Below are 115,343 nucleotides of genomic sequence, written 5' to 3' on the forward strand. Positions count from 1 at the left end.
GAACCGAATGAGGTTTAAAAACTGGCTGCATAATCGCTGATTTTGGTACTTAAAAATACGAAGAATCAAAGTAATAAACAAAAAAAACTGCCCGAAAATTACTTTTCGGACAGCCTCTTGTATTTAAATAATTTTAGTCTAATCAATCATCATTTCAGGAACATCCCCTTCAATGATCAAATCGGCTTCTGTGGAAGCGATAATGTGTTCTACAGTTACACCAGGTGCACGTTCCAATAGTTTGAAACCTTGCGGTGTTATTTCTAAAACGGCTAACTCGGTTACTACTTTTTTAACACAGCCCACGCCGGTTAGCGGCAACGTACATCTTTTAAGAATTTTTGATTCTCCCGCTTTGTTAACGTGCATCATGGCTACAATAATATTTTCGGCTGAGGCTACTAAATCCATTGCGCCTCCCATTCCTTTAACCATTTTTCCTGGAATTTTCCAGTTGGCAATATCGCCGTTTTCTGCAACTTCCATAGCGCCAAGAATAGTTAAGTCAACATGTTGGCCACGTATCATTCCAAAACTGAATGCTGAGTCAAAGAAACTGGCTCCGGGCAAAGTAGTTATGGTTTGTTTTCCTGCGTTGATTAAATCAGCATCTTCATCGCCTTCAAAAGGGAAGGGACCCATGCCGAGAATTCCGTTTTCGCTTTGAAATTCGACGTCAATTCCTTCGGGGATATAATTAGCTACTAGTGTTGGAATTCCGATTCCGAGATTCACGTAATAGTTGTGTTTTAATTCTTTGGCAATACGTTTTGCAATTTGATTTTTATCTAAAGCCATAATTAAAAAATTTTTCTCACGGTTCTTTGTTCAATTCTTTTTTCATAATTCACACCTTGAAAAATTCTATTTACAAGTATTCCTGGAATATGAATTTCATTTGGATCTAAACTTCCTGCAGGTAGCAATTCTTCTACTTCGGCAATGGTGATTTTTGCAGCTCCAGCCATACAAGGATTGAAGTTTCTTGCAGTTCCTTTGAAGATTAAGTTTCCGGCAGTATCGCCTTTCCATGCTTTTACAATGGCAAAATCAGCTTTGAAAGCATGTTCCATAACGTGCATTTTTCCATTGAATTCACGTGTTTCTTTACCTTCGGCTACTTCAGTTCCAAAACCGGCAGGTGTGAAAAAAGCGGGGATTCCTGCTTGTGCAGCACGACAACGTTCTGCTAAAGTTCCTTGAGGAATAAGATCCACTTCAAGTTCTCCAGAAAGCATTTGACGTTCAAATTCGGCATTTTCTCCTACATAGGAAGAAATCATTTTTTTGATTTGGCGTTTTTGTAAAAGCAATCCAAGACCAAAATCATCTACACCCGCATTATTGGAAATACAGGTTAAGTCCTTGTTTTCTTTTTTTACTAATTCGGCTATGGAGTTTTCTGGGATTCCACATAGTCCAAAACCGCCTAACATTATTGTCATTCCGTTTTCAATGCCTTGAAGTGCATCTTGAACGGTATTTACTTTTTTGTTGATCATAGTGTGTTTTTTAGCCCAGATGGGAACGGCATCCTTTCTAGTCCTGAATTTGTTTCAGTATTCTGAAATAAATTCAGGACTAGAAAGATACAGTGTACAGCTGGAAATAGCTCCTAATAAAAAATTTACAATTCGAATTCTTCGGTATCTTGTTGGATATTTGTAGTGTCTTTTACTACAGCTCGGGGTGTGTAACAATCTACTTTTATAGAAAGATTTGCGGGTCTGTCAAAATCACTTTTAGATACATGAAGACCGGGGTCATCATAGCAAAGTTTCATAAAATAACCCCAAACCGGTAATGCCGCAGTTGCTCCTTGACCGTAAGTTATGGTTTTGAATCTGGCCGAACGGTCTTCACATCCTACCCAAACTCCAGTTACAAGATTAGGAACCATTCCCATGAACCAACCATCAGATTGATTTTGAGTCGTACCTGTTTTTCCTGCTATTGGGTTTCTGAATGAGTATGGATAACCTGTCCAACGATTGTCTCCGTTACCTCCGCCAGTTGTTCGTAAACGCTCTCCAGAACCACCTTCGGTTACTCCTTCCAGTAATTTAATTACTGCAAAAGCAATATCTTTATTCAAGACATCATGTGATTCAGGTATTGGTTCATAGATTACTACGCCACTTTTGTCTTCAATTCTAGTTATAAATTGCGGTTTCATATAAACACCTTGATTTGCAAAGGTACTATAAGCAGCAACCATATCTTGAACGGTAATCTCTACAGCTCCAAGAGCAATTGAAGGTTGTACCGGAATTTCGGATTTTATACCTAATTTATGGGCTAAATCAACAACAGCTTCAGGACCTACTTTGTCCATTAGTTTTGCTGATACTGTATTTATAGAGTTTGCTAAACCTTGTTTTAAAGTTACCATTCCGCGGTATCTGTTGTCAGAGTTTTTTGGTTCCCAGTCTTCGGTAACGTGATGGCGTCCTTTGTGAATCATAAACGGACCATCAATAATTGAGTCACAAGGAGACATATTCAATTGTTCTATGGCAGTGGCGTACACAAATGGTTTGAAGGTAGAACCTACTTGTCTCGCCCCTTGTCCTACGTGATCGTATTGAAAATATTTATAGTTGATACCACCAACCCAAGCTTTTATATTACCCGTTTGTGGCTCCATGGCCATTAATCCAGATTGTAAAAAATGTTTGTAATAACGAATGGAATCCAATGGTGTCATGATAGTATCTCTTTCTCCTTTCCAGGTAAAGACTTTCATTTTTGTTTTTTCCTTAAAGGAAGCCAGAATTTCTTCTTCACTTTTATCCATTGATTTCAGAACTTCCCAACGGTGGGAGGATTTCATCGCCTGATTTAAAATTCGTTGTGTTTCTACTTCAGAAATATTAACAAAAGGAGCGTTTTTATTGCCTTTAGATTGAATAAAAAACTCTTCTTGTAGGTTTGCCATGTGAGCTGAAACGGCTTCTTCAGCATGCAACTGCATTCTTGAGTCTATGGTGGTGTAGATTTTTAATCCATCTTTGTAGATGTCATAATCAGAACCGTCCGGTTTTTTATTTTCTTCAACCCATTTTTTCATGTAATCACGTAGATATTCTCTAAAATAAGTCGCGGTACCATCTTTATGTGTTTCTAATTTGAAATGTAAAGTGATGGGTAAACTTTGTAAATTTAATTTTTGTGGGTCAGTGATAATGCCTGCTTTTTCCATTTGCAAAAGCACTACATTTCTACGATTTTTGACCCCTTGCGGATTTCTTACCGGATTGTATAATCCAGAATTTTTGAACATACCGACTAATATTGCGGACTCATCAATGGTCAAATCTTTAGGCTCTTTTGAAAAATAGGTTTTTGCCGCGGAACTTACCCCAACAGAATTATTACCAAAATCATATACATTACAATACATGGCAATAATTTCATTTTTAGTGTATTGTCTTTCTAGTCGAATGGCAATGATCCATTCTTTGACTTTTTGAACAATTCTAAAAGGTAAAAATTTAGAACCTTCCCCGTGAAATAATTGTTTGGCTAATTGTTGTGTCAATGTGCTCGCTCCACCACTTGTTCCTAAACTTGCAATGGCTCTCAATGTTCCTCTGCCGTCAATTCCGGAATGCTCATAAAAACGGGCATCTTCAGTTGCCACTAATGCTTGAACAAGATTTTTTGGTAAGTCGGAATACTTTAATTGAGACCTATTTTTTTCAAAATATTTACCCAAAACGACTCCATCAGCTGAGATAATTTCTGTAGCTAAATTGGAATCTGGATTTTCCAAATCTTCAAAAGAAGGCATAGAACCAAAAAGCCCCCATGACGCAAATAAGAAAAACAGAGCGATAATCCCCATTCCATAAAAGAAAATTTTCCAAAATTTCTTTTTGTAGTAGGTGATATCTTTATCAATGTTTTTTGTCTGATTGTTATTTTTTTTGATAGCCATAATACTTTCTTAATCTTTTTTTTCTATTCTAAAACCTACGTCTGTAATTCCATCTAAAAGCTTCACGCCAGGAACTTTACCATTTTCTCTTACGGCTTGTTTTATATAAATTTTGTATTTTCCATTGAAGTTTACATTTTCCTTATAAAATAATTTACTTTCTTTAATATCAGAAAACCCATCACCAAGCAATGTTCCGTCCGAATTTGCCATTTGGTACTCTAATGTATCTACTTTCGTAAAGCCATTTGGTTTTTCCATGGCTACGATTAAAAATATATTGTTGTATTGATAGTTATTATTGTCTCTCAGGTTTATATACAAATTATAATGCTTTGTGGAGTCCAATTTCGGTAAATTGAAAGTTACAATGCTATCTTTATTCCAGCCGTTGCCAACTGATTTGTATTCATCAAACACTCTTTTTTTATCACAAGAGAAAAAAAGGATTGCCACCAAAAGAAGTAAAGCGCTATTTTTTAGCCTCATTTTTAGTAATAATTATAGGTTTTCTAGGTTCAGTAGGTTTTGCAGCTACTGGTTTTTTTTCATTTTGAGCCTGACGGTTATTGTTGTTGTTATTGTTTGCGGGTTTATTATTGTTTGCCACAATAGCATTTTCTCCGGCTGGCTTGCGTTTCTTATTTGGTTTTTTCTTAGGTTTTGGCTGGTCAAAACGTGTTAAACTTTCTTGACCCATCGCATTATTGAAGTTTTTCTCTGGTTCTACCACAATTTCTATTGCGTAATCTTCAAGAGAAGAAACTTTATTTTTTAATTTGTTTTCGGCAACAATTTCTTTGACTTGGTCTATTTTCAAGACATGCCAATTGGCAAAATTATTGGTGTAAGCAAACCACATCAACCCTTTGAAAATATCTTGTTTCTGACAAATAGCATCTCCTTTTTCAGTTACCAGTTTTGTTTCGAAATCTGGAAAATCTTTCAAAGCATCCATGTAAGTATCTAACTCATAGTTCAAGCAGCATTTTAATTTACCGCATTGTCCGGCAAGTTTTTGTGGATTCAAAGACAGTTGTTGGTAACGCGCTGCTGAGGTGTTTACACTTCTAAAATCGGTTAACCAAGTTGAGCAACACAATTCTCTTCCGCAAGAACCAATTCCTCCTAAACGAGCTGCTTCCTGACGGAAACCTACTTGTTTCATTTCGATTCTGGTACTGAATTCTTTAGCGAAATCTTTAATCAATGCACGAAAGTCAATACGATCATTTGCGGTGTAGTAAAACGTAGCTTTTGATCCATCTCCTTGAAATTCGATATCTGAAATTTTCATTTCCAGTTTTTGAGCAATCGCTAATTCACGAGCACGAACCTTCATAGGCTCTTCTCTGTCTCTTGCGGTGGACCAAATATCGATATCTTTTTGGGATGCTTTTCTATAGATTTTAGGAACATCATTGCTTAGATGATTGACTCCTTTTTTCTTCATTTGAATTTTTACTAATTCGCCTGTCAAAGTTACAATTCCTATATCGTGTCCTGGTGAAGCAACGGTGGCAACAATGTCGCCCATGCTTAACGTTAGTTTCTCCGTATTGCGGTAAAATTCTTTTCTTCCGTTTTTGAAACGTACTTCAACACAGTCAAATGGAGCATCGCCATTAGGCAAACTCATATTAGAAAGCCAATCGAAAACCGTTAATTTATTGCAGCTATCGGTGCCGCAAGTCCCATTATTTTTACAACCCTTAGGTGAGCCACCATCAGAAGTTGAACAACTTGTACATGCCATAATCTTATATGTAGTGTTGTGACTGGCACAACTTAAGTTCTTAAAACGTTTAATGTGTAAAGATAGTATTTTTTGATTGAATGTTTCAAAGCCAAAATACTACTAAAATCATAAATTTTCAGACACTAAAAAAAGGGGTTTTTAACAAAAAAAGCTGCTTGAAATTATTTGATTTCAAGCAGCTTTGATAAGAAATAGGAATTAAATCCAATGGATTTAATCGTTTAACAAATTAAAACATAGGATGATTATTTGCTGATTTTTCCGGAACAGCCTGCATTACATCCCAATGTTCCACAATTTTGTTGTTTTTAAGTTTAAAAATATCAATAACTGAAGTAAGTTTTCCATCAGCACCTTTAGATTTTAAGTGAATAAAAACCAAATCACCATCAGCGGCTATATGTTGAATGTCAATTTTTTCCTTTGGTGCACCAACAAACCATTTTTCAACACCGTCTTTTAGTGCTTTTCTTCCATCTGCCACCATAGGATTATGCTGAATGTAATCTTCTACAATATATTTGTCAATTGCTGAAGTATCTTTGTCGCCAAACAAAGATTGATAAAGAGTAGAGACAATTTTTTTATTGGTTTCTTCTTGTTTTAAATTTCTTTTTGATTGGGCATTTATTTCAATCGACATTGATAAAAGTAAAATTAAAATCGCTGATTTTGAAAATAAATTATTCATTTTTTAAATTTTAAGTTGTTTTATATGATTGTATAAAAGGGAGTTAAAGGTATTGAAATTAGTCTAAAATTTTATACAATTTATCTGATAATCTAATTCTGAATGGCAGTTTAAAAGTACAAGTGTCTCCAGAAACTGCTTTTTCTTGAGCCAAATCGTTAACCAGCATTTCTTCGATTACTAATTTTTGTTCACCGGTTGTAGCACCTTTGATCAGAATAGTATCGCCAATTTTGATTTCGTTTTCTTCAATTAGAAATTGACCAATACTTGGTTTTGGAAAAAAATGGGTTCCTTTTCCAATATAGATTTTCTTAATTTTTTGTTCTTTTTTGATTGCAATTTTTGGTTTGTCAGCAACAAAAATACCATGTGTTTCTTCACTGTTTTTGAAAGTCAAAACATCTGATTTTCCTTTTTTGAAAATCTTATTTCCATTTTTTATTCCTCTGCGAATGGCTTTTTGTTCTTCTTCCGGCAAATGAATCACACTCACACATTCAGCTGAACAACAACCTTCCATTGCCGTTGCACATTCCTCACATTGGATGAAAAGTAAATGGCATCCTTCGTTCACACAATTGGTATGTACGTCACAAGGTGCTCCGCATTGATGGCATTGTGAAACGATATCATCCGTAATTCTTTCGCCCAAGCGGTGATCAAATACAAAGTTTTTACCAATGAATTTACTTTCTAATCCTTCGGCTTTTACCTGGCGTGTGTATTCAATAATTCCGCCCTCGAGTTGGTATACATTTTCAAAACCTTTGTGTTTGAAATAAGCACTGGCTTTCTCGCAACGAATTCCTCCAGTGCAATACATCAATAGTTTTTTGTCTTGTTTGTGTTCAGAAAGTTGTTCTTCGATAATGGGTAATGATTCCCGAAAAGTATCAACATCTGGTTTTATGGCTTTGGTAAAATGTCCAATTTCACTTTCGTAATGATTTCGCATATCGACCACAATGGTGTTTGGGTCTTCGAGAAGTTCATTGAATTCCTTAGCTTTTAAGTGAATACCTATATTGGTTACATCAAAAGTTTCGTCCACTAAACCATCAGCCACAATCTTATCACGGACTTTTACAGTCAGTTTCAAGAACGAATGATCATCTTGTTCTACGGCGATATTCAAACGGATGCCTTTCATGAAATCATAGGCTTCGATGGAATCTTTGAAAGCATAGAAATTATCTGCAGGAAGTGATAATTGGGCGTTGATTCCCTCACTGGCTACATAGATTCGCCCAAGAACTTCAAGAGCGTTCCAAGCCAGGAATAATTCGTTACGAAATTGTGTTGGATCTGAGATTTGCGCATAAGCATAGAAAGACAACGTAAGACGTTGTTTTCCGGCATCATCAATCATGATGGCTCTTTCTTCTGCGCTTAAGGTGTTATACAGTTGCATGCTATAAACAGTTTTAAGTTGAGAAATTTATTTTCGATAAAATATTCAAGTGAATTTTCTTGAACGGTGCAAAAGTAACAAATTGTAGAATAATTGCTTTATGAATATAAAAAAATTTAGCTCCCTGACTTCTTTTAGAAATGGGTGTTAATTTGGATTAAAAAGGAGAGTAAAATTAGAATGCGACACTTTTTATGCCAAGAAGAGTCAGATTCTCTTTCTTTAAAGATCCTTTGAGTGGTTTAAAAAAGCTGTTTTTAATATACATTTCCCTAAAATTTTGATGAAGTTGATCGGGTATAATGTTTTTCTAAAAGACGAAAATTTATTTCATTTTATTAATTAATATGCTTAATTTTAATAGATTAACTTCTTATTGAAATTGACTTTATTGAATGAAACTGCATTTTAATTTTGATAAAATTAACTTTTTTTTAAAAAAATTAATAAAATTTTTGGTGGTTTAAATTTATAACTTACATTTGTCTATAGGAATAGTAGAGTTTAAAAAACTACATTTATCACAACAAAAGCATAAATTTTGAAGACTATCAAATACATTTCTTTTTTGATCATGCAGGTATCTTTTGCATTTGGCGCTCCATGCCGAATGTGTTGCTGTTGTTAAAATACTTCAATCTAAATCATTTTATATTTCCTAAATATCAAATTCAAAGTAATTTACTACGTAAGTTTTTTGGATGTTTTGGAATATAAAATCCCTCAAAATTTTATCAAAATAGACATAATAATAAATAAATAAACAAAAATGGAAAAACGAATGTGCTGTAAATAAAAAAAGCCATTTCTGCGGGAACAGAAATGGCAGGCTTAAAAAAAAATGTTCATCTCTAAAAGGAAAGCGAAAGTTGAAAAAATCAATTTTTCGGCTCGCCTTATTTATTAAACCATAACAAAGTAATGAAAAAAAAATTAAACATATATACGTGGTTATGCATTTTACTAATTTCAGTAGGAATTAATGCTCAAGAAACCAAACCACTTATCCAGTCTAAACTCGATGGAAAAGTAATTGATCAAATAACAAATGAACCTATTATTGGAGCTTCAGTAACTATTAAAGGAACAACGCATTCTGTTACAACGGATGCAGAAGGAAAATTTTATTTTCAAACCGGGCAAAAGTTTCCTTATACTTTAATTGTAAGTTATATTGGGTATAAAAAAGCAGAAGTAATTGTAGATGGCAGCCCGACTATCATTAACTTGAAGCAAGATCTCCAAGAACTAAATGAGTTAGTAGTGGTAGGCTATGGCACTCAAAAAAGAAAGGATATCACTGGTGCAGTCTCCTCAGTTCCAAAAGCAAACCTAAATCAAGTTACTTCCTCTGCAGACAACTTATTGAGAGGTGCAGTTTCAGGAGTGGTTGTTACTCAAAGTTCAGGACAACCGGGTGCTAGTTCCAGTGTTCGTATTAGAGGAGGAAACTCCATCACGGCAGGTAATGAGCCACTTTATGTTATAGATGGAGTGTTGATTTACAATGACAATAATAATGGGACTGCCGGAGTGGCTTTTTCTGGCGCTGGAATTAATGTGCTTTCCACTATCAATCCTAACGATATTGAGTCTATTGAAGTATTGAAAGACGCTTCTGCCACAGCGATTTACGGGTCACGTGGGGCCAATGGCGTGGTACTTATTACTACCAAAAAAGGAATCAAAGGACAAGATAGTATTTCGTTTCAAACGTATTTTGGTACCCAGAGAATCTCTAAAAAACTAGACCTTCTTGATGCTTCCCAATGGGCAAGTTTGCGTAACGATGTTCAGGCAAGTATAGGTCAAGCACCTTCTTTTTCTCCCGCTCAAATAGAAGCGCTGAAAACTTCAGGAGGATATGACTGGCAATCGGCAGCTTTCAGAAATGCTCCAGTTCAAAATCACCAATTGACATTTTCTGGTGGAGACGATCGCTCTAGATATGTTGTTTCATCAGCCTATTTTAATCAGAAAGGAATCGTGATTGGATCTGACTTTAAACGAATTTCGCTTCGTGCCAATTATGAGAGAAATTATTCGCAAGCATTCAAATTTGGGGTGAATGCCAATTATAGCAATTCCATATCGAATGGTATTGGGTCGACAGGTGGTGGTAGAAATCCTAATGCATTGGTTAGTGTATTGTTGACGGCTCCAGTAGTTCCCATTAAAAATGCTGACGGAAGTTATAATGTAACCAATAATCCTTATGCGACTTCAGTGAATGGTTATATACCCAATCCAATCAACGATTTGGAAAACACGACCAACGAAACTAAAATTAACAGAATTTTGACCAGTTTATTTGGGGAGTATAAAATTAACAAAGAACTTACTGCTAAAGTTGCTGTGAGCGGTGATGTGATTAATACTAAACAAAATTATTATGCACCATCCAATACTACCACTGGGGCTTCAACTAAGGGATTAGCTTCCGTTGGTTATAGATTAGTAAGTTCAGTGTTGAACGAAAATACGTTGAATTACAATACCCGTTTTGGAGAGGACCACAAGTTTTCAGCTTTGGCAGGATATACGCTTCAATATACACAAGGAGAGGTTGTTAATGCAGGTGCCAATACTTTTGTAAATGATGCTAATGCCTACAACGCTTTGCAAGATGGTGTGGCTGTAAAACCGTATAGTGATGCATTCGAAAGTGTATTGAAATCATGGTTGACCAGAGTAAATTATTCTTATAAAGGGCGATACAATTTTACGGTATCAGCACGTGCAGATGGTTCTTCAAGATTTGGTTCGAAATCGCTTTGGGGCTATTTCCCATCAGCAGGATTTTCTTGGAACATTACCGAAGAAGATTTTGCTAAAAATATAAAAGGTGTAACGGAAGCAAAATTTAGATTAAGCGCAGGAACAACAGGGAATCAAGAAATTGGAAATTACCTTTCTTTGGCTTCGATCGGTTCTGTCAATTATGCTTTTGGTGGTACAGTACAAACAGGATTGGCACCCACTCGTCTAGCAAATCCAGATTTAAGATGGGAAAAAACCACCCAATATAATGCTGGTTTGGACTTGTCATTATTGGACAGAAAAGTAAATTTCGTTTTTGATGTTTACTACAAAAAAACAAATGATTTGCTTATCAATGTGCCAGTTCCATTGACCTCAGGCTTTGCTACTGTTCTTCAAAATATTGGAGGGGTTGTAAATAAAGGAATTGAAATTGGCTTGATAACAGAAAATTTAAAAACAGAAAATTTCTCTTGGAATTCGAACTTTGTGTTTTCGACCAACCAGAACAAAGTGGTTGAAATAGGAAATGGGGTGAAACAATTTTTCCCGGTAGTTCCAAACGGTTCTTTGTTGCAACAACAACCCGTAACGGTAAAAGTGGGAGAGCCATTGGGAACTTTTTGGGGATACAAAACCAACGGTATTTTTCAAACCCAAGAACAAATCAATACCCAACCTAAAATAAACAGTCTCGCCAACACAAAGGTGGGTGACAGAAAATACGTGGACACCAATGGAGACGGAATAATCTCGGCTGCAGACAAAGGTAGTCTAGGAAGTTCACAACCTAAATTTGTTGGAAGTTTTAGCAACACGATTTATTATAACAATTTCGATTTGAATTTTTCTTTCCAAGGTAGTTATGGAGGTAAAATATTTAACGCCTTGAACCAACAACTAGAAATTTCTACACTTGGAACCAATGCCGCGGCTACGCTGGAAGACCGTTGGACCACTACTAATCCAAGTAATGAAATTCCTAGAGCCTCTAGTTCTCCACTGGGGATAGTTTCGGAACGTTACGTAGAAGATGCTTCCTTTTTGAGATTAAAAACAATCACTTTAGGTTATACACTTCCTAAAAGTCTTTCTTCAAAAATAGGAACCAAGAGCATTAAAGTATATGTATCTGCCGAAAACTTAATTACCTGGACTAAATATACTGGCTATGATCCAGAGGTAAGTTCTTACGAACAAAACAATTTATATCCCGGAATTGACTTTGGTGCTTATCCAAATTCTAAAACATTCATCACGGGCTTGAACGTAACTTTCTAATCTTCCCCGGCCCCCTCCAAAGGATGGGGAGACCAGAGGCGAATGTATTTGTTTGTAATTGATGACCGATAGTAGTTGGTCATAAATACAAACGCAGTAGCAAGAATTCTATTCACAGAAGCTATAAGATTTTAAATAAAAAAAATATAACAATGAAAAAGACAATAATAACATTCCTATTAAGTGCCAGCCTTTTGATATCGTGCACGGATTTAGAGGTAACACCTACCTCTTTTATTACCAAAGAAAATTTCTTCAAAACTCAGGATGATGCCACAGCCAGCGTGACGGCAGTGTATGCTTCTTTGAATATTGAACCAGGTGAGCAAAGCTTATTTGGTAGAAATTTATATTTCTTGACAGACATGGCTTCTGATTATGCAGCAGCCGGAGTTTCTGCAACGAATCCTCAAGTAAGAGCCTTAAGCAGTTTGACTCACGATGCCACTTCAGATCGTATTCAATTAGCTTGGCGCCAAATTTATAACGGAATCAATAGAGCCAATGTGGCGATTGATAATATTCCTAATGTGCAAGGTCCTGATGTTGTCAAAACCAGATTGATTAATGAAGCTAAATTCATCAGAGGGTTATTGTACTTTCAGGCAGTTCGCCTTTGGGGTGGAGTTCCAATCGTTTTACATGAGCCAACTTCAATTAATGTAGAGAGTCTAAAATCAAATAGAGCTTCTGTGGATGCCGTTTACGCACAAATTATCTCAGACTTAAAAGATGCCGAAAATCTTCCGTCAACTTATACCGGAGCGAATGTAGGTCGTGCCACTTCGGGTGCTGCAAAAGCCATTTTAGCCAAAGTATATTTGACCAGAAAAGATTGGCCAAATGCTATTCTAAAAGCGAAGGAAGTTATTAATGGCGGTTACGGATATGCACTTTTCGAAAATTTCGCTGATGTGTTCAATAAAACGAAGAAGAATGGAAAAGAACATATTTTTTCTGTTCAGTTCGAGCCTAATCAAGCAGGCAATGGTTCTAGCGGCAGTACTTTTCAGGCTACTTCTTTCACTGGATTTACTGCCACGGAACCAGCAGATATTATTTCGGATGTAGCCTTGTTTTATGACATTTATGCGACAGGAGATACCAGAAGAGATGTGAGTTATACCAAACAATTACTCAATCCTGCCACAGGAACGCTGTATACTTTTCCCAAGCCAATTTTTAGTAAATATCTAGATGTGACCAATTTGGCAGCACCAGGGAATCTGGCTATCAATTTCCCGATTATTCGTTATGCTGATGTTCTATTGTCTTTGGCAGAAGCGATTAACGAGAAAGATGGAGCAACCACTGAATCTTTGGAACTTGTGAACCAAGTAATAAGAAGAGCTTTTGGAAAACCAATTTTCACACCAGACCTAACAGTAGATTTAATAGGACTTACAACTTTTCAATTAAGAGAAGCTATTCGAGAAGAGCGTAAAAAAGAATTTGTTCAGGAAGGACAGAGATGGTTTGATTTAGTGCGTTGGGGAACTTTGGTTACCGAAGTGAAAAAAGTAACGGCTAAAAATACGGTTTCAGAACGAAACAATTTGTATCCAATTCCTCAAAGTGAGCGAAATATTAATCCAGTAGGATTACCACAAAATGATGGTTATTAATCTCTTAAAAACAATAAAAAAATATAACGATGAAAATTTTTAAACCTAATTTCAAATTCAAAAGCCCTCAAAAAGGGCTTTTAATTACAGCTTTACTTGTTGCACAATTTGGCTTTGCCCAAAATAAATCAGACGCCAATTACAAAGGCGTTATTGGCAAAACCTTGGCCGAATCAAAAGAATATTGGCCACAGCCTGTAAAAGCTCCTGCAGGAGCGCCTAATGTGGTTTGGGTTTTGCTGGATGATGTAGGATTCGGTGCTTCCAGTGCTTTTGGAGGGTTGATACAAACGCCAACTTTTGATGCTTTGGCTAATAATGGATTGCGATATACTAATTTTCATACTACGGCAATTTGTGCGCCAACCCGTGCGGCATTATTAACCGGTAGAAATTCAGGAAGAGTTCACGTTAGTGGTTTTTCACACACTGTTTTATCGGCAGGTTTTCCAGGTTGGGATGGAAAAATTCCATCAGACAAAGGAACGATTGCCGAGATTTTACGAGATAATGGATACAACACTTTTGCGGTGGGTAAATATGGAGTAACTCCTGATGAAGACGCTACAGATGCAGGTCCTTTTGACAGATGGCCAACAGGGAAAGGATTCGATCACTTCTTTGGTTTCCTAGGGTCACAAACGGATCAATACAATCCTGATTTAATAGAAGATCAGGCACATGTAAAACCTGACGGCCGCCATTTAACGGACCAAATTACCGATAAAGCCATTAGCTACATTACTAAACAACAAAAGGCCGCACCGGGAAAACCGTTCTTTTTATACTATGCACCAGGAGCTGTTCATGCACCACACCAAGTAGCCGCATCATGGAGCGACCAGTACAAAGGAAAATTTGACGAAGGTTGGGATGTATATCGCGAAAAGGTGATTGCCAATCAAAAGAAATTAGGGGTAATTCCTGCTAATGCGGTGTTGCCGGAACGTAATCCGCTTATTGCTGATTGGAAAAAACTAACTCCAGACCAAAAGAAAGTATATGCCAGATTTATGGAAGTGTATGCAGGATATCTCACCTATACGGATCACGAAATAGGAAGAGTGATCAATTATTTGAAAGAAAGTAATCAATTGGATAATACCCTGATTTTTGTTGCCATTGGGGATAATGGAGCCAGTAAAGAAGGTACTACACAAGGTACGATTAGCCAAAATCTTTTTTCCCAAGGGGTATCTGAAGAAAAAAACTTCCAGTCTAATTTAGACAATATTGGAGAGATTGGTACCGCAAAAGGGTTGAATACTAATTATCCTTTGGGATGGGCGCAAGCTACCAATGCCCCTTTTAAAAATTGGAAACAAGATGCACAATCAGAAGGGGGAACACGTAATCCATTGATTATTCATTATCCAAAAGGGATTAAAGAAAAAGGAGGAATCAGAAACCAATACAGTCATGTAACGGATATACTTCCTACTACATTGGATATTGCCGGAATTAAAGCACCACAATATATCCGCGAAATTAAGCAAGACATTATACAAGGGTCTTCTTTATATACTTCGTTAAATGATGCTAAAGCCGAATCCTTACACAAAGTACAATACTATTATATTTTTGGAAACAGAGCCATTTACAAAGACGGTTGGAAAGCTGGTGCAGCGCATCTTCCGGATTCTTTTGCCTTAAAAAGCGCTTTAGGTAAAAATGAAAAACCAACAGCAACTAATTTTGATACTGATGTTTGGGAATTGTACAACTTGAATGAAGATTTTAACGAGCGTAATAATCTGGCTAAAAAGTATCCTGAAAAATTAGAGGAACTTAAAAAATTGTTTGAAGAGCAAGCCAAAGCGAATAACCTGTATCCGTTAATTGATTGGCAAGATGTATTGGGTAGAAGAATACATAACCCTTCAGGTGATAAAAATCAAAATATTCAGGAATTAATTCATAAAGCACCTCAGACGGGTAGCACTAATTAATAACTCAATCTAGAATTCAGGTCTATTGTTAGAACCTAAAAAGACCTGATTCTTTTAAAATTATACATATGAAACTAATAGATTTTCAAATAATAGGAAAAAAAATTGTCGTTGGGGCAATTGTGTTTTTAGTTCCGCTAGTTATTTTGGCTGGGGGATTAGCATTAATAAATCAATTTTTAAAATAAAAAATCATGGCAATAGATCAAAATTTAAAAAGAAAATTAACAAGAGATTTGAGCATCAGTCTTTTGTTGTACACGCTGCCAGTGTTGGCCATTTATCTTTATTTCAAACTAAATAATGGTATCGTTAGCGAATCACATCTTGTATTACCATCATTTTTAGAATTTACAAAACCCGCATTCGAGAATATCCGCACTTGGGGATTAATCGCTTTTATGTTGGTTTTAGGAGTTATCGAATTTGCGGCAGGTTTATACGATGACGAATGGACAGGAGAAGAACGCAAAATAGATATTATTTGTTTTCTTGCGCCAAAATTGCTTTTACCTCCTGTAGTTGCTTTTTTTAGCTTAACAGTTTTACCGTATTTAATTCCAAATCTTCAAAACACACTTTCTTGGGTGCCTTTTTGGGGAGCCTTTTTCCTGATTGCCGTAGCCGATGATTTAACGCAATATTGGTACCATCGTTTGCACCATCAAGTGCCGTTTTTATGGCGTTTTCATAGAACGCACCACTCGGCTCCTTATATGGGAATGGCGATGCTTTCGCGACAAAACTTCATTTACACGGTGTTTTTCTCTCAAATTTACTTGACGGCTACTTTAACGTTTTTAGGTTTAGGATTACCGGCTTTATTTGTTCTGGTTATAAAAAGTTTCATCACATTGGGTGCACATTCGAGTATTGCTTGGGATAAACCATTCTATAAATACAGAATATTACATCCTATTGCTTGGGTTTTGGAGCGTTTAATTTCGACTCCTGCCACGCATCACGCACATCATGCGGATACTAGCGGAGATGGGATTGGTCATTTTAAAGGCAATTTCGGAAATATGTTTTTCCTTTGGGATGTGATTTTTGGAACGGGCTTGATTACTCGTAAATTCCCAAAATCGTATGGAATGAAATCATACAAACAAGAAGAGTGGTATGCACAATTTCTTTGGCCAATATTCAAATCTAAAAAAGAAGGTAGTGCTTTAGCAGCGGGTGTTCTTGCAGTTCCAATTACTAAAAAAAGTAATCCCGTTTTTCCGAGTACAAGTTATTATGAACAAGTTCAATCCTAAAAAATAATAAAACAGTTATCACTTATCCCTAGTAATTATTTGAAAATGGAATTAAGTTAAGGATTATAATTCCTAACAAGTTTTTTAACCTGTTAGGAATATTTTTTTAAACACAATGATATTTAAAAATCGGGTAAACTAAAGATGAATATAAGAACATGAAAATATATAGTTTAATTGCAGGAATTGTTTTGTCGGGTTTATCCTCTTTTGCACAAGAAAGCAAAGGTGTGATGGTTGCTACAACTAGCTGTCAAGCTATGTGCAAGGCAAATACTTCTAAAAAAGCATTGTTGTTGGAATCTATTGGAAATGCTTCCAAAGAAAATGGGACTACTTCAACAAATGGAATGGTTTGGGTAGCAGGAGGAGATTTTAATATGGGAACCAATGATTATCCTGATGCAAAACCAGTTCATAAAGTGAGTCTAAAAGGATATTGGATGGACGAACACGAAGTAACGAATGCCCAATTTACGGCTTTTGTAACAGCCACTAAATATGTAACAATCGCAGAAAGACCATTAAATCCGGATGATTATCCAGGTATTCCGCTAGATAAATTAGTGCCAGGTTCGGCTGTGTTTTCGCCACCAACAGGCAAGGTTTCTTTAGAGAATATGCAACAATGGTGGCAATATGTGCCAGGAGCCAGTTGGCAACATCCTTCAGGGCCGGAAAGCAGTATCGCAGGACTTGAAAATAATCCTGTGGTCCAAATTAGTTATCTAGATGCTCTGGCGTATGCAGAATGGGCAGGAAAACGACTTCCTACGGAGGCTGAATGGGAGTTTGCCGCCAGAGCAGGAAGACCACATACCAAATATTATTGGGGAACAGAACTTAAACCAAACGGTAAATGGGTGGCCAATATTTTTCAGGGAACTTTCCCTAATAATAATACAGCCGAAGACGGTTTTGTAAGTGCAGCTCCAGTGAAATCTTTTCCCAAAAATCCTTTTGGAATTTATGATTTAGAAGGAAATGTATGGGAATGGTGTAGCGATTTATACCGGGATGATTATTATGCAACTAGTGCTAATGATAATCCCAAAGGTCCTTTAACGAGTAATGATCCCGAAGAACCCGAAGTAGAAAAACACGTTCAAAGAGGTGGTTCCTATTTGTGTAGCGACCAATATTGCATTCGATATGTGGCAGGAAGCCGTGGCAAAGGAGAAACGACAAGTGCCTGTAATCACTTGGGATTTAGATGTGTGAAGGATAAATAATAGAAAGGAATAAAAAATAAGTCTTCGGATTTATAGTAAATATAAATAAGATTTTAAAGAATTAAAAAAATGAAGAGAACAGTTATAACCCTAAACTTTTTAATAGCGGTCGCTTTTTTAGGTCAAGCCCAAAATAAAATGACTACCGAAACATCAAAACCAAACGTCATTCTGATTATGGTAGATGATATGGGATATTCTGATTTGGGAAGTTATGGGTCAGAAATTAGTACTCCTAATTTGGACAAATTGGCTAAAGAAGGATTGATTTTACGGGAGTTTTATAATAATTCGATTTGTGCACCCACCAGAGCTTCTTTGTTAACTGGACAATACCAACATAAAGCGGGTGTTGGTTATTTTGATGTGAATTTAGGACTGCCCGCCTATCAGGGTTTTCTCAATAAAGAGTCTTTGACTTTGGGAGAAGTTTTTAGAAGCGGCGGTTATAGCACTTTGATGTCGGGAAAATGGCATGTGGGTTCCACAGATCCTGCTCAATGGCCTAACCAAAGAGGATTTGATAAATTTTATGGAGTTTTGAAAGGAGCAGCCAATTATTTTGATGTAAAACCGCTACCTTTTGGAAAAACGGGATATCCAGTAACGCTTTTGAAAAATAATGAAAAGCAAAATCCAAAAGATGATTCCTATTATTTTACAGATGAAATAGGGAAAAATGCGAATGAATTTTTGGAGGAACAAAACAAAGAGCATAAACCTTTCTTTTTGTATCTCGCCTTTACAGCACCGCATTGGCCACTGCAGGCCAAACCAGAAGACATTGCTAAATACAGAGGTAAGTTTGACAAAGGTTGGGATGTGTTGAGAGAAAACAGAATCCAAAAACTAAAGGAAAATGGAATCATTTTACCGGGTCAAACGATAGCTCAAAGAGACTTGGAAGTGCCAGAATGGGATAAATTGACCTATGATGAAAGACAATTCTGGAAAGCCAAAATGGAAGTGTATGCCGCTATGGTCGATAACATGGACCAAAATGTTGGGAAAGTTTTAAAGAAATTGAAAGACTTAAAGAAAGATAAAAATACAATCATTGTATTTATTTCTGATAATGGAGCGCAGGGTGGTTTCAATACGTATAATCCGCTTAAAAGAGGTTTGGTGAAAAATGACGGACCCGTTGGAACTTCAGGTTCATTCGATTATCAGGAACAAAATTGGGCTTCACTCTCCAATACCCCTTTTCGTCAATATAAAAACGATATGCACGAAGGAGGTTTCAGTTCTCCTTTCATAGCTTGGTTTCCTTCCAAAATTAAAGCAGGAAGAATTGATAAAGGAACAGGGCATATTATTGATTTGGCACCAACATTTTACGAGTTGGCAGGTATTGAATATCCAAAGAAATACAATGGATTGAAAACCAATTATTTGGCAGGAAAAAGTCTTTTACCAGTCCTATTCAACGGAGATTCCGAAGTGAATAGAGGTGAACCTTTGTTCTGGGAAAGAGCGGGCAACAGGGCTGTGAGAGATGGAAAATGGAAGTTGGTTTCTACTTATCCAAAATACAAATGGGAATTGTACGATTTGGAAAAGGATAGAGGTGAAACTCAAGATGTAGCCGATAGTAATCCTGCTATTGTTAACAAACTTTCGACTTCTTATAACGAATGGGCATCAAAAACAGGAGTTGTAGAGTTTAGTAAAATTAGCCCTGAAAACGAAAATATACCAGGAGCTGCAAGTAGAAATTAATTATTTTTTTAAATATATAAGAGAAGTTACTTTAGGGTAGCTTCTCTTTTTTTTTATCCTAAAGATTGTTATAACACCTTGGTATATTTGTTTGGTTTTGGATACAAATATTTCTTTTGCGGAGTAGTGGGTTGTTCAGAGTAGATGTGTAAAAATCGTTTTTGCTAATTGAATATAATTCACTAACTTTCATGTATATATGTAGATGATTATTCGGTTTGTTGCCGTTAATAAATGTTAAATTTAACGCCATTTTTACCATGAAAATTTCCTTTGAAAAAAAAATATTGCTGGGGTTTATTATCAATTTACTAGTTGTCATTGCTTCAGGATGGGTTTTTATTTCGCGGCTTGACAAGCAAAGAGATCAAACAAATGATTCTGTGTTAAATTGGATAGAACTTTCCTTATTTGTCCTTTCTATTGTTTTACTGACCATCGTCTATTTTATAATTAAGGCGCAATTACGTGCTAAAAATATTTCCCAGAACTTACTATTAGAAAACAAACAACTGCTTCAATCTATCATTGATAACACTTCGAATCCTATATTTATTAAAAAAATAAATGGAGAATATGTATTGATTAATAAACAATTTGGATCTTTATTTCAAATCCTGAATGAAGAAATAATAGGGAAAACAGACCATGATTTTTTACCAAAAGAAGTGGCTGATGTTTATCGAAATTCTGATCTTGAAGTGGTAAAAGCATTACGAGAACTAAAAACAGAGGAAACTATCCAACAATCGGATGGTCCTCATACTTATATCGCGGTAAAATTTCCTTTGTATGATTCAATAGGAAGGATTTATGCTATTGGCGGAATTTCGACGGATATCTCAGAAAGAAAGAAACTAGAAGACTCGTTTAAAGCGGCAGATAAATTCTTTAACATGTCATTAGATATTATGGTTATAGCCTCAAAGGATAAATTTATAAAGGTTAATCCGGCTACCAGTAAAATCTTAGGGTATTCAGAGGAAGAGTTATTGAGTAAACCCTTTCTGGAATTTACGGTCCGTGATGATATTGATGTCACAAAAAAAGAAGTTGCTAAACTTCAGACCGGTATCTCAACAATAAATTTCGAAAATAGATATATCTGTAAAGACGGGTCAATAAAATGGCTTTCTTGGTCAACCTATCCAGACCCCTCAACCGGATTGTTGTATGCAATTGCAAGCGATATTACGGCTAAAAAAGAAATTGAAGACTCTTTGGTCGTTGCCGATAAATTTTTCAATATGTCTAATAACTTGCTTGTCGTCTCAAAAGGAGAGTATTTTATAAAAATAAATCCAGCGTTTACTAAAACACTGGGTTACACTCAAGAAGATATGAATACCATAAAATTTACGGAATTAACGCATCCTGATGATAAGAATATTGCCGATGAAGTATTGGCTAAACTTCTAAAAGGGGATGAAATTGTAAATTTTGAATATCGTGTTCGTTGTAAAGATGGAACCTACAAATGGCTAGACTGGCATAGCACTATTGATATACAGCAAGGCATAGTGTATTCTGTAGCACGTGATATTACTGACAAAGTTAAAGATGAACAATCTTTAAAAATAGTTAACAGTTTTTTTGAGATGTCATTTGATGCTTTTTTTGTTGAAAAAGGAAATAAAATCATAAAAATTAATCCTGCTTTCACTAAAATTTTGGGGTATAATCAAAATGACTTAGAGAAAATATCACTTTTAGATCTACTGCATCCAGATTATGTGAAAATTGTCAGTGAAAGAAGGGAAAAGCGTTTAAAAGGAGAGCCAGTAGAGGCAGATGTTATATTCCCTTTATTGTGCAAAGACGGTTCTTATAAATGGACTGAATCAGTGATAGCAACGGATGTTAAAGCGGGAATGATATATGCTGTTTTACGTGATATCAGCCAAAAAAGAATTGATGAAGAATTGTTAAATAATTACACGGAGAAATTAAAAGAGAATGAAAAACAAATACAAACCATTTTTGATGGCGCACCCGATCCGGTTATCGTAATTGATGGTGAAAGCAATATCTTAAGATGGAATCCAAAGGCGGAATCTGTTTTTGGATGGAAAACAGCCGAAATTATTGGGAAACCTTTGTATGAATTCATTATTCCAACTCAACATCGAGAATCCCATAAAAAAGGGATGGACCATTTTTTAACTACTGGAGAAGGAGCTATCATAAATAAAACATACGAGATAGAAGCGGTTAATAAAGCAGGAACTGAATTCCCGGTGTCTATTAGTGTTTCACCAATCAAACTGGGCGAAAAATATCTTTTTATTGGTTTTGTAAGAAATATAACTGAAAGTAAAAAAATCGTTGATGAATTGTATGAGAATGAAGAAAAGTTACGATTGATTTTAGAGAATATCAGTGAAGGCGTTATTGTTGCCAATGCAGAAAGGAAAGTAGTAATGGCTAATTATATGGCCAATGAGATTTTTGGAATTGAAGAGGATGATAAAATATCGTCTAATTTGACGGATCATTTTGAGCTGTATTTTCCTGATGAAAAAACGGTCTTTCCTTCCCAAAAATTACCAATGGAACGCGCATTGGATGGAGAAGAAACAAATGATGTTGAAGTTGTTCTTTGGAATCCCGTTGCGCAACAAAAGAGAAGGGTCCTTATTAGCGGCAGGCCATTAGTGGATCAGGATAATAATGTGGTTGCGGCTGTTGTTACTATAAAAGACATCAGTAAGTACAAACAAATGGAAGAGGAATTGAAAGAAACAGAATTAAAATACCGAAAGTTGATCGGTTTTAGAAAAGGGGGCGACACAGTTACTTAATGTTTTCTTTTGAGAAATAGGTATAAAAAAACCACGATTCAGCGAAAGTGAATCGTGGTTTTTTATTTCTTTTTTGTTGAATTAACAATACTCGTTGAAAGCATCTTTTAGGTTCTCAGCAATTAATTCTGCTGGGCGACCTTCAATGTGATGACGCTCTAACATGTGAACTAATTCTCCGTTTTTGAATAAAGCCATACTTGGCGATGATGGAGGAAAAGGGAACATATGTTGTCTGGCAGCGTCAACTGCATCTTTGTCAACACCTGCAAAAACAGTAATTAAATGGTCTGGTTTTTTTGCCCCATCTAAGCTCATTTTTGCTCCCGGACGTGCGTTTCTTGCAGCACAACCACAAACTGAGTTTACTACCACTAGTGTTGTACCTTCAGCTTTAATTGCGTTTTCAACTGCTTCAGCACTATGTAAATCTTGAAAACCTGCAGCTGTTAATTCAGCTTGCATCGGTTTTACCATTTCTTCTGGATACATATTTTTTATATTAAAATTGATAATTTCAAGTTACAAAGTTACAAAGTTTAAAACCAACACGTTTATTTGTGCAATAAAGTTTTGTTATAGTTTGATTGTTATTTCATTGTTTTGATAATAACATGACATAGGGCTTTAATAAATAGCATTTTAGGACATTTTAAGATCACTTGAATGTCCTCTAAAAGACTCGTTTCTTCGTCCAAGAATTTAAAAATCAACGTAGGATTTCCTTTTTTGAACATGGACGAAAAAATAGTGCTTCCCAATTCATTTTTTCGATCTAAAATATCCAAAAGCAACAAATCATAAAACCAGAATTTACTCTTTTTATGGAACTTGGTAAAATCAGTCTCCGTTTGTAGAAACGAAACCAATTCGGTAGATTTTTTATCCGAATTTTTAAAAGTATAGCCGGTGCTGGCTTTGGTCCAACCGCCGGAAGTTCCTATATTGATGACGTTTTTAGTGTTCAATTTCCAAAAAGGATAACAGGTCATAGGAATACTTCCCTGTTCTTTTTCTATGATTTCATAATTAGTGATACCAAGATTTTGAATGTATTTTTTGATTTCAGTTTCATATTCCGCTTTTTCAAGATTATTGTGAGAAAACAAAGTATATTCCAGTAAAGCTTCGGTTCTGGAAGCAGGCAACACATACATAAAGCGCGTATTTCCTCTTTGCTCTACCGAAAAATCCATGAAAGTGGCTTGTTCTGGATTAAAAACAGGCTGTTCGCTTTTTATAAACCAACCAATGAAATGCTGTTGTAAAACAGGATATTTAGTTTGATTTTCTACTTTTCGTTTGTTGTAAATACTATTGAATACTTTAGAACAGGAGAAACTTTCCGCATCAGTTTGTATCAGAATTATGTTTTCCGATTCTTCGATTTCTAATACTTTTTGATTGACAAAAGTGATGTTTTCTTGTTTCGAAATCAAATCAAACACTTGGTTGTAAAAGCCCAAACCTTTCACCATATTGTAGTGATACGGTTTTAAATCTAAATCCCGACGAAAGTCTTCATTGACAAATAAAGCCAAATTCCATTTTTTAGAAATTGAATCTTCCCAAAGAGTATCATTTTTATCCCAAAAACACCAAGTTCTGTCGTTCGCTTTTTTAGTGTTTTCATCAATAAGCAAAATACTTTTGTCTTTGAATTTTCCCGAAAGCACCATTTTATAAACGGTCATCAAGGCAGATAATCCGGTTCCGGTAAAGATGTAATCGAAGTGTTTCATTGGAAAATTTGACAATTACACCAAAAATAGACATTTTATTCTTTTAGTTTCTCTAAAAGAAGTTTAAACTCTTTTGGTTTTATGTAGTTGTTGTCTTGAAAAATGATTTCGTTTTCGCTGTTTAATACACATAATGCGGGATAATTCAGCTGTTTGTTGATGGTTCCCAGTTGCATGGCGAGTTCATGAATTCCGGAAGTATTCCCCGTGGATTTGAATTTAAAAGTAGCATTATTAAAAGTAATGGTCCGTTTTTCTTCAGCATTAAAAGCAATAAAATAAAAAGCAGTGTTTAGTTCCTTTATGATGTTTTCGTTCTTGAAAGTGGTGTTTTCCATCGCATGACAAAATTGGCACCAATCCGTATGAATAAAAACGATAACGTTCCTTTTTTCAATATGTTGCAAGCTATCAATTTGCTCAAAAGAGACCACGTTTAGCTGTGCAAAACCAGACGGAATTACCAAAAATAAAACCAACAGTAAAAGAAGTTTTTTTCTCATTTACTTTAAATTATAACGCAGTCCAAAAAAGCTGCGAATACCTTGGTTAGGACCATAAACATAAGTAGTGTCAAATGTCAATCCGTACGGGTTTTGGGATGTAGCCAGCACTTGCCCATTAGAATCGTACTGTACATTTTTGTCAAAAGGATCATTAGTTCTGGAAATCAAAAAGGGGTTGTTTTGTTTTGGAAGAAAATTCAAAATGTTTTTAATTCCGGCATAGAACTCAAAATTTTTACAACCGGAATAGGTCAGTTGGATGTTTTGTAAACTATACCATGGCGAATTTGGACTTCGAGGATCTAAGGCACTTAATAAAGGCAATTTCATTGGTCCGTATACATTTCCGGTATAATCAATATTCAAATCAATGGTTTTTATTTTATAGGATACGCTCCATGTTGCCGTAAATTTTTCGGTTAGAAAGGGCGTTTCTTTTACTCCGTTTCCAACATTTTTATTATCAAGAAAGGAAGCTCCTGTTATAATTTTTAATCCGTTAGGGAAATTGACGTCTATATTGGTGCTAATTCCTTGGCTTATCGCATATCCGTTGATGTTGTCATAAATTATTTTATTGGGATCCGTGTTATAATCGGAAACAATTTTATTGCTGAATCGGGTATGGAAAAGGGCCGTTTCAATTCCTATAAAGGTACCATTGCCGAAATTTATTTTTTTGATGTAGTTCAAATTTGCGTTTACGGATTGTTCCGGTTTCAAGTTGTTGGCCACTATAATTTCCCGAGCACCCGTTAAGGCTGCATGGTCTTCGGTGAATAAATTCACAACTCTAAAACCCGTTCCAGCATTCAGACGAAGAATATTATTGTCATTTAATTTCCATTTATAGGCTAATCGTGGGGTCAAAATACTCCCGTGAAAGGAGTTGTAATCGTAACGCATTCCTAATAACAGTTTGTGTTTTTCAGTGAACGTGATTTCGTCTTGGGCAAAAATTCCGGGTAGCCAAGTTTTCTCCGGGTTGTTGTTTCCAAGAGCTGCCGTCGCAGGAGTATTGTCGTCATAATAATTGTAACGTGCTGCCAGTCCCGTGAGCAGGTCATTTTTCCCTGTTTTCTTGTCCCAGGTTAATTGCAGAAAACCAATTTTTTGGTTGGCAATATAGTTTGTCAGGCCGTAACGACTGTCTTGATAATGGACGTTTCCAGAAAATGAAAGCATCAATTTCTCTTGAAATGGCAATTGATAACTTCCTATAAGTTCCGCACGTTTGGTGTAGATGCTTTCACCGTAAATTTCGTCTCCGCCACGGTATTTTTTCTCCCAGCGCATATCTCCTCCAAAACGATCTTCATACACAGCACGTGCTGCAATAGTGAATAATCGGTTTTCTTTTCTGTCAAAAGTCCATTTTTGAAAAAGCGAAATTCGGTCGGATAGCGAAACATCGGTAAAACCATCCTTATCGTTGTCAATTCTATTGTTGTACTTGAAATAATTTAAGCCTAATAATGCTGTTGCTTTCTTACCAACATTCAATTTTACGCCTAAGTCGACATTGGTTTCCAACCAAGAAGTACTAAAAATATCCGCGGAAAATAAGGGTGCATTTAGTGGGTTTTTAGTGATGATATTAATTAAACCACCCACAGCTTCGCTACCATATAAGGAAGATGCAGGCCCTTTTACGATTTCGATTCTTTCTACCAAGGAATTTGGAATTCCGGATAATCCGTAAACGGTTGATAAACTGCTTACAATGGGCATTCCGTCTATTAAAACCAAGGTGTAAGGCCCTTCCAGTCCGTTAATGTGAATGTCACCGGTATTACAAACGCCGCAATTAAGCTGCGGTCGGACTCCGTTTACGTTTTGAAGTGCTTCATAAATACTTGCGGTAGGATTTTTTTTGAAAAATATAGGAGAATAAACTTCAACAGGAACAGCACTTTCTAATCTTTTTACCGCTTTCAAAGTTCCTGAAACAACGACTTCGTTGAGTTGGTTCTCCGTATTGGAGAGTTCAAAATCCACAACTGTGCTTGCGTCTTTTTTGATACTAATATTTTTTCTGGATGTTTGGAAACTGTTGGCTGCAACTTGAATTTTATAAGTGCCTTCTGGGATATTCTCTAATCTATAGTTGCCTAAGCTATCGGTTTTAGTTTTATAATTAGTTCCCATTATAACAATACTTGCACTAGGAACCGCTTTTTTTTCTGATGAAACGAATCCTGAAACAAAAGTTTTTTCTTGCGCATAACTGAAGTGTACAACAAGAAAAACAAACAACATAAATATTTTTTTCACAATGCTTAAATTAAATTTAGACAAATCTAAAAATTAAATTTTGCAAAACAAATTTTTTAATTACTTTTGTATCAATAATTTAAAATCAGCCATGGGGAAATCTTTAGAAGAAGTACACCAATCGGTTTCTACTCAAAATAAAAAATCAGTCTTCAGAAAAATATTAGCCTTTTTTGGACCCGCTTATTTAATCAGTGTTGGTTATATGGATCCCGGGAATTGGGCTACTGATATTGCCGGCGGAAGCCAGTTTGGTTATGCTTTGCTTTGGGTTTTATTGATGAGTAATATGATGGCGCTTTTGCTGCAAAGTTTAAGCGCACGTTTGGGAATCGTAACCCAACGCGATTTGGCGCAAGCCTCACGGGAAACCTACTCGCCATTTATCAATTACATTCTATACTTTCTGGCCGAAATCGCTATTGCCGCCTGTGACCTTGCCGAAGTATTAGGAATGGCAATTGGTATCAATTTATTGTTTGATATTCCACTTATTGAAGGGGTGATAATAACCGTTTTAGACACTTTTTTATTGCTGTTTTTAATCAACAAAGGCATCCGGAAAATGGAAGCTTTCATTATTGTGTTGGTTGCAATCATTGGGTTTTCCTTTATTTTTGAAATGATTTTTGCACAGCCGGAAATGGGGAAAGTTATTTATGGATTGATTCCTTCAATGCCTAACGAAGCAGCGCTTTATATCGCTATCGGGATCATTGGGGCAACGGTTATGCCACATAATTTGTACCTGCATTCCTCATTGGTGCAAACCAGAAATTTTGATAGAAGCAATGCCGGGATTAAGCAGGCTTTAAAATACAATTTCATCGATTCCACAATTGCATTAAATCTAGCCTTTTTTGTAAATGCCGCTATTTTAATATTGGCTGCAGCCACATTTTATAAAAACGGCATGTTTGAAGTCGCCGAAATTCAAGATGCACACCGGTTTTTAGCACCACTTTTAGGGAGCAAATGGGCACCAATATTATTCGCCGTGGCTTTGATTGCGGCAGGACAAAGTTCAACCGTTACCGGAACATTAGCCGGGCAAATTATTATGGAAGGCTATTTGAATTTACGAATCCAACCGTGGGTTCGAAGAATAATCACCCGATTAATCGCCATTGTTCCAGCCGTAATTGTAATTTCCATTTTTGGCGAAAGCGTCACAGGAAAATTACTGATTTTAAGCCAGGTAATTTTGAGTTTGCAATTGGGTTTTGCAATTATTCCGTTGATACATTTTGTAAGCGATAAATCAAAAATGAAAGGATTTCACATTGGTAAGGTTACCCAAATTGCTTCTTGGATTGTTGCAACCATTATCGTTTCGCTGAATGCCAAATTAGTTTTTGATGAAATTAAAGGTTGGCTCGAAACTTCTGATAATCCAATTGTATTATGGTTTACAGTAGTTCCTTTAGCATTTGGCTTCTTGATTTTGTTGCTTTATATTGTATTCAAACCATTTATTGTCAAACCAAAAACTAGGATTCTAAACCATTCGCCACACAATTTAAAATTGCAATTTTTTAAAACTGCAATCTACAGCAAAAAGAATATTGCTGTTTCAGTAGATTTTTCCAGCGCTGATGAAGTAGCATTGAATAACGCTTTTCAATTGGGTGGAATCGATGCGAAATACACTTTAATTCACGTGGTAGAAACCGTTGGAGCACTTGTTTATGGCGAAAATATTGATGATCATGAAACTTTAATAGACGAGAAACTATTAAACGAATACAAAGAAATGTTGTCAGAAAAAGAATTTAAAGTCGAAATACAATTGGGATTTGGAAAACCAAATAAAGTCATTCCTACCATTATCAATGAAGGAAATTTTGATATCTTGGTTATGGGAACGCACGGACATACTGGATTCAAAGATTTAATCTTTGGAACTACCGTTGACAAATTGCGACACAAAATAACGATCCCATTACTTATCGTGAAAAATTAAATTCCTGTACTAAATTTGTTTCAGTATCAGGAGCTATAGGAGCTAAGGCATCTGAAATCAAAAATCAATAATCTTCAATCTCAAATCAAATGACTTTTTCAGAAGAAAATTATCTTAAAACCATATTTCATCTAACGATTCTTTCGGATTCAGAAATAAGCACTAATGCCATTGCTGAAATGATGGAAACTAAAGCATCATCCGTAACAGATATGCTCAAGAAATTAGCCGAAAAGGATTTGGTTAATTACAAGAAATACCAAGGGGTTTCTTTAACAGAACACGGAAAAATAACGGCCAAAATGATTGTGAGGAAACACCGTCTTTGGGAAGTTTTCTTAGTGGATAAATTAGACTTTTCCTGGGATGAGGTTCACGATATTGCAGAACAATTAGAACATATAAAATCAGAAAAACTGATCAACAAACTTGATGATTTTCTAGGAAACCCCACCGAAGACCCGCATGGGGATCCTATTCCGGATGCCAATGGGCGCATGATTAAAATTGAAAAACAGTTGCTTTCAGAGTTGCATGAAAATCAAACGGGAATATGTGTAGGTGTAAAAGACACATCATCTGAATTTCTTAAATATTTAGATAAACAAGGAATCGCATTGGGTTCTAAAATTGAAATCATCAGTAAAGAAAGTTTTGATTTGTCTCTGAAAATAAAAGTGGATCACAAGGATTTAACCATTTCGAATAAAATTGCGAGTAATCTTTTTGTAAAAACTACGTAACCAAAAGGACTATATTTGGTATAATTAAAAGAAAAATCAAATGAAAAATAGTCTCTTAGCCTTTTTACTGATTTTTTGTATTTCCGTTTTTGCTCAAAACACCAAAAAAGAAAATATAAAATACGTGAAAATCACCCAAAAAATATGCCTTAAAAAAACAGGGTATCAATTGGTTTTGAAAGCAATCATTTCTGATTCCCGTTGTCCGGAAGGAGTTACTTGCGTTTGGGCTGGAGAAGCTTCAGCAGTTATTTCTGTTTACAAAGATTCTGAATTAGTTGAGGATAAAACCATCATTTTTTCTGTTAAAAATGAGGAAAAAAACAAGGAATGGTTTGCTAAATATTTGCCGGAAAAACAAAGAGAAATAAAAAAAAGCAGCGTTTTTCCTTATCCAAAACAAGGAGTAACTGTTGCTAAAAAAGACTATTATATCAAAATTGGGTATTTGAAATAAGCCTTGTGCCAACAGTAATTACAGCGATTTTTATTATTTATTAAATGAACTTAAATTCCTTATATGGTAAAAAAGATAAACCATATAAGGAATTTAAGTTCATTTAAGTTTAAAAAAGAGTTTAGTATTCTATGTTTAATTGATAGTGTAGTGCTGTCTTTTATCCCTTTTTAAAACCAATTAATTTTCGGTATTTCTGCTCGCTTTCTTCTAAAGCAACCTCAAGTTCTTTGTAATAGGTAATGTCTTTTATATTAGCAACAGCGGCTATAACGTAGTTGTTTTCGTCGATTATTGGTCTGCCGCTAATGATAACTCTTTTTTTTGCTTTAGTTTCAGAATCTTCAATTATTATCTCAACATCATCCGTAGATTCTCCTTTTAGTGCTTTTTCCAGTGGAAGATTCTGGGCAGGAAAAATGGTTTTTTCGTCAGGATAATACAATTCATATTTAGTGGACCAATCAAGAGTTGTTGGGGCAGTAGCATCTTGTTTTATTCCTATAATTTCTTCCGCCATGTGATTCGATAAAACAATTCTTTTTTGGTTATCCGTCACAATAATTCCTTCGCCAATATTTTCCAGAATCAATTTCAGTTTTAGTTCATTAAGATGCACTAATTTGTCGGCTTCTTTTTTTTCATTTTCCATTTTTTTTCTCAGTGAGATATCTTTGATAAAAGCAATGAAAATATATTTGCCTAAAATCGTTGCTTGTGATACAGTTAGCTCAATATCAAACTCGAGATTTTGTTTGTTAAGTGCTGTAGTTTCAAATGTTTTATTAAGAACTGGTCCTTCTCCAGTATCTATAAAATGTTGAAGCCCTTTTAAATGATTATCTCTATGTTGTTTTGGCATAATTAATTCGTGCATTCGTTTGCCTAATGCTTCTATAATTGTCCAACCAAATATTTTTTCAGCTTGTGGATTCCATCGGATAATGATTCCTTGATCATTTATCACAATTAAGGCATCAGGCGCCTCATTAAATATGGTTTGTAATTGGCCTTCGCTTTCTTTTAATTTTTGTTCGGCTGCTTTTCGTTCCGTAATATCTCTCATAATAGATTTATGTCCGGTTATTCTATTCCCTTCTCTTAACTGCATTACCGTTTGTTCTACCCATTTTTCTTCTCTGGATTTGGTTAGGATGGGAAATGAGAATAAGGTTTCATCTATTTTATTTTTAAATTGGTCAAAATAGAATTCAGCCACACGATCTCTCCACTCCGGCGCAACGATTTCTGAAAAATGTTTTCCAATAATTTCATTTTGTGCGTAACCCGTTAGTTTTTTGCAGGCAGGATTGATATAGGTAAAATAACCTTTGTAATCAGAAGTATGGACTACATCACTTATGTTTTCTACGATTTCACGGTATTTTTCCTCGCTTTTGCGAAGGGTTTCTATAGCTTCGGCTAATTGGGCGGTACGTTCTGTGACTTTTCGTTCCAGTTCCTCATTTAGGTTTTTAATTTCGGTTTCTGAAGTTTTTCGTTCTGTGATATCATGAATAACCAAAACACCGCCAGTTATTCCACCGGCAGGATTTTTTAAAGGTCTGGCAGTTACAATTACAGAAAGACCCTCCGGTTTTTTGTAATTTTGGATAAATATTTCCATATTATTCACTTCTTCACCATTTAATGCTTTTACCAAAGGAAGTTCATTAGTATTAAAAACTGATTTGGAATCGGGCATAAAGAAGCCATAGGTTTCAGCCCATCGCTCTATAGGAATATCCATCGGGCCAATTCCAATTATTTTCTCACTGGCAGCATTCCAGAGGATAAATTTTTTATTCTCATCAGCAACGATTAATCCATCACCCATATTTTGTATCACTGACTGTAAAAGGGTATTTTGATTATTCAGTTGTTCTTTGGATTGTGCGACTTCATTGTCTCTTTTTTCAATGTTTTCCAGCATATTATTAAGTCCCAAGGAAAGGATGCTGATTTCATCTTTTCCTTCAACAATCATGCGGGTTTTATAATCACCGGTATCTTTTATTTGTTGTATTACTGTTACCAAATTTAACAAGGGTTTTGAGATGTATTTTTTAATAATCATGGCAATTAAAAAAGCAAGTCCGATTCCGACAATTAATAATACGATTCCCAGACGCAAAACATCCATTTTTATTTTATTCAATTCCGATAGTTCAAAGTTGATACAAACTAATCCTATTGTTTTATTGTCTTTTTTGATTTTGCTGTAAACAAAAAGATTTTTATTGGTAAACAGGAAACTTTTTTGCTCCATTGCAGGCACAACAAATCGGAATTTAGGATTGGCGCCCGGTTTAGTGTAGGATGCAAAAACATGCCCTTTTTTGTCGAGTATACTCGCATTTAGAATGTCGTTTTGTACAGCTAATTCGGATAGGATTTTCTTTGCGGCAGCATTATCCAAAAATTCAAGAGCCGAAACACTATTAAAACCTACCACTTGTGCAATAGCTATTGAACTTACCATTTTCCGATCTTTGAACCCTTTTATGTCTATTAGAACAAAAGCTGCAATACAAAGCACTAATACAAATGCGGAGGTGAAAACCTGCATGAGTACCAGCTTATTTTTAATGGAGATGTTACGTAGATTCATCATTTGTTTATTGTTTTAATGCTAAAAAATAGTACTTAGCACACTAAAGGTACTGTGATTTTACTTTTATTAAGTTTTTCTTCTTCACTCAAATTCGCTTATAAATGGAACGATACTAAAGTGTATTTGAGACGATTATTGTACAATAATTGCATGTTGCAGCAAGAAGGAACTGATTCCGATTCCGGCTTTATTTATTGCTTTTAGATTTACCTCGAATTTTAATTTATTTTCGACTATAACAAAATTCATTTGCGCCCCTTTTTTTCCATAACCATTTCGCTCTGTTACGATTAATACTGGCTTTCCTGAAAATTTAGAAAGAATGGTTTCAATTGGTATGGTACTATTGTAAGGGACAAATAGAATGTTACAAAAACTGATATCGTCCAAATTTTTATATTCCTTAATGTCAATTTTTTTAGTTTTAGGGATGTCTTGCAATGAAGCAGTAATTGGGCTTTCTTCCAGAATCGCAATTTTAAAAGTTTGATTTTTAGAATAATCTTTCCAATTAACATAATCTATAAAACGATACAGAAAAGCAGCTTTTAAAGCATATTCCTTTCCCCCGGAATTCTCTTGGGCTGCTATTGGATTTCCTCCCATCAGTATGATGATTACTCCCCAAAAAAAGATGTGATTTTTAAGTGTCATGACATTTTATTTTTAACGAAGTTTCGACGTGATTTGGAAAAATTAATGCTGTTTTATTTTAAAAAATCCTGATTTTAGAATTTATAATTTAATGACAAACTGATCAAGGTTCCTAATTGACTGAAGTGAAATCCTTGATAGGTTGTTTGAGAATAACGGCCATTGAATGTAATCAAGTTAAATTGTGATTTTACTTGAGAAGGATCATTCAAAATGGCAACTCCAACTGCGTTTTCGGCTTTAAATTTCCATTCAGGCAATACATTAAATAAATTATTCACATTAAATGCTAGTGTTAATTTATCAGTTGCTGCGAAATCTATTCCTAAATCAGTAACTATTTTTGGCGTAAACTCAGTTCTTAAATTTGAATCTAAACCTTGTTGTTTGAAAGTAGCTTTTCCAAAATAAGTGTTGTTGATGGTTAAATCAATTTTTTTAATTCTGTAATTGGCTCCCAAAATCCATTTTGTTTCGGGTCTTGAGGTAAACATTAAAGCGTTAAGTGTTGCTCCAAAATTGTTACTTGCAACAGGTGAAATTCTTTTATTTTCAAAAGTTACGTTTCCGGATAAATTAAATCCTAATGCTCCTATTCCTAATGCTATAGTATTGTAATTCATTACAAAATCTAAGCCAGATGTTCTCGAATCAAATGAATTTTCAAACCAGGCAACGCTGCCAAATTGTGTGGCTACCTTATCTCCTAAGATGATTCTGTTTGCTACTTTGATGTTGTAATAATCTATTGTGAAATTTAATTTTTTTAAAGGATTGGCACCTATTCCGACTGTTATATTAGTTGATTTTTCAGGATCTAATTTTGGGATGCCCAAAATACGTGCCTGTGCAGAAACATTATTAATTAATCCGCTAATTTGGATTCCTTGGCCTGCTACGAAGGAATATTGTGATTTTTGAGAGTAAATTTGGTGCAATGTCGGTGCTCTAAATCCGGTGGAAACGGATCCCCTTAGGATAATTTTGTCATTATAAAATTTAAATCTAGAACTCAATTTCCAAACCGTTGCTGCCCCAAAATCACTGTAATCTTCATAACGAACCGTACCGTTTACTAAGAAATCTTTAGAGAAATCATACGCTAAATCGAAGTATCCACCTAAATTGTAACGATTCCATTTGCCTGAATTTTCGGGTCTGTTACCGGAAAAGGAATCGGCACCTTCTCCATCCCAGGAAGCCTTGTCTCCTTCAGTAATTATAAAGGTTTCTGTTCTAACCTCAGAACCAACACCAACACTTATTTTATCAGATAATACTTTAGAAATATCTAAATTGCCTACAATATGCTTAAACGAAGCTCCCCCGGGTTTGAAAGAGATTGGACTATTCTCTTGGTAGATATTGACTCCGTTAGAATCTTTTATGTCCGATTTGTTTTGAGAGTTTTCTACCGTATAGGTTTGCGAATTACCACCAACAGTTATGCTGGCATCAACATTCCATCCATTCTTTATCGCTTTGTAACCTAAGGTAGCATTGTAATCGTTCAAATCTCCAGTAAATGTGGGATGATACCCTTTATAGGAAGCTACTGTGCCATCACCAAAGAAATCTTTTAAATAAGTGGGATAAACAGATGAGTTGCCCCAATTTTGTATGCTGCTATTTTCAAAGGGGTTTTTTATAGATCTCCAATAGGGGGTTCGGTAGTTGGCAAATGAGTTAACTTTTTTGTAAACATAAGCAGCATTATAATACAATTGTGTTTCATGCGATAAATTAAAATCACCGTTTACTAAAAATTTTACGGCAGCTGTTTCTGGAGAACTATTGCTGTTTCCTCCTTCAGGATTTCCTCTTAAAAAAGTATCAACGACATTTCTTCCCGTTATATTTCCTTGATTTATAGTGGCTAGCTTTGCGTTATAATCGGTTGATCCTTTGTATGCTTCAAAAACAGTATTAATTTGTACAGCTGTCATTCCAGTTATATCAGTGCCTCCAAGGGTATTATCGGTATTGACATAACTACTATATACAACAGGATTTATTTTAACGAAATCATTAAAATCTCCTTCTGCATCCACTTTTCCGGGTCTATTGGCTAAACTTACCTTTGAAAAATCTAAAGTATAATTTACAAAACCTTTGTCGCCTACAGTAGTCCCATTATTTAAACTTATACCCAACATTTCCCCATCGCCTTTTGAAGTAATACCGGTTTTTATTCTTACTGAGCCATCTTCGGTTCTCTTTTTTAAAATAATATTTATTACTCCAGCTATCGCATCAGAACCATATTGAGGGGATGCTCCATCACGAAGAATCTCCACTCTTTCGATCGCATCGATAGGTATTCCTGAAATATCAGCTCCAGTTTCCCCTTGTCCCGGAGCCGTTTGAACATAAAGTAGAGCGCTTAAATTTTTGCGTTTTCCATTTATAAGTATTAAGGTTCTACTAGGTCCCATGTTTCTAATTTCATAAGGGTCAAGTAATGATGTAGCATCATTTACAGGGGTTTGAACCGTATTAAAAGAGGGTATTTTGTACTGTAATGCCTTGTCAAAAGTTACTTGTCCAGTTGTCGTCAGGTCTTCAAATGATACTACATCAATAGGAAGTGTAGTTGTAGTGTTGCTTCTGGGTGCTGCTCGTGTTCCGGTAACCACAACTTCGTTAAGGTTTTGTCCTCCGTCTTGGGATAAAACAACATTGAGAATAGGATCAGTTGTGTCATATTCTTGTTTAGAGTAACCAAAGTAACTAAAGATTAAAGTAGCACCTTCTTTAACATTAATCTGGTATGCCCCATTGATGTCACTGGAAACGCTATTGTTTGTCCCTTTTTCGGTAATGTTAACGCCTGACATTGCACTACCAGCATTATCTATTACAAAACCAGAGATTTCTTTTTGGGCAAAAAGAAATGAGAAGTTTAATATAAATAATATTAAAATAAACGTTTTCATGATTAGTTGATATTGGCTCATTTTTATTTGAAATCAATTGCAACATAATAACTGTAAGAAGATTTCATTTAGACACTTAACACATTTTTTGTGAAAAAGCAGCCAATGAAATGAATAATCATGAAAAAAGATAGTTTGCTTTTTTCATAATGAAATAGGTGCTATATCGAGGTTTCTTGTAGTTTTCTCCTTTAAATTATTAAAAGATACCGATTACCAATTCATAGTAGTTCTATAATTCCAATTGCTGGGTAGGAGTAAAGCTAAAAGTCCTGAAATTATGTTCAAAAGGCACCTTAGATTCAAGTACAAATCAGAATTCATTTTTTTTGAAAAGTAAAAATGGAAGTGACTGATTTTGAGTTTAAAAGCACATTTTTATACTATGTAAATTTAGTTAATTTAAATCAAATAGTTTAAATTAATGCGTTGATTTTTATTTTTTTAAATCAGGCAAGATTTTAGATTTCTTCTTAAAGTTTAAAAATAAATGAATTTAAATAAAAATTTTAATGACAACCACAATCATCATCACTGCCGCAATTTTTATCTGATTTCTTCTTTTTGAAAAAAAATTTTCGGATTAAAAAAGCTACTGCAACTGCGAGTGCTGCAAAGGCTATGATTTCTTGAATATCCATAATCTTTATTTTAGAATTTGATAGGCAATCAATGCTACAACATAGGCAAAGCCACTCATGAAAATAAGTTGTCCTAAAGGCCATTTCCAGCTGTTGGTTTCTTTTTTGGTAATCGCCAGTGTACTGGCACATTGCATTGCAAAAGCATAAAATAATAGGAGCGATATCCCTGATGCAAAATTGAATATTTTCTGACCTGTCTCTGGATTGATTTCGGATGCCATTTTGTTCTTTATGGTGACTTCATTATCGCTTCCGCCAACACTGTAAATAGTCGCTAATGTTCCCACGAATACCTCTCTGGCCGCAAATGAACTGATGATGGCAATACCTATTTTCCAATCGTAACCTAAAGGAGAAATCGCCGGTTCAATAGTTTTTCCCATTAAACCAATATAAGAGTTTTCTAATTTTTGTGAGGCAACTGCATTGTCAAATTCTGTTTTTAAGAGCGGTTTGTCTTTGGTTTTTTCAACGACAATCGTTTCTGCATTATTGAATTTTTCTCCAGGACCGTAGGAAGCCAAAAACCATAAAACAATCGAAATAGCCAAAATGATTTTTCCTGCTCCAAAAATAAATGCCTTTGTTTTTTCGATTACATTAATTCCCACGTTCTTAAAAAGAGGTAATTTATAATTGGGCATTTCAACAACAAAGTAGGTTTTTCCTTTTATTTTTAGAATCTTATTTAAAATATAAGCCGAAAAAATTGCCATTCCAAAACCCAAAAGATACAATAACATCAAGGTCATTCCTTGCATATTCAAAATCCCAAAAATGCGCGTGTCAGGAATCACCAGTGCAATAATGATGGCGTAAACAGGCAATCTTGCTGAACAAGTTGTAAAAGGCGTTACCAATATGGTGATGAGTCTTTCTTTCCAGTTCTCTATATTTCGGGTTGCCATAATCGCAGGAATCGCACACGCTGTTCCTGAAATAAGCGGTACAACGCTTTTACCGGACAAACCAAATTTCCGCATGATTTTGTCCATCAGGAAAACTACTCTGCTCATATAACCACTTTCTTCGAGAATGGAAATGAACATAAACAAGAATGCAATTTGTGGGATAAATATCAAAATTCCGCCAATTCCGGGAATAATTCCTTGCGAAATTAAATTGGTTAAAACTCCAGCTGGTAAATGGTCAGCAGCCAGAGAACTCAACGAAGCAAAAGTGCTGTCGATAAAATCCATCGGAATTTTAGACCATTCGAAAATAGATTGAAAAATGACGAATAAGATTAAAAAGAAAATGACATAACCCCACACTTTATGCGTCAGGACACGATCCAGTTTGCTTCGGAAATCTTTAGCGACAGTTTCATCCACTTTCAATCCTACTTTCAGCACATCATTGATAAACTGATAGCGTTTTATGGTTTCTTTTTGTTGTAAACGTTTTAAATCCGAGTGTGATTTGGTCAACGAACTTCGAATTTCATTACGATCTAAATTTAGGAAATTCACATCCTGAGTGATGACCAGCCATAATTTATACAACAATTGGTTAGGGAATGTTTTGCGCAACGTATTGAAATATTCTGGATCAATACTGGATGCATTTAAACACGGTTCACTAGAAATCGTTTTGTAGGTGACAATTAATTTTTTTAATTCATCGATTCCAAAACCTTTTCGAGAACTAATCAACGCAATCTTGGTTTTTAAGTGTTCTTCAAGATAAGGAATGTCCAGCGTTATTCCCTTATACGCCATTCTATCAGCCATGTTTATGATAAGAATAGTGGGGATTTCTAAATCTTTTATTTGTGTAAAAAGAAGTAAATTACGTTTCAAATTTTCTACATCGGTAACTACAAGGGCTACGTCTGGATATAATTTATCGTTTTTATTCAGTAACAATTCAATAACAACATTTTCGTCAATGGAACTGGCATTCAAGCTATACGTCCCGGGTAAATCCAGAATGTTGGCTTTTACATTATTGGGTAATTTGCAAAATCCAATTTTTTTCTCCACCGTAATTCCGGGATAATTGCCCACTTGTTGGTTTAAACCTGTCAATTGATTAAAAACCGAAGTTTTACCTACATTGGGATTTCCTATTAAAGCGACATTAATGTTTCGATTGCTTACCATAAGTTGGTTTTCATGATTTCTACTTCGATTTCTCTTGCAGTTTCTACACGAATAGCAACATGTGAACCGTTAATATTTAAATACAAAGGATCTCCAAAAGGAGCAATTTGAAGTAATTCTACCATATTTCCGGGTAAACAACCCATTTCTAATAGTTTTAAAGGAACGATATCAATATCAAAATCTTTGATAATGGCTTTTTCGCCTTTTTTGAGGGACTGTATCGTTGTTCGCAAGACTTATTTAGATTGAATTAAGATTGCAAAAGTACATATTATAATGCCAAAACAAATGATAATTATCATTTTTGTAACCTTTTGGGATAAATAAAAGTTAAGAAATGTAGACTGTTTACGGGACTAATAAAGAAAGGAAACGGCTGGAGTCCAATTTTTTAATCTTTTTTATTCGGTACACAAAAAATTAATATCCTCTATCAAACGTTTCATGTCTTCTTTTTTAGTTCCGTCATAAAAACCACGAACCCGTCTTTTAGTGTCAACCAAAACAAAATTTTCGGTGTGAACCATATCATACAATTGATCTGGTCTCCCTAATTTTACGGCCAAATAGGATTTTCTTGCCATCGTGTAAATGGCTTTTTTATCGCCGGTTACCAAGTTCCATTTGCTGTCAACAACTCCATTTTTTATCGCATATGCTTTCAAAACTGGTATGCTGTCTATTTCCGGGAAAACGGTGTGGGAAAGCAACATTACTTTTGGGTTATTGATAATTGCTTTTTGCACTCCGGCTAAATTAGTTGTCATTTTTGGACAAATAGAACCGCAAGTAGTAAAGAAAAAATCAGCAACATACACTTTTCCTTCATAATCTTTCTGGGTGATGGTTTTTCCGTTTTGGTTTACAAACGAAAAATCAGCAATGGTATGGTATTTACTGATGTATTGAATGGTACTGTCTACTAATTCTGGGTTTACATCTGAAGGATTAAAAATAGGTAGTGTTTTACTTGGTTTTAGAGCCACATAAAACAAGTAAATTGTTATGATAGAAAAGACTAATAAAACACCAAAGAACTTTCGGTATTTATAAAAAATAGATTTCATAAAAGTAATTTGGAGCAAAAATACGAAAAGGTAATTTTAAAAAAGAATCTCTTTTAATTTTATCAAATTTGAAAAGCAAAAAAATTAAAAACAGCTGTATTTTAAGACAAATACTATTGCATTCCTTTATCATTTTTAAAATTTAACTATTAAATTGCAAAATAGCTGTCTTCCATGCTGTAAAAATTGTTTTGGACCACCTATTCTTATATTAGGCTGATAGAATTCTGTATCAAAAATATTCGTAACCAGTAATTGTGTAGTAATTTCGGCATCGTACACTTTTATTTTTACATAAGAAAATGTCAAATCTACCTTAGCATAGGATGGAATGGTAATTATTTGTGTAACATCCTTATTGCCATGTTTTGCTTGAATTTGAGAATAATAATTGATCCTTGAATTGATTGTAAAGTTATCAGTTGTATTAAAAGTCAAACCTCCGGTTATTCTATGGGGATAAACGCCCAGATTTACGGTACTGACACCAGCGTAATCATCAGCATCTTTTTTAACATAAGAATAACCAATTTCAGTTCTAATTTTTCCTGTTTTATAAAACAATTGGCTCTCAATACCAAAGACATTTATTACATTATCTGAATTTATGAACCCTCCCGTTTCGGTAGGTTCAATAAAATTTGTTGCCCTATTTTTGTAGGCAACAATATTTGCTATTAAATTACTTGTAAACGATTGATTAATTCCAATCTCAAAAGTATTCATACGCGCCGGATTAAGTTCATTAACCACATTTTTTGCGGATGAGGCACCAAGTTCAAAAATATTAGGTTCCCGGAAAGCCTGTCCAAAAAGAAATCGTATCGAAGTTTTTTGAAATGGGGTGTAAACTAAACCACTGCGAAAGGTAAGAATGGATTTATAGATATTGTGATAATCAAATCGTCCGCCCAGCGTGATATATAATTTATCAAAAAGCGTTTTTTGCAATTGTAAAAATAGGGAGTTTTTATACTGACGAAAAAATGGTTTGCGCATTCTATTTTCGATAGATCGTGTTTCATCAAAACTAGGATTTAATTTATCCGTAGAAAGAGCTAAACCTAACAAATCAAACAGATCAAAACTATACCCTCCGATAATAGATACCGTTTGACTTGGAACATAATTCAATTGTATATTTCCTTTATATCGTTTGGAACCTGAACTCGATTGCTGTGAATATGCCATCATAAAATTGTCATTAATTTCATGATTCGTAAGTGGTACGTCTGGATTATGCCCGTTTTTTACAAGAGAGTCATAGATAGCGTTGTCAAAAGTGTAGTTTACTCCCCAGAATCTTTCTTTATAAAATTGAAGTTCGGTATTAATTTTAAGTTTGGCAGTAATTTCTTTTTCCATACCAGCATAATACAAGGCTAATTGACGGAAATCACTTTGATTCGTGTAATCTAACGAAATGTTTTCAAGTCCTTTGCTGCCTTTAAGCTCATAACCCTCTACTCCCAAATAAAAACCTTTATAAGAAATTTTTGCAGCATAGGGAAGCGACCAGCTAGTCTGTTTAAATTCTTGGTTTACGGGAAATGCATTAGAAGGAACTCCTTGTCTGAAATTTAGGGTGTCTTTTATAAAATCTTTATAATCCCAAAGATTGCTACGGAAATATCTAAAACTACCACTAATACGAAAATCATTTAGATTTCGTCCAAAAACAATGCTTTGAGATTGAGTTGCTTGTGTTCCAACTCCAACATTATATTCTATTTTGTTAAAATCAGGAGAGTCATTTTTTGTTATGATATTAATAACTCCAACTAAAGCATTTGCACCATAAAGAGCAGAAGCCGGACCTTGCAGAATTTCAACCTGTTTTATGTTATGCGTTGCAAATTGTGTTGAAATAAATGTTTCGGAAGCAAATAAATTTTGCATTTCTCGTCCGTTTACCAACAGTAGCGTTTGCGAAAAATTACTTAAAAAACCACGTTGTCCACCAAAAGTAAAATGGTCAGTTCTTATGGCCACCATACCTGGAACGTTTTCTAGTAAATTTGTTAAATCAGTGTAACCGTTTTCAATAATATCTTTTTCAGTGACAACATAAATTGTTGCTGGTGCGATTTTTTGATTCTCTGGTTTTTTAGAAGCAGTTATAACTTCAACATTCATTAGTTCTTCCAGACTGAGTTCAAAAAAATCAACACCGGCAATCAATGTTATGTTTAAATTTACCGTATCACTGGTAATTTCAACCACTTGCACTTTGAAATTTTCTTTTGTAAATTCAAGAGTTTCTGTAGTCGCCGGTACTTCAATTGAATACCTTCCTGCCGCATCTGTAAAAGTTTTTAGGGCTGTGTTTTTCACACTAATTTCTACGCTTTCAATAGGTCTGTTTGTTTTGTCGGTTATTACCCCAGTTACTATTCGTTGTGCAAAAACTATATTTACTGTGAGAACCAATATAATAAATAAAGATTTTTTCATGATTTCTTTTTTTATTAATAATTGATAATTTGTTGGTAAAAAAAATGGTCTCTTCAGGTAGGACTAAGTAATTTTAATCAACTCCATAAAACATTTTTTCTGTTCCCTTTTAAATAACCACTGGCTTTGTATTATCTCCATTTTTAGAATCTAATTATCCTGAAAAATAGTTTTATCGTATTTACAATTTGGTTTTGATAGTATGTCGATAATTTTTTTTTAAGGATGAAGTTAGTATTGTAAAGTATCACATCCTTGGTGATTTCGGCAACTGTTTTTTCATTAAAGAAAAACCAAAAATGATTTTAATGCCACAGTATGCGTTTTTGTAGTACTGTAACTACAGCGTTTGGATAGTAACCAGTATTTAAATTTTTCTATTTGTGTTCTTGCTTCTGTAGATGGAAGTGTCGTACTTTCTTCTTATATTTTATTATCGAATGTATTATGCAAGTTCTAATCACCCAAAGTTAGGCGCTATCTTGCCGTTTCAAACGTATGACCAAATCCATTTTTTTAAAGAAACGACAAACGGATTTTCACTTCAGTGTTTTATGGGTATTGCTATTGAAGCTTTTTTGGTTTTGGCTTATTAAAGTTAGTGAATTTTTTGTTTTTCGTCGCTATTTTTTTAGTAAAATAGATGAAAAAGCAGCTGAAAAAATTATCTCTCGATTAAAATCGAAATTTAGAGTAGCAAAATTGAAAATACGAAGAGAAGATCTTAATTCTAAGTATTTAACAAAATGTTATTCGAATGTGAAACTTAACAAATATTAAAAATATTATTGATAAGTTTGTGTATACGTCTTAACCATTATAAAAAATGAAAAAACAATTTAGTAAACAGTTTCTTTTTGTGATTCCTGCAATCTTTGGATTCAATGTTAGTAATGCGCAAAATGTTCCAGTGCATTTGCAACCCGGAATTAATCTTTCTAATATGGATACAAAAGTCAGATCTAACGATGACTTTTTTAGATATGTAAATGGAACATGGCTTGATAAAACAGAAATTCCAAGTGATAGAACTTCATGGGGAAGTTTTAATGAGTTATTAAAAAAGACCGATAAAGATGCATTAGCCATCTTGAAAGAGGCTTCTCTGAATCCTCTTTACAAGTCCAATACAGATCAAGGAAAAGCGGTCAATCTTTTCAAATCAATCCTGGATACAGTTGCGAGAGAAAAAGAGGGAATAAAACCATTAAAGAAATATTTAGCAAAAATTGATGCCGTAAAAAATATTCAGGATTTACAAAATTTGTTAATTGAAATGGAACCGATTGGTGGTATTGGTTTTTTTGGTGTAGGTGTAGGAGCAGACGACAAAAATAGTACTAAGAATTCCGTTAGTTTGGAAGTTGGAAGATTAGGTTTACCTGACAAAGATTATTATACTTCAGATGATAAAGATTCTAAAGAAAAAAGAGGTAAATATGTACTTCACGTAGAGCGAATGCTCCAGTTTATTGGTGAAAACCCAGCGCAGGCAAAAGCAAGTGCAATCAAGATTTTAGCATTAGAAACGGCAATGTCACAACCTAGATTAGACCGTGTTGAAAGAAGAGACAGTAGATTGCAGTATAATCCGATGACGATTGCCGATTTACAAAAAATGATACCAATAATCAATTGGCAAAATTATTTTGCAGGGGTTGGCTTTTCAAAATTGGATTCCATAATTGTTACCCAACCACGATACATGAAAGCCATGCAAGCTGTTTTCAAAGAAAATAAAGTGGAAGATTGGAAAGAATATTTGAAATGGTCTTTACTCAGTAAATCTTCAGGACAATTGACTGCAGCTATTGAAGCAGCTAATTTCGACTTTTATGGTAAAACCTTAACAGGAGCTAAAAAGCAAAGACCTCGTGAAGAAAAAGCCTTGCAAACGGTAAATAACACAATTGGTGAGGCACTAGGGAAATTATATGTTGAAAAAATGTTTCCTGCTGAAGCCAAATTTAAAGCGGAGAAAATGATTAAAAATGTTATTCTGGCGTATCAAAACAGAATAAATAATTTGACTTGGATGTCTGCCGAAACAAAAATTAAAGCAATTGAAAAATTAAATAAAATCACGGTAAAAATTGGTTATCCAGACAAATGGAAAGATTATTCGGCTTTAACGATAATTAGCCCATCTGAAGGAGGTAGTTATTTTGAAAATGTAAAAGACCTTTCCCGTTGGAGTTTTCAAAAAGACTTAGATAAACTCAATAAACCAGTTGATAAGACTGAATGGGGTATGTCACCACAAACTGTAAATGCATATTACAATCCTTCGTATAATGAGATTGTGTTTCCAGCGGCTATTTTACAACCTCCTTTTTACAATTATCAAGCAGATGAAGCCGTAAATTATGGTGGAATTGGCGCCGTAATCGGACACGAAATTTCTCATGGATTTGATGATTCAGGAGCGCGATACAATGCCGATGGTAACCTTGTAGACTGGTGGACAGCCGAGGATTTAAAACAATTTACTGCTCTAGGAACGGCTTTGGCTGACCAATACAGTGCTTTAGAGCCTTTGCCTGGAATTCATGTGGACGGAAAATTCACTTTAGGAGAAAACATAGGTGATTTAGGCGGGGTAAATGCTGCTTATGATGGATTACAGATGTATTTAAAAGAAAATGGAAATCCTGGATTAATAGACGGTTTCACGCCTGAACAACGTTTCTTTATTTCTTGGTCTACCGTTTGGCGTACTAAAATGCGTGATGAAGCTTTAAAAAGTCAGGTGAAAACAGATCCGCATTCTCCAGGAATGTTCCGTGCGTATGTGCCAATCCAAAATTTAGATGCATTTTATAAAGCATTTGGAATTCAAAAAGGAGATGGTATGTTTATTGAACCGGAAAAACGAGTGAAAATATGGTAATAGATTAAGCTTAATTAGAGATAAAAGTCCCGTTTGTAATTATTCAGACGGGACTTTTGTTTATACTATCTTACGCCCTTTTCTTAAGGAATAATTCACCATATACAATCCTGTTAATGTTACTGCTCCTCCAATGGCTATTGCAGTTGTAAGTGATTCACCAAAAATAATAGTGCCTAAAATGACCGCTACAATTGGGTTAATATAAGCATAAATACTATTTATTTCTGCAGGTAGGTTTTGAAGAGCATAGATAAATGCTATGAATGTAAGAACAGAACCAAAAATCACTAAATAAGCAATTGACAACCAGGAAATCATAGGGATAGAACTTAAACTTACTGATGTTCCGGTAGCGCCGGTAAAAGCAAAAAGCAAAATACTGGATAAGAACATTTGTAATCCTAAACTAAAATAAGGATTGAAACTGGCTGCTTTTTTCTTAGTATATAAGGTTCCAAACGCCCAGGTTAACGTAGAAATTATCGAAATGAAAATCCCAAATCTAAAATCGGGAAGTAGAAAATCGCTTAAATGATCGTAGAAAATAACGCATACACCACCAAAACTCACCACCAGACCAATAACGGCTAATCGTGCCAATCGTTCGCCCCTAAAAAAACTGATAATAACAACCCATAATGGAACAAGAGCACCTATAATAGCACCTAAACCACTACTGATATACTTCACGCCCCAAGTGCTTAGTCCGTTGCTTAAAACGAAATTAAGAATGCTGAGAATGATAATTGTTTTCCATTGTTTTCCTTTTGGCCATGGTGTTTTTTTAAACATAAAAAAGGAAATATAAAGAACCCCGCCTATAAATTGTCTGATACCTGCGAGCTGTAAAGCCGGCATGTGTTTGACTCCCTCTTTTGAAGCAATCCAAGTGGTGCCCCAAAAAAAACTAACCCAGCATAACGCTAATATGGGTAAGCCAATGGTATTGATTTTAGATGAAAGGGCATTTTTAATTTTAGTTCTCACTGTATAAATTTGGTTTTGTAAAAGTATAATTTAAAATAGTTTCTACTTTATCACTCAAAATAATTTTTCCTATTGATGGTGCTGAATGATTAAATTTTGGCAAAGCCAAATTCAAACGAATTGCTTTTTGGGTATAATACCTTTCTCGTGAAGGATGTGATGGCGTTACCGCATTGAAGGTTTCATTCCAAGAATTATCCTCAATAATCTTTAGAATAATTCCTATGCAATCTTCCTGATGGATCAGATTTATAGGCGCTTCGGGATTGTCTAGATTCTCGCGACCAGCCAGAAATTTTACTGGATGTCGGTCTAAGCCAATTAAACCGCCAAAACGCAGCATAGTAGTTTTGAAGTTTTTATTGCTTTGCAAAAGCTGTTCTGTTTCCAATAATTGTTTTCCACTTTCGGTATCAGGATGAGGTGTTGTTTCCTCTGATACGACAGCATGAGTATCTCCATAAACGGAAGTGGAGCTAATGAAAATCAATTTATTAATAGAAGATTTTTCTATAAACGGAATCACATTTCTAATTTTTGAAACGAAGTTTTCTGTCCCTGAACCACGAAGCTTTGGTGGAACATCAACTATCAAAATTTCAGAATTTTCCAAAAAACCGACTATGTTTCCATCCGTTTTAACTTCCGAAAGCGCAATTAAAAAAGGATTAATTCCTGAATTTTCCAACACTGATAATTTCTCCACCGAAGTCGTCGATCCATTTACTGAAAATCCTTTTCCTAATAAGGCTTTCGCCAAAGGTAAACCCAACCAACCACAACCCAAAATGCTAATTTTTGTCATTTTTATTTTTTGTAACCAATTTGTTTGCGTTCTTTTTGAATCGCTTCTTTTTCGTCTTTCCGGATAAGATAATTCAATGCTTCATACACATCACTAAACTTCTTGTCGTATTTCGTTTCTATTTCCAGCAATTTTTCATTGAATTCTTTGTGTTCCAAAGTATATTTTCGAATCATCACAAAAGTACGCATGATAGCGATATTTACATGAATTGCCACATCCGAATTTAAAATGCCACTCAACATGGCGACACCTTGTTCAGTAAAGGCAAAAGGATTGTATTTTCTATATTTACCTCTGCCAACATTCTCTAAGGTCACAATTTGTGACCTTAGAGAATGATATTCTTCTTCTGATAATTGAAACATAAAATCAACTGGAAATCGTCTGATGTTTCTTTTTACAGCTTGATTCAATACTTTAGTCTCTACTTCATAAAGTGCAGCAAGGTCAAAATCAAGTATTACCTTTTGGCCACGGATATCGTGTATTTTAGATTGTAATGTATTTAGCTACATCAAATTATGGTTTTACAATATAGTTATAATATGGGGTCACAATTTGTGATGACATTTTTTGCTATTTGACTTTCAAACTGTCTTTTGCAACAGTCAAGCTATCTTTTACAACAGGGGTAACAATGCTACTATTCAAAGTGTTTACAGCCACTACTGGACTTGGTTTTATTTTTTCTTTAATCACTACCGCATCATTTAGGACGAACGGCGTTGGCATCATCCAGTTTTCTCTTTTTGCCATTCCAAATAAAGGATTGGTCATTAAGTCAAAAGAACTTTCCATTAATTGCATGTCAAAAACAGTTGACGTATTTATAGTGAATTGTATTTCCAAAGGTACATTGTCAACTACATAATAACTCAATATTTTTTTGTCTTTTCGTTGGTATAAAGAATTTTTCTGACCTAATGAGGTTACGCCATTTGCTTTGAAATTATGAATTACCATTTTTTCATTGGCAAAAATATCATAGCGGTTTACGTTTCGGTTCGGTGAGATTCGTATTTTCAAATACCTTTGATTACCCACAATCTTGTCTTCAAGAAATTCGATAGTTGGTTTTTCTAATGCTTTTAGGGGAGCTTCCGCCTGGTACGTAAACTTGGAATTGTATTTACTGAATAATGGCGTGTCTTCCATGGTAGTCGCTTCTTTCATGTTTTCGCCTAAATAGCCTTTGGTCCAGGAATCAAGATTGGTGTCATACGTTATCCAATTGGCTTGGTTCGAATCGGCATTATAGACGTACAATAAACTGTTTGATTTGGCTTTTCCAAATTCGTACCCCGATTCGGAATGTGCTTTCGCAAAAAAGCCTATGGCGAGTACAAAAAACACTAATGACCAGATTCCCTTTTTGGCGAAAGCCCCAAAAACGGGCAACAATAAACCGAAGGTCAATACAGTAAGAATGGCGCTTCCAAACAGTACTTTTAATCCCAAACCAATAGGGAACATTTGAATAAATGGCGCTATGATAATCAAAGCAGGAATGCTGCAAATAAGATTTAGTATTTTATTAGATCTTTGGGTAACAATAAAAACACTAAATATAAATAGCCCAAAGTAAACCGGAATAATCAAAAAGCCTGCACCTTGTAAAGCAAAAGCAAGACCTCCGTTGATGATAATCCATAAAGATAATGGTGCCACATAATGATTCATTGTTACCTTTTTGGCAGAAAATCGGTTGTAAAATGCCAAACTTATCGCTAAAGCCAAAAGTACAAATGCAGCGATATAAGCGTGTCCATTATACGTAAATCCGTTGAGTAAATCGTTGTATTGCGGGTAGATTTTTAGTAACGCTTTCCATCCAAAAAAAGTAATTAATCCAGTAACGATTAAGGAACCCAAAAACGGTATAAATCCGCTGCAAATTTCCCGGAATGATAAAATGCGCTTGGCTTTTCCTAAAAATAACAGGAAAATAAACAATGCCAATGCGATTACCACCATTGGTAAAACCCAACTGAAAGGATAGCTTATAAAAGTATATGGAATGGTAAAATAAACATCGTCATCAGTCGCTTGTGTGGTATTCAAATCTGCATTCGAAAAATAATTTAACAAAGGCATTAAGTACGTGCCTTGATGTGCTAACGTGTTTTTGTTCAAATGGTTGATGTCATCTTGAGCGGTATGATAATTAAAATGGTCGTCAATAAAGGCAAAATTATAGCCTTGAATATTCCCTTGTTCCCTGAAAACAGTCAAATCCGTATCATTGGGCAACATTTTATAAATGCTATACATCAAGGAATTTGATACTGGAAAAGTAGCTTTTGCGGCAGCAAATTCTTTCACCAATCCGGCATTTCCCTTGTTGGTTTCCATCAACATATAACTAGGACCTGAAGAACCGCGTGCCTCAAAGTTCAGTACTAAACCAACTTCTTTTGCCCATTGGTGTTGGGTTACAAAAAGTGCTGCGCCATTCAATCCCAATTCCTCCGCATCCGAAAACAGAATGATAATATCGTTTTTATGTGGTGTTTTATTGTACAAAAAAGCACGCACACTCTCCAATATTGTCGCAACACCGGAACCGGCATCGCTTGCGCCGTGAGAATAGGAATGCGGTGCGCTGTCATAATGGGTAAGCAGCAGTAAAGCTTTAGAACTATTGGTTCCTTTTATTCGAGCCAGTATATTTTTAGATTTTACCAGATTTCCCCAATCGCTCAACGTATATCCTTCTTGAACAGTTGTTTCTAATCCAAGTTTGTTAAGCTCTTTTTGGAGATAGTTCGCTACGACTTCATGATTTTGGGAACCTACATAATGGGGTTGTTTTGAAATGGCCTCTACTTGTGCGTAAGCCCTTTTAGTCGAAAATTCAGAAAGTGGACCTTCGTCATCCGAAGTCCAATGTGGCATCATCGTAAAGTAAATCAATACCAAAATGACTAGGATAAATAAACTGGCAAAAATGGAGGAATAATCTTTTTTCATTATTGGCTAGATAGATTTGGGGGGTTGTTAAATATCTTTTTTGACTAATATGTAAAAATCATTGTCCAAAAGCATATAGCCCTGGTCGTATAGGAAATAGTAGGTATTTCCTGTTTTGGTTTGTAAAATATTGGTAAAAAACTCAAAATCAAAACCCTTGCTTAGGAGTTTCGCCCGAGTGGTTTTTGATTTTCCTTCAACATTAAGTTCGGATAGAATGCGGTAATTCTTGCGCAACTTGTTGTTTACGTTGCGCATAAAATTTGTACTGTCTTTGTTTATCTTGTTATTGTAGGCATTCCGACAACCGTCGCTGCAAAACTTTTTATCTTCGCGGCCTACAATTTTTTCTCCACATTCTAAACAGGTTTTGTTCATGGATTGAGTTTTTTAATTTCGTATAAATCAGTCCTGCGGTCTTTTAGGATTCTGGCACTTCCATGTTCGTGAAGCTCTTTAAGTAAATTCAAATCGACATCTACAATCAAAGTCATTTCAGTATTAGGCGTCGTTTCCGCTTTTATTCCGGTGCTGGGAAACGCAAAATCCGAAGGTGTAAAGACAGCCGTTTGTGCATATTGGATGTCCATATTGTTCACTTTTGGAAGATTCCCCACACATCCTGCAATCGCTACATAACATTCATTTTCTATGGCTCGGGCTTGTGCACAGTGTTTTACTCTGGTGTAACCACTTTGGGTATCGGTTAAAAACGGGACAAATAAAATATTCATTTCTTCATCGGCCATTAATCGCGCCATTTCCGGGAATTCAACATCATAACAAATCATGATTCCTATTTTTCCGCAGTCAGTATTAAAAGTTTTAATTTGTGAGCCGCCTTTCATTCCCCAATGCAAAACTTCATTTGGAGTGATGTGAATCTTATAATACATTTCAGAGGTTCCGTCTCTTTTGCAAAGAAACCCAACATTGTACAAAGTGCCGTTTTCTAAATAAGGCATACTTCCTGAAATGATATTAATATTATACGAAATAGCAAATTCCTGAAATTTTTTGCGAATAGGATCTGCATATTTTGCTAGCTCTCTAATGGCATCAGGTTCCGATAAATGATTGTAATCTGCCATAAGTGGTGCAATAAACAACTCTGGAAAAAGAGCAAAATCACTCTTATAACCGGATACAGCATCAATAAAAAATTCGGCTTGTTCAAATAAGGCTTCGAGATTTATTAACGGACGCATTTGCCATTGAATTAATCCAAGTCTGATGGTACTTTTTTGGGTGTTTATTAATTGAGGACTTTCATCATAATAAATATTATTCCATTCTAATAGCACAGCAAATTCTTTAGAATCGGCATCGCCCGGCAGATAGTTTTTCATAATTCTCATCACATGAAAATCATTACTCAACTGAAAAGAAAGCACAGGATCATGCAATTCTTTTAGTTTTACTTTCTCAATATATTTTTTGGGAGTCAGCTTTTCAGCGTGTTTATTATAATTTGGAATCCTTCCGGCAAAAACGATAGCCTTTAAGTTTAATTTTTCACACAATTCTTTTCGGGCATCATACAGTCGTCTGCCAAGTCGCAAACCTCTGTAATCAGGATGAATAAATACATCAATTCCGTACAGAATTTCCCCTTTTGGGTTGTGTGTCGAGAATGTAAAATTTCCGGTTATTTTAGCATAATTAGGATTTTTGTCAACTAAAATTTCGGCTACAATTAATGATAGCGCTGCGCCAACCACTTTTCCATCGGCTAAAATCACCAACTGTCCTTCAGGAAATAGGTCCAGTAGTTTCTCAATATCTTGTTCTTTCCAATACGAATCTGCCATTTCCGGATACGATTCCACCATTGATTTCTTTAACTGCTTATAGTCGTCAAACGCTAGATTTCGTAATTCTACTTTTTTTATTTTCGTTTGCATAAGAAGTTGATTTCCATCAAATATAATCAAATATTTCCATTTACAAACGGTTACAAATAGTTACAACCGAAAGTAAACAGTTAGTAACCGAATAAGTTTTGGAACCCGTCGCATCTTTGCCATGTTGATTTGAGACAATGATTCAACAAATAACTTATATACACTAACATTTAAATTTTACACGCCATGAATGCATTAAGAAACAAAGTACAGTTAATTGGACACGTAGGGAATGATCCGGAAATCAAAGTTTTTGACGGAGGAAAAAAATTAGCCAATTTTACAATAGCGACAAACGAAAGCTACAAAAACGACAAAGGGGAAAAAGTGGAAGAAACCCAATGGCACAAACTGGTAGCTTGGGGAAAAACTGCTGAAATTATAGAAAAATATGTTGCCAAAGGAAAAGAAATTGCCATTGAAGGCAAATTAACCCATCGAAGCTACGATGATAAAAATGGTGAAAAACGCTATATCACTGAAGTCGTGGTTAACGATGTGCTTCTTTTAGGGAAATAGTTTTTTAGTGATCAGTCCCAGTTTACAGATATTGTAATGTTGCAAATTGTGACTGAAAATCAAACAAAAAAACCATCGACTGTCGATGGTTTTTTTAACTAAATGTGTGGACTGCGACTGTAAACTGCGACGAGACACTTTTTATTTTTCTTTTTTTCGTAAATCAAATCTAGGGCAACGTTTGCAACGCTTGTTTTCCCCTTCTTTATAACTTTCACAACATTTTGATTTGAGTTTGCCCTTAGGAGCATCCTTTTTATCGGACTCTTTTTTTTCTTTTTTCTTTTCCTTATTTTTTTTCTTTTTACTCAATTTTTAAAGTATTAAAATCAAGTTATATTATTTATAGATTCTAAAGTGTGTTTGATTATTTAGAATCTTTGGAGGTAGCACTTTTTAAAGTCATTTGTTGAATATCTCTGTCAAACAAATACAAACCACCTTTGTCATCGCCAATTAGATTTATCTTATCTAAAATAAGTTTAGCTTGGGCTTCTTCTTCAATTTGTTCAGCAACATACCATTGTAAAAAGTTATGTGTGGCATAATCTTTTTCTGAAAACGAAATGTGAACGAGTTCGTTAATTGATTCAGAAACAAAAATTTCGTGTTTGTAAAGTTCTTCAAACATTTGCTTGAATGTTTCATAGCTAATTTTTGGAGCTTTTAATTCGCTTACTCTTGCATGGCCGCCTCTTTCATTTATATACCGGACCAGTTTAAGCATGTGTGCCCGTTCTTCATCAGATTGGGCATACATAAATTTTGAAATTCCTTCCAAACCATGAGTCTCTGACCAAGAAGCCATAGAAAGATAGGTTTGGGATGATTCAGCTTCAATGCGAATCTGATGATTCAACGCGAGTTCTATATTTTTTGATAGCATGGCAGTAAGTTTTAAGTAAAGTTACAAAAAATACTTAATTTACTGATTCATAATCTCTTGAAAATAATCTACAAATTGACCTACATGCAAACCATCCATTAGTCCGTGATGCACATGGACAGACATAGACATAGTTCTTTTTCCGTTTTGGGCAACAATCATTTTTCCAAAGGAAATTTTTGGGCAACTGTCCGGAAACGTATAACTTCTGGCATGGGATAAAGAAGTGAAATTAAGCCAAGGAATTGCCGAAAAATGGATCACGTTATCCTCTTCAAATGTTCGGGTGAAAAGTCCTGTTGTATTTTGTATCCGTTCAATCTCCGCCGAAGCAGTAGCTTTAAAAATAGTGAAATCAGCATTATATTCCATCAAAGAAAATCCAAAACTGCCATCTTCACGACCAATGGTAGCGGAACCATTAATTTGGTCACAAACGTATATTTTATCATCCGAAATTCTATAGCGAAACGATTCGATTGCATTAACTGCAACTAATGTTTTGTGTAAGTAATAGATAAAAAAGGAAGCATCCAGCGCTTTTGCAGTTTCATAGGCTTTGGTACAATCAATTTCGACAGTTGCACCAAAAAAAGGTTCTTCAAATTGTCTAAAAAAATGAAAATGGGTCTTCCTGTTCCAGTTCTCAATATCTAAAAGTATTTTCAAGATTTTCGAATTTTATTTATTTGTCAAAAGTACAGCTATTCTTTTGAACCTTAAATTCATTTTTATTTAATCTTTTTTGTAAATAAATAAAAAATGGATGTTTGTAATGCTGCGATATTAAAAAAAAATATTTTCTGATAAAATACAGAATATTAGAAATAAAAAAAGGCCCTAAAAGAAATTTCTTTTAGGGCCTTTTGGAAATAAAAAACTAAACTTATTTTACTCTGAAAGTAACTCTTCTAACTAATCTTCTTGCATTTTCTGAATCGATATCTACTGAAGTGTCTTCACCAGCAGCAACAACATTCAATCTTGATGCATCAATATTAGCTTTTACTAAAGTGTTTTTCACATTGTTCGCTCTTGCATTAGATAATTTATCATTGTATGCAGATCTTCCAACTTCGTCAGCATGACCAACAATATCAATTGTGGCAGTAGGATTGTTTCTCAAGTATGTTAACATGAAATCAGTACCTTCTGTAGAAACATTAGTTGGAGTAGATTTATTGAAATCAAAATAAACTGCAACATAACCACCGTTGATTAAGCTTCTAATCAATTCGTTGTTTGTTAAAAGCGGAGAATTATTAGTAGTGCTACCATAATTTTTCAAGATATATGCTTCTGTTTCATCAGGAACATTATTGTTGTTTTTATCAATTGATCTTCCTTTAGTATCAACCATAGCTCCTGCCGGTGTATTAGCTTCTTCATCTAAATAATCAGCTACACCATCCTTATCAGTGTCTAGCATTTTATTTTCAATAGCCATAAACCTGGCGTCAATTGCATCAAAGCGGCCTTCATTATCGATTACCCAGTCAGCATGTTTTACATTTTTACCTAAGTAAACTGCTAAACCTACAGTACCATTAAAAAGAATTCCTGAAAATCCTCTTGAAGCACGAGTACTGGCAGCATCAAAAGTAGCATCTTGTGCAGCATTAAGGATTGTTGTGAAATCTCCTGTTAAAGCAATTCTGTCAGATAATCTGATTTGACCGGTTACACCAGCCATAAAATTACCCATTCTATCTTTCAAAGCTGAATTTTGATCTTCTAATTGTGCTAAACCAAAACCTGCATGACCCAATAAACCAATTGTTTTAGTCCAAGTTTCAAAGTTCATAATTCTTCCTAAGTTAGCAACAGCTTGAATATCTGCTCTGTAATATTTAGTGTCAAAATCTTTAGAATTGTTTTTTCCTTGAAAACTGTTGTAGCCAAAATCAGCTTTCAAACCAAATTTGTTGTTAAACATGTATCGAACACCTAGATCGACAACATAAGGACTTGGTGTTGATGTAAAATAACCAGAAGTCATTGGTCTTTGTGGTTTGTTAACACCACCGGCTAATTCAATAGACCATTTGTTAAAGCCATCTTCTGTGCTTTTTACAGGTTCTGTTTGAGCACTCATAGTGGTCATTGCCGATGCAAAAACTAACGTAAGTATGATTTTTTTCATAATTTTATTATTTAAATTCCAGACAAAACTACAGCACAAAGTTTGATAAGAAATTTTAAACAGTGAATTATGAAAGTATTCCTTTTAATTCTGTAAATAACAGCCTTAAATAGGCTTTTTAACGGTGATTTGGGAGTTTTTAAGAAAAATTTTGAAAGATTTTTTTTCTAAATGCGTATCGTTTTCCAGTTGAAAAGACTTTGATTAAAGATTTATTAGGCCAAGAATAGTTAATAAATGACCTAATAAATCTTTAATTTTGTGATTGTCTCTAAGGAGATTGATTGCTTTATTCTAATCGTTTTAAAACATCAGTTATTTTTTCAAAAGCACTAAAGTTTTCATGTTCTATTGTATGGTCGATTTTCTCATGTGCCCATGTCGTGTGAAACGGAATATGAACGGCGTGTCCGCCAATGGCTAAAACCGGTAAAACATCCGATTTTAAGGAATTTCCAATCATGAAAAATTCGGAAGGTTCTATCTCTAAACGTTTAATCAAATCAGAATAATCTACTTCCTGCTTGTCTGACATCACTTCGATATGATGAAAATAATGACCTAAACCGGAATTATGCAGTTTTCTGCGTTGGTCTAATAAATCCCCTTTGGTGGCAACGACCAATTTGTATTTTCCGTGTAAAGTTTCCAACGTTTCTTCCACACCATCCAATAGAACAATCGGTTTTTCCAGTAATTCTTTTCCGTATTGAATGATTTTTTCAATGATTTCTATAGGAAGTGTATGGTTTGAAATAGTCATTGCTGCTTCAATCATAGAAAGAATATAGCCTTTGATTCCGTAACCGTACAATCTTAAATTGTCGATTTCTACTTTGAATAATTCTTTGGAAATTCCTTGATGCGATAAATAATCTTCCATCAAACCACAGAATTTCTTCTCAGTTTCATCAAAATAGGTTTCGTTGATCCATAAGGTATCATCGGCGTCGAAAGCAATTACTTTTAGGCTCATAAAATGGTATGTTTTTTTGGTATAATACAAAAGCTATTTCTGAATATAATCTTACAACTAGTCTAGTTGTAAAATTTGTCTTCTTTCCACAGTTCAGGATTGGTTTCTATATAATTTTGTATTCTCTCAAATGATTCGGAATCACGAATAATATGATCATGAAAACGTGCTTGCAATTCAAAATCAGCATGCATAAAATGTGCGTTTTTGGTTAATGCCGATTTGTATGAACGAATTATGGTTGAAATTGTACCCGATTTAGGTGAAATCTCCGCCATCAGTTCCTTTTTATTGATGTTTTCTGTCGTATTCACGGTAGAGATGTTGCATTGCAACGTCTCTACAATGTCATCAACGATAATCTGTTTATTAATTATCAATATTCCATGAATGTGATTCGGCATAATGGTATAATTTCCCAATTCAACAAATGGGAAATGGTTTGGTATTTCAGCCCAAAATGGCTCAGCTAATTTTTCGATTTCATTCAACTGCATTTCATTCTCGTCTGCAACAGAAATAATTTCACCAAAAAAATGTTCCCTATTTTGGGCACAAATCGTAATAAAATAGGCGCCGTTATTTCCATAATCCCAATTTTTAAATCGGGCAGAGGGTATGCGGTATTTATTTTGAAATTTGTTATTCATATTATTTTCGTTCGGATTTATCGGTAGAGACGTTGCATTGCAACGTCTCCTGTATGTTGATGATAACGAATATAATATTTTTTATATAATTTCTGAATGGTTCTTGGTTAAAACAGATAGAGACGTTGCATTGCAACGTCTCTAAGTAATCGTTGATATATGAATGTTTAATTTATCGTCTCTCCATTCGCAACGCCATCCGTATCTGGATTCACAAAAACCAGTTTTCCTTCAGCATTCGTAGTCATCAAAATCATTCCTTGACTTTCCACGCCGCGAAGGTTTCTTGGAGCTAAATTCACTAAAACAGTTACTCTTTTCCCTACAATATCTTCTGGTTTGAAACTCTCAGCAATTCCTGAAACGATGGTGCGCACGTCAATTCCGGTATCCACTTTCAAAATCAAAAGCTTGTTTGCCTTCGGCATTTTTTCTGCTTCTAGAATCGTTCCTGTACGGATATCCATTTTGGCAAAATCCTCAAATTGAATTGCTTCTTTCTGGGGTTCTGCTTTTTTATTTTCGGCAGTGTTGGCAGTTTTAGTTGCTTCCAGTTTGTCTATTTGTTTTTGGATTTCCTCGTCTTCAATTTTAGCAAAAAGCAATTCAGCTTCGCCAATTTGGTGTCCAGCCGGAATCAAATCAGAATTTTGAGCAATAGTATTCCAGTTCAACGGATTTTCTATTTTTAGAATTCTTGATAATTTTTTTGCTGTAAATGGTAGGAAAGGTTCGCAAAGAGAACTCAATGCAGCAGCAATTTGCAAGGCCACATACATTTGTGTTTGCACGCGCTCCGGATTGTCTTTGATAACTTTCCAAGGCTCTTCATCCGCCAAATATTTGTTTCCTAAACGCGCCACATTCATCAATTCGCTCAACGCTTCACGGAATCTGTAACGCTCCACAGAACTTGAAATCACCGCTGGATAGGCTTTCAATTCGGTTAAAGTAGCTTCATCCACTTCCGAAAGTTCATTCGGTTGCGGAACAATTCCGTTGTAATATTTATTGGTTAAAACCACCACACGATTAATGAAATTCCCGTAAATCGCTACTAATTCATTGTTATTTCTTGCCTGAAAATCTTTCCAGGTAAAGTCATTGTCCTTCGTTTCCGGCGCATTTGAGGTCAACGCATAACGCAAAACATCTTGCTGATTTGGGAATTCTTCCAAATATTCATGCAACCAAACCGCCCAGTTTTTAGAAGTCGACAATTTATTTCCTTCCAAGTTCAAGAACTCGTTCGCAGGCACATTGTCTGGTAAAATATAACTTCCTTCAGCTTTCAACATCGCAGGGAAAATGATGCAATGGAAAACGATATTGTCTTTCCCAATGAAGTGAACCAGTTTCGTATCTTTATCTTTCCAGTACGGTTCCCAATCTTTTCCTTCGCGCAAAGCCCATTCTTTCGTGGATGAAATGTAGCCAATCGGCGCGTCAAACCACACGTATAATTTTTTCCCCTCAGCACCTTCAACCGGAACATCAATTCCCCAATCCAAGTCGCGAGTTACCGCACGAGGTTCTAAACCGCCATCAATCCACGATTTTACTTGTCCGTACACATTCGGTTTCCAGTCATTTTTATGTCCAACGAGAATCCATTCTTTCAAGAAATCTTCATAACGATCCAAAGGCAAAAACCAGTGTTTCGTAGATTTCAAAATAGGAGTTTCTCCTGTAATTGTCGATTTTGGATTAATCAAATCCGTAGCATTCAGCGTCGAACCGCATTTTTCACATTGGTCGCCATAGGCTTCTTCGTTGCCACATTTTGGGCAAGTCCCCACTACAAAACGGTCTGCCAAGAATTGATCTGCTTTTGCATCATACAATTGCTCGGTCACTTCCTCAATAAAATCACCTTTATCATACAGTTTTCTAAAAAATTCCGAAGCCGTATCATGATGAATTTTAGCCGAAGTTCTAGAATAATTATCAAACGAAATTCCAAAATCAGAGAACGATTTACGGATTATTCCATCATATTTATCGATTACTTCCTGTGGCGTAATGCCTTCTTTTTTGGCTTTCATCGAAATCGCCACGCCGTGTTCGTCACTTCCGCAAACAAACAAAACATCTCTTCCCTGCAATCTTAAATATCTGGAATATATATCAGAAGGCACGTAAACACCCGCCAAATGGCCTATGTGAATCGGTCCGTTCGTATAAGGCAATGCCGCTGTAATGGTATATCTTTTTGGATTCTGTATCATGATTCAATTTTATTGAGTGCAAAAATAAGTTTTTTTATGATAGCGACGAAGGGATGATAGGGACAAGTCGTGACTTGTCTGTACTTATGAGAAATTGTTTGTGTTTTTTGGAGGTTTTAGGAGCTATTTCCCGCTATCCGTTGCAATCTTTTTCAACGCTGTCAGGGTTTTGAACCCTGACAGCGTTTAGAAAAAGGATTTTCACTGCTATCGGGGCTAGGGATTTGGGTTTTCGATGAATTTTTGTCAATAATTTAATAGGTGTCGTTCCTACGGAACTTTATTCCTTTTATTTTATTTCCAACGGATTAAAATCCGTTGCTACAATATGAATCGTTCCTATGGAACTTTTACGCACCTGTAAGAGCCGTAGGCTCGGCAAATATTGTAGGGATGGATTTTAATCCGTCCACTCATAAAGTGCCGTAGGTACGGACAATGTTTACAATCAAATTTATAGGAAAATGATGAAGAACAACGTAAAGGTCTGAGCGAAATGCAAGTTCTTACTGTGTGATTCCTTTTTCCGCGTTTTACGATCCGTTTATTTATATTTGTAGCCGTAAATAAAGTAGCGTATAAATCATGCCAAAAGGACCCGAAAAAAACACCAAAAATAAGGCTTTACATACCAAATTGCTCAATCGGAAAAACACTAAACTTCAAGAAGAGAAAAAAGCACAAGCCTTACGTTTGAAAGCTTTGGTTACAAAAATGAATCAGAAAAAAGAGTAGTGACGAATCTGATGACACTTGCTAACGTTAATCAATCTGTGCGAATCTGTGTAATCTGTGGCTAAAAAAAAACATTTCGATTCTTCACTATTTTACTCGAAATTTGCTGCAAATATTCAAACACAAAACCTATGGAATTCGGTAGAATAATTATTTCAGAAACGGCAATGATCAGTGAAAACCTTCAAGATGTGATTCACTCCAATATTTCGGTAATCAACTTAATGCGCGAAGAAGGTATTAATGATGATTTGATTCACGAAGATGCTATAATGAGTTATTATTTAGATTATTATACGTCTCAATATACCGAAGGAAATTTTGCGCAGTTTGTCTATAATTCGAGTTGGGATAAAGAATTAAACGAATTGATAGAAGAAGGTTTAGCATTAATTGGCGCCGAAAAGCATTTGGAATTGTTCCAACAACAATCCAAAAAAGTAAAATTAATGAGTAGCGTAAAACTCAATAAATTCCTGAAAGGGAAATTGGAAGGTGTAAATCCAATCCGAGATTTGCTCAACAACGACACTTTTTTCGAAATTGAAGAAAATCTGGTTACTTTGAATGCTGCTTTTCTTAAAACACACCCCGATTTCGAAGCCCTTTCTGTAGATGACATGTTTGCTGCCTTGGAAGAATTTGTGGGACACGAGATTAAAAGAGAATAAAAAAGTTAGCCACGAATTTCACGAATTTTCACTAATTGCATTGCTTTTTAAAATTGAATTTCACGAATTCTATGTATTTTAGGAATTCGTGAAATTAAAACAGATTGTTATTAGTGAAAATTAGTGAAATTTGTGGCTAAAAATTTCAAACACGAATACCCAAAAACTTTCCCGCATTTCTATCAAACATTTCCTTAAATTTGCTTCCATTATTATAAAAGTTAGCGTTAAAAAAATCAAGCTATGTTACAAATCGCATTTATTAGAGAGAATCAAGAAAAAGTAATCACCGCTTTGGCAAAGAGAAACATCGATGCTGCAAGTGTTGTTGAAGAAGTGGTACAACTGGACGAAAAACGTCGCGCTACACAAGTAGAGTTAGACAACATTTTATCCGAATCTAATAAATTATCCAAAGACATTGGCGAATTAATGAAAGCTGGAGAGAAAGCTAAAGCCGCAATTCTAAAAGAAAAAACCGTTTTAAATAAAGAGAAAAGCAAAGCTTTAGCCGAAACTGCTGATGCACTTGCCGCAGCACTTTTAGAGAAATTATATACGCTGCCCAATCTTCCGGCTGATATTGTTCCTGTTGGAAAAACGCCAGAGGAAAACCTAAACGTTTTTGAAGAAGGAGAGATTCCAGTTTTACATGAAGGCGCACAACCGCATTGGGAATTGGTAAAAAAATACGACATCATCGATTTTGAACTTGGAGTAAAAATCGCGGGTGCAGGATTTCCGGTTTATAAAGGAAAAGGAGCGAAGTTACAACGCGCCTTGATCAATTATTTCTTAGATAAAAATACGGCAGCGGGGTACAACGAAGTTCAGGTTCCGCACATGGTAAATGAAGCATCGGCTTATGGAACGGGGCAATTGCCGGACAAAGAAGGGCAAATGTACCATGATAAAACCGACGATTTGTACTTGATTCCAACGGCGGAGGTTCCGGTGACGAATTTGTTCCGTGACGTGATCTTAAACGAAAATGAATTACCCGTTTTAACTACGGCTTACACGCCGTGTTTCCGTAGAGAAGCAGGTTCTTATGGCGCTCACGTACGTGGATTGAACCGTTTGCATCAATTTGACAAAGTGGAAATCGTTCGTGTAGAACATCCGGATAAATCATACGAAGCTTTGGACGGAATGGTGGAACACGTTAAAAATATTCTTCAGGAATTGAAATTGCCCTACAGAATATTGCGACTTTGTGGCGGCGATATGGGATTCACGGCTGCTTTGACATATGATTTCGAAGTGTTTTCTACCGCGCAAGATCGTTGGTTAGAAATCAGTTCAGTTTCTAATTTTGAGACTTTTCAAGCAAATCGTTTGAAATTGCGTTTCAAAGACAAAGATGGAAAAAACCAATTGGCACATACCTTAAACGGAAGTTCATTGGCTTTACCAAGAGTTTTGGCTGGAATTTTAGAAAATTACCAAACTCCGGAAGGAATCGTAATTCCAGAAGTTTTACGTCCGTATTGTGGGTTTGATATTATTGACTAAAATCAAAAAAATTGAACCATATAAGTAATTTAAGATCACATAAGTGTTCTGTGAAAAAATCAACGGACAACGTTGGATTTTAAAACACAAGGAAAAAAACACTAATCTTAAATGTCCTTAAATTCCTTATATGGTTTATAAAAATTGATGTTTGACGAAACAAATTGCAATTAAAAAATGAAAAAAATATTTCTATATATAAATCTGTTTTTTTCATTGGTTTGTTTTTCTCAAAACGAACAATTGGCGCAGTATTATTATGATAAAGGCGATTTTGAAAAAGCCAAAATCAGTTATGAAGAGTTACTGGAAAACCTACCCCAAAACACACAGTATTTTTTAAGAACCATTGACTGTTACCAACAATTACAGCAATTTTCTGTTGCTGAAAAAGCAATATTGGACCGATTAGACAAATACAAACAGGGGAGTCTTCTGGTCGAATTGGGATACAATTACCAGTTGCAAAAAAATGATGTCAAAGCCAAAATTTACTACGAGCAAGCATTAGACAGAATCAAAAAAAATCCAAATGAAGTGTACGGTATTTCCAATTCTTTTGAGAGAAAAGTGTTGTTGGAATATGCCTTGAAATCGTATCAAACCGCAACAGAATTAGAAGCTAATTTCAATTATCAAATCGGATTGCTTTATGGTCAATTAGGCAATCAGGAAATGATGATTAATACCTTTCTGAATGAAGCCTATGCGAATCCCCAAAATTCGATACAAATTCAAAATCAACTGTCTCGTTTTATGGTGGATGAGGGCGATGCCAATTTTAGTGAAATATTGCGAAAAGCATTAATTATTAGAGCTCAAAAAAATCAAGATATTTTTTGGAATCGTTATTTGAGTTGGTATTATGTGCAACAAAAAGAATTTGAAAAAGCATTTATCCAAGAAAAAGCGATTTATAAACGCGATCCGGAATCGCTTTCTAATATTGTGAATTTAGGGCAACTCGCTATTGAAGAAGACAATCAAGAAGCGGCCAAAGAAATCCTTGGTTTTGTTTTGGAAAACACAAAAGATTTAGAACTGTTGATTCAGGCGAATTCCTATTTGATTAAAATGAAAATAGAAAAAGCGCAAGAAAAAGAGTATGCTGCCATCAATACGGAATTAGACGGTTTGTTGAAACAATTTGAAATAAGTCCTTTTACCTTATCTTTGCAGCTGATTCAGGCGCATTTTGTAGCTTTCAATTTAAAAAAACCGGAGGAAGGAAAGGCAATAGTTAAGAAAGCACTCGAATTACAGTTGAACGATTACGAAGTGGCTCAGGCCAAAATGGAATTGGCCGATATTTTGCTTTACGAAGAAAAATTTAATCAGGCTTTGATCTATTATTCGCAGATAGAATTGGATTTAAAAAATGATATAGTGGCGCATGAAGCGAGTTTGAAAGCTGCCAAAACGAGTTATTTCAAAACAGACTTTGTATGGGCTTTGAAACAATTCAAGGAATTGAAATCAGCGAATACACAACTGATTGCCAATGATGCTTTGGAATATTTTCTTTTGATCAATGACAATACCGTTGCCGATTCGACACAAACGGCTTTGAAACAGTTTGCAAAAGGAGATTATCTTTTATATCAAAACAGGAATCAGGAAGCGGTAACGCAGTTTCAAATGATTCTAAAAAATTATAAAGGAGAGGAAATAGAAGCGGTGACGTTGTTGCGTTTGGGTAAAATTTATGAAAAACTGGGTGATTTTACTTTGGCTTTAAGCCAATATCAAGCTATTATTGACAAGCACAGCGACGGAATTTACATTGACGAAGCCTTATATTTCTCGGCAGAAATTTATAACAAAAAGTTACAACAGCCCGAAAAGGCAAAACCATTATACGAAAAGATAATTTTCAGTCACGAAGACAGTATCTATTTTGTGGAAGCCCGAAAGAAATTCAGGCAATTGCGAGGCGATACGAATTTATAAATACTGTTTAATCGGTTAATTGTTTTAACCGATTAAACAAATCAACGATTAAATAGTTAAGAAATGATAATATACAACGTTACCACAAACATACATGAAAGCGTTCACGATCAATGGATGATTTGGATGCAACACAAACACATTCCCGAAATTTTGGCTACTGGGAAATTTTCCTCGGCAAGAATGGTGCGGGTTTTAATTGAAGAAGAAATGGGCGGAGTGACTTATTCTGTTCAATACACTACGGATAGCAAAGAAACTTTGGAGAAATATTATCAGGAAGATGCGCCCGCTTTTCGCGAAGAAGGAGTGAAATTGTTTGGAGACAAAATGCTTGCTTTTAGAACCGAGCTGGAATTGATTTCAGATTTCTAGAGTCATTGCGAGAAACGAAGCAATCACACTCAGGGTTTCGTTTTGAATCAAAATCTTGAAGTCGCAATTTGCGATATCAAGTTGAATTTATAATAAAGCATAAAAATTGGAGGTCGCAAATTGTGACCTCCAATTCTGAAATAACATAAAAATTTCATTTTATGAGCGATAAAATTTCAATAATACCGGATGACACCGTTATCAGTAAGATTTATTTCATTAGAAATCAAAAAGTAATGATAGATCGTGATTTGGCATTGCTTTACGGGGTTGAGACTAAAAGATTAAAAGAGCAAGTTAAAAGAAATATCGATAGATTTCCTATTGATTTTATGTTTGTTTTGTCTAAAGATGAGTTTGAGAATTGGAGGTCGCAAATTGCGACCTCCAATTCTGAAAACATGGGTTTGCGTTATGCGCCGATGGCTTTTACAGAACATGGAGTATTAATGTTATCGAGTGTTTTGAATAGTGAAAAAGCAATTCAAACCAACATTCAGATTATGAGAATATTTACAAAAACCAGACAAATGCTCTCCGATAATTCTGATTTACGCATTGATTTTGAAATAATGAAAAAGAAAATTGAAAATCAAGGAAAAAACATAGAACTCGTTTTTCAATATGTAGATGAACTTATGGAAAAGAAAGAAATCACTCCAGAACGAAAAAAGATAGGATATAAGAAATAGTTAACAATATTCAGTTTGCGATAATTTTCTGGATATTAAAAAAACATAAAAACACTTTGCGCCTTCGTGGCAAAAAACAAATAAAATGGAAAAAGTAAAAGCCAAAAAACACCTCGGACAACATTTCTTGAAAGACGAAAGCATTGCAAAAGACATTGCTGACACGTTGAACTTAGAAGGATATGATGATGTATTAGAAATAGGTCCGGGAATGGGAGTTTTGACAAAGTATTTGTTGGACAAGCCAATCAATACGTATGTGATAGAAATCGATACCGAATCCGTGACATATTTAGATGAAAATTATCCAAAATTAAAGGATAAGATTATCTCTAAAGATTTCCTGAAATATAACATCAACGAGATTTTCGAAGGAAAGCAATTCGCTATAATAGGGAATTTCCCGTATAATATTTCGACTCAAATTGTATTTCGCGCATTAGAATACCGCAATCAGATTCCTGAATTTGCAGGTATGTTCCAAAAAGAAGTGGCACAACGTATTTGCGAAAAAAAGGGAACCAAAGCGTATGGAATTCTGTCGGTTTTAGTTCAGGCTTTTTATAATGCCGAATATCTATTTACGGTAGACGAGAATGTATTTATTCCGCCACCAAAAGTAAAATCGGGAGTGTTGCGTTTGCGCAGAAAAAAAGATTACAGTTTGCCTTGCGGAGAAAAATTGTTTTTCACTGTGGTCAAAACGGCTTTTCAACAACGCAGAAAGACCTTGCGAAACAGTTTAAAAACCTTAAATTTGTCCGATGGTTTAAGAGAAGATAAAGTTTTTGATCTTCGACCAGAGCAATTAAATGTAGAACAGTTCATAGAACTTACTCAAAAAATAGAAGCCGATGGAGTTTAAAATCAGCAAAGCGCTAATCCAGGAATTAGAGCAACACATTGTTAATAAAAATGATAAGGAATTAGAATCCTTACTCAATGACATGCACCATGCTGATATTGCCGAGATTCTTGACGAGCTTGATTTTGACGAAGCAACCTACATTTTTAAAGTATTAGACAGTGAAAAAACGGCAGAGATTCTTCTTGAACTAGAAGATGATTTGCGGGAGAATATATTAAGCAGGCTTTCGCCAAAAGAGATTGCCGAAGAATTAGATGAATTAGAGACGAATGATGCTGCCGATATTATTGCCGAACTTTCGCAAGAGATTAAAGCAGAAGTAATATCAGAACTTCAAGATGTCGAGCATGCCAAGGATATCGTTGACTTATTGCGATATGATGAGGATACAGCAGGTGGAATTATGCACAAAGAGTTGGTTAAGGTCAATGAAAATTGGAACGTACTGACTTGTGTAAAAGAAATGCGAATCCAGGCCGAAAATATCTCTCGGGTGCATTCTATTTATGTGGTAGATGATGAAGACCGATTAAAAGGACGTTTGTCGCTTAAGGATTTATTGACGACTTCCACCAGAACGGCGATAAGTGATGTGTACATTCGGAAACTGAATTCGGTGAATGTAGATACCGAAGATGTTGAGGTGGCGAGAATCATGCAGAAATACGATTTAGAAGCCATTCCTGTCATTGATGAACTGGGGCGACTTGTAGGCCGAATCACCATTGATGATATTATAGATGTAATCAAGGACGAAGCCGACAAAGATTACCAAATGGCTGCGGGTATTACCCAAGATGTTGAAACAAATGACAGTATTTACGAGCATACCAAAGCGCGTTTGCCTTGGTTGTTAATCGGTATGTTTATTGAACTTATTGCATCTTATGTTATTAAAGGTAATGAAGCCACTTCCCAAAAATTTTACACACTAATTATTTTTATGCCGTTACTTTCAGCAACAGCAGGAAATATTGGGGTACAAGCATCGGCAATTATTGTCCAAGGTTTGGCAAATGGTACTTTAAAAGAATTTAGCCGTAATTATTTCAGCAAAGAAATTTCGGTAGCAATGATTTCCGGGACTATAATAGCACTGTTGGTATTGGGTTATCATACGTTTATGTATGGACAATTCCAGGTGGGAATGGCGATTTCCATATCCATTGTTGTAGTCATATTATTTGCCGCCATTTTAGGAACTTTGGTGCCACTTTTCCTGCACAAAAACAATATCGATCCAGCCATTGCGACAGGGCCTTTTATTACAACAACAAATGATGTTTTTGGAATTATGATTTACTTCGGAATTGCCAATCTCATTTTAGGATTTTAATTAAAATAAGCATAAGAAAGTCCCGTAAAATGAACCATTAAAAACGGCACACGGATGACACAGATTAAACAGATTAACACGGATTTTAATTCATGAAAATAATTTGTTATTAAGAATATAATCAAAAGACATAAAAATTATAAGAAACACTTTCCATATCGGCTCCCTCTCCTTTGGAGAGGGTCGGGGAGAGTAAAACCACAACCAGCATGAAAGTACACATAATTGGCGGAGGAAACTTAGGCGTAGCTATCGCAAAAGGATTATCAAAATTTTCGCAAGGAAATCAAATCACCGTAACCAGAAGAAATACAGCGAGCATTCTTTATTTAGAGCAACTGGGCGTAACAGTTTCTTCAGATAACACGCATCAAATTCAAGAGGCGGATATTATCATTTTGACTATAAAACCGTATCAGGTAGATACCGTTTTGGCCGAAATTCTTCCGGTGATTTCTAATAAGGTAATCGCTTCGGCAGTGAGTGGATTGTCAATAGAAAATTTACAAAATAAGATAGGCGATGGGAATAGCGCCGTACGAATCATGCCGAATATCGCATCACAATTTGGTGCTTCGGCAACGTGTATCGCGTTTCATGAAAAAAACAAAGAGAAAGCACAAAACACAGTGGCTCTTTTCAAAGATTTAGGAACAGCTCCTATTATAGACGAAAAATTGATGGATGCAGCAACCGTTCTTGCGGCCAGTGGAACTGCTTTTGCGTTGCGTTATATTCGTGCTTCGATGCAAGCCGGAATCGAAATAGGATTTGACTGGCAAACTGCACTAGCTATTTCGGCACAAACCGTAAAAGGCGCTGCCGAAATGATCATGGAAGAACAAATACATCCAGAACAATTAATTGACCGTGTAACCACACCACAAGGCTGTACCATTGCGGGATTGAACGAAATGGAAATGCACGGATTCAGTTCGTCATTGATACGAGGAATCAAAACTTCTTTGAAACAAATCAAGGGATAAACGTCATTTGGGCGTGCCCCCAATAAAAAAAAGGGTCTTCTTCAGCGTAACTGTTGAGAAGACCCTTTTTTTTGATTGAAGATTTTTGATTAGCGATTTTTGATTTTTTGATTTGAAAACCGAATAAAATCGCTAAAATGAACAATCTTAGATTCCACATAAAATCTGAAATCAAAAATCGTTAATCTTCATTCTTAAATCTATTTTTTTATTTTTTTTACCCAAATGAGGAAAGCCGTAAAGTAGTGTGTTTTGTTCTTGATAGATTTGTTGGAGAAATTATTTTGTTTAAAACACGAGTTAGTTTTTACGTCAAACAGGTGCAGTTAAAATACGTTTTATTGCAAAATTAGTTTTATGTAAGTAAAGCCACTAGTTTTAGTAGAGAGTGAATAAACTCTATTTATAGCGCAAAGCTAAAAGTTAGCGGTAAGCTTACCGTAGAATTCTAGAACTTAACGTAACAATAATTATTCAAAAAATGAGAGGAATAGTAAAGAAAATTAATCCAAAAAATGGATATTTTGCCATAGAAATCGAAAGAAATTTATATTCAATTTTTGAAATGTTATCATCTAATAGCATTGATATTGGAGATATTATTACCGGTCAACTCCAAGAATGGGGAGAGGCAATTTTGACAAATGAGTCAAAAGCTGAAACAATTAATGGAATTATACAAAACTATGACTGTACAGAACAACAACTAAAACAGCAACTCAAATTTTAAATTTATGGAACAGAAACAAAATAATTGGTATGATAAAACTTGGCTGGTCTTATTACTTTGCTTTATCTTTTTCCCAATTGGATTATTTGCTCTTTGGAAAAATTCAACCATTTCTAAAAGTTGGAAAATTGGAGTTACAACAATAATTACTATTCTGCTTATTGTAAGTCTAGCTGATGATAAAGAAACTTCTAATGAAAAAGTAAAAGAAAATAATGAAACGGAAGTTGTATTTGAAAAAAGTGAAAGTAAAACAGAAAACAAAGGAAATGTAACTGCATTAGAAGAAATAAAAAAAGAACCAAAAGTAAAAGAAGCAATGATTACTGATGCAAATGTTCTTTATGTAAGTGTTGAAGATGATGGTACAAATCGAAATGGATTTGCTCAATATTTATGTGAAATATTAAATGAACATAAAGCAACTATTAAATGGGTAAAAGTTGTAAAAGTTAATTCAATTAACGACCCAAATAGTGATAATTCTTACGGAGTTTTATTAGGTGAATCAAGCTGTAATTAATAAAGGCGTCTTTTACATCCCGCTCCACAAAGCCTTCGTCGTTTATGCTGCGAAAACGTCTCTGACTTTACGCCCACAACAAGAATCAAATAAAGCAAGTAGCAATTTACAATAGCGTCAGTCTCCCTGCAAAATCAACTCAAATAATTCGTACATTTCGAAAAAAAAACTACCATGAAAAAACTATTGCTACTAACCCTTATTTTACTTTCAACCTATACCATAAACGCCCAGCAAGACAAACATAAACAAGTGCTGCGACATGTAGTTATGTTTGGATGGAAAGAAGGAACGGATGCAGCCTATATCACGAAAGTGGTAACCGCTTTGAGCGATTTAAAGCATAAAATTCCAACCATTAAATCATTTGAATGGGGAACCAATAATAGTCCTGAAAATTTGAATAAGGGTTTGACACATTGCTTTATACTTACATTCAGCAGCGAAAGTGATAGAGATGCCTATCTTATTCATCCAGATCACAAAGCTTTTGTAGCGCTGTTAAATCCTGCTCCTGAGAAAGTCACAGTGTTTGATTATTGGGCTAATAAGTAAAGCTCTTTTAGCTTAAATAGTTCAGTTACAATCCTAGTTTTCAATAAAAAAGGGTGTTTAGTTGTAAAGCTAAACACCCTTTTTTATTGGAGAATCAATTAAATGATTGGTTTAATCTTTATTTTTTTGATTGGAGTTTTCAGAGTATATTTCAACCAAAGAAAACCAGCTGTTCCGGCTATAAAGGAAGCAACGAGAATTGCAATTTTAGAATAGGTAATTACTTCTTCACCGTCATTTTTAAAGGCAAGCAGCGTTATAAATATAGACATGGTAAAACCAATTCCGCCGAGCATTCCTGCACCAATAATAGTTTTCCATTGTAAATCTTTGGGCAAAACGCAAATCCCCAAGGTGACGCCTAAAAAAGAGAAAAGCCAAATTCCGAGTGGTTTTCCAATCACAAGTCCTAATATGATTCCTATTGTGTTGGGATGGTTCAGTCCTTCATGCCAATTGGAATCTATCGCTATACACGTATTGGCGATTGCGAACAACGGCAAGATAAAAAAGGCAACGGGTTTGTGTAAAAAATGCTGAATTTTATAAGACGATGTTTTTTTGCTTCCATCGCCAAACGGAATTACAAAAGCCAATAAAACACCAGTTATAGTGGCATGCACTCCAGAATTAAGCATGAAATACCACATAGCAACACCACCAATTAAGTACGGGAATAAACTATGAACTTTCATTCGATTCAGAATAAATAAACCACCAAGAATAGCTAAGGCTATAAATAAATTTATAAAAGCAATTGTTGCCGTGTAGAATATGGCAATGACAATTATGGCACCCAAATCATCAATTACCGCTAAGGCAGTTAGAAATACCTTAAGCGATGCAGGAACACGATTTCCTAATAAGGATAAAATACCAATGGCAAAAGCAATGTCCGTAGCCATGGGGATTCCGGCTCCGTTTTGTGTAATAGTTCCAAAATTTAATGCTAAAAAGATTCCGGCAGGAACAAGCATACCGCCTAAAGCGCCAAAAATAGGCAACGCAGCATTCTTGATACTGGACAATTCACCCTGATAAATTTCACGTTCCAGTTCTAAACCAATTAACAGGAAAAAGATAGTCATCAGTCCGTCATTAATCCAATGTGTAATGGAATGATGACCCAATTGGGTTTCCCAAAAAGCAATATATTCCGTTTGAAAAGGGGAATTAGCAAGACAAAGAGAAAGAATGGTTACAAAGAGTAAAAGTAATCCTCCCGCTTTTTCACTTTCAAAGAATTCCTTGAATGTTTTTGTTAATTTCATTTTTTGAATTTTATTACTATTGAATTCAGGAGATGAATCTCCAGAATAGAAAGAATGCTAATTTACACATTTGGGAACTATTTTTTTGTTAATTTGGGGTACTAAAACTTAGAAACTTTTTTATGGATATTAAAATCCTTCATATCGATAGCAATAATCCATTACTTTGGGATCAATTGCAAAATGCCGGTTTTATAAATCACAGTGATTTCAAATCATCCAAAGAAGAAATTGAAGCTAAAATTCAAGATTATCAGGGGATTGTTATTCGGAGTCGATTTAAAATTGATAAAACATTCTTGGATAAAGCCACCAATTTGCAATTTATAGCACGCGTAGGAGCGGGTTTAGAAAGTATCGATTGTGAATATGCAACATCCAAAAACATCACGCTTATCGCTGCTCCGGAAGGAAACAGGAATGCTGTTGCCGAGCATACTTTAGGGATGATTTTGTCACTTTTCAATAAATTGAATGAAGCCGATAGCGAGATACGGTCCGGTCACTGGAACAGGGAAAGCAACCGCGGTCATGAACTCGACGGGAAAACGGTGGGGATTATTGGTTATGGAAATATGGGCAAATCATTTGCCAAAAAACTCCGTGGTTTTGATGTGGAAGTCCTGTGTTATGATATTCAGGAAAATGTAGGAGACAGCAATGCCAAGCAAGTTACATTGGAAGAATTTCAGCAAAAAGTGGATGTGGTAAGCCTTCATATTCCGTGGACTCCTGAAACTGATAAAATGGTTGATGCTGATTTTATCAATGGGTTTACCAAATCCTTTTGGATTATAAATACCTCTCGTGGCAAGAATATTGTCACTGCCGATTTAGTTTCGGCGATGGAGTCCGGTAAAATACTTGGAGCCGGTTTAGATGTTTTGGAATATGAGAAATTGTCTTTTGAAACCCTTTTTCAAGATAAAAATACGCCGGAGGCTTTCCAGTATTTGTTGCAAGCGAAGAATGTGATTCTTTCACCACATATTGCCGGATGGACATTCGAAAGTCATGAACGATTGGCACAAGTGATTGTAGATAAGATTAAAACAAAATATTTTGGTCAAGCCAAAGTTAATAAGGAGGAAAAACGGGTTACCGGAATTGGCGGTTTTTTCTTCAAATCAAAGAATCCAAAAGAACTGGTGGCTTGGTACGGAAAACACTTGGGTTTGAAAACCGATGATTATGGTGCTACTTTTTGGTGGAAAGATAAAGATGGGAATGATTGTTCTACCCAATGGTCGCCGTTTGCTGACGACTCGACTTATTTTGCGCCAAGCGAAAAACAATTCTTGCAAAATTTCAGAGTGGATGATTTAGAAAATTTGTTAAAAAAATTATCGGAGGAAGGTGTAACAATTGTGGGTGATATGGAGTCTTATGAGTATGGAAAATTTGGTTGGATTCTGGATATCGAAGGAAATAAAATAGAACTATGGGAGCCAATTGATAAAGTATTTCAATAATTTTTATATTTTTAATCACTGAAAAACAACCTTATAACAATTAATTTATGGAAAATTCAAAGCATGAAGAATGGAATAATCCACGACCAGTTTATCAAGACAATAAAAAAATAGCGGCGGGACTTCTTGCTATTCTTTTAGGACCTTTAGGAATTCATAAATTCCTTTTAGGTTATACTAATGAAGGTATTATATGGTTGGTAATTAGTTTGTGTACTTGCGGGACAGTAACAGGTGTATTGGGTTTGATTGAGGGAATAATATATTTAACAAAATCAGATGAAGAGTTTTATCAAACCTATCAGGTTGGTAAAAAAGCTTGGTTTTAAAGCATAAAAAATCCCGATTTAAAATCGGGATTTTTTATATAATCTCAAATCAATCTTCTTTATCGTTCAGTTTTCTTTCCAGTTCGGCTTGGTATTCTTCCATTACCGGTTTCATGGTGCTTTCCGGAATATCTGCTATCCTCAGGTAGATTAATCCATCAATAGCATTGTTGAATAACGGATCAACATTAAAAGCGACCAAACGGGCATTTTGCTTGATGTATTTTTTAATTAAAACAGGCAAACGAAGTACGCCAGGTTCTAATTCGTCAATGATTTTGTCAAATTTATTCAAATCGGCATCTGTTTCGTTGAATACAAAATCCTTATCGGCATCTTTTAGTTTTACTTTATATTCCTTTTTAGGGTGAATGTATTGCGCAATGTAAGGATCATAATAATGGGATTTCATAAACTCAATCATCAAGGATTTTGAAAAATCGGAGAATTGATTGCTGATACTTACTCCCCCCAATAAAAATTTATGTTCAGGATAATGCAAAGTGGTATGGATAATTCCGCGCCACAACAAGAATAATGGCATTGGTCTTTGTTGGTATTCTTTGATAATGAATGCTCTTCCCATTTCAATGGATTTGTGCATCATGTCGTGTAATTCAGGTTCAAAACGAAAAAGACTGTTTAAATAAAAGCCATCTATTCCATACTTAGGATATATTTCTGCCCCTAAGCCCATTCTATAAGCGCCTGCAATCTTTTTAGTATCATCGTCCCACAAAAAAAGATGGTGGTAATATTGATCGTATTTATCTAAGTCAATCGATTCGTTAGTTCCTTCACCTACTTCTCTAAAAGTGATTTCTCTCAATCGACCAATCTCATGAAGGATATTTGGAATCTTATTGGCTTCGGCAAAAAACACTTCATAGTTTTTACTTTGCAAAAGCCTGCAATCTGTACTTCTCAATGCATTTACTTCGGCAATCATTTTTTCTCCATTTGCAGGAGTAACGATTTGCTTTGGACTTTTTGGACTTTTTAAACTGGACGTATTTAAAAAATTATTTTCTTTTTCAAATGGATTGGCTAGCATATAGGTTTTCTTTCTCAAGAACTCCGTGTACTCTTCAATGGTTTTATGTTCGTTTTGTTCATTTACCGAAATAGGTTTTCCAATACGTACTTTTATCACACGATTCTTCTGGCTAAACACTTCTGATGGTAATTTAGCGGTACGTAATGTGCCACCAATTTTTGAAAGCATATAGAAAAATCGACTGTTTTTCGCATGAAAATAAATAGGAACAACTGGGACTTGGGCTTTTCTGATAACTTTTATGGCACCTTCTTCCCACGGTTTATCAACCATTAATTTTCCGTCTTTGTAGGTAGAAACTTCCCCTGCAGGAAACATTCCTAAAGGTTTTCCGTCGCTTAAATGGCGCAAGGTTTCTTTTATTCCTACAACACTAGACTTGGCATCTTTATGATTTTCAAAAGGATTTACCGGCATGATGTATTTCTTGAGCGGCTCAATTCGATGCAAAAGAAAATTAGCGATAATTTTGAAATTAGGTTCTTTGTCAAGCATTAATTTCAATAATAAAACACCGTCAATTCCTCCCAAAGGATGATTTGAAATCGTGATGTAAGCACCCTCTTTTGGCAAGCGTTTTAAGTCTTCTTGAGGAATTTCGAATTTTATTTGTAAATCATCTAATATTCCATTGAGGAAATCAACATCTTTCAAATGCTTGTTTCTGTCGTATACTTTGTTTAAGGTAGAAATTTTTAGCACCTTCATAAGCAACCATCCAGAAAAAGTACCCAGAACTCCATACTTATCAGCATTTATTGCTTTTGCAACTTCTTTGGCGGTAACTAAACCCATGTATTTTTTATTTTTAAGGCAAGAAACAAAGATAGCAAAAAACTCCATTTTCTCTCTTTTTCTGAACCAAACTTATACTTTTTTATTACATTTGAAACCCACAGAAAAAAATAATATGTTTCTTTCGATAAAATTAAAAAGTGGGTTCCTGAAAACTTTAGGCTAACAATAATTTATCGAATCAAACTCAAAAAATACTTTAATGAGAATTATTTCATACAACGTCAACGGAATAAGAGCTGCCATTTCAAAAGGATTTATAGACTGGTTGCAGCACGCAAACCCAGATATTATTTGTCTTCAGGAAATTAAAGCTACAGAAGACCAAATCCCGGTTGATGATATTACAAAGGCGGGTTATCCGTATCAATATTATTATTCAGCAACCAAAAAAGGGTATAGTGGTGTGGCCATTCTATCGAAAATAAAGCCTAACAATGTCGTTCATGGAACCGGAATTCACCACATGGATTTTGAAGGAAGAAACCTTCGGGCTGATTTCGATGACTTTTCTGTGATGAGTTTGTACTTGCCATCTGGGACAAATATTGAGCGATTAGACCATAAATTTATGTTCATGGATGATTTTCAGACTTACATTGACGAACTCAAAAAAGAAAGGCCAAACCTGATTATCTGCGGGGATTACAACATTTGTCACGAAGCAATCGACATTCATGACCCAATCAGAAACAAAACCGTTTCCGGGTTTTTACCGCAAGAAAGAGCTTGGCTCGACGGATTCATGAAGTCCGGATTTGTGGATAGTTTCCGCCATTTCAACAATGAGCCACACCAATATTCGTGGTGGAGTTACCGCGCCGGATCAAGAGGAAACAACAAGGGTTGGCGCATCGATTACAATTTAGTTAGCGACACCTTAAAACATAAATTAAAAAGAGCCGTTATTTTATCTGATGCAGTGCATTCAGACCATTGCCCTGTTTTGGTAGAAATTGAGTAATCATCCTGAGCGGAGTCGAAGGAGGAGCTATTTCCCGCTTTCCGTTGCAATCTTGTTGTTTTTAAAGAAAAAACAACAAGGATTTCCACTATAATCGGGGCTAGGGCATTTGGATATAATTTGATTTTTTGCTTTCAAAACAACTATAGAAACAACATAAATACTAATAAAATGATTAAAAGAGTTTCCATCGGATTACTAGTGCTTGCACTTTCAACTTCATGTGTGTCCAAGAAAATATACAATGATTTAGAAAGCAAGTACACCGATTCCAAAAAAGAAAATAGAAGATTAACAGATGAGAATGAAGATCTTTTAAAAGCTAAAAATCAATTAGAACTAGACCGAAGCGCTTTAACATCTGATTTGAGTAAATCAAAATCGGAACTGGAAAAATTGAAAGCCGATTATGCCGCGGCTCAAAATAAATTTAAAGTGTTGCAGGATTCCTATGCCGCTTTAGAAAAAAATAGCAGTGACGCTTTGCAAAACAACATGAAGAAAAATCGTGATTTGTTGGATCAATTAGATGAGAAAGGGAAAGCGTTAGCATTAGAACAAGAACGTTTAAACAAAAGCGCACAGCGTTTAGATGAGTTGGAATCTTTGATTGCTGCCAAAGAAGCAAGCATGAAAAAATTGAAAGAAACACTATCTAAAGCTTTGAATAGCTTTGAAGGAAAAGGTTTGACAGTTCAACAAAAAAATGGAAAAGTGTATGTTTCTATGGAAAACAAACTACTTTTTAATTCTGGAAGCTGGGCAGTAGGTTCCGAAGGTAAAAAGGCAGTTGTAGAGTTAGGAAAAGTTTTGGGTGATAACCCGGAGATTTCGGTTCTTATTGAAGGACATACGGATGACGATGCTTTTACAGCTTCAGGACCAATTGCAGACAACTGGGATTTATCAACTAAAAGAGCTACCGCAATTGTTGCTATTTTGAGTGAAAACAAGAAAATCAATAAGGAAAACCTAACCGCTGCAGGTAGAGGAGAATTTTCTCCTTTGGCAAGCAATTCAACCGCTGAAGGAAAAGCAAAAAATCGCAGAATCGAAATTATTTTGACACCAAGATTAGACGAGATTTCTAAAATGTTGAATGATATCAATTAAGGTTAAAACAATGTTATACGTTTTATCAGTAAGGAATTAAGAAAATTAAGTACTGATAAGCGTTGATTCTTAATCAAGCTTAATTTCTTAATGGTTTGAAAAAGAATCTTTTTTAACCGCTAATTCGCTAATTTTATCTTTCGATTGAAGGTTTTAATTTGCGAATTTGCGGTTATTTTTTTAATATCCTGTAAACGTTTCCAAAATTTCTGTTAACTGGAAACCAAAACAATAAACTAATTTTATCTTTGTTTTTGAAAAATTAAAATACAATTTTCTTAATATGAAATATACTACTTTACCGAATACCGATATAAAAGTCAGCAAAATTTGCCTTGGAACCATGACTTTTGGACAACAAAATACAGAAGCTGACGGTCATGCCCAAATGGATTATGCTCTTGAAAGAGGAGTCAATTTTTTTGATACCGCCGAGATGTATTCTGTTCCAGCACGTCAGGAAACCTACGGAAGTACAGAGAAAATTCTTGGAACCTGGTTCAAAAAATCAGGAAAAAGAGAAGGAGTAGTTTTGGCTTCAAAAATTGCGGGACCAAATCCTAATTTTACATACATGCGGGAGAAAAATGATTTTTCTCCTGCCAGTATCAAGTTTGCATTAGACCAAAGTTTGCAACGCTTACAAACTGATTATCTGGATGTGTATCAATTGCATTGGCCAGAACGCAAAACTAATTTTTTTGGACAACGCGGTTTCAAAGTGCAAGACGATGCTTGGGAAGATAATATTCAAAACGTTCTCGAAACCTTAGACGGTTTTGTCAAAGAAGGAAAAATCAAACACATTGGACTTTCTAATGAAACGCCTTGGGGAATTATGCGTTTTCTGGAAGAAAGCAAGTACCATAATTTGCCAAAAATAAAAACGATTCAAAATCCGTATTCGTTACTAAACAGACTTTTTGAGGCGGGTTCCGCTGAGATTTGTATGCGAGAAAATGTGGGGTTATTAGCGTATTCACCAATGGCTTTTGGCGTTTTGTCCGGTAAATTCCTAACAGGGGAGAGTCTTCCAAACGCGAGAATCAATTTATTTCCACAATTTTCAAGATACAACAGCGAACAATGTTATGAAGCTACTCGATTGTATCAAGAAATTGCTAAGAAAAATGGAATGACTTTGACGGAATTGTCTTTGGCATTCATAGAGCAGCAACCTTTTGTAACCAGCACTATTATTGGTGCCACCACAATGGAACAATTAAAAGAAAACATCGATACAATTCACATTTCACTTTCGGATGAAATCTTAAAAGCAATCGACGAGGTTCAAGCGGTAATTCCAGATCCGGCACCGTAAATAATAAACCGTTTTTGTGTCATTCCGACGAAGGAGGAATCCCATTACTTGAGATTCCTCCTTCGTCGGAATGACATTTTTTTTACAATTATTAAAGATCAAATTCTTCATCAACTGCCAAAGAATCGATTTTTATTTGTGTGGTATCTTGAGCTTTTATCCTTAGAAAAGATTTTGCAGGCCCTGAAATTAGGATAGGTTGTGTTTTATAAATAGTATCATCAGGACTCAAAAGTCCTCTCCTAAACATGATATTGGTTAAAAAAGATTCTTGTTTCATGGCGAAATCTTTCAGCATCCCTTGGTCATTAAACTGGTACATGAATTTCCTTGGGCTTGGAATAATTCGGGCAAGATAAAGGCATTCATTTAAGTTCAATTCTGATGGACTCTTCTGGAAATAAAACCGACTCGCTTCCCCTATTCCATATACGTTTGGTCCCCATTCGATAATATTAAAATATACTTCCAGCATGCGTTCCTTGCTTACGATTCTGTTATTTTCCAGAATGTAAACCAGTAAAATTTCTTCCAGTTTGCGCGAGACTGTTTTCTCTCGGGTAAGAAAAACATTCTTTATCAACTGCATGCTGATGGTACTGGCACCGCGGGAAAATTTTTTGGTTTTTATATTTTTTACGATAGATTGTTTAAACGCTTCGCTGATAAAACCGTGATGCGAAAAGAACGAAGGATCTTCGGTTGTTAAGACGCATTTTCTTAAATAAGGGGAAATTTGGTCTAAAGGTGTATAATTAGGATTTGCTGAACCAACTAAAACAGGACGTTGCAATACATTTTTTATAAGTGCCCGATAAATAAATTCTCCATTGAGTTTATTCAGATTGGCTTCGCCGTATTTTGTAATTTTTAGATTTTCTTTATTCAATTTACTGTCGAAAACCAGTTGATTGGGTTTGTTTTTATTGAACATGAAATTCAAGTTGTAGTCAAAATTGCCTTCGGCTTCCATTCCTTGAAAATGGGTGAATAAACCATCAGGAAGCGAAGAGATAAAGTCCTGCGCTTTCATTTTTGGGATGGCTACTTTGAGCTTGTAAATGGTGTCTTTCTCAGTTTCGTAAGCTACATAAGGATGGAATTTCACTTTGTTAAATTGGACCGTTGAAGTACTGTCTATTGAAATGAAATGAGAACCCAATAAGAATCGGTAAGCAAATTTAGCATTCTTGATTACTACATCTTTACTGGCAATTTTTGGATGATTTACTTTTAAATTGGCGATAGCCATAAAACCGTCAATATGAAGTTCGTCACCATCTTTATCAATGTTCTCAATATTTAACCGGATGGATTCAAAGCTCGATTTCAGGTTGAAACGTTCGTCAAAATAAGGAACTTTAATGGCGCCCGTGTCAATGTTTACGAACCGAATATCGGCTTTTTTATTTCTTGGATCGGCAAAACCTTTGATTTTCCAACGTTGTGTAAAGGTATTGGTTTGGACTTTTATCGAAGTTTCGAGTTGCTTGTTGACCAATCGCAATTTTTGCAAATTAATCATCGCTTTTTTTCCGTTGTCATCCAGTCGAAACGAAAGATTGTCCAAAACCATATCCGTTGGAACTAAATTCAGCGCTTTCGATATGATTCTGTAGGCAAATTGAGCGTAATTTCTTTTTTCATTGCTAATTTCTGTTTGCTTGTCTTTTTTTAGAAAAGCATCAAAATTTCTCACTTTTCCTTTCTTTACAAGCTGTACAAAACCATTCTTGATTTCTAAAGTTCCCAGTTGTAGATTGCCCGCTAATAATTGCCATATATTGACACTCGTTTTCAGTTTTTGTATTTTAAAAAGGGTGTCGGCATTTTTTGGTGCTAATACTACATTGGAAAGATTTACACCAGAGATTCCGTCAAAAGATGCTTTTTTTACTGAAAAAGTACAGTTGTAATCGACTTCCATTTCATTAGAAACCTTAGCAATGGTTTGCTGTAAAACCGTATCACGAAAGAGGTAAAAAGCAATAATTAGAGCTACAAATAATACACTAAGTATTTTTGTCGCTAGAATTATTTTTTGTTTTCCGGTTTTCATAAACAGTTTCATATTTGATAAAAATTCTAAAATAGATAATACTTAGAATCTCGCTTATAAAGAAAAGGAAAATAATACAAAAGGAAAATTTTTTATGGTTTTCTTTAGAATTTTGATGCGTAAAAACAATTTATTTTCTTTAAAAAGCATAAAAAAAACTACAACCTAAAAGTATTGTAGTTTCTAAATTTGTTTTATGGTATTTAAATTAGCTTTTCGGCTTTGGTTCTTTGTATTCAAATGGGTTATAGAATCGTCTCACTTTTTCCACAATTTCATTTAAGGTCATTTTATCGGCTGTTTCTACTGATTTTAGTTTTCCGGGTTCAATTAAATTTTCATCCATTAATTTTTGTTCCAGTTTTGTTTTGGTTTGTGCTGGACCAAAAACAATAAGTTCATCCGATTTTTTAACATAAGACAGCACTGATTTTATAAAATAATCCAGTTCTTGTTTTTTTCGGTTGTCAAATTTTTTGTCACTATTGCCATGATGAACTCCTGAGAAAGTTCCTTTATTGCCTTCTTTGTTGTGATATACACTGTTTTCGACATCAGAATCTATTTCGGTAATTTTTTCTGTATCACCATCAAGAGCAACAATTATTGCTTTTGAGGAGTCTATCCAAATGCCAGTTTGCTTTTTCATGTCTTTGATTTTTTATGTTAAAGTAGATTGTTTTAAAACAGCTTTATTTTGATTTAAAAAAGGGTTAATTGCAATTATTGTATCAGAATAGCGCTTAGCTGACTTATGAAAACATGTTCTGATTTGTTTTTTTCTAAAAAAGAATTTGCAATAGTATTTGCAGTTTTTAGAATCAAGGTGATAACCTCCGGGGTAAACAAATGGTCATGCTCTTTTCTGAAAATTTTAAAATCAGGAACCACTTGTTCAGTATCCCATTTATTGGCTATAAGCCAGTCAAAAACAATTTCAATTTCATAGGCTGTGTCGTCTCCAAATTCATTAAAAGTATTTTCAAGCGGAAGCCATTCTGTTTTTACAATTTCTTTGAGTTGTGCGATTTCCTCTTTACGAATCGTTTTATCTATGGCCGCAATGCAATAAAACACTTTTCCTAAGTGTTCATAGAGGCGAGTCATAGTTTGGTGTGATGGTTTCATTTTTCAATCTTTAGATAAAAAAACAACACATAAATTTACAACAAAATAATGAATCTCATTCTGGATTTTCATTTTTTATTAAGTAGTATTTTTATTTTATTGTATATAATCGTTTGACTTACAGATAAAATAAAAGTATTTATTTAAATTGATTCGGAGTAATTATGGCTTTTCTTACGAATAGGAATCGTACTAATTTTAATTATGTGGCATAAAAAAGAGGATGCCTTTTTTAATGACATCCTCTTTTTTGCGAAAGCAGGAAAATTATTTTTTCGAATATTCTTTTTCTAAAAATAAGTAACGCGCTTCATTTTCGGCTTTTTTCGATTTTGAATTTACATCAATAACCATAATCTCTGGATTTTGTTCGTTTTTTGCCATTGGCCAAACCGGAAGTTTATCACCGTTTGGATTTCCTGTTTTAATGAAGTTGGCAAAAAAGTTCATCATGGTATCCGAAACTTTGTAATCTTCGTCAGTCCAAGCATAGTTTTTATTAGAGGCTAAATTTCCCATTGCATATTCTATCTCTGCAGAGTGAACCGCCCCTTTTGGTATGGGTGCTTTTGGAGTGTTTTTGTCTTTTTTAATGACACCGCCAGCAAGAGCAGCTTCAAGTTCATTGTCGCGCATTTCGGGTCTTGGGTGTGCATAATAATAACGATATACAGGCTGTGTACTGTTTTTTCGATGCAAATCGAACCATTTCCAAGTGCTGTAGGCAATAAAACGGTCTCCTGCTAAATCAGTGGCAGATTGCTCCGTTACTTCAGGAGTTCCTATGGGATATAGTTTCAATACTTCATCTGCTTTGTTGCCATATAATTCCTTGATTTTTTGAATATAACTTTCATTATCTAAGTCTTTTCCCATTGTTAAAGCGCGGTAGGTCATTTCCTCCGAATTCCATCCTAATAGTAAAGGAACCATAGCTTGTTGTTTGGCTTCAAAAATTTCCGGTAACGATTTTGGTAAAAAATAACCGTCAATTGTTGTTTTGAAAACGCCTAAACTTGTTCCGACTGATTTTTGATACAGCTCAAAAGTAGACATAGCGCGAAGGTCTTTTAAGGATGAAGCTCCAATTTTTTTGGCAAATTCAAGACCTATTTTTTCACCTTCGGCCAAAGGAACTGGAGATAAAGTAGGAAAGATTGAACCGCCGCTTTCACCAATAGCTCCTGCAATAAGACCTTTTGATAATGGAGAAGCCATTTGAGCGCTTACGGCAATTGAACCAGCTGATTCTCCTGCGATAGTTACACGTTTTGGATCTCCTCCGAATTTTGAAATATTGGCCTGTACCCATTTTAAGGCAACATTTTGATCCAATAATCCATAATTCCCTGAAGCGTGATTAGGAGATTCTTTGGTCAGTTCCGGATGGGAGAAAAATCCCCAAATCCCTAATCTATAGTTTACGGTTAAGGTTACTATTCCTTTTTTGGCCATGTTTTCGCCATCATAACGATTTTCTGAACCATCGCCAGCAGCAAAACCACCACCGTAGAAATAAACTAAAACAGGAAGTTTTTCATTGGCAGATTTGGAAGGAGACCAAACATTAAGATATAGGCAATCTTCGCTCGTGCCGTCACTTCTAAAACCCATATCGCCAAATACATTGGACTGGATTGCTCTTGGCCCAAATTTTTTCGTTTGTTTTACGCCTGTCCAATTCGGCAAAGCTTGAGGCGCTTTCCATCGTAAATTACCTACTGGAGGTTGTGCGAAGGGAATTCCTTTGAAACTTTGAATGTTTGTTTTTACATCAAATTCGCCTTCTATAATTCCGTTTGCAGTGGTTATCTGAACAGGGAAAGCATTTTGGTTTTCGGCATGCTGCGCTTGTGAAAAGAAGGGAATTGCCAGTAGCATAAACCCGATGCATTTTATTTTTAGATTCATAATTTATGTGTTTTATCGTGTAATATTATTTGTTTTCATAAAGGATAAATAGTTACAAGTAAAAACTAAATAAGACACTCATTTTACTTATTTCCTGAATTTTGTTATAAATTTGAAACTAATTTGTGTTTACATAGCTGATTTTGAAATGCTTTGCTGAGTATTTTTTATGGAAGTAAATCGAGTCTTATCCAAACAATTCACTTGCGATGTCTTCAATCTTTGCGACCAATCGAATTTTAATTCCCGTGTTTTTCAAGGCAATTTTATTATATTTCGAAACGAAAATGGTCGAAAATCCTAATTTTTCGGCTTCCTGAATGCGTTGGTCCACGCGGTTTACAGGACGAATTTCCCCTGAAAGTCCCACTTCGCCAGCAAAACAAAAATTTTTATTTACAGGAATGTCTTCATTCGAGGATAAAATAGCAGCGACAACAGCTAAGTCTATCGCAGGATCATCTACCGAAATCCCTCCGGTTATGTTGAGGAAAACATCTTTGGCGCCAAGCCTAAAACCAGCTCTTTTCTCTAAAACGGCCAGAATCATATTCAGTCTTTTGGCATTATAACCTGTTGTGCTGCGTTGTGGCGTTCCGTAAACTGCGGTGCTTACCAAGGATTGAATCTCGATCATAAGTGGACGCATGCCTTCCAATGTCGAGGCAATTGCAGTCCCTGATAATTCCTCGTCTTTGTGTGAAATCAATATTTCCGAAGGATTCGAAACTTCTCGTAAACCATTGCCTAACATTTCATAAATACCAATTTCAGCAGTAGAACCAAAACGGTTTTTTAGCGAACGCAAAATACGATACACATGATTTCTGTCTCCTTCAAATTGTAAAACGGTGTCCACCATGTGCTCCAGGATTTTTGGTCCGGCAATGTTTCCGTCTTTGGTAATATGACCAATAAGAATCACGGGAATATTGGTTTCTTTGGCAAATTTTATCAGTTCGGCGGTTGTTTCCCGTATTTGTGAAATACTTCCCGGAGTAGATTCGATATAATCGGTATGAAGCGTCTGAATGGAATCGATAATCACGATTTCAGGCTGTATAGCTTCAATTTGCTTGAAGATGTTTTGGGTTTTGGTTTCGGTAAGAATATAGCAATTATCTCCACTTGGCGTGATTCTTTCGGCACGCATTTTTATTTGTTTCTGACTTTCTTCGCCCGAAACATATAAGGTTTTATAAGGTAATTTTAAGGATATTTGAAGTAAAAGTGTACTTTTTCCTATGCCGGGTTCACCGCCTAAAAGAATCAAAGAACCGGGAACTATTCCGCCACCAAGTACGCGGTTGAGTTCGCTGTCAGTAGTGTCCATTCGGATTTCCTGAGTGGAATCAATTTCGTTTATTTTTAATGGTCTTGGTGCTTTATTGCTGGAAGTGGATTCGCTTTTCCAAGCTGCTTTTTCTTGTTTTTGAATGATTTCTTCGGCTATAGTATTCCATTCTTTACAGGAATTGCATTGTCCTTGCCATTTGGCATATTGCGCTCCGCAGTTTTGACAAAAAAAAGTAGTTTTTACTTTTGACATTATTTTTTTGGTGTTAGACTTTTCATATCGTCATATTTTTGGTACATCATATCCTTGGTCAAAGATCCAATTTCTTCTAATTGTGAAGCGGACTGATATAATTTTGCTGCTTTTTTTGCATCACCCATTTTTTCATACATAAGCCCCAATTCATAATTGGCAAGCATGGATTTTGGATAATTTTTCTTGGCAATATCAGAGAGTTTTTCCAATTCTTGATAGGCTTTGTTTTTTAGAATTGCCGCTTCAATTGCTTTGAAATCATTGATTCGAATGGGAATTTTTAAGCCTAAATTTTTTGACATAATATCGTATTTATTCGTCAAATAATCTACATAACCAGCTTGAAGTATAGCAATTTTATCGGCGTATTCAGTTGATGAAATTGGTTTGTAGGAGTCGAAAAACTGATACAAAGCATTTGGTATCGAATAAAGTACGAGTGAATAATGTGAGGCTCCTTTGAAATTATCAAATTTGTAATTGACTAAAGGATTTGTAACTAGCTTCATATTTTGGTCGAGGCTTTTTATAGGCTCCAGAAGTTGTTTTACATCACCATCTCCTGTAGATTGGTAATAGAATATAGCTTGTTTTGTATTCGAAAGTCTTTCTGGGATACGGTTTTCCATTTCAGGAGCCAGTTCTGGACTTAAAGAAATATAGGCGTTAAATAATGGCGCGTCTTTGTATAGAAAAAAGTTTAAAAACCCTGCTGTGGTATCATGTCCCGCAATAATTCGGAAGGGTGCGGTGCGGTATTTTTTTTCGAGATACGGGAGTAATTCCCCACCGATAAATTCAAAAAATTCAGCTCCTTTTCCTGTAGGAACACCATTTGCAGCATCATAATTACTGTCGTCTACTCGTTCGTCTTTTTTGTTTTGGTTAATGCCAACAACTATTGTTTCTGGCAAATCATCCCAATAGGCACCATAGTTCAAAGCCCCATAAAAGGGGTCAAATAAGTAGTCACCATCAAGTAAAATGAGTATTGGATATCTTTTGTTTGGATTTTTCTCATAGGATGGCGGTAATCCAATAGTGATTTCCCGGCTTCCTAATTTGTTTGAATTGAAAGGGAGTGTTGTTTTTTGAGAAAATGCTGAAATAGAAAAGAGTAAAAAGAGTACTACTTGTTTCATGATTTGGGTGTTTTAGAAATTAAATTTATTCTAAATGGAGTAGCAATATACTACTTTTATTAAAATAGAAATAGCAAAAAACACTACAGTTCAAAAAAGCAAACAATTTGTTTTTATTCTAAAAATCTACGTCAATGAATTATCATTTTCATTTGGAAAAATAATCCACGGCTTGAAGGTTTTAGCCTCTTCGAATTCTAAAGTTGCGTAGGATATAATGATGATAATATCATCTTTCTGTACTTTTCTAGCTGCTGGACCATTTAATGTAATGATACCTGAATTTTTCTCGCCTTTGATAGCATACGTATCAAAGCGCTCTCCATTGTTGATGTTTACAATGGAAACTTTTTCACCTTCAATGATGTTAGAAGCATCTAGTAATGCTTCGTCAATAGTAATACTTCCGATATAATTTAAATCGGCTCCAGTTACTTTTACTCGGTGTATTTTTGATTTTACGACTTGAATTTGCATGTTACAAAAGTAAATTAATTTAATGAAATGGTGTCAATCAAACGAATATTGTTGACAAAAACGGCTATAAAAGCACGGTATTTCTTATTTGGTTCTTTTATTACGCTGGGCAATAGTGTTTCCTCATCAGCAATTACAAAATATTCTAATGTGAAAAGAGTGTTGTTTTCGAAAGCTTTTTTAACCCATTCCGTTACTGATTCGGGACTTTCTGTTTGAAACTTTTCTTTGGTAATAGTTAGTGTTTTGTAGATTATTGCGGCTTCTTCTCTTTCATGTGGGGATAAACGTTCGTTTCGGGAGCTCATGGCAAGATGGTTGGATTCCCTGTAAATTGGACAACCAATTACATTTACTTCCAAGTTGGCTTTAGCAACCATTTTTTTGACGATTTGCAATTGTTGAAAATCTTTCTCGCCAAAATAGGCGTTTGTAGGTGCTACAATTTCAAAAAGACGTTTTACAATAGTGCCAACACCATTAAAATGTCCGGGTCTGAATTCTCCTTCCATTTGGTTTTCTAATCCGTCAAAATCAAAAGATTGAGATAGTGGCTGCCCATCATAAATATCTTCAACAGTTGGAGCATATAAGATAATTTTTGGACTCAAAGCAGTAAGTTTTTTTACATCTTCTTCTAATGTCCGTGGGTATTTTGCTAAATCTTCCGGATTGTTAAATTGGGTAGGGTTTACAAAAATACTCACTACGGTATTTTTATTTTCCAGTAACGATTTTTGCATTAAAGCCAAATGACCTTGATGTAAAGCGCCCATAGTAGGAACGAATCCAATGGTGGAATTTGAAGTTTTGATAGATTTCAAATAGTCTCTCAAAGCTGCTTTTCCATAGAAAATATGCATGGTGGTATTATTAAAATTAAATGCAAACATAATATTTTAGTTAATAACTGCATAAAATTTTGTAATTTTGCGTGGTTTTTATTACCAATAAACTAAGTAAATTACAATATGAAAGATAAGAGGATATTATATGTATCATCTGAAGTGGTGCCTTATCTCGCTGAAAATGAGGTTTCTTTAATGTCTTATGACGTGCCGAAAATGATTAATGATCAGGGAGGCCAAATAAGAATTTTCATGCCTAGATATGGAAATATAAATGAGAGAAGACACCAATTACACGAAGTAATTAGACTTTCGGGGATGAATTTGGTAGTAAATGATTTAGATATGCCATTGATTATAAAAGTAGCTTCAATTCCTAAAGAGAGGATTCAAGTTTACTTTATTGATAATGATGAATATTTCAAAAGGAAAGCCACATTTGCTGATGAAGAAGGGGTTATGTACCCAGATAATGATGAGCGCGCTATTTTCTTTGCAAAGGGAGTGGTAGAAACCGTGAAAAAATTAAATTGGGTTCCTGATATTATTCATGTTCATGGATGGATGGCGGCAATGTTGCCTATTTACATGAAACATTTTTATAAAAATGAAGCTTTATTTTCAGAAACAAAGATTGTAACCTCAGTTTACAGTCAGTCTTTTGAAGGGACTTTAGATGTAGAGATGATAAATAAGGTGAAATTTGACGGTATTCCTGATGAGGCAATAGCTGATTTAGTAGTTCCGGATTATGAAAATATTATAAAAGCAACTGTAATGCATTCTGATGCTGTAATTATTGCTTCAGAAAACCTGTCTTCAAGTTTAACAAAATTTATAGAATCTTCGGGTAAACCTTTTTTACCTTTCGTCCCGAAAGATAAATTCGCGGAAGCGTATACTAATTTCTATAAAAACGAGGTTCTTTAAATTAAACTTTTATTATTTAATATGTACAATATTTCTTTTTTCAAGAAAATACTGGTTTTATCAAGTATCATTCTTTTGTATTCCTGTGATAAAGATTATAATGCGATTGGTGGAGATTTAATTGGGGATAACCATTTTGATCTTAGCACATATACATCAAATGTGTTGGCTTATAACCAAAAAATTGGACCTATTCAATCTGATAATCTTGCTATTAATTCATTAGGAATATATAAAAACCCTAACTTTGGAGAAACGACTGCAAATTTTAACACACAATTGACTTTGGCATCCGTTATAAGTGCTACAACTGTAAGTACAAGACCTTTTGTTACAAGTGTAGTTTTGACGATTCCTTATTATTACAATGCTTCGAAAACAGTTACAAATACTGATGGTAGTCATGTTTATACATTAGACTCAATTTATGGTGCGGATAAGGCACCAATGAAATTAAGTATTCACGAATCTGGATATTACATGAGAGATACTGATCCTACAGGTGGATTTCAACTAGCTCAAAAATATTATACCAATCAAAATACTGATTTCGAGAATGCTAAAGCTTCCAGTCGTTTGAATGATAACGCTGATTTAGCTCAGAACGATAATTTTTTCTTTGATCCAGCGGAACATGTTGTTAAAATAACGGATTCTATTACTAAAGTAGAGACTGTAACAAGAACTCCTCCGGGAATGCAGTTGAATTTGAATAAAGGCTATTTTAAAACAAAGATTATTGACGGTGCAATTGCTGGTAAGTTGGCCTCAAATGATGTTTTCAAAGAGTATTTTAGAGGGCTTTATTTTAAAATGGAAAAATCCGGAAGCAGTGAAGGAAATTTAGCGATGTTGAATTTCAAAGCTGGAAAAATTACCATTAATTATAATGAAGATTTATCTACTACAGCGAGTGGAGTAACCACTATAACGCGGGTTAAAAAAAGTATCGTTCTTAACATGACCGGAAATTCTGTAAGTTTATTGAATAATAGCTTTGGAGCTGCGGGTGTTGCCTACAATGCGTTGCCAAATACTGGAAATACAACTGCTGGAGATGGGAAATTATATTTGAAAGGTGGTGAAGGTTCTTTGGCTATCATTGATCTATTTGATAAAAAAGATTTGAAAGGATATGATGTTGACGGAAAGCTAACTGGCCCTAATGGGGTTTCAGATGAATTAGATGATTTGAGATATCCGGCTGATGGTAAAAAGTGGCTGGTCAATGAAGCGAATCTCGTTTTCCATATTGATGCAAGTACAATGGCTAATAACTATGAGCCAAGAAGGATTTATTTGTACGATTTTACAAATCATAGGCCTGTTGTTGATTATTACAATGACGCTTCAACAAGTATTGATGTTAAAAAATCAAAAACGGTTTTTGATGGTAATATAAATACAGATGCAACTTCTAAAAGAGGATTGACTTATAAAATCAGGATTACAAATCAGATTCGTAATCTTATTAAAAATGTCGATTCAACTAATGTTAAATTAGGATTAGTGGTTACTGAAGATATAAGCACCGTTGCTTCATATAAATTGAGGACGCCAAATGGATTTATTACTCAAGCTCCAAAAGCCAGTGTAATGAATCCATTAGGGACCATTTTATTTGGGAATAACATTCCTTTCGGAGATCCTAATTATGACAAAAGATTAAAACTTGAAATTTTTTATACAAAACCTAATTAAGTAAAGCTATGTGTGGAATTGTTGGATATATCGGTTATAGAGAAGCTTACCCTATTGTTATAAAAGGGTTGAAACGATTAGAATATAGAGGGTATGATAGTGCCGGTGTCATGTTATATGATGGCGAGAACTTAAAAATTTCTAAAACTAAAGGTAAAGTTGTAGATTTAGAAGAAAGAGCTGTAAAAGAAATTTCTATTAATGGAACTATAGGAATGGGACATACACGTTGGGCTACACATGGTGTTCCAAACGATGTGAATTCGCATCCGCATCTTTCTAATTCAGGTGATTTGGCTATAATTCACAATGGAATTATTGAAAATTATGCTCCATTGAAAAAGGAGTTAATAAAAAGAGGATACGTTTTTCATTCTGATACAGATACTGAAGTTCTTGTAAATCTTATAGAAGAAGTTCAGAAAAAAGAAAAATTAAAAATTGGTAAGGCTGTTCAGGTTGCTTTAAACCAAGTGGTTGGTGCTTATGCAATTGCCGTTTTTGATAAAAAAAATCCAAATGAAATTGTTGCGGCACGTTTAGGAAGTCCGTTAGCAATTGGTGTAGGTGAAGGGGAATATTTTATCGCTTCTGATGCTTCTCCATTTATTGAATATACGTCAAATGCCATTTATTTAGAGGATGGTGAAATGGCCAATATAAGGTTGCATAAACCAATGAAAGTAAGAAAAATTAAAGATGATTCTTTAGTTGATCCTTATATTCAAGAACTTCAAATGAATTTGGAGCAAATAGAAAAAGGAGGTTACGATCACTTTATGTTGAAAGAGATTTACGAACAACCAAGTGTAATTAAAGATACGTATCGTGGTAGGCTTCATGCAAATGAAGGAATTATTCAAATGTCTGGTGTTGAGGATAATTTAGAAAAATTCCTAAATGCTGACCGAATAATAATTGTGGCTTGTGGTACTTCTTGGCATGCTGGTTTAGTGGCGGAATATATATTTGAAGAGTTTGCCAGAATTCCGGTTGAAGTTGAATATGCTTCTGAATTTAGATATAGAAATCCGATAATAAGCAGTAAAGATGTTGTGATTGCAATTTCTCAATCAGGAGAAACTGCTGATACTATGGCAGCGATAAAATTGGCTAAAGAAAATGGAGCTTTTGTATTTGGAGTTTGTAATGTCGTAGGTTCTTCTATTTCAAGAGAAACTCATGCAGGAGCCTATACTCATGCAGGACCAGAAATAGGTGTAGCGTCCACAAAAGCATTTACTACTCAAATTACAGTATTGACAATGATGGCGTTGCGTTTGGCTAAAGCCAAAGGAACAATGTCTAATACAGATTTCCATAGGTATTTGCAGGAATTAGAAATCATACCTGAAAAAGTAAAAGAGGCTTTAGAGACAAATGAAAGAGCAAAAGAAATTGCTGCTACATTTAAAGATGCTCCTAACTGTTTGTATTTAGGAAGAGGATATAATTTCCCGGTAGCTCTTGAAGGTGCATTGAAACTTAAGGAGATATCATACATTCATGCAGAAGGGTATCCGGCTGCTGAAATGAAACATGGTCCAATAGCACTTATTGATGAGCATATGCCTGTAGTGGTTATTGCACCAAAGCAAGGTCATTACGATAAGATTGTCAGTAATATCCAGGAAATTAAATCTAGAAGCGGAAGAATTATTGCAGTAGTTACCAAGGGTGATACTCAAGTTCGTGAATTGGCAGATTATGTAATCGAAATTCCTGAAACTTCAGATGCATTGTCACCGTTAATAACAACAATTCCTTTACAGCTTTTGTCATATCATATTGCTGTTATGAGAGATTGTAATGTTGATCAGCCCCGTAATTTAGCAAAATCAGTTACTGTAGAATAATAAGATATTATTTGCTTTAAGATATAACCTCGAAAGATTTTTCTTTCGAGGTTTTTTTATGCTTGTTTTTTTTGCCAAGAAGAAAAAATATCTTGAAAAATGATTTTTTTTCTTCTTGAAATCATTTTTATTAAATAGCTAAAAATTAATAAAATTATTAAGATTAATGCATTTATTATATGCATGCATAGTGTTGTTTTGATGTTTTTACTTAATTTTTAACAAAAAATAAAAAACAAAAAATAAAGAATAAGTATAAATGGGTTAAAATCACTGATAATTATGAAATTTTAAAGGCTCTTTTTTATTAATATCAAAAATATTTGTATTTTGGCTTCATAAACCAACAAATTATAACCCAATGAGAGTGTATTTACTTTTTTTGTCATTGTTTTTTTGTAGCCTAACTTTTGCTCAAAACACAATTTCAGGTATTGTTACAGGCAGTAACAATCAACCTATTCCTGGAGCCAACATCAAAATTGTTGGAGAAACCGCTGGTAGCATTACTGACATCGATGGAAAATTTACTTTAAATTCATCAAAAAAGCCTCCTTATGTGCTTACTATTACAAGCGTAGGTTATGGTTCTCAAAGAGTTAATGTTTCTTCAAATAATCAAAAAGTGACGGTTAAACTTGCTGATGAAGAAACAAAATTGAATGAGATTGTTGTTTCTGCTTCAAGAACTCCAGAAAGAGTATTAGAATCTCCGGTTACGATTGAAAGAATGAGTATTGCTGATATTAAAAAAACAGCATCTCCAACCTTTTATGATGGTTTAGAGAATTTGAAAGAAGTTCAGATGAATACCAGTAGTTTGTCTTTTAAGTCAATAAACACTCGTGGTTTTGCCACTGTGGCGAATACCCGTTTTATGCAATTGGTTGACGGAATGGACAATTCTTCGCCGTTGTTGAATTTTGTATTAGGGAATTTGATTGGTGTTTCAGAAATAGACGTTCAAAGTGTTGAGTTATTGCCGGGTGCATCTTCTGCTTTATATGGGGCAAATGCTTTTAATGGTATTTTGTTTATGAATAGTAAAAGTCCATTTACAAGTCAGGGAATTACAGCTTACGCAAAATATGGACAAACCAGTCAAGAGGCTGCGGGGTCAAACGACTTTATTGATTATGGAGTGAGAATGGCGCATGCGTTTAGTTCAAAATTAGCAGGTAAAGTAAACTTTACTTATATGAGAGGTACAGATTGGCATGCAACAAATTATGATGACAAGACTCATCCGGGTATTGACAGAAGTAATGTGAATTATGACGGGATAAATGTATATGGGGATGAAGTTACCACAAATTTAAAAGGAGTTGGACAATCATTAGCTACTTTAGGATTAATACCTCAAGGAGCTGTAAACTTACTTCCTAACTATAATGTAAGTAGAACTGGGTATAACGAGGTTAATTTAACAGATAACAAAGCAAGTAATACTAAAATTGATTTCTCTCTTCATTACAGACCCTTTGGAAATGAAAATTTAGAAATCATTTGGCAAAGTAAATTTGGTTTTGGAAATGCAGTATATCAAGGGGCTAATAGATATTATTTAAATAACTTTTTTATGCAACAACATAAATTAGAATTTAAAGGGAAAAACTTTTTTGTAAGAGGGTATACTACAACTGAAGATGGTGGAGATTCTTATGATATGCTTTTTACTGGTATTAACATAAATAGAAAATGGAAAGATGATAAAACATGGTTTGGACAGTATGCAGGTGCTTACATTCAGTCTACATTAGCAGGTATGACTCCTGAAAATGCGCATATAGCGGCTAGAGCTACTGCTGATACAGGTAGATTTTTGCCAGGTTCGCCAGAGTTTAAAAATGCTTTCAATCAAGTAATTGCTGATCCAAGTGTACTTTCAGGTTCAAAATTGGTTGATAATTCTAAAATATACCATTCGGATGCAAATTATAATTTTAAGGATGTTATAAAATTTGCCGAAATTCAAGTTGGGGGGTCTTTTAGATTATATGAATTAAATTCTCATGGTAGAATTTATACCGATGCAAACGGACCTATTAATTATAATGAATATGGTGCTTATACGCAGTTAACAAAAAGATTTGTAGAGGACAGATTGAAATTTACAGGATCTCTTCGTTATGATAAATCAAAAAATTTCGATGGTAGTTTTTCACCTAGAGTATCTCTAGTATATTCTGCAGGAGAAAGTAAGAAACACAACTTTAGAGCTTCTTTTCAAACCGGTTTTAGAAATCCATCAACTCAAGATCAATACATTGGTTTCAATGTGGGAAGTGCTATATTGCTTGGTTCAGCTCCTGATAACTTAACAAGATATAGTGAAACTTTACCGGTTTCGACTGCAGTAGGTCAAGCTTTTGCTGGTGGATCAACTGTTGTTATGACGGGATTGAATGCTTACAATAACTCCTACACAGCATCTTCGGTAGGCGCGTTCAGTGCCTTGGCAGCGAGTAATCCTGTAGCTGGGTCAGCTTTGTTGAGAAAAACAAATGTAAATTATGTAAAACCAGAGCAGGTTAAAGCATTTGAGTTAGGATATCGTTCATTCATAAAAGACGTGTCAATTGATATCAATGGGTATTATAATATTTACAATGACTTTATTGGAAATTTAAATGTTGTAGCTCCTTTTTATGGTACAGCTCAAGACTCTCCAAATCCTTTAGGAGGACCAACAGATTCTGGAGCACAGTCATTACATGCGCTTCAAAATGGTAATTACAGAGCGTATCAATTGTATACGAATACTAATATAGAAATCAAATCCCTTGGTTTTGGTATTGGGCTTTCTAAAAAAGTATATAGAAATTTTGAAGTTGGTGTGAACTATAATTATGCTGAATTTAATTTTGATCAAGAGAAAGATCCAAGTTTTGAAGCTGGTTTTAATACACCAAAACATAGAGTAAAAGCATCATTTGGAAACGAAAAGTTATTTGATAATTTCGGATTTAACGTTAGCGGAAGATGGAATAGCGAGTATTTGTGGCAATCTACAATGGTGGATGGTATGATTGCTTCAGCAACAGTAATCGATGCTCAAGTAAATTATAATATGCCAAAACTAAAATCAACTCTTAAGTTAGGAGCTTCAAACATTGGTGGAAAAGAATATACTCAAGTGTTAGGTGCGGGATTAATTGGACAGCAGTTTTTTGCCTCTTGGACAATCAACCCATAATTAAGGCTTTAATTTAAAAAAAAATACAACCATGATAAAAAATTTCAAATGGCTACTATTGGTTTCTTTAAGCTTTGTAGCATGTAATAATGATGATAATACAACTGTTGTTGAAGAGCCAGTGAGTTCAGGGACGGCTAGTTTTACAAAATATGTAGCATTAGGGGATTCTTTTGCTGCAGGATATAGTGATGGTGCACTTTTCAAAAAAGGGCAAGAAGGTTCTTATGTGAATATAGTGGCTCAGCAATTTGCTACTGCTGGAGGAGGAGACTTCAAAACGCCTTTTACATCAGATAATTTTGGAGGATTGTTATTGGGAGGAAATGTAATTGCTGGAGTTCGTTTGTATTTTAACGGTACGGGACCTGTACCGGTTAGTGGAACACCTACGACTGAAGTTAGTGCTAAGATTACTGGACCATTTAATAATTTAGGAGTTCCAGGGGCTAAAAGTTATCATTTGGTAGCGTCAGGTTATGGAAATGTTGCTGGGGTTCCAACGGGTAAAGCAAATCCTTATTTTGCACGATTTGCAACTTCATCTGGAACAACCGTTTTGGCAGATGCTTTAGTTCAAACACCTACTTTCTTTTCATTGTGGATTGGGGGTAATGATGTTTTAGGTTATGCAACTTCTGGTGGAATTGGTGTGAATCAAACCGGAAATTCAAATCCAGCTACTTATGGTGGAAATGATATAACTGATCCTATTGTTTTTGCAAATGTTTATTCAAGTTTGGTTACTAATTTAACGGCAAATGGCGCAAAAGGAGTGGTTGCAAACCTTCCTTATGTAAGTACGCTTCCTTATTTTACGACCGTTCCTTACAATCCATTGACGGCTAAAGTTCTTGGTGGTGGTAGTGAAGCCGTTGGTCAAGCTACTATAACTGCTTTAAATACTCAATTGTATGGACCACTAAAACAAGTGTTAACGGGGTTAGATGCAGGAAATAGAATTAACCTTCTTTCTGCAACGGCGGCTAATCCAATGTTGATTAAAGATGAGTCTTTGGTGAATTTGTCTGCTCAGTTAACCGTGGCTTTTACTCCAAGTTTGGGTGCGACTACTGCAGCTTTTTACGGAAGTGTTTTTGGACAAGCTCGACAAGCTACTGCTGCTGATTTAGTGCTTTTGCCAACGCAATCTGCAATAGGAGTAGCTCCTACAGCGACTGATTCCGGTATTGGAATAGCGCCGTCGTCACCTTTAAATAAATTTGGAATCACCTATCCATTACAAGACAAACATGTATTGATACCAACTGAAATTGCGGATGTTAAAGTTGCTACTGATGCTTATAATGTTACCATAAAAGCAATTGCTGATGCTAAAGGATTGGCTTTTGTTGACACAAAAGTGATTATGACTCAATTGTCAAGTGGAGGAATTGTTAGTAATAGTTTTACACTTACTTCTACTTATGTAACTGGTGGAGCGTTTTCGCTTGATGGTGTTCATCCAGGACCAAGAGGTTATGCATTAATTGCAAATGCTTTTACGGCTGCCATTAATGCTAAATATTCTTCAACATTAAAACCTGTTGATTTGAGTCATTATCCAATATTATATCCAGCCATAATTCCATAATCATAATTTTGGTCAAGCCTAAAAAACCACCCGTTTTATGACGTGGTGGTTTTTTGTTTTTATCCAAATAATAGGTTTTTGTGTGTTTTGAAAGGTCATTAAAAACAAAGCAATAAAATTATGCTGTTTTTTATAAAAAAAAATATTGATTTTATATTTTAAAAAATTATCTTTGCACACTGAAAAAAGTGTCTAATCGATAAGTTTCGGTTGGTATTATTTCATAAACCTAAATAGCTATTTAATAAATACATAAGTAATGTCTAAAGTAATAGGAAAAGTTGCCCAAATCATTGGCCCAGTAGTTGACGTTGTTTTCAACGGAAAGGATGTTGAACTTCCAAAAATTTATGATTCGTTAGAAATCACAAAAAAAGATGGTACATTATTAGTACTTGAAGTACAATCTCACATTGGTGAAAACACAGTTCGTACCATTTCGATGGACTCAACAGATGGTTTGAGTAGAGGTTATGAAGTAGTTGGAACAGGTAATCCTATCCAAATGCCAATCGGTGCCGATGTTTACGGTCGTTTGTTCAACGTAATTGGAGATGCCATTGATGGTTTAGGAAACTTGCCAAAAACAGGTGAAAACGGAATGTCTATTCACAGACAAGCACCAAAATTCGAAGATTTATCTACTTCTTCTGAAGTTTTATTCACAGGTATTAAAGTAATTGATTTAATTGAGCCTTACTCAAAAGGGGGTAAAATTGGATTGTTCGGTGGTGCTGGTGTTGGTAAAACAGTATTGATTCAGGAGTTGATTAACAATATCGCAAAGGGTCACGGTGGACTTTCAGTATTTGCAGGAGTAGGAGAAAGAACACGTGAAGGAAATGACTTACTTCGTGAGATGTTAGAGTCAGGAATTATAAAATACGGGGATGAATTCATGCACTCTATGGAAAATGGAGGATGGGATTTATCTAAAGTTGATATGCCAGGAATGAGAGAGTCTAAAGCTACTTTCGTTTTCGGTCAAATGAATGAGCCTCCAGGAGCTCGTGCTCGTGTAGCACTTTCTGGATTATCTATTGCGGAATATTTCCGTGATGGAGCAGGAACTGATCAAGGTAAAGATGTATTGTTCTTCGTGGATAATATCTTCCGTTTTACACAAGCAGGTTCTGAGGTTTCGGCACTTTTAGGTCGTATGCCATCTGCGGTAGGGTACCAACCAACATTGGCTACTGAAATGGGTGCGATGCAAGAGCGTATTACATCTACAAACAAAGGTTCTATTACATCTGTACAAGCGGTTTATGTTCCTGCGGATGATTTAACTGACCCGGCTCCGGCTACAACTTTTGCTCACCTTGATGCTACTACTGTATTGTCTCGTAAAATTGCTGAGTTAGGGATTTATCCTGCTGTGGATCCATTGGATTCAACTTCAAGAATCCTTACACCACAAATTTTAGGTGATGAACATTATGACTGTGCTCAGAGAGTAAAAGAAATTTTACAAAAATACAAACAATTACAAGATATCATCGCGATTCTTGGTATGGAAGAATTATCAGAAGATGATAAATTAGCCGTTTCAAGAGCGCGTCGTGTTCAACGTTTCTTATCTCAACCTTTCCATGTTGCTGAGCAATTTACAGGATTAAAAGGAGTTTTAGTTGATATTAAAGATACTATCAAAGGATTTAATATGATTATTGATGGTGAATTAGATCACTTACCAGAATCAGCTTTTAACCTTAAAGGTACCATCGAAGAAGCTATCGAAGCTGGAGAAAAAATGTTAGCTGAAGCATAAATTAAGATTCAGTTTACAGTCGCAGTATTCCGTACCGTGACTGTAAACTGAGACTGCAAACTAAAAATTATGATTTTAGAAATAGTATCACCAGAAGCAAAATTATTTTCAGCAGAAGTGACTTCGGTTACATTGCCAGGAGTTGATGGAAGCTTTCAAATTTTGAATAACCACGCACCAATCGTTTCTATTTTAGGAAAAGGTGTTGTGAAAATTACAGCTTCTAATTTTGCTTTTGCAAAAGAAGTAGCCAGTAAATTCATAAAGCTAGATGATCAAAATTATACGCTAGCAATCACTTCAGGAACAATTGAAATGAAAGATAATAAAGTTATTATTTTAGCGGACTAAAGTAATTTCGATCATAAAAAATTAAAGCCTAACTTAATCGTCAGGCTTTTTTTATGTCCAATTCCAAAGCATGATATTCCAAACAATATCATCTTCTTCATAATTATCGATTGTTTTGAAACCAACCGATTCGTGTGCTTGCATAGAGCGAAGGTTTATAGCGGCAACTTCGGTGATTAAATAGTCAAATCCATGTTGTAGCTCCTCTCTGTAAAAATGATAAAGACCTCGAAATATTCCTTGTTTTCTATAGTTTTTATCTACGCAAATTTGGCCCATTATAACGAATGTTTTATCCTTGGGAACTAATCCATCAATTCTTTCAAACATGGATATAAGAACCTCAATTTCGTTTCTAAAGCCAGATAGCATTACCAATGCAAAACCTACTACAATATCATTGTCTTTTGCAAGAATATGTGCGCAGGATGAATTCATTTGTTCTAATAAGGCAACGGTGTGTTGTACGGTAACAAATCCTTCTTGAAATTTTTCTTCAGCACTTATGTTTTGAGAACTATTTTGTAATTGTAGTGTTCTAATTTGTTCTAGTTCGTCTAGACTTGACGCTCTTTTATAAATTATAGGTTTCATCCAATTCTAATGATTAACACGTTTATTAATTACGATTTGTTTTAGCTGTAATTATAAAAATAGATAATCTTTTGATTATGTAAAAACGGATTTGAATTTTTATTTTATAATCAGTTTCGAATTGATTTCAGCATAATACTTTTCATTGTATTTTGCTGCAATTACAAGAGCTCCTGAAATTAAAATAAGATTTTTAATTATGTATTGACCAACCAAAGTAGGACAGTAGGGAAAAGCATCAAAACAGACTGTTTTTAGTATAAAAATGGGAAAAAATGTAATTGCCATATGCATCAATAACAATACAATCGTATAAGGAATGAATCGTTTTATGAGCAAACCAAGACCTATAATTACTTCGCAAATGCCAAGAATAGGAATAAATATTTCGGGTTTAAACCAATAAACAGTTTGTTCTACTAAATCACCAGCAGGACTCATTCCAAAAATTTTCAATGCACCAAACCAGACATAGACAATTGCAAGAGAAATTCGCATCATATTGACACTGTGTTTTTCCATTTTTTTGCTAAATCTAAAATATAGGAGGTTGAATGTTGGTTTCATAATGAAATTATTAGTTGTATGCGTTTCCTGTTTTTCAAAATCAGAAAAGATTGTTATTGTATTTTGAAGTTCAATCGTTAAAGAATAAAAAGCCTAACAGATTTCCAACGTCTGTTAGGCTTTGGCTGATAAAATGAAATATTAAAACAAACCATTAAAACAAAGTATCAACTTATTTATTTAAATTATTCAGCACCGTCTGTGGCAGCTCTGGCAACGGCAAATGCACCTACTTTTTCGCCTAATTGAAGTCCTTTTTCGCAATCACTTCTGTAATGAATACAGCCAAACATTCTAGAATCAGATGCTTCTTTTGCCATATTTATAAAACTTTGCGATTTTGCAGGAATGAAATGTGATAAAACGACACAGGCAGCACCACTAAAAGTAGAATGACCTGATACATAAGAAGGGAAATTTGGCGTTCCGGTCATTGTTTTTATGGAAGGATCCATTTGTGATGGTCTTGGATTAAAATAAGTATACTTAGCATCCCAACAGCTAATGGCAGCATCCATCATGGCAATATTCAATAATGCCATGTTTCTTGCCCATCGCACTTCACTATAATTTTGTTCTACAAATGATTCAGAGGCAATAGCATTCCAGTGGCCAGGTGGTGTATAAGTTCCTACGCCATCGGCCCAAAAGGCAACGATTCCGATATTTTTTCTAGATGGATTAGTACCATAATCTTTTATTTCAGCTAATTCTTTTGCAAATTGTTCTGATTTTGTAGAAGGCGGTGCTACTGGACGACTCGCTACAACCATTTCAGGAGTCATAAGGAATGATTTTACTTTGCCAAACAATGGTAACATAGGTGGTCTTGCCGGTAAATCCAAAGATTTCCATGGCGTTTCTCCAGTAGCCGCAGTTTGTGTCTCTAATTGTGTCCAAAGTGCTTGATTTCCAATTGCAGCTCCAGCTCCATCTGTACTGGCACGTGCAATAAATTTGGCAGCAATCTTTCTACCTAAAATGATTCCGGCTTCTACATCACTTCGAACATTGGCACCGCTAATAATACGATATAGTTTTTGTTCTTCTGCTTTTCCGTCAATATATGCGATTTCAGTTGGGAACAATAGTTTTAATAATTCAACTGTAACACCTGATAATACACCATCTTCTGAAGGATAAGAAGGCATAGGGCTTTTTGGTATTAAAACTTGTAAAGTTGCATCGATAGTAAACGGAGCCGCTCTATTGTATAGTTTTTTATAATACCAAGTGGCAACCATTGCATCATATTGTGCGGCACTTACATAAGCATACGCTCTAGCTGCATAAGGTGGATTTGAAAATGGAAATTGCGGATTCGCAAACGGATTCGCAGCAGAAGGTGCAGGATAGGTTCCATCTTCATTTTGATAAGGAGGACGGTTGTGTCTTGCCACTAAAGTTCTCATGATTTCATTCCAGCGTAAAACGCCACCAGCGCTCCAATATTTTATTATTCTTTTTTGATCATCTGATATATTGACTTGGTAGCTTTTTATTTCATTGATTTCTCTTGTGTAAGCTGGTGTACTTGTAGCAACGGGTGCATCAAGTGGGAATTCATTTGGAGTTGTTAATAAAAAAGTTTTCCAAGTTCCGGCTAAATCGTCTGTATTGGTAGGATTTAAAGCTTGAAATTGTTCGTTTTTTTCAGTTATATCATCACTACACGAATAAGTACAAGCTAGAAATAAAGCTAAAAGAGTTGTATAGGCTGTTTTTTGTATATTATTTTTCATCTTGATTTACTATTTTTTAAAATTAATCACATAAAACAAACCACCATAGAAGGTGTCTGATTTTCCAACGTTTCTACCTTCTACTACATAGTTATAACCGGCTACAAGAGATAATTCAGGTATTTTTTTAAATGTATATTTTGAATTAACACCATATTTTAGTGCATTCATAGTATTACTTGGAAAAGGCATATTGTTTTTTGTAATGTCAAATCCTCCAGATTGGGTTACCCAATTGTCTATAACAAATTCGGCAATTAATCTATTAGAACGATAACCAGCTCTAAAATTCACTGAAATAGCATCAGGCATATCGACTTCGTTTGTATAATGGATTTCGTCAGTTAGATAAGCATTTCTATCAATTGTTATATTCGCTCTTTTTACATAAGCACCAGATAATGTAGTAAAGAAGTTTCCTCTCTGGTAATCTCCCATTAATCGCAATGAAGCTGTTTTGCTTCGTAAACCAAGGCTCAACGGCAAATAATCTGCAGGATAATCGGATAGAGGTGTTGAAAAACTTCCCAATGCATAAATGGAATAGGTTGACTGGCCAACTGTTTTCTCCAGAGGCATGTATTTTAGCGTAAGCGAAAGATCTTGTATTCCTTTTTGACCTTTCATAGTTCCGGCAGAAGCATTAGTTTCTACATACGGCACACTAAAAATAGCATTCAATTTATCTGAGATACCATAATTTCCCATAAGTCCAATGGATTTTGTGGATACCGTGCCAAGATTTTGATTCTCTCTTTTAAGAGATCCTTCCCAATATTCATCCCAGCTACTATATTGATATATTGCTCCAACACAAAAATTGTTTTTACTCATCATGATACCGTCAATATCTGTTTGAGCATTCATAAAAATAGGCGCTAATAATAAGCAACTTAAGTAAAATTTTTTCATTTTAATAAAATGGTTTAATTATGTAATGGCACAAGTAATCTTTTGTTTTGCAATTTTTTTTCTAAAAAAATAACTGAAGAGAATCAATTCTCTTCAGTTATTAATCTAAAAATTAATGCTTCATTGACATTGTCATTTTTTTATTTAAATTGAAACGATACGAATAACCAACATTGATAGAGTAATCAGCAAAAGCGGCATCACCTTGAACATGTACATATTTACTTGGGTCAGTTATTACTGAATTTTGTAAATCTTGAGAAGCAATATCAGCAGCGCTTTGAATACGGTTTTTCACAACATTGTAAGGGATGTAAAGACTAAAACCATGTTTTCCTATGCGATATGAAAAGCCATATTCCACAGCAATAACATATCCAGGGCGACGGTATGCCACTTGACCACCAAAAGCGTCATAAGCTGGGATTCCTTCAAATCTTCCTGCTAATGATACCGTGAAATTTTCTTTTTTGTCCACAGCAGCCATAAAACCAGCGCGTCCAAAATATTGGTCTGGACTAGCGTAGATTTCATATCCTTCCAATCCTGCTTTTGGTGCTGATTTGAAAGTACCATTAGATTCTCTTGGATTAAATAAATAATATCCATTTGCAAAACCATAAAGACGCCCTGTTAATTGTCTAAAAGCTTGTAATTCTACTGAAAAACCAACACCTCCATCACCAGGTTGAATGGCTTGGTCCATTACAACACTTTTGGTAGTTCCGTCTGCCTGTGGAGCATCATCTCTTCGATCATGACTACCTGTATTTAATTTCACACCTAATCCTACCATAAGGTTTCCTTTTTTTGCCGTTTTAGGGTCAAAAACCCAATAGTTTACACTTAAACGTGCATCAGCTATACCATCAGCATAAACACTATAACGATAGGTGTTTTTTACGGGTGTAGTTTGTTTTAGTACTTGAGAGCGTTCATTGTTCACATAAGGCAATGTCGCATTCAACTGGATACGGTCAGTTAATCCGTAAGATATATTTAAATCGACTGCATGTGAATAGATATTTACTGCATTACCGCGTTCATTCCCATTTGAATCAAATCCACCGCCAGTTAATTGGCGTTGTGGTTGTTCTTCTTTGCCGACAAAGTGTCTCCAAGAATGAAAATAGCGATAATTGGTTCCAACCTGAAATTCTCCTTCATTTAGATCATAGGAATTCGAAGAGTTCATGTTTTGTCCTCCCATTTGGCGTACGGCTACACAACCTTGAGCAGTCATGTTTTGGGTATTAAAGGCAATTGTAAGGAATAAAATAAAAATAAAAGCGGAATGTAAAAAAGATAAATTTTTCAAGGTTTGGTTTGTTTGAATGATTAATAGTATAAAATTCACCAACAACAACTTCTTTCGCGATAGAGTAAGGTTGGTTTTAAAAAAATGTAAACTGGTTGATAGATTCCTTAACTTTGTAAATGTGGACTTTCTTTGGCTTTCGCCAATTTTTTGTCTAGTTTAACTAAGAAAATGAACGGATAAAAGATTACTTTGAAACAAATGGTTTTAAGAAATCATTTTAGGGATTTGCAAATGAATTTAAGTCTTGATATTAGAAAGCGGAAAAACGCAACTACAAATTAAAAATAGTAAATAGGCCAATATTTTACTCTCAAAAACGATGAGCTTTTAAAAACACAGCATAATGGTTTGTGTTTTTTAACTGGTAAATTTTAATATTTGTAATTAATGTACATTTTAGCTTAAGCAATCATGAATTATAATGCTTTTGCAAATGTTTGCCTCTGTGAAAGATTTCACAAGAAATAAAAGAAGATTATGCGATATCTGGTGGAGAATACGATAAAGAAAAGTATCCAGAATCTAATGCCTTGTTTGGCGTAATGATAGGTTCAATCGAATGTATAGCTGTTTTTGTAGAAAAATCAACCGCAACAGTATTGTTTGGAATGTAATCCTGTAGAAAAGATTTCATCAGTTTTTTTACAGGAGCATCTTTGGAAGAAGATCCATTGAATAATTGATTGTCAACAATATCTTTTAAATCTTTGCCTATTGCATCTTGATGTGAATTATGAAGATAGTAAAGGCTCAGGATGTTATTTTGAATTCTTTTTTTGAAAATATGAAAACTTTTATTGTTAATAACCACATCTTCATTTACATACTCAAAATCAGTGTCTTCAATAAAAGAATATAAAGTTGCATTCAATTTTATTACATGCATCTCTGAACTAGGTGCTTTTTCCATACTAGTCACCCATGCTTGCTCTTGTTGATAGGCAAACATCAGATAGTATCCCAGAACATTGTAAAACAATGTTACTAATAAGAAAAGTGATGCAATTCGTTTCATAATGGCCGAAAGTAGAAAACTATTTTATAATGAAATATCTTCGAAGTAAATTTTAAGACAATTTTAACATAATTTTAACGAAGTATTGAATCGAAACCGTTTTCGTAAATTTTAATCAATTTTATTTCGACTATTATTTTTTATTTGTTAATTTTCAAAGAATTTAATTTTTATGAATAATGTAATCCGATTTGGAAACGGAGTTAATACCTTATAAACACATTAATTTTAAAAAGTCGTCAAACAAAAATGATACAAAATATATAAACCGAAAAAGAAGCTTATTTTTGTGACCTATGATAAAATTTCCAGAAAATCTATCTGTTAAACTTGAAGCCCGAAAGCAAAACAATGCTTTGAGACAATTGCCTTTATCCTGTAAAGGGATTGATTTTGCCTCCAATGATTATCTTGGATTGTCTAAATCAGAAACTATTTTTCACGAGACACATCAGTATTTAATTGAAACTAATGAGATTCAAAATGGAGCTACGGGTTCCAGATTATTATCCGGAAACCATAAACTTTATCCGAAAACTGAAAACTTCATAGCACAGTTTCATAAATCGGAATCGGCATTAATTTTTAATTCAGGTTATGATGCTAATGTTGGATTCTTTAGTTCACTTCTGCAAAAAGGGGACTTGATTTTATACGATGAATTGTGTCACGCTTCCATTCGGGATGGAATTCAATTATCGAATGCCAAAGCCTATAAATTCAATCACAATGATTTTGAGGATTTGGAACGATTAATTCTTCGAAATCAAAATACTGTCATTTATATTGTTACCGAATCTGTTTTTTCAATGGACGGCGATACGCCAAATCTCGAAGAATTAGTGCAAGTATCCGAAAAGCACAATTGTTATTTAGTTGTTGATGAAGCGCATGCTTTGGGCGTTTTTGGGGAGAAGGGAGAGGGATTGGTTCAGGATTTAAACTTACAAGATCAGGTCTTCGCACGGATTATGACTTTCGGAAAAGGATTGGGATGTCATGGCGCTGCGGTTTTAGGTGCTCCAGAATTGAGGGATTATTTAGTAAATTTTTCCCGAAGCTTTATTTACACCACAGGACTTTCGCCACATTCTGTTGCCACGATTTTAATGGGGTACCACTATTTAAACAAAGAAAATAAAAATATAGAACAGCTTCGAGAAAATATCATTCATTTCAACCAGGAGAAAAACGTATTAGGATTAAAACAATTGTTTGTTCGAAGTAAATCAGCAATACAATCCGCTATTATTCCGGGAAATGAAAATGTTAAATCCATAGCCCAAAAACTTCAAGCAAAAGGTTTTGATGTCAAGGCTATACTTTCGCCCACGGTTCCCGAAGGGCAGGAGCGATTGCGATTTTGTCTGCACAGCTTTAATTCAAAAGAAGAAATATCGGAAGTATTACGATTGTTGAGTACCTTTGTTTTTTAGTTAAAGACACCCTATCAGGGTTCAAAACCCTGACAGGGTAAAATTATAATAAATGAAACTATTTATAACAGGAATTGGAACCGATGTAGGTAAAACCATAACGTCAGCCATTATTACAGAAGCTTTAGAAGCCGATTATTGGAAACCCATACAAGCGGGCGATTTAGAAAATTCGGACAGTCATAAACTAAAATCGTTTTTGTCCAATAAAAAGACCGTAATCCATCCTAATAGTTATGCTTTGAATACGCCGGCAAGTCCGCATTTAGCAGCAGAATTAGACGGAATTGTTATTGATTTAAAGAAAATCACGGAGCCTAAAACAGCTAATCATTTAGTAATAGAAGGAGCTGGGGGTGTTTTTGTGCCATTAAATGAAACGGATTTGGTTATTGATTTGATTCAACCTGATTATAAAATAATTGTTGTTTCCAGACATTATTTGGGAAGTATCAATCATACTTTGCTCACGATTGAGGCGTTGCAAAATCGAAAAATAAAGATTGCCGGAATCATCTTTAGTGGGGAAGAAAACAAAGCTTCGGAAGGAATAATTTTGAATAAAACGGGGGTGAAATGCATTGGAAGAATTGAGCAAGAGCCCTATTTTGACCAAAATGTAATAAAAGAATATGCTGATTTGTTTCGGGAGAAACTATTGGAATTATAAATTAAGAAAAAAGAAACAAGAAGAAAGAATACTTAGTTATGAAGTCTTTTATCTTGTCTCTTACTTCTTTTATCTGAAATAAAATGAATTTAACAGAAAGAGACAGCCAATATCTTTGGCATCCTTATACACAACACAAAACTGCAGCACTTCCTATAGCCATTAAAAAAGGCGAAGGCACTTTGCTTTGGGACGAAAATGATAAAGAATATATTGATGCCATCGCTTCCTGGTGGGTGAATCCATACGGGCATTCGAATAAATTCATTGCCGATGCGATTTATAAACAACTCACCACTTTAGAACATGTGCTTTTTGGTGGATTTACACATGAACCTGCTGTTTTGGTTGCCGAGAAGTTGATGGAAATTTTACCCAAAAATCAGCAAAAAATATTTTTTTCCGATAATGGTTCTACCGCGGTTGAAGTAGCAATTAAAGTTGCGCTGCAATATTTTTTCAATAAAGGAGAAAAGAAAACTACCATAATAGCTTTCGAAAATGCTTTTCATGGCGACACCTTTGCGGCAATGGCGGCAAGCGGAATTTCGTTTTATACCCAAGCTTTTCAAGGAATGTTCATCGATGTGGTTCGGATTCCGGTTCCTGTAAAAGGAAAAGAACAGGAAAGTTATGATGCTCTGAATAAAGTGGTGAAAGAGAATAATTGTGCGGGTTTTATTTACGAACCACTCGTCCAAGGAGCGGCAGGTATGGTGATGTATGAGCCGGAAGCATTAGATCAATTAATGCGGATTTGTCAGCAAAATAAAGTGCTCACCATTGCCGATGAAGTAATGACAGGTTTTGGAAAAACAGGAAAAACTTTTGCTACGGATTATCAGGTAGAAAAACCAGACATGATGTGTTTGTCAAAAGCGTTGACCGGTGGTACTATTCCTATGGCCATTACGACTTTTACCCAAGACATTTTCGAAGCTTTTTATGATGAGGATATCAATAAAGCGTTATTTCATGGACATACTTTTACCGCAAATCCTACGGGTTGTGCGGCGGCTTTGGCAAGTTTTGAATTGTTGCAAACCAATGAAATGCAAGCTAATATTATTCGCGTAAATAAAAGGCATTTGGATTTTCAAGAACATATAAAAAACCATCCGAAAGTAACCACAACACGTGTGCTAGGAGTCATTTTTGCTTTAGAAATAAAAACCGAAGATACTGCCACTTATTATGGAACCTTGCGCAACAAACTCTATGATTTCTTTATCGAAAATGGAATAATTCTGCGTCCTGTTGGCAACATAGTTTATATTTTACCTCCTTATATTATCACTGATGCGCAATTGCAAAAAGTATATCAAGTGGTCGAAAAGGCTTTAGAAATAGCTTAAATTTATAACAATAAAGGGGAGTTTTGAAGGCATAAATTTTCAAACGCTAGTGAGCTTTGTAAAAAACTTTGCGACCTTTGCCCATAAATAACAACACTATTGTGTCTCAAACAATCTCAATAACTGCCATTGCTTCCATTTCACCTTTAGGGAATACACCAGAAGTGATTTGGGAAAATTATCTGAATGAAAATCATTGTTTTACAAAGCATGACTTAGATCGTAAAAAAACCTTTGTAGCAGCTTTAGATAATAATTCCGAACAAGTTATTGCCGAATTACGAGAATCAGATAACAAATACAAATCGTTAGATAACTCCGTTTTGTATGCGATGTCAGCTTCAAGAAAAGCGATGCAAAATGCAGGTTGGACTCAAAATGATGTATTCGGAATCAACATTGGTTCTTCTCGGGGCGCAACAGATTTATTCGAAAAGCACTATCGCGACTATTTAGAAACAGGAAAAGCACATACACTTGCTTCACCTACAACAACTCTGGGGAATATTTCCTCGTGGGTGAGCCATGATTTGCAAAGTTCAGGTCCGGAAATTTCGCATTCCATTACCTGTTCTACAGCTTTACACGCTGTGCTGAATGGTGTGGCTTGGTTGCGATCCGGAATGGCTGATAAATTTCTGGTTGGAGGTAGCGAAGCGCCTTTAACCGATTTTACGATTGCGCAAATGCGGGCGCTGAAAATTTATTCGAATAGTGAAGAGACATATCCCAATCGCGCTCTTGATTTAGAAAAAAAACAAAGCACGATGATTCTTGGCGAAGGTGCCGGAGTTTGTTGTCTCGAAATGGGTAAAAAAGAAAACGCACTGGCTTATATTGAAGGCATTGGTTATGCGACAGAAATTTTGGAACACAATATTTCCATTTCAGCGGAAGCGACCTGTTTCCAGAAATCAATGAAAATGGCTTTACAAAATACGGATTTATCCGAAGTAGATGCGATTGTCATGCATGCACCAGGAACAATAAAAGGCGATTTGACGGAATATAAAGCAATTGAGAAAGTCTTTGGTGAAACACTTCCTTTATTGACTACTAATAAATGGAAAATTGGACACACTTTTGGAGCTTCAGGAATACTCAGTATGGAATTGGCCATTATGATGATGCAACACAATAGGTTCATCGGAGTCCCTTTTGCGGAATCACAATTACAGACAAAACCGATTAGAAAAGTATTAATTAATGCTGTAGGTTTTGGTGGAAATGCCGTAAGCGTGCTTTTGAGTTTGTAATTTAGGATTGTATAGGTGTTTTTTATTACTCTTTTGAATTTTCCAGCTCTTTGACTTTTTCAAAGACTAAATTGCTCTCAAATCCTCTGCGTAACATATAATCACAGAATTTTTTTCGTTTTTTCATCAAATTTGTTTCTCGTATGGATTTCCAATTTCTTTCTGCCAAAGTGTGAAAAGTTGTTGCATATTCCTCAGATGAGATTTCCTTCAATGCAATATTGATAAGAGTTTGTGTTATTTTTTTTGACTTTAATTCGTTTATTATCCTAATTTTTCCCCAATGTTTAATGCGGTGTTTTCCTCTTGCAAAACTACAGGCAAAACGTTCTTCATTGAGAAAATTATCACTGATAAGATGAACCATGATGGTATCGATTTCTTCTGAATCCATTTTCATAGTTCTCAATTTTTGAACTACTTCTTCGTGACAACGTTCTTGATAGGCGCAAAAGTGCTCTATCTTATTTATGGCTTCTTTTATGGAAAAAATATCATTCATGGTTAAGTAAAGAATTTGTAAGATAGTTGTTTCCGTTCAAAATAAGCAAATAAAAGTAAATTCAAAAGCTGAAATGATTGATAAAATTTTGATTTTTGATATTTCGGGGAAACTACTTTATAAAAAAATCAACATTGACAACAACAAAATGACAATTTTAAATTTGACTTCCAGGGAGCAAACTTTATTAATGAAGATTGTATTAAAAAATGGACAAACAGTAACCAGAAAAATTATTTATTAAAAATTATTAAATTACTTACATTAATACCCTGTCTGTTTCAAATGGACAGGGTATTTTTTTTGGTGATTTTTAATTGTATGTAAAACAGTTGTATAACGAATAAAAATGCTTATCAACGACTTTATTGTGTTTTGTGATATTGTTTATTTTAATTTGTTTTTTAATGTAAGTTTTTTCTTTTACAGGAAGCTAACCTTATAAATTAACGTATTAAAATAACATCAGATATATGGTTAAGAAATTACTTTTTACTCTTTTTTTAGTACTAGTTCAAACTGTTGTTTTTGCAGCAACAAATACTTATTTAGGTTCAACAACAGTTGGAGGAAAGTTGTTATGGAGTACAGCTGCAAACTGGTCTTTAGGTGCGGTTCCAACAGCTACTGATGACGTAGTTATTCCATCTGGAAAAACAGTGACTCTTGATGTTACGCCTGTTTATGCAAAGAGTTTAACTATTTCTGGAACATTGGATTTAAATAAAAATGCTGACATTACTATAAATACACAATTAATAGTTGTTACTTCTCCCAATGGGCAGATTAATTTTGATCATTCTATAATTAGATTACCTTCAAATGTTGCCCTGTATCTTCAAAATGGTTCAGGTAGTTTAAATGGAAGTTGTAATAATAATGACGAGGTTTTTGTAGGTACTGTTCAATACGCTGTTTGTGTTGGTGGTGGTGCTTTGTACCTATTTGCGGAAATTGAGGCTGCTGGAGGTATCAATGTTGTTACTGCAGGAGTAATAGGCGCATCACAATTGATTTGTAGTGGAGCTACTCCAGCTACTTTGACATCAACAACAGCTAGTACAGGTTCAGGAACAATCACATACGAATGGCAGACAAATGCAACGGGTAGTTATGTTACTATTCCAGGCGCAACAAGTTCAACTTATCCTCCTCCAGCTTTAACTACTATAACAAGTTACCAACGAAGAACCGTTTCTATGGTTGAAGGAAAAACTTTTTATTCGGCATATACGACTCCTGTAACTATAACAGTGACTGCAAACAATACAGTCGGAGCTGCTTCATCAACGCCAACATTGTGTATCAATACGGCATTAACTAATATTACGTATGCAACAACTGGCGCAACAGGAATTGGAGCTTCAACGGGACTGCCGGCGGGAGTTATCGCCGCTTGGGCATCAAATATAATTACAATCAGTGGTACTCCAACGGCATCAGGTATATTTAGCTATAGTATCCCATTAATTGGTGGCTGCGGTAGTGTGAGTGCCACTGGAACTATAACAGTAAACTCTATACCAACAGCACCAACATTTGCATCAGTAGATATTACACAACCAAATTGTTCTATAGTAACTGGAAGTGTAGTTTTGAGTGGTTTGCCTGCATCAGGAACATGGACATTGACGCGAAGCGGTACTTCAAGTGCAACAATATCAGGAACAGGAACAAGTACAACTATTTCAGGACTTTCTGTTGGGACATATTATTATACGGTTTCTAATGGAACTTGTGCCTCTGTTGCATCATCTGGTGTAACCATTAATAATCAAGTTACTAATACTTGGAATGGTTCTGTATGGTCAACAGGATTAGCACCAACAAGTTCTGAGAAAATTGTTTTTGATGGATTTTATTCTTCAGCTGTTAATCTTAATGCTTGTTCTTGTCAGGTTAATTCAGGTAAATCTGTAACTATTTTATCTGGTGGAACTCTAAAATTAACGAATGAGCTTACTGTTTTAGGTACTGGAACGTTAACATTTGAGAATAATTCGAGTTTAGTACAAATAAATAATGCTGCAATAAATACTGGTAGCATAACTTATAGAAGACAAACGACTCCAATAGGTAAATTTGACTATACCTATTGGTCTTCTCCAGTGTCCCCACAAACGTTGTATAATGTATCGCCAAACACCCTTTATGACAAGTTTTTTTCTTATAATTCAACGTCAGATACCTGGACACAAGAAAATCCATCAAATAATATGGTAAAAGGAGCTGGGTATATTATTCGCGGTCCTCAAAATTTTGCTGCACCAACACCACCGGGTTTGTATGAAGCTAATTTTAAAGGAGTGCCAAATAATGGAACAATTACTATTCCAATTGGAGGATTAGATAGTTTAAATCTTATAGGGAATCCCTATCCATCTGCTTTAGATGCGAATAAATTTTTAATGGATAATAGTGCAGTTTTAGATGGAACCCTTTATTTCTGGACGCATAATACAGCGATTCAATTAGCTTCAGGTATTACTAATGGTAGTGCAGGTTCAGGGGATTATGCATATACCTCTGATGATTATGCCTCTTATAATCTTACAGGAGGAGTTGGTACTGACGGTGTGACATACGCACAAGGCGGAAATGTTGCGGGAAGTGGTGGACAAAAACCCTCTGGTAAAATTGCATCAGGGCAAGGATTTTTCGCTACAGGTAAATCTAGTGGTACTGCGACATTCAATAATAGTATGCGAGTAGGCGTTGGTACTATTACGGGGGATAATTCTCAGTTTTTCAAGATGACTAATTCAAAAACAACTAGTTTAATAGAAAAACATAGAGTTTGGCTTAATTTAACCAATTCAGAAGGAGCCTTTAAACAGACCTTACTTGGTTATGTAACAAATGCAACCAATGGATATGATAATTCTTATGACGGAGAGAGTTTTGATGGAAACCAGTTTATCGATTTTTACAGTGTAAATGAAGATAAAAATTTAGCGATACAAGGAAGGGCTTTGCCTTTTGATGAAAATGATGAGGTTACATTAGGTTTTAGTTCTACTATTGAAGGTGCCTTTTCTATAAGTATTGATGAAGTTGATGGATTGTTTACGTCTCAAGATGTTTTTATTGAAGACAAGAATACAAATAGTATTAAAAACTTAAAAGATGGACCCTATACATTTACTACAGAATCGGGTACTTTCAATGATCGTTTTGTATTGCGATATGTCAATGCTAATAAAACTTTAGATACGGGTAGCTTTGAAATATTAGAAAATACAGTTTTGGTTTCTAATAAGAATAAACTAATAAAAATTAATTCACCAGTTGAGACAATAAATAAAGTTCAGGTGTATGACCTGTTGGGAAGGTCGGTTTATCAAAAATTAAATGTAGATGTAAATGAATTAACGATATCTAATTTATTCATAAATAATCAAGTATTGCTTGTTAAAATTTTGTTGCAAAATGGGAAAACTATAACTAAAAAAATTATTTATTAAAACGACTTGAAGTATTATAAGTAAAAGCGCCTTTTGTTTCAACAAAATGCGCTTTTTTTGTTTGCAATTTTTCTAATTTAAATTTCTAAATGATGGCATGTGATAAAGTAGCTTTTAGACCGATATAACTGCTTTTAAACGATTTAATTTTTTATATATATTATTTTTTTATGTTTTTGTAAGAATCGTCTTTTGCTAAAATACCATAGAGCGGTAAAAGATTTTATGTAAATTCAAAACAAATATGATTAAGAAATTATTACCCCATTTTTTTTTAGTTTTAATTAAATTTCCTGTTTCTTTTCAAACAAATACAAGAAAAAAAAACAGGGTTATTACCGGAGATAAATCTTTAAAATTACTGTCTTTATTTTATGACAATAAACTAAGCCTTTGTGTTTATAAAGTAGTGTTTTTTTCTGCCTTTTTATTTTCTTTTTCAATAGCAAATGCAGCCACAAGAACGAGTACAGCTACAGGGGGCTTATGGTCATCTGGGACAACTTGGGTTGGAGGTATTGCGCCCGTTGCTGGAGATAATGCAACAATAGTTGCAGGAGCAACTGTCACTGTATCTGCCTCAGCAAGTATAACCAATCTTTCTTTGAATGCAGCAACAAGTAAATTAGTTATAAGCAGCGGTCAGACACTTACCGTTTCTGGTACTTTTACTAATGTTGGAACGGGAACAAACGGAGTGAACGGACCTGGAACAATCTTGTTTAAAGGTACTGCGTCCTTTGGGGTATTAACAGCAACCGGTACTCCGCCTAATGTCACAATTGGAGATGGTGTAAGTGTAAATACCGTAACTCTAGGTGCGACTAATGTTATTGTTGCTAATCTAATCACTAATGTTGGCGCTACTCTAGCTGTAGGGGTAAGAAATCCGTTTACCATAACGGGATCTTTTAGTAATAGTGGTACTCTCACGGGTACGAGCAGCCGACTAATTCTTACAGGGAATTTTACAAATACGGGAAGTTTTGCCTTGACAACCGGTCGTTTGACTATTTCTTCTGGTAATTTTTCGAATACAGGGACTTTTACTTTAACCACGGGTCGTTTATCTCTAATATCTGGTAATTTGGTAAACTCAGGGACAGTAAAATTTTCTACGGGTATTTTAACAATAACCTCTGGAAGTTTAACGAATAACTTAACTGGTTCTAT

General features: G+C 35.0%; 92 protein-coding genes and 1 pseudogene (1 of these 93 running past the window's edge). 44 read left to right on the forward strand and 49 right to left on the reverse strand.

Translation table 11 applies throughout. The annotated features are described in order from the left end of the window. Positions 1–138: 138 nt before the first annotated feature. The 7 genes from ACM55I_RS00005 to trhO all read right to left on the reverse strand — a co-directional run bounded on the left by ACM55I_RS00005 (position 139) and on the right by trhO (position 7,804). Positions 139–798 carry a CoA transferase subunit B gene (locus ACM55I_RS00005; RefSeq protein ID WP_416844745.1) on the reverse strand — a complete coding sequence of 220 codons (660 nt, stop codon included), beginning with the start codon at positions 796–798 and terminating at the stop codon, positions 139–141. A gap of 2 nt (positions 799–800) precedes the next feature. After that, positions 801–1,502, reverse strand: coding sequence for a CoA transferase subunit A (locus ACM55I_RS00010; RefSeq protein WP_416844746.1), 702 nt, complete (start codon positions 1,500–1,502; stop codon positions 801–803). Between the two features lie 125 nt (positions 1,503–1,627). Further along, complete coding sequence (locus tag ACM55I_RS00015) at positions 1,628–3,940, reverse strand: penicillin-binding protein 1A (protein WP_416844747.1); 2,313 nt, start codon at positions 3,938–3,940, stop codon at positions 1,628–1,630. 9 nt (positions 3,941–3,949) lie between these two features. Further along, a complete protein-coding gene (locus ACM55I_RS00020; protein ID WP_416844748.1) occupies positions 3,950–4,429 on the reverse strand; it encodes a gliding motility lipoprotein GldH in 480 nt (159 codons plus the stop codon). After that, the gene (locus ACM55I_RS00025) at positions 4,413–5,696 is read right to left on the reverse strand and encodes a PSP1 domain-containing protein (protein WP_416844749.1); all 1,284 of its coding nucleotides are present in this window, start codon (positions 5,694–5,696) and stop codon (positions 4,413–4,415) included. Before ACM55I_RS00025 ends, ACM55I_RS00020 begins: the two co-directional genes overlap by 17 nt. A 232-nt stretch (positions 5,697–5,928) precedes the next feature. Beyond that, the gene (locus tag ACM55I_RS00030) at positions 5,929–6,390 is read right to left on the reverse strand and encodes a nuclear transport factor 2 family protein (protein ID WP_416844750.1); all 462 of its coding nucleotides are present in this window, start codon (positions 6,388–6,390) and stop codon (positions 5,929–5,931) included. 58 nt (positions 6,391–6,448) lie between these two features. Continuing rightward, positions 6,449–7,804, reverse strand: coding sequence for an oxygen-dependent tRNA uridine(34) hydroxylase TrhO (gene trhO / locus ACM55I_RS00035; RefSeq protein ID WP_416844751.1), 1,356 nt, complete (start codon positions 7,802–7,804; stop codon positions 6,449–6,451). A gap of 921 nt (positions 7,805–8,725) precedes the next feature. On the opposite strand from trhO, the gene ACM55I_RS00040 reads away from it, so the two are divergent. The 7 genes from ACM55I_RS00040 to ACM55I_RS00070 all read left to right on the forward strand — a co-directional run bounded on the left by ACM55I_RS00040 (position 8,726) and on the right by ACM55I_RS00070 (position 22,436). Beyond that, positions 8,726–11,845, forward strand: a complete 3,120-nt coding sequence (locus tag ACM55I_RS00040; RefSeq protein ID WP_416844752.1) for a SusC/RagA family TonB-linked outer membrane protein — start codon at positions 8,726–8,728, stop codon at positions 11,843–11,845. 152 nt (positions 11,846–11,997) lie between these two features. Beyond that, positions 11,998–13,470 (forward strand): RagB/SusD family nutrient uptake outer membrane protein, encoded by a 1,473-nt coding sequence (locus tag ACM55I_RS00045; protein ID WP_416844753.1) that lies wholly within the window; start codon positions 11,998–12,000, stop codon positions 13,468–13,470. Positions 13,471–13,499: 29 nt separating this feature from the next. Then, positions 13,500–15,419, forward strand: a complete 1,920-nt coding sequence (locus ACM55I_RS00050; protein WP_416844754.1) for an arylsulfatase — start codon at positions 13,500–13,502, stop codon at positions 15,417–15,419. Positions 15,420–15,613: 194 nt separating this feature from the next. Next, positions 15,614–16,681, forward strand: a complete 1,068-nt coding sequence (locus tag ACM55I_RS00055) for a sterol desaturase family protein (protein WP_416844755.1) — start codon at positions 15,614–15,616, stop codon at positions 16,679–16,681. Between the two features lie 158 nt (positions 16,682–16,839). Then, positions 16,840–17,913, forward strand: a complete 1,074-nt coding sequence (locus tag ACM55I_RS00060; RefSeq protein ID WP_416844756.1) for a formylglycine-generating enzyme family protein — start codon at positions 16,840–16,842, stop codon at positions 17,911–17,913. Between the two features lie 69 nt (positions 17,914–17,982). After that, positions 17,983–19,635, forward strand: a complete 1,653-nt coding sequence (locus ACM55I_RS00065; RefSeq protein WP_416844757.1) for an arylsulfatase — start codon at positions 17,983–17,985, stop codon at positions 19,633–19,635. Between the two features lie 260 nt (positions 19,636–19,895). Continuing rightward, positions 19,896–22,436: a PAS domain S-box protein gene (locus ACM55I_RS00070; RefSeq protein ID WP_416844758.1), complete on the forward strand. Its 2,541-nt coding sequence runs from the start codon at positions 19,896–19,898 to the stop codon at positions 22,434–22,436. Positions 22,437–22,517: 81 nt separating this feature from the next. Here the strand turns inward: ACM55I_RS00070 and ACM55I_RS00075 are convergent, their stop codons facing one another. The 4 genes from ACM55I_RS00075 to ACM55I_RS00090 all read right to left on the reverse strand — a co-directional run bounded on the left by ACM55I_RS00075 (position 22,518) and on the right by ACM55I_RS00090 (position 26,943). Next, positions 22,518–22,928, reverse strand: a complete 411-nt coding sequence (locus ACM55I_RS00075) for a BrxA/BrxB family bacilliredoxin (RefSeq protein ID WP_416844759.1) — start codon at positions 22,926–22,928, stop codon at positions 22,518–22,520. A gap of 98 nt (positions 22,929–23,026) precedes the next feature. Then, positions 23,027–24,178 (reverse strand): lycopene cyclase family protein, encoded by a 1,152-nt coding sequence (locus tag ACM55I_RS00080; protein ID WP_416844760.1) that lies wholly within the window; start codon positions 24,176–24,178, stop codon positions 23,027–23,029. A 35-nt stretch (positions 24,179–24,213) separates the two neighbouring features. Beyond that, entirely contained in the window at positions 24,214–24,681 is a 468-nt protein-coding gene (locus ACM55I_RS00085; RefSeq protein WP_416844761.1) for a thioredoxin family protein, read from the reverse strand. Continuing rightward, a complete protein-coding gene (locus ACM55I_RS00090; protein WP_416844920.1) occupies positions 24,682–26,943 on the reverse strand; it encodes a TonB-dependent receptor in 2,262 nt (753 codons plus the stop codon). Between the two features lie 106 nt (positions 26,944–27,049). On the opposite strand from ACM55I_RS00090, the gene ACM55I_RS00095 reads away from it, so the two are divergent. The 3 genes from ACM55I_RS00095 to ACM55I_RS00105 all read left to right on the forward strand — a co-directional run bounded on the left by ACM55I_RS00095 (position 27,050) and on the right by ACM55I_RS00105 (position 30,121). Then, positions 27,050–28,921, forward strand: a complete 1,872-nt coding sequence (locus ACM55I_RS00095; RefSeq protein WP_416844762.1) for an Nramp family divalent metal transporter — start codon at positions 27,050–27,052, stop codon at positions 28,919–28,921. Between the two features lie 89 nt (positions 28,922–29,010). Then, positions 29,011–29,664, forward strand: coding sequence for a metal-dependent transcriptional regulator (locus ACM55I_RS00100; RefSeq protein ID WP_416844763.1), 654 nt, complete (start codon positions 29,011–29,013; stop codon positions 29,662–29,664). 40 nt (positions 29,665–29,704) lie between these two features. Then, the gene (locus ACM55I_RS00105) at positions 29,705–30,121 is read left to right on the forward strand and encodes a hypothetical protein (protein ID WP_416844764.1); all 417 of its coding nucleotides are present in this window, start codon (positions 29,705–29,707) and stop codon (positions 30,119–30,121) included. Positions 30,122–30,281: 160 nt separating this feature from the next. On the opposite strand, the gene ACM55I_RS00110 is transcribed toward ACM55I_RS00105, so the two are convergent. The 8 genes from ACM55I_RS00110 to ACM55I_RS00145 all read right to left on the reverse strand — a co-directional run bounded on the left by ACM55I_RS00110 (position 30,282) and on the right by ACM55I_RS00145 (position 42,598). Continuing rightward, the gene (locus tag ACM55I_RS00110; protein WP_416844766.1) at positions 30,282–32,735 is read right to left on the reverse strand and encodes a PAS domain S-box protein; all 2,454 of its coding nucleotides are present in this window, start codon (positions 32,733–32,735) and stop codon (positions 30,282–30,284) included. A 132-nt stretch (positions 32,736–32,867) separates the two neighbouring features. After that, positions 32,868–33,389, reverse strand: coding sequence for a YfiR family protein (locus ACM55I_RS00115; protein ID WP_416844767.1), 522 nt, complete (start codon positions 33,387–33,389; stop codon positions 32,868–32,870). A 74-nt stretch (positions 33,390–33,463) separates the two neighbouring features. Further along, positions 33,464–36,325 (reverse strand): TonB-dependent receptor, encoded by a 2,862-nt coding sequence (locus tag ACM55I_RS00120; RefSeq protein ID WP_416844921.1) that lies wholly within the window; start codon positions 36,323–36,325, stop codon positions 33,464–33,466. 509 nt (positions 36,326–36,834) lie between these two features. Beyond that, positions 36,835–36,966 (reverse strand): FeoB-associated Cys-rich membrane protein, encoded by a 132-nt coding sequence (locus tag ACM55I_RS00125; protein ID WP_416844768.1) that lies wholly within the window; start codon positions 36,964–36,966, stop codon positions 36,835–36,837. Positions 36,967–36,971: 5 nt separating this feature from the next. Next, entirely contained in the window at positions 36,972–39,074 is a 2,103-nt protein-coding gene (gene feoB / locus ACM55I_RS00130; RefSeq protein ID WP_416844769.1) for a ferrous iron transport protein B, read from the reverse strand. Next, entirely contained in the window at positions 39,068–39,310 is a 243-nt protein-coding gene (locus tag ACM55I_RS00135; protein WP_416844770.1) for a FeoA family protein, read from the reverse strand. Before ACM55I_RS00135 ends, feoB begins: the two co-directional genes overlap by 7 nt. Before the next feature lie 168 nt (positions 39,311–39,478). Beyond that, on the reverse strand, positions 39,479–40,144 hold the full coding sequence (locus ACM55I_RS00140) for an SCO family protein (RefSeq protein ID WP_416844771.1): 666 nt from the start codon (positions 40,142–40,144) through the stop codon (positions 39,479–39,481). A 135-nt stretch (positions 40,145–40,279) separates the two neighbouring features. Next, a complete protein-coding gene (locus ACM55I_RS00145; RefSeq protein WP_416844772.1) occupies positions 40,280–42,598 on the reverse strand; it encodes a TonB-dependent receptor in 2,319 nt (772 codons plus the stop codon). Positions 42,599–43,424: 826 nt separating this feature from the next. Here ACM55I_RS00145 and ACM55I_RS00150 point away from each other — a divergent pair. Next, the gene (locus ACM55I_RS00150) at positions 43,425–45,488 is read left to right on the forward strand and encodes a M13 family metallopeptidase (RefSeq protein ID WP_416844773.1); all 2,064 of its coding nucleotides are present in this window, start codon (positions 43,425–43,427) and stop codon (positions 45,486–45,488) included. A 60-nt stretch (positions 45,489–45,548) separates the two neighbouring features. Here the strand turns inward: ACM55I_RS00150 and ACM55I_RS00155 are convergent, their stop codons facing one another. The 6 genes from ACM55I_RS00155 to ACM55I_RS00180 form a co-directional block, all read right to left on the reverse strand. Further along, the gene (locus tag ACM55I_RS00155) at positions 45,549–46,478 is read right to left on the reverse strand and encodes a DMT family transporter (protein WP_416844774.1); all 930 of its coding nucleotides are present in this window, start codon (positions 46,476–46,478) and stop codon (positions 45,549–45,551) included. Then, on the reverse strand, positions 46,468–47,283 hold the full coding sequence (locus ACM55I_RS00160) for an SDR family oxidoreductase (RefSeq protein WP_416844775.1): 816 nt from the start codon (positions 47,281–47,283) through the stop codon (positions 46,468–46,470). The genes ACM55I_RS00155 and ACM55I_RS00160 overlap by 11 nt, the downstream gene beginning before the upstream one ends. A 2-nt stretch (positions 47,284–47,285) precedes the next feature. After that, complete coding sequence (locus tag ACM55I_RS00165; protein ID WP_416844922.1) at positions 47,286–47,774, reverse strand: ORF6N domain-containing protein; 489 nt, start codon at positions 47,772–47,774, stop codon at positions 47,286–47,288. 88 nt (positions 47,775–47,862) lie between these two features. Beyond that, positions 47,863–50,184 carry a M28 family peptidase gene (locus tag ACM55I_RS00170; protein WP_416844923.1) on the reverse strand — a complete coding sequence of 774 codons (2,322 nt, stop codon included), beginning with the start codon at positions 50,182–50,184 and terminating at the stop codon, positions 47,863–47,865. Between the two features lie 99 nt (positions 50,185–50,283). After that, the gene (locus ACM55I_RS00175; RefSeq protein ID WP_416844776.1) at positions 50,284–50,634 is read right to left on the reverse strand and encodes a hypothetical protein; all 351 of its coding nucleotides are present in this window, start codon (positions 50,632–50,634) and stop codon (positions 50,284–50,286) included. Beyond that, a complete protein-coding gene (locus ACM55I_RS00180) occupies positions 50,631–52,160 on the reverse strand; it encodes a GNAT family N-acetyltransferase (RefSeq protein WP_416844777.1) in 1,530 nt (509 codons plus the stop codon). Before ACM55I_RS00180 ends, ACM55I_RS00175 begins: the two co-directional genes overlap by 4 nt. Positions 52,161–52,346: 186 nt before the next feature. Here ACM55I_RS00180 and ACM55I_RS00185 point away from each other — a divergent pair, with 186 nt between their 5' ends. Then, entirely contained in the window at positions 52,347–52,679 is a 333-nt protein-coding gene (locus ACM55I_RS00185; protein ID WP_416844778.1) for a single-stranded DNA-binding protein, read from the forward strand. Between the two features lie 141 nt (positions 52,680–52,820). Here ACM55I_RS00185 and ACM55I_RS00190 read toward each other — a convergent pair whose 3' ends face one another. From ACM55I_RS00190 to metG, 7 genes are all read right to left on the reverse strand, one after another. Next, the gene (locus tag ACM55I_RS00190) at positions 52,821–52,991 is read right to left on the reverse strand and encodes a hypothetical protein (RefSeq protein ID WP_416844779.1); all 171 of its coding nucleotides are present in this window, start codon (positions 52,989–52,991) and stop codon (positions 52,821–52,823) included. A 55-nt stretch (positions 52,992–53,046) separates the two neighbouring features. After that, positions 53,047–53,565 carry a ferritin gene (locus ACM55I_RS00195; protein ID WP_416844780.1) on the reverse strand — a complete coding sequence of 173 codons (519 nt, stop codon included), beginning with the start codon at positions 53,563–53,565 and terminating at the stop codon, positions 53,047–53,049. 39 nt (positions 53,566–53,604) lie between these two features. Next, a complete protein-coding gene (locus ACM55I_RS00200) occupies positions 53,605–54,234 on the reverse strand; it encodes a CatA-like O-acetyltransferase (RefSeq protein WP_416844781.1) in 630 nt (209 codons plus the stop codon). Positions 54,235–54,451: 217 nt separating this feature from the next. Further along, positions 54,452–55,708 carry an OmpA family protein gene (locus ACM55I_RS00205; protein WP_416844782.1) on the reverse strand — a complete coding sequence of 419 codons (1,257 nt, stop codon included), beginning with the start codon at positions 55,706–55,708 and terminating at the stop codon, positions 54,452–54,454. Positions 55,709–55,997: 289 nt separating this feature from the next. Continuing rightward, a complete protein-coding gene (locus ACM55I_RS00210; RefSeq protein ID WP_416844783.1) occupies positions 55,998–56,684 on the reverse strand; it encodes an HAD family hydrolase in 687 nt (228 codons plus the stop codon). Between the two features lie 62 nt (positions 56,685–56,746). Beyond that, positions 56,747–57,334 (reverse strand): transposase, encoded by a 588-nt coding sequence (locus ACM55I_RS00215; protein ID WP_416844784.1) that lies wholly within the window; start codon positions 57,332–57,334, stop codon positions 56,747–56,749. A 167-nt stretch (positions 57,335–57,501) separates the two neighbouring features. Further along, on the reverse strand, positions 57,502–59,562 hold the full coding sequence (metG, locus tag ACM55I_RS00220) for a methionine--tRNA ligase (protein WP_416844785.1): 2,061 nt from the start codon (positions 59,560–59,562) through the stop codon (positions 57,502–57,504). A 585-nt stretch (positions 59,563–60,147) separates the two neighbouring features. Between metG and ACM55I_RS00225 the strand changes: the two genes are divergently transcribed. The 12 genes from ACM55I_RS00225 (at position 60,148) to ACM55I_RS00280 (ending at position 70,498) form a co-directional block, all read left to right on the forward strand. Beyond that, positions 60,148–60,297: a hypothetical protein gene (locus ACM55I_RS00225; protein WP_416844786.1), complete on the forward strand. Its 150-nt coding sequence runs from the start codon at positions 60,148–60,150 to the stop codon at positions 60,295–60,297. A gap of 131 nt (positions 60,298–60,428) precedes the next feature. Continuing rightward, complete coding sequence (locus ACM55I_RS00230) at positions 60,429–60,968, forward strand: DMP19 family protein (RefSeq protein ID WP_416844787.1); 540 nt, start codon at positions 60,429–60,431, stop codon at positions 60,966–60,968. A gap of 243 nt (positions 60,969–61,211) precedes the next feature. Continuing rightward, a complete protein-coding gene (gene serS / locus ACM55I_RS00235; protein WP_416844788.1) occupies positions 61,212–62,483 on the forward strand; it encodes a serine--tRNA ligase in 1,272 nt (423 codons plus the stop codon). 177 nt (positions 62,484–62,660) lie between these two features. Beyond that, the gene (locus ACM55I_RS00240; RefSeq protein WP_416844789.1) at positions 62,661–64,433 is read left to right on the forward strand and encodes a tetratricopeptide repeat protein; all 1,773 of its coding nucleotides are present in this window, start codon (positions 62,661–62,663) and stop codon (positions 64,431–64,433) included. A 63-nt stretch (positions 64,434–64,496) separates the two neighbouring features. Beyond that, complete coding sequence (locus ACM55I_RS00245; protein WP_416844790.1) at positions 64,497–64,808, forward strand: DUF4286 family protein; 312 nt, start codon at positions 64,497–64,499, stop codon at positions 64,806–64,808. A gap of 161 nt (positions 64,809–64,969) precedes the next feature. Then, on the forward strand, positions 64,970–65,500 hold the full coding sequence (locus tag ACM55I_RS00250; protein WP_416844791.1) for an ORF6N domain-containing protein: 531 nt from the start codon (positions 64,970–64,972) through the stop codon (positions 65,498–65,500). Positions 65,501–65,585: 85 nt separating this feature from the next. Then, entirely contained in the window at positions 65,586–66,365 is a 780-nt protein-coding gene (gene rsmA, locus ACM55I_RS00255; RefSeq protein ID WP_416844792.1) for a 16S rRNA (adenine(1518)-N(6)/adenine(1519)-N(6))-dimethyltransferase RsmA, read from the forward strand. After that, positions 66,355–67,704 (forward strand): magnesium transporter, encoded by a 1,350-nt coding sequence (gene mgtE, locus ACM55I_RS00260; protein ID WP_416844793.1) that lies wholly within the window; start codon positions 66,355–66,357, stop codon positions 67,702–67,704. The genes rsmA and mgtE overlap by 11 nt, the downstream gene beginning before the upstream one ends. Positions 67,705–67,913: 209 nt before the next feature. Continuing rightward, positions 67,914–68,690, forward strand: coding sequence for a pyrroline-5-carboxylate reductase (gene proC / locus ACM55I_RS00265; RefSeq protein WP_416844794.1), 777 nt, complete (start codon positions 67,914–67,916; stop codon positions 68,688–68,690). A gap of 481 nt (positions 68,691–69,171) precedes the next feature. Further along, positions 69,172–69,420, forward strand: coding sequence for a hypothetical protein (locus ACM55I_RS00270; protein ID WP_416844795.1), 249 nt, complete (start codon positions 69,172–69,174; stop codon positions 69,418–69,420). A gap of 4 nt (positions 69,421–69,424) precedes the next feature. After that, positions 69,425–69,943 carry a hypothetical protein gene (locus ACM55I_RS00275; RefSeq protein ID WP_416844796.1) on the forward strand — a complete coding sequence of 173 codons (519 nt, stop codon included), beginning with the start codon at positions 69,425–69,427 and terminating at the stop codon, positions 69,941–69,943. A gap of 174 nt (positions 69,944–70,117) precedes the next feature. After that, entirely contained in the window at positions 70,118–70,498 is a 381-nt protein-coding gene (locus tag ACM55I_RS00280; protein ID WP_416844797.1) for a Dabb family protein, read from the forward strand. Between the two features lie 98 nt (positions 70,499–70,596). Here the strand turns inward: ACM55I_RS00280 and nhaA are convergent, their stop codons facing one another. Next, positions 70,597–71,769 (reverse strand): Na+/H+ antiporter NhaA, encoded by a 1,173-nt coding sequence (gene nhaA / locus ACM55I_RS00285; RefSeq protein WP_416844798.1) that lies wholly within the window; start codon positions 71,767–71,769, stop codon positions 70,597–70,599. Between the two features lie 122 nt (positions 71,770–71,891). Here nhaA and ACM55I_RS00290 point away from each other — a divergent pair. From ACM55I_RS00290 to ACM55I_RS00300, 3 genes and pseudogenes are all read left to right on the forward strand, one after another. Beyond that, a pseudogene (locus ACM55I_RS00290) lies at positions 71,892–72,830 on the forward strand (2-hydroxyacid dehydrogenase); the annotation flags it as partial. A gap of 45 nt (positions 72,831–72,875) precedes the next feature. Continuing rightward, positions 72,876–73,241, forward strand: coding sequence for a VOC family protein (locus ACM55I_RS00295; protein ID WP_416844924.1), 366 nt, complete (start codon positions 72,876–72,878; stop codon positions 73,239–73,241). 47 nt (positions 73,242–73,288) lie between these two features. Beyond that, positions 73,289–73,570, forward strand: a complete 282-nt coding sequence (locus ACM55I_RS00300; RefSeq protein WP_039108240.1) for a TM2 domain-containing protein — start codon at positions 73,289–73,291, stop codon at positions 73,568–73,570. Between the two features lie 49 nt (positions 73,571–73,619). Here the strand turns inward: ACM55I_RS00300 and ACM55I_RS00305 are convergent, their stop codons facing one another. Next, on the reverse strand, positions 73,620–75,422 hold the full coding sequence (locus ACM55I_RS00305; protein ID WP_416844799.1) for a GNAT family N-acyltransferase: 1,803 nt from the start codon (positions 75,420–75,422) through the stop codon (positions 73,620–73,622). A 202-nt stretch (positions 75,423–75,624) separates the two neighbouring features. Between ACM55I_RS00305 and ACM55I_RS00310 the strand changes: the two genes are divergently transcribed. The 3 genes from ACM55I_RS00310 to ACM55I_RS00320 all read left to right on the forward strand — a co-directional run bounded on the left by ACM55I_RS00310 (position 75,625) and on the right by ACM55I_RS00320 (position 78,820). Continuing rightward, positions 75,625–76,386: an exodeoxyribonuclease III gene (locus ACM55I_RS00310; RefSeq protein ID WP_416844800.1), complete on the forward strand. Its 762-nt coding sequence runs from the start codon at positions 75,625–75,627 to the stop codon at positions 76,384–76,386. Positions 76,387–76,557: 171 nt separating this feature from the next. Then, the gene (locus tag ACM55I_RS00315) at positions 76,558–77,499 is read left to right on the forward strand and encodes an OmpA/MotB family protein (protein ID WP_416844801.1); all 942 of its coding nucleotides are present in this window, start codon (positions 76,558–76,560) and stop codon (positions 77,497–77,499) included. Between the two features lie 283 nt (positions 77,500–77,782). Further along, the gene (locus ACM55I_RS00320) at positions 77,783–78,820 is read left to right on the forward strand and encodes an NADP(H)-dependent aldo-keto reductase (protein WP_416844802.1); all 1,038 of its coding nucleotides are present in this window, start codon (positions 77,783–77,785) and stop codon (positions 78,818–78,820) included. Positions 78,821–78,911: 91 nt separating this feature from the next. On the opposite strand, the gene ACM55I_RS00325 is transcribed toward ACM55I_RS00320, so the two are convergent. From ACM55I_RS00325 to panC, 8 genes are all read right to left on the reverse strand, one after another. After that, positions 78,912–80,879, reverse strand: coding sequence for a transglycosylase domain-containing protein (locus tag ACM55I_RS00325; RefSeq protein WP_416844803.1), 1,968 nt, complete (start codon positions 80,877–80,879; stop codon positions 78,912–78,914). A 208-nt stretch (positions 80,880–81,087) separates the two neighbouring features. Continuing rightward, a complete protein-coding gene (locus ACM55I_RS00330; RefSeq protein ID WP_416844804.1) occupies positions 81,088–81,528 on the reverse strand; it encodes a hypothetical protein in 441 nt (146 codons plus the stop codon). A 74-nt stretch (positions 81,529–81,602) separates the two neighbouring features. Beyond that, on the reverse strand, positions 81,603–82,007 hold the full coding sequence (locus ACM55I_RS00335) for a hypothetical protein (RefSeq protein ID WP_416844805.1): 405 nt from the start codon (positions 82,005–82,007) through the stop codon (positions 81,603–81,605). Between the two features lie 267 nt (positions 82,008–82,274). Continuing rightward, the gene (locus tag ACM55I_RS00340; RefSeq protein ID WP_416844806.1) at positions 82,275–83,918 is read right to left on the reverse strand and encodes a carboxylesterase/lipase family protein; all 1,644 of its coding nucleotides are present in this window, start codon (positions 83,916–83,918) and stop codon (positions 82,275–82,277) included. A 187-nt stretch (positions 83,919–84,105) separates the two neighbouring features. After that, the gene (radA, locus tag ACM55I_RS00345) at positions 84,106–85,467 is read right to left on the reverse strand and encodes a DNA repair protein RadA (RefSeq protein WP_416844807.1); all 1,362 of its coding nucleotides are present in this window, start codon (positions 85,465–85,467) and stop codon (positions 84,106–84,108) included. Beyond that, positions 85,467–86,612: an alpha/beta hydrolase gene (locus ACM55I_RS00350; RefSeq protein ID WP_416844808.1), complete on the reverse strand. Its 1,146-nt coding sequence runs from the start codon at positions 86,610–86,612 to the stop codon at positions 85,467–85,469. The genes radA and ACM55I_RS00350 overlap by 1 nt, the downstream gene beginning before the upstream one ends. Positions 86,613–86,738: 126 nt before the next feature. Then, entirely contained in the window at positions 86,739–87,089 is a 351-nt protein-coding gene (panD, locus tag ACM55I_RS00355) for an aspartate 1-decarboxylase (protein WP_035668843.1), read from the reverse strand. A 14-nt stretch (positions 87,090–87,103) separates the two neighbouring features. Then, the gene (panC, locus tag ACM55I_RS00360) at positions 87,104–87,982 is read right to left on the reverse strand and encodes a pantoate--beta-alanine ligase (RefSeq protein WP_416844809.1); all 879 of its coding nucleotides are present in this window, start codon (positions 87,980–87,982) and stop codon (positions 87,104–87,106) included. Between the two features lie 78 nt (positions 87,983–88,060). On the opposite strand from panC, the gene ACM55I_RS00365 reads away from it, so the two are divergent. The 7 genes from ACM55I_RS00365 (at position 88,061) to ACM55I_RS00395 (ending at position 99,336) form a co-directional block, all read left to right on the forward strand. After that, the gene (locus tag ACM55I_RS00365) at positions 88,061–88,867 is read left to right on the forward strand and encodes a glycogen/starch synthase (protein ID WP_416844810.1); all 807 of its coding nucleotides are present in this window, start codon (positions 88,061–88,063) and stop codon (positions 88,865–88,867) included. Positions 88,868–88,888: 21 nt separating this feature from the next. Further along, a complete protein-coding gene (locus tag ACM55I_RS00370) occupies positions 88,889–90,568 on the forward strand; it encodes a DUF4270 domain-containing protein (RefSeq protein WP_416844811.1) in 1,680 nt (559 codons plus the stop codon). Between the two features lie 8 nt (positions 90,569–90,576). Continuing rightward, positions 90,577–92,424: a glutamine--fructose-6-phosphate transaminase (isomerizing) gene (gene glmS, locus ACM55I_RS00375; protein ID WP_416844812.1), complete on the forward strand. Its 1,848-nt coding sequence runs from the start codon at positions 90,577–90,579 to the stop codon at positions 92,422–92,424. A gap of 361 nt (positions 92,425–92,785) precedes the next feature. Next, entirely contained in the window at positions 92,786–95,620 is a 2,835-nt protein-coding gene (locus tag ACM55I_RS00380) for a TonB-dependent receptor domain-containing protein (protein WP_416844813.1), read from the forward strand. 31 nt (positions 95,621–95,651) lie between these two features. Next, positions 95,652–97,214: a G-D-S-L family lipolytic protein gene (locus ACM55I_RS00385; protein ID WP_416844814.1), complete on the forward strand. Its 1,563-nt coding sequence runs from the start codon at positions 95,652–95,654 to the stop codon at positions 97,212–97,214. 259 nt (positions 97,215–97,473) lie between these two features. Beyond that, complete coding sequence (gene atpD, locus ACM55I_RS00390; protein WP_035668832.1) at positions 97,474–98,985, forward strand: F0F1 ATP synthase subunit beta; 1,512 nt, start codon at positions 97,474–97,476, stop codon at positions 98,983–98,985. Positions 98,986–99,054: 69 nt separating this feature from the next. Next, positions 99,055–99,336, forward strand: a complete 282-nt coding sequence (locus tag ACM55I_RS00395) for a FoF1 ATP synthase subunit delta/epsilon (RefSeq protein WP_416834936.1) — start codon at positions 99,055–99,057, stop codon at positions 99,334–99,336. 51 nt (positions 99,337–99,387) lie between these two features. On the opposite strand, the gene ACM55I_RS00400 is transcribed toward ACM55I_RS00395, so the two are convergent. From ACM55I_RS00400 to ACM55I_RS00425, 6 genes are all read right to left on the reverse strand, one after another. Next, positions 99,388–99,930 (reverse strand): GNAT family N-acetyltransferase, encoded by a 543-nt coding sequence (locus ACM55I_RS00400; RefSeq protein WP_416844815.1) that lies wholly within the window; start codon positions 99,928–99,930, stop codon positions 99,388–99,390. 99 nt (positions 99,931–100,029) lie between these two features. Then, positions 100,030–100,452 (reverse strand): DoxX family membrane protein, encoded by a 423-nt coding sequence (locus ACM55I_RS00405; RefSeq protein ID WP_416844816.1) that lies wholly within the window; start codon positions 100,450–100,452, stop codon positions 100,030–100,032. Positions 100,453–100,682: 230 nt separating this feature from the next. Then, entirely contained in the window at positions 100,683–102,239 is a 1,557-nt protein-coding gene (locus ACM55I_RS00410; RefSeq protein WP_416844817.1) for a vanadium-dependent haloperoxidase, read from the reverse strand. A gap of 9 nt (positions 102,240–102,248) precedes the next feature. Beyond that, positions 102,249–103,151, reverse strand: coding sequence for a hypothetical protein (locus ACM55I_RS00415; protein ID WP_416844818.1), 903 nt, complete (start codon positions 103,149–103,151; stop codon positions 102,249–102,251). 112 nt (positions 103,152–103,263) lie between these two features. Further along, on the reverse strand, positions 103,264–104,469 hold the full coding sequence (locus ACM55I_RS00420) for a hypothetical protein (protein WP_416844819.1): 1,206 nt from the start codon (positions 104,467–104,469) through the stop codon (positions 103,264–103,266). A gap of 478 nt (positions 104,470–104,947) precedes the next feature. Further along, positions 104,948–105,487, reverse strand: a complete 540-nt coding sequence (locus tag ACM55I_RS00425) for a hypothetical protein (protein WP_416844820.1) — start codon at positions 105,485–105,487, stop codon at positions 104,948–104,950. Positions 105,488–105,786: 299 nt separating this feature from the next. Here ACM55I_RS00425 and ACM55I_RS00430 point away from each other — a divergent pair, with 299 nt between their 5' ends. The 4 genes from ACM55I_RS00430 to ACM55I_RS00445 all read left to right on the forward strand — a co-directional run bounded on the left by ACM55I_RS00430 (position 105,787) and on the right by ACM55I_RS00445 (position 110,204). Next, positions 105,787–106,923, forward strand: coding sequence for an aminotransferase class I/II-fold pyridoxal phosphate-dependent enzyme (locus tag ACM55I_RS00430; protein ID WP_416844926.1), 1,137 nt, complete (start codon positions 105,787–105,789; stop codon positions 106,921–106,923). A gap of 52 nt (positions 106,924–106,975) precedes the next feature. Continuing rightward, positions 106,976–107,593 carry a dethiobiotin synthase gene (bioD, locus tag ACM55I_RS00435; protein ID WP_416844821.1) on the forward strand — a complete coding sequence of 206 codons (618 nt, stop codon included), beginning with the start codon at positions 106,976–106,978 and terminating at the stop codon, positions 107,591–107,593. An 83-nt stretch (positions 107,594–107,676) separates the two neighbouring features. Beyond that, complete coding sequence (gene bioA / locus ACM55I_RS00440; protein WP_416844822.1) at positions 107,677–108,948, forward strand: adenosylmethionine--8-amino-7-oxononanoate transaminase; 1,272 nt, start codon at positions 107,677–107,679, stop codon at positions 108,946–108,948. Between the two features lie 101 nt (positions 108,949–109,049). Beyond that, on the forward strand, positions 109,050–110,204 hold the full coding sequence (locus ACM55I_RS00445) for a beta-ketoacyl synthase N-terminal-like domain-containing protein (protein WP_416844823.1): 1,155 nt from the start codon (positions 109,050–109,052) through the stop codon (positions 110,202–110,204). Between the two features lie 25 nt (positions 110,205–110,229). On the opposite strand, the gene ACM55I_RS00450 is transcribed toward ACM55I_RS00445, so the two are convergent. Further along, positions 110,230–110,706, reverse strand: coding sequence for a regulatory protein RecX (locus ACM55I_RS00450; RefSeq protein WP_416844824.1), 477 nt, complete (start codon positions 110,704–110,706; stop codon positions 110,230–110,232). 73 nt (positions 110,707–110,779) lie between these two features. On the opposite strand from ACM55I_RS00450, the gene ACM55I_RS00455 reads away from it, so the two are divergent. From ACM55I_RS00455 to ACM55I_RS00465, 3 genes are all read left to right on the forward strand, one after another. Further along, a complete protein-coding gene (locus ACM55I_RS00455; RefSeq protein WP_416844825.1) occupies positions 110,780–110,950 on the forward strand; it encodes a T9SS sorting signal type C domain-containing protein in 171 nt (56 codons plus the stop codon). A 229-nt stretch (positions 110,951–111,179) separates the two neighbouring features. Continuing rightward, positions 111,180–114,170: a T9SS sorting signal type C domain-containing protein gene (locus tag ACM55I_RS00460; protein ID WP_416844826.1), complete on the forward strand. Its 2,991-nt coding sequence runs from the start codon at positions 111,180–111,182 to the stop codon at positions 114,168–114,170. 244 nt (positions 114,171–114,414) lie between these two features. Further along, positions 114,415–115,343 carry the 5' portion of a T9SS sorting signal type C domain-containing protein gene (locus ACM55I_RS00465; protein WP_416844827.1) on the forward strand. It continues 3,688 nt past the right edge of the window, so only the first 929 of its 4,617 coding nucleotides appear in the window; it begins with the start codon at positions 114,415–114,417; its stop codon lies beyond the right edge, outside the window.

The organism is Flavobacterium algoris (assembly GCF_048158525.1).
GTDB classification, from domain to species: Bacteria; Bacteroidota; Bacteroidia; order Flavobacteriales; family Flavobacteriaceae; genus Flavobacterium; species Flavobacterium algoris.

Bases quoted from the DNA above. Each gene is read 5' to 3' on its own strand.
- feoB (WP_416844769.1), bottom strand. From the start codon at position 39,074: ATGGTAAGCAATCGAAACATTAATGTCGCTTTAATAGGAAATCCCAAT.
- nhaA (WP_416844798.1), bottom strand. From the start codon at position 71,769: ATGAAATTAACAAAAACATTCAAGGAATTCTTTGAAAGTGAAAAAGCG.
- ACM55I_RS00205 (WP_416844782.1), bottom strand. From the start codon at position 55,708: ATGAAAAAAATCATACTTACGTTAGTTTTTGCATCGGCAATGACCACT.
- ACM55I_RS00170 (WP_416844923.1), bottom strand. From the start codon at position 50,184: ATGATGCCACATTGGACTTCGGATGACGAAGGTCCACTTTCTGAATTT.
- ACM55I_RS00245 (WP_416844790.1), top strand. From the start codon at position 64,497: ATGATAATATACAACGTTACCACAAACATACATGAAAGCGTTCACGAT.
- ACM55I_RS00030 (WP_416844750.1), bottom strand. From the start codon at position 6,390: ATGAATAATTTATTTTCAAAATCAGCGATTTTAATTTTACTTTTATCA.
- ACM55I_RS00085 (WP_416844761.1), bottom strand. From the start codon at position 24,681: ATGAGAAAAAAACTTCTTTTACTGTTGGTTTTATTTTTGGTAATTCCG.
- ACM55I_RS00095 (WP_416844762.1), top strand. From the start codon at position 27,050: ATGGGGAAATCTTTAGAAGAAGTACACCAATCGGTTTCTACTCAAAAT.
- mgtE (WP_416844793.1), top strand. From the start codon at position 66,355: ATGGAGTTTAAAATCAGCAAAGCGCTAATCCAGGAATTAGAGCAACAC.
- ACM55I_RS00100 (WP_416844763.1), top strand. From the start codon at position 29,011: ATGACTTTTTCAGAAGAAAATTATCTTAAAACCATATTTCATCTAACG.
- ACM55I_RS00300 (WP_039108240.1), top strand. From the start codon at position 73,289: ATGGAAAATTCAAAGCATGAAGAATGGAATAATCCACGACCAGTTTAT.
- trhO (WP_416844751.1), bottom strand. From the start codon at position 7,804: ATGCAACTGTATAACACCTTAAGCGCAGAAGAAAGAGCCATCATGATT.
- ACM55I_RS00175 (WP_416844776.1), bottom strand. From the start codon at position 50,634: ATGAACAAAACCTGTTTAGAATGTGGAGAAAAAATTGTAGGCCGCGAA.
- ACM55I_RS00140 (WP_416844771.1), bottom strand. From the start codon at position 40,144: ATGAAATCTATTTTTTATAAATACCGAAAGTTCTTTGGTGTTTTATTA.
- ACM55I_RS00180 (WP_416844777.1), bottom strand. From the start codon at position 52,160: ATGCAAACGAAAATAAAAAAAGTAGAATTACGAAATCTAGCGTTTGAC.
- ACM55I_RS00040 (WP_416844752.1), top strand. From the start codon at position 8,726: ATGAAAAAAAAATTAAACATATATACGTGGTTATGCATTTTACTAATT.
- ACM55I_RS00405 (WP_416844816.1), bottom strand. From the start codon at position 100,452: ATGGAAAAACACAGTGTCAATATGATGCGAATTTCTCTTGCAATTGTC.
- ACM55I_RS00455 (WP_416844825.1), top strand. From the start codon at position 110,780: ATGATTGATAAAATTTTGATTTTTGATATTTCGGGGAAACTACTTTAT.
- ACM55I_RS00380 (WP_416844813.1), top strand. From the start codon at position 92,786: ATGAGAGTGTATTTACTTTTTTTGTCATTGTTTTTTTGTAGCCTAACT.
- ACM55I_RS00065 (WP_416844757.1), top strand. From the start codon at position 17,983: ATGAAGAGAACAGTTATAACCCTAAACTTTTTAATAGCGGTCGCTTTT.
- ACM55I_RS00415 (WP_416844818.1), bottom strand. From the start codon at position 103,151: ATGAAAAAATTTTACTTAAGTTGCTTATTATTAGCGCCTATTTTTATG.
- ACM55I_RS00395 (WP_416834936.1), top strand. From the start codon at position 99,055: ATGATTTTAGAAATAGTATCACCAGAAGCAAAATTATTTTCAGCAGAA.
- ACM55I_RS00105 (WP_416844764.1), top strand. From the start codon at position 29,705: ATGAAAAATAGTCTCTTAGCCTTTTTACTGATTTTTTGTATTTCCGTT.
- ACM55I_RS00305 (WP_416844799.1), bottom strand. From the start codon at position 75,422: ATGGGTTTAGTTACCGCCAAAGAAGTTGCAAAAGCAATAAATGCTGAT.
- ACM55I_RS00240 (WP_416844789.1), top strand. From the start codon at position 62,661: ATGAAAAAAATATTTCTATATATAAATCTGTTTTTTTCATTGGTTTGT.
- serS (WP_416844788.1), top strand. From the start codon at position 61,212: ATGTTACAAATCGCATTTATTAGAGAGAATCAAGAAAAAGTAATCACC.
- ACM55I_RS00275 (WP_416844796.1), top strand. From the start codon at position 69,425: ATGGAACAGAAACAAAATAATTGGTATGATAAAACTTGGCTGGTCTTA.
- ACM55I_RS00270 (WP_416844795.1), top strand. From the start codon at position 69,172: ATGAGAGGAATAGTAAAGAAAATTAATCCAAAAAATGGATATTTTGCC.
- ACM55I_RS00145 (WP_416844772.1), bottom strand. From the start codon at position 42,598: ATGAAAAAATCTTTATTTATTATATTGGTTCTCACAGTAAATATAGTT.
- ACM55I_RS00080 (WP_416844760.1), bottom strand. From the start codon at position 24,178: ATGAAACACTTCGATTACATCTTTACCGGAACCGGATTATCTGCCTTG.
- glmS (WP_416844812.1), top strand. From the start codon at position 90,577: ATGTGTGGAATTGTTGGATATATCGGTTATAGAGAAGCTTACCCTATT.
- ACM55I_RS00365 (WP_416844810.1), top strand. From the start codon at position 88,061: ATGAAAGATAAGAGGATATTATATGTATCATCTGAAGTGGTGCCTTAT.
- panC (WP_416844809.1), bottom strand. From the start codon at position 87,982: ATGTTTGCATTTAATTTTAATAATACCACCATGCATATTTTCTATGGA.
- ACM55I_RS00330 (WP_416844804.1), bottom strand. From the start codon at position 81,528: ATGAAAAAGCAAACTGGCATTTGGATAGACTCCTCAAAAGCAATAATT.
- ACM55I_RS00335 (WP_416844805.1), bottom strand. From the start codon at position 82,007: ATGAAACCATCACACCAAACTATGACTCGCCTCTATGAACACTTAGGA.
- atpD (WP_035668832.1), top strand. From the start codon at position 97,474: ATGTCTAAAGTAATAGGAAAAGTTGCCCAAATCATTGGCCCAGTAGTT.
- ACM55I_RS00120 (WP_416844921.1), bottom strand. From the start codon at position 36,325: ATGAAAACGTTTATTTTAATATTATTTATATTAAACTTCTCATTTCTT.
- ACM55I_RS00310 (WP_416844800.1), top strand. From the start codon at position 75,625: ATGAGAATTATTTCATACAACGTCAACGGAATAAGAGCTGCCATTTCA.
- ACM55I_RS00315 (WP_416844801.1), top strand. From the start codon at position 76,558: ATGATTAAAAGAGTTTCCATCGGATTACTAGTGCTTGCACTTTCAACT.
- ACM55I_RS00090 (WP_416844920.1), bottom strand. From the start codon at position 26,943: ATGTTGTTTGTTTTTCTTGTTGTACACTTCAGTTATGCGCAAGAAAAA.
- bioD (WP_416844821.1), top strand. From the start codon at position 106,976: ATGAAACTATTTATAACAGGAATTGGAACCGATGTAGGTAAAACCATA.
- ACM55I_RS00015 (WP_416844747.1), bottom strand. From the start codon at position 3,940: ATGGCTATCAAAAAAAATAACAATCAGACAAAAAACATTGATAAAGAT.
- ACM55I_RS00125 (WP_416844768.1), bottom strand. From the start codon at position 36,966: ATGGATATTCAAGAAATCATAGCCTTTGCAGCACTCGCAGTTGCAGTA.
- ACM55I_RS00150 (WP_416844773.1), top strand. From the start codon at position 43,425: ATGAAAAAACAATTTAGTAAACAGTTTCTTTTTGTGATTCCTGCAATC.
- ACM55I_RS00280 (WP_416844797.1), top strand. From the start codon at position 70,118: ATGAAAAAACTATTGCTACTAACCCTTATTTTACTTTCAACCTATACC.
- ACM55I_RS00410 (WP_416844817.1), bottom strand. From the start codon at position 102,239: ATGAAAAATAATATACAAAAAACAGCCTATACAACTCTTTTAGCTTTA.
- ACM55I_RS00185 (WP_416844778.1), top strand. From the start codon at position 52,347: ATGAATGCATTAAGAAACAAAGTACAGTTAATTGGACACGTAGGGAAT.
- ACM55I_RS00010 (WP_416844746.1), bottom strand. From the start codon at position 1,502: ATGATCAACAAAAAAGTAAATACCGTTCAAGATGCACTTCAAGGCATT.
- ACM55I_RS00075 (WP_416844759.1), bottom strand. From the start codon at position 22,928: ATGTATCCAGAAGAAATGGTAAAACCGATGCAAGCTGAATTAACAGCT.
- ACM55I_RS00045 (WP_416844753.1), top strand. From the start codon at position 11,998: ATGAAAAAGACAATAATAACATTCCTATTAAGTGCCAGCCTTTTGATA.
- proC (WP_416844794.1), top strand. From the start codon at position 67,914: ATGAAAGTACACATAATTGGCGGAGGAAACTTAGGCGTAGCTATCGCA.
- metG (WP_416844785.1), bottom strand. From the start codon at position 59,562: ATGATACAGAATCCAAAAAGATATACCATTACAGCGGCATTGCCTTAT.
- ACM55I_RS00110 (WP_416844766.1), bottom strand. From the start codon at position 32,735: ATGATGAATCTACGTAACATCTCCATTAAAAATAAGCTGGTACTCATG.
- ACM55I_RS00005 (WP_416844745.1), bottom strand. From the start codon at position 798: ATGGCTTTAGATAAAAATCAAATTGCAAAACGTATTGCCAAAGAATTA.
- ACM55I_RS00320 (WP_416844802.1), top strand. From the start codon at position 77,783: ATGAAATATACTACTTTACCGAATACCGATATAAAAGTCAGCAAAATT.
- ACM55I_RS00425 (WP_416844820.1), bottom strand. From the start codon at position 105,487: ATGAAACGAATTGCATCACTTTTCTTATTAGTAACATTGTTTTACAAT.
- ACM55I_RS00055 (WP_416844755.1), top strand. From the start codon at position 15,614: ATGGCAATAGATCAAAATTTAAAAAGAAAATTAACAAGAGATTTGAGC.
- panD (WP_035668843.1), bottom strand. From the start codon at position 87,089: ATGCAAATTCAAGTCGTAAAATCAAAAATACACCGAGTAAAAGTAACT.
- ACM55I_RS00050 (WP_416844754.1), top strand. From the start codon at position 13,500: ATGAAAATTTTTAAACCTAATTTCAAATTCAAAAGCCCTCAAAAAGGG.
- ACM55I_RS00370 (WP_416844811.1), top strand. From the start codon at position 88,889: ATGTACAATATTTCTTTTTTCAAGAAAATACTGGTTTTATCAAGTATC.
- ACM55I_RS00225 (WP_416844786.1), top strand. From the start codon at position 60,148: ATGCCAAAAGGACCCGAAAAAAACACCAAAAATAAGGCTTTACATACC.
- radA (WP_416844807.1), bottom strand. From the start codon at position 85,467: ATGTCAAAAGTAAAAACTACTTTTTTTTGTCAAAACTGCGGAGCGCAA.
- ACM55I_RS00020 (WP_416844748.1), bottom strand. From the start codon at position 4,429: ATGAGGCTAAAAAATAGCGCTTTACTTCTTTTGGTGGCAATCCTTTTT.
- ACM55I_RS00340 (WP_416844806.1), bottom strand. From the start codon at position 83,918: ATGAATCTAAAAATAAAATGCATCGGGTTTATGCTACTGGCAATTCCC.
- ACM55I_RS00160 (WP_416844775.1), bottom strand. From the start codon at position 47,283: ATGACAAAAATTAGCATTTTGGGTTGTGGTTGGTTGGGTTTACCTTTG.
- rsmA (WP_416844792.1), top strand. From the start codon at position 65,586: ATGGAAAAAGTAAAAGCCAAAAAACACCTCGGACAACATTTCTTGAAA.
- ACM55I_RS00215 (WP_416844784.1), bottom strand. From the start codon at position 57,334: ATGAATAACAAATTTCAAAATAAATACCGCATACCCTCTGCCCGATTT.
- ACM55I_RS00210 (WP_416844783.1), bottom strand. From the start codon at position 56,684: ATGAGCCTAAAAGTAATTGCTTTCGACGCCGATGATACCTTATGGATC.
- ACM55I_RS00060 (WP_416844756.1), top strand. From the start codon at position 16,840: ATGAAAATATATAGTTTAATTGCAGGAATTGTTTTGTCGGGTTTATCC.
- ACM55I_RS00400 (WP_416844815.1), bottom strand. From the start codon at position 99,930: ATGAAACCTATAATTTATAAAAGAGCGTCAAGTCTAGACGAACTAGAA.
- ACM55I_RS00250 (WP_416844791.1), top strand. From the start codon at position 64,970: ATGAGCGATAAAATTTCAATAATACCGGATGACACCGTTATCAGTAAG.
- ACM55I_RS00450 (WP_416844824.1), bottom strand. From the start codon at position 110,706: ATGAATGATATTTTTTCCATAAAAGAAGCCATAAATAAGATAGAGCAC.
- ACM55I_RS00230 (WP_416844787.1), top strand. From the start codon at position 60,429: ATGGAATTCGGTAGAATAATTATTTCAGAAACGGCAATGATCAGTGAA.
- bioA (WP_416844822.1), top strand. From the start codon at position 107,677: ATGAATTTAACAGAAAGAGACAGCCAATATCTTTGGCATCCTTATACA.
- ACM55I_RS00195 (WP_416844780.1), bottom strand. From the start codon at position 53,565: ATGCTATCAAAAAATATAGAACTCGCGTTGAATCATCAGATTCGCATT.
- ACM55I_RS00385 (WP_416844814.1), top strand. From the start codon at position 95,652: ATGATAAAAAATTTCAAATGGCTACTATTGGTTTCTTTAAGCTTTGTA.
- ACM55I_RS00025 (WP_416844749.1), bottom strand. From the start codon at position 5,696: ATGGCATGTACAAGTTGTTCAACTTCTGATGGTGGCTCACCTAAGGGT.
- ACM55I_RS00325 (WP_416844803.1), bottom strand. From the start codon at position 80,879: ATGAAAACCGGAAAACAAAAAATAATTCTAGCGACAAAAATACTTAGT.
- ACM55I_RS00350 (WP_416844808.1), bottom strand. From the start codon at position 86,612: ATGAAACAAGTAGTACTCTTTTTACTCTTTTCTATTTCAGCATTTTCT.
- ACM55I_RS00070 (WP_416844758.1), top strand. From the start codon at position 19,896: ATGAAAATTTCCTTTGAAAAAAAAATATTGCTGGGGTTTATTATCAAT.
- ACM55I_RS00115 (WP_416844767.1), bottom strand. From the start codon at position 33,389: ATGACACTTAAAAATCACATCTTTTTTTGGGGAGTAATCATCATACTG.
- ACM55I_RS00460 (WP_416844826.1), top strand. From the start codon at position 111,180: ATGGTTAAGAAATTACTTTTTACTCTTTTTTTAGTACTAGTTCAAACT.